The organism is Azorhizobium sp. AG788, from assembly GCF_943371865.1.
GTDB lineage: Bacteria > Pseudomonadota > Alphaproteobacteria > Rhizobiales > Xanthobacteraceae > Azorhizobium.
Genome location: NZ_CALRWL010000012.1, coordinates 1 through 115343, shown reverse-complemented (window position 1 = coordinate 115343; position 115343 = coordinate 1). Strand labels below are relative to the sequence as shown.

Here is a 115343-nt window from a genome sequence, read left to right as displayed (position 1 = left end):
GGCGGGGGGCTTGTCGAAGCCGAACTGCTTCTCCAGCTCCTTGATGAAATTGGGGTCCAGGCCCTGGGCGCCGCGATATTTGGAGGCATCCGCCCCGCCGCCGGCACCGGGCGCTGCGGCCCCGCCGGCGAAATCGCCGCCGCCACCGGAGACGCGGGCAGTGGCCGAGACGTCATCGCCGGTCAATTGCGCGATGACGCGCTCGACGGGCCCGCCGGGCGCGAACTGCACCACCACGAATGAAACCAGCATGATGCCGAGGATGGTGGGCACCATCAGGGCCACGCGGCGAACGATATAAGCGAGCATCGGCTCTCCAGAACACGACCGGACCGTGCGGTATGCGGGCGCGCCGCGTCAACCGTCCTTTTGCGCCGGGGCCGGCGCGGATGCGGGATCGGCCACGCCTTGCGTCCGCCACCAGGTATCCAGCGCACCGCGATCATATTTGGGTTTGACCGGCGGGCGCGAGAACACGTCCCAATAGGCGATCCAGAACGAGGCCTTGTTCCAGTGCGGCACCCAATAGCGCCCGGCCCGCAGCACCCGGTCCAGGGCGTGGCAGGCGGTCACCAGTTCCGGCCGGGTCTGGGCGGCCAGGGCGTCGGCGATCAGGCCGTCGATGACCTTGCTGGAAATGCCCGACAGATTGTTGGCCCCCGGCGTGCGCGCGGCCTCGCTGCCGAAATAGGCCCGCAGTTCCTCACCGGGATTGAGCGAGACCGAATAGCGCCGGGTGACGATGTCGAAATCAAAGTCCTTCAGCCGGGACTGATATTGCGCCGGGTCCACCAGCCGGAAGCTGGCGTCGATGCCGAGGATCTTGAGATTGCCGATGAAGCGCGAGGTGTGGCGCTCCAGGCCGCCGTCATCGTCCAGGAACTCGATCTGCAGCGGCGCGCCCTTGGCGTCCACCAGCCGGCCCTGCTGGATCACATAGCCGGCGTCCTTGAGCAGGCCGGCGGCGCGGCGCAGCAGGGCTCGGTCCTGGCCGGAGCCGTCGCTGACCGGGGGCACATAGGGCTCGCCGAACACGTCCGGGGGCAACTGGTCGCGGAACGGCTCCAGCAGCTTCAGTTCGGCGGCGGAGGGCTCGCCCTTGGCCATGAGGTCGGAGTTCTGGAAGAACGACCACGTGCGGTCATATTGGCCGTACATGAGGTTCTTGTTGGTCCATTCGAAATCGAACGCCAGCCCCACCGCCTCGCGCACCCGCGGATCGGCGAATTTCGCCCGGCGGGTGTTGAAGAACCAGCCCTGCGCGCCCGACGGGGTCTCGTCGGGCAACACCTCGCGCTTGACGCGGCCGTCCTTGAGCGCGGGAAAGTCGTATTGGGTCGCCCAGGCGCGGGAGGTGAATTCCTCGCGGAACAGATAGGCATGGGCCTTGAAGGCCTCGAAGCCCACTTCCCGGTCGCGGAAATACTCGAAGCGCAGGGTATCGAAATTGTAGCGGCCGCGGTTCACCGGCAGATCGGCGGCCCAATAGTTCCGCACCCGATCATATTCAATGTACCGCCCCACCTCGAACCGGCCCACCTTGTAGGGCCCCGAGCCCAGCGGCGGATCGAGGGTGGTCTCCTCGAACTTGTGCTTCGCGTAATAGGCCTTGGAGAAGATCGGCAGGCTGGCGGCATAGGTGGGAATGTCGCGCGGGCGCTGGGCGGTGAAGGACAGCACCACGGTGCCCGGTCCATCCGCCTCCGCGCCGGTGAATTCCCGCAGCGCCTGGCGGATGAGCGGATGGCCCTGGGCCTTCAAGGTGGTGAGCGAGAAGGCCACATCCTCGGCGGTGAGCGGCGAGCCGTCGGAGAAACGGGCTTCCGGGCGCAGGCGGAAGCGATAGGTACGGCCATCGTCGGAAATGGCGACGGCGGACGCCAGAAGCCCATAGACCGCATCGGGCTCGTCGGCAGCGCGCACCATCAGGCTGTCGAACACCAGCGCGAGGCCCTGGGCGGCATCGCCGCGCAGGATATAGCCATTGAGCGAATTGAAGGTCTGGAACGACTGGTTATAGGCGGCGGTCGGGCCGATCTGCGAGAAGGTCCCGCCCTTGGGCGCGGCCGGGTTCACATAGTCGAACGACCGGAAATCCTTGCGATATTTCAACTCCCCGAAGGAGGAGAGTCCGTGCCGCTCCTGCATGACGGCTGCCGGAGCGGCGGGCGTTGCCGGCGCGCCTTGGGCGAAGGCCGCACCGGGCAGCAGCGCCAACGCGCCGCCGCCGGCCGCGAGACGCAGCACCGTGCGGCGATCGCAAGCCCCCGCGCCGTGGCTCATTTCGCCTCTCCGACCTTGGCGGCCTTGTCCGCATCCCACCACCAGATGTCGGGGAACTCATAGGAATATTGCGGCAGCACCGGGGGATGGGCGAAGCGGTCCCAGCGGGCGGTGCGGGTGTAGCCCAGCGTCCAGGCGGGGATGACATAATCGTTCCACAGCAGCACCCGGTCGAGGGCGTGGGTGGCGGCCACCAGTTGGGCGCGGTCGCTGGCGTAGATCACCTTGTCCACCAGCGCATCAACCGCCGGGTCCTTGATGCCGCCGAAATTGCGCGAGCCTTCGCGGTCGGCGGCCTCCGAGCCCCAATAGTCGCGCTGCTCATTGCCGGGCGAGAGCGACTGGCCCCAGCCGGTGATGATCATGTCGAAATCGCGCGCCCGCACCCGGTTCACATATTGCGAACTGTCCACCAGCCGCACCGAGACCTGGATGCCGAGCCGCTCCAGCGCCGGCTTGTAGAACAGCGCCACGCGCTCGAAGGCCGGGCTGGCCAGCAGGATCTCCAGGGTGAAGGCCTCGCCCTTGGCATTGACCAGTTGCTTGCCCTTCACCTCCCAGCCCGCCTGCTTCAGCAGGTCGGCGGCCTGGCGCAGATTGGTGCGGCGCGACTGTTCGGAGGGGGTGTCGGGATTGGTGTAGGGGGCGGTGAACACGCCCGCGGGCACCTTGTCCTTCACCGTATTGAGGATCTCCAGCTCGGCGCCGGCGGGCACCCCGGAGGAGGCCAGTTCGGTGCCGGAGAAATAGCTGGAGACGCGGGTGTATTGGTCGAAGAACAAGGTGTGGTTCATGCCGTCGAAATCGAGGGCATAGTTCAGCGCCCGGCGCACCCGCGGATCCTGGAACTTGGCCCGGCGCAAATTGGGGATGAAGGCCTGCATCATGCCGGAGGCGCGGTTCTCGAACATTTCGAGCACCACCTTGCCCTCCTTGCGGGCGGGGAAATCATAGGCGGTGGCCCAGTTCTTGGCCGAGGTCTCTACCCGCCAGTCATACTGATCGGCCTTGAAGGCTTCGATCTCGACGGTGTCGTCGCGGTAATATTCGTAGCGGATCTCGTCGAAATTGTTCCGGCCCACGTTCACAGGCAGGCTCGCGCCCCAATAGTCCTTCACCCGCTCATAGGCGATGGTGCGGCCGGGGACGAAGGACTTGATCTTGTAGGCGCCCGAGCCCAGCGGGGCTTCCAGAGTGCCCTGGGTGATGTCGCGCTTCTTGCCGGTGCCGTCGGTGCCGGTCCACCAATGCTTGGGCAGCACCATCATCTCGCCGACGATCTGCGGCAATTCGCGATTGCCGCCCTGGTCGAAGGTGAAGGTCACCTCGTTGTCGCCGGTCTTCGCGGCGCTTTTCACATGGCGATAATAGAACGCCTGCTGCGGGTTGTTCTTGGTCAGCACGTCGAACGACCACACCACGTCGTCCGGGGTGATGGGGGTGCCGTCCTGCCATTTGGCCTGCGGGCGCAGGCGATAGGTTACCGAGGAAAAGTCGGCAGGATAGCTCAGCCCCTCGGCGATGAGGCCGTAAGCGCTGGCGACCTCGTCGCGGGACTGGGTGGTCAGGGTGTCATAGATCAGGGTGATGCCGGCGCCCGGCGTGCCGCGCGGGATGATCACATTGAAGCTGTCGAAGGTGCCATCGGCGCCGAAGCGCACCACGCCGCCCTTGGGGGCGTTGGGGTTCACATAGTCGAAATGCTTGAAGTCCGGCGGATACTTCGGGTCGCCCATGAGCGAGGCGGCGGCCCGGAATGGCGCCTGGGCCGGCTGCGCCAGAGCCGGGGCGGCGCAGGCGAGAAAAGCGGCGGCGACAGCGAGCCTGCGGACCATCAGATGCATCGGGCACTCCGGTATGCGCACCCGCCAGACCGGGCGGGTAAGGGATAGCCGCATATCGGCCCTGACGCGACGGCAGAAACAAGGCAGGCGCGGCTGTTCACGCACCCTGCGCCCCGCGACCGGAGCCGATTTTCCGCGGCGGATAAGAAAATGGGCCGATCCTCGCGGACCGGCCCATGGTGTGACAATTGCGTGAGACCCGCCAGCGTCAGTCGCGACAGGGGTGATTCGCCCCTCGTGCCGCGCTCACGTCAGGCCATCACTTGGCCGGAGCTGCCGCCGGCTTGGCGTCCGCCGGAGCCGCGGCCGCTTCCTTCGGGAAGGGCAGCGGGCTGTGGGACAGCGTGTTGAGATAGGCGATCAGGTCGGCGCGCTCGCTTTCCTTCGGAATGCCGGCGAACGCCATGGCGGTGCCGGGCACGTAGCCCTTGGGATTGGTGAGGAAGGCGTTCAGATCGTCGAACGTCCAGTCCCCGCCTTTGGCGGTCAGAGCCGCCGAATAGGAGAAGCCGGCGACGCTGGCCTTCTTGCGACCCACCACCGCATAGAGATCCGGGCCGACCTTGGCGCCGGCGCCCTCGACGAAGTTATGGCAAGCGCCGCAGCGCTTGGCGACATTGGCGCCCTTTTCCACCGAGGCGGTGGGCAGGAGCTGCGCGATCGGCACATCGGCGGCCTTGGCCGGGGCTTGCGCCTCGGTGGGGCCTTCCGGAACGGCGATCTCATAGCCGGGCTTCGCGGGAGCTTCAGGCGCAAACAAGATTTCGGAGACGATGCCGAGGCCGATTGTCAGCGTCAGGGTGCCCAGCACTGCACCCGCGATTTTGTTCAATTCAAAACTGTCCATCGGCGCTTCGCTCCCCGGAGCCCCTCAACGTCGCAACCAAACGCGCGTTCGAAAAACATGGTTTTCCACGCGGAGCCCCGCGCAGCGGATCGGAACTAATCACTTTGATTGGGCGGGCGCAACCCGTATAAGGCGCGCCCCAATGCCACGTTCCCCGGCGCCTTTTTTGCCGGCGGCTTTTTCAAAGGTCGGCGATCCCATGGCGGGTTCCGAAGTCCTGGTGCTCATTCCAGCCCGCATGGCGGCGAGCCGGCTGCCCGGCAAACCCTTGGCCGACGTGGGCGGACGGCCGATGATCGTCGAGGTGGCGCGCCGCGCCGCGGCGGCCGGCATCGGCCGGGTGGCCGTGGCCACCGACGCCGCGGAGATCGCCGATGCGGTCCGCGCCGCCGGCTTCGAGGCGGTGATGACCCGCGCCGACCACCCCTCCGGCTCCGACCGCATCTTCGAGGCGCTGGGTGTGCTGGACCCCCATGGCGCGGTGCGAATCGTGGTCAATGTGCAGGGCGACCTGCCCACCATTGCGCCGCAGACCATCCGCGCCGCCTTGGCCCCGCTGGCGGAGACCGACGCCGACATCGCCACCCTGGCCGCGATCATCACCGAGCCCCACGAGCGCACCGACCCCAATGTGGTCAAGGTTGTGGGCACGCCCATAGCCGCCGACCGCTTGCGGGCGCTCTATTTCACCCGCGCCACCGCGCCGTATGGCGAGGGGCCGCTCTATCACCACATCGGGCTTTATGCCTATCGCCGGGCCGCGCTGGAGCGGTTCGTGTCGCTACCACCCTCGCCGCTGGAACTGCGCGAGAAGCTGGAGCAATTGCGCGCGCTGGAAGCGGGCATGCGCATCGACGTGGCGGTGGTGGATGCGGTGCCCCTGGGGGTGGATACCACCGAGCATCTTGCCCGCGCCCGCGCGCTGCTGGCGGTCGAGGGCCAATCAGGAGAACAGGCATGAGCCGCCGCATCGTGTTTCAGGGCGAACCGGGCGCCAATTCCCATATCGCCTGCCAGCAGGTCTATCCCGCCTATGAGGCGGTGCCCTGTCCCACCTTCGAGGATGCCTTCCTGGCGGTGGACGGGGGCAGCGCCGATCTGGCCATGATCCCGATCGAGAATACGGTCGCCGGCCGGGTGGCGGACATCCACCATTTGATGCCGCGCTCGTCGCTGCAGATCGTGGGCGAGTTCTTCCTGCCGCTGTCGCATCAATTGATGGCGGTGAAGGGGGCGAGCCTGTCCACGGTAAAGACCGTGCAGAGCCACGTGATGGCGCTGGGCCAGTGCCGCAAGGCGATTCGCACCCTGGGCCTCACCGCGGTGGTGGGCGGCGACACCGCCGGTTCCGCTCGCGAGATTGCCGACGCCGGCGACATCACCCGCGCCGCCATCGCCCCGCGCCTGGCGGCGGAGATCTACGGCCTGGAGATCCTGGCCGAGAATATCGAGGACGAGGCCCACAACACCACCCGCTTCGTCATTCTCCAGCGCGAGGCGGATTGGGCGGCGGCGGGCAACGGGCCGGTCATGACCACCTTCCTGTTCCGGGTGCGCAACGTGCCGGCGGCGCTCTACAAGGCGCTGGGCGGGTTCGCCACCAATGGGGTGAACATGACCAAGCTGGAATCCTACCAGGTGGATGGCGAGTTCACCGCCACCCAATTCTATGCGGACGTGGATGGCCACCCGGACGATCCGGCCCTGAAGCTGGCACTGGAGGAGCTCTCGTTCTTCTCCCGCGAGGTGCGCATTCTCGGGGTCTATCCGGCCAACCCGTTCCGCTTTACCCGCGGTCCCAAGGGCTGAGCGCCGCCACCACGCGCTGCGCTTCAATGGTCGAAGCGCAGCGCCACGCGGGAGCGGCCGCCGGTCTGGCCGAAGGTGACTCGGTCGGAGAGCCGCTGGAGCATATAGGCGGCGAACGAGGCCACCTCCTTGGCGTCCCCCAGCAGCGCTTCGGGCGCCGGGCGGGATTTGGGCGCCTCCATGGGGGCGCCATCATACAGCAGATAGACGTCGAGATGAGTCTCGTCGAAGCGGGCGCGCAGCTCCACATCGCCCTCGGCAATGCCGTTGTCGTGCAGCATTTCCAGCGCCTGGGCGGTGACCGGAATGGCGGCGGCGATCACATCGCGGCGCGCACCCCACAGATCGCCCTGGCGCTCCAGAAAGTCGCGGGCGGTGGTGAAGGGGTTGTCACCCAAAGCCACCTTGATCCCGCTTTCGCGCGAAATGCCGATCTGAAACAAAAGATTGAGCACGATGGCGGTGCAGGCGGACACGCTCATGGGCGTCGACACCAGCGGCTGCGCCCAGAGCGGAAATTGCCCCTTGATGGGCAGCAAGGCCACCGCCAGCCCCGCCAGGATCGATAATCCCACCAGGAACACCCGCCGCTCGCTGAGCCGGCGGGAGAGCACCAGTTCCATGCCCGCCACCAGCAGATAGGCGGTGGTGTAGAGCAGGATGCCGCCGATCACCGGCGAGGGAATGAGCGTCAGGGCGATGATCGCCTTGGGAAAGAAGGCGGTGGCGAAGATCAAAGATCCGGCGACGATGCCGATGATCCGGGCCGTGGCGCCGGTGGCAAAGGCCAACCCCACCGCCGAGGATGACAGGCCGGATTGGAAGCCGGAGGTCAGGCCGTTGAGCACATTGGCGATGCCGCAGGTGGTCACGGCCCGTCCCGCCGCGCGCATGTCGGCGCGGCGCCAGTCGGCGTCGTTCATCTTTTCCAGCGAGACCGTGACGCTGAGCACGTCCACCAGATTCATCATGATCATGATGGCGGCCAGCGGCAGCAGGCTCGGCTCGATGGCCAGCGACGGCAGATGCACCTGCGGCAGCGCGATCCAGGCGGCGGAGGCCAGCACCGCCGCGCTGTCCGGGCGCTCCAGGTGCAGATAGGCCGCCAGCGCCCAGCCGGCCGAGGCGCCGATCAGCACCGCGAACAGTTTCAGGCGCCGGGGCGCGAACACCGTGACCGACACGATCAGCGCCACGGTGAGCAGGCTCACCAGCAACGGCGCGGTCGCCACGGTGAGGTTGCCGGCGGACAAGCCCATGGCCCGGCGCAGGGCGGGGTCCGCGAGCGAGACGCCCAGCATGGTGACGGCCACCCCACACACCTCCGGCGGCAGCACCACCCGCAGCGGCCGCACCAGCCGGGCGACGAACACTTGGCTGACCCCGATGAGCAAGGTGGTGGCCGCCATCAGCCCGACCCCACCCAAAGCCAGGGCCTGGATGGCCAGGGGCAGGGCGCCGGGGGAGGGCACATGCACCGCCAGATAGCCGCTGCCGAAGCGCGAGCGCGCGCATTGCAGCACCGTGGCGAGGCCGATGCACATGGCGCAGGCGGTGAGCATGGCGTGGATCTGCGTTTCCGGCAGGTGCGCCTCGGTGGCGGCCACCAGAGGATAGATCAGGAAGGTCAGGGCCAGCATGGCGTGCTGGCCGGACAGTGCCACCAGGGCGCCGGCAGGCACCTTGTCGTCCAGGCCATAGACCAGATTGGTCGGGCGCCGTCGGGCGCGTGGCGCGGTGCCGGGCTCCGCGATGACGAAGTGGCGCAGCGGGCGCAGGGCGCGGGTGATTCGGCCCCGAAGGCTCCCGCCCGTGTTCCTCGCCGCAGACGTGGCGCCACTTTTTCCTTCGGATGTCACGGAGACCCCTGCGCCTGCGCGGCTCAAAACCGCGTGGTTTGACTGTGCAATGGTGCCGAGAATAAGCCGCCGCGCAAGCGGGGCCTCAGACCGTCTGGCCTTCCACGAAGGCGCGGATCAGATGGTGGGCGATGGCCACCGGCGGCGGCACGAACAGCCCGCTGGGATGGGTGCGGGTGAGCATGGCGGCGGCTTCGGCGCGGGTGAACCAGCGGGCGGCTTCCAGTTCCAGCGGATCGATCACGATGTCGGTGGAGATGGCTTCCGCCAGACAGCCGATCATCAACGACATGGGGAAGGGCCAGGGCTGGGTCTGGCGATAGGCGACGCGCCCGGTGGCGATGCCGGCCTCTTCCAGGGTTTCGCGCCGCACCGCGTCCTCGATGGTCTCGCCGGGCTCGACGAAGCCGGCCAGGCACGACCACATGTCCGGGGCAAAGCGCGGCTGGCGGCCCAGCAGGCAACGGTCGCCCACATAGGTCAGCATGATCACCACCGGGTCGGTGCGGGGAAAATGCTGGCCGCCGCAGGACGGGCAGTCGCGGCGCCAGCCAGCCTCGATCATCCGCGTCGGGGTGCCACAGTTGGAGCAATAGCCATGGCGGGTGTGCCAGGCGCCGAGCGCCTTGGCGCAGGCGATCGGCCCCAGATGCCGGGGCGCCACCATGCTCCCCACGGCGATGGTGCGCAGATCGCTCACGAACAGGCCCTTGGCCTCCAGGGGCTCGCGGTTTTCCGGCGGAAAGGTCAGGCCGAACCGGGGCGCGCCATTCTCCAGCCCGAGGAACAGCGGCGATACGCCGCCCAACTCCCGCGCGGTGGGCATGTCGAACAATGGATCGTGCCAGTCCGCGCCGGCCACCGGGCGGGCAACCACCAGTTCGCCACCGAGCAGATAGGCGCGCGCATCCGGCTGCTGCGCCAGGGCGGCGGCTTCACCGCGCCGAAGCGCGGCACGATCCAGCGGACTGTCGGTATAGCCGAGGGCCGGCCAGGGGCCGAGTTCGGAAGAGGAGGATGAGAACATGGGGCCTGGAGAGGGAGGCAAGCAGGTCCAGGGACCGTGGCACGGGCGCCGGACAGAGGCAAGCTATGAACCTTGGCGGGATCGCGCGCAGGCCTTGCCGTCCTTGCGCTCCTGCCGTTAGGGCATGCGGTGGGCGGATGGCCGATGCGCCGCATTGCCCGGCTCGGAGGCGCGGTTTCGCGCACCGCTATGCACAGCCATTCACAGGGGCCGCGCCCCCGCTTGCCAAACCCGCGCGAGCGGACGATATAGGGGATGGGAGGTTGGCGGTGGACGAGCCACTCGCCAACCGGGTCAGGTCCGGAAGGAAGCAGCCCCAACGAGCCCGTCTCGGGTTGCCGATCAGCCTCCCACCTTTCGCTTTTGCGCTGGGTTACATGCCGCGACCGTCTTGAGGACGTTCCGGCCACCGCCTTTGGCGATGCCGGTCCTCATGCGGAAGGCGCGGACGCTGCCGGTGGATTGTCGCTCTCCCCGTCCGATCCCCCTGCCGCATTCCTCGTTCGGGATGCTATGAAGGCGCCATGAGCGCCGATCTCCCCGACGACATGCCAGCATTCGACCTTGGTGCCCCTCCGGCCGTCGCGCCGCCGCGTGCCGAGGCGCCGCCTCCCGCGCCAACTGCGCCGCCTGCGATCGAGGCCCCCGCGATGGCGCCCGTGGTGAGCGCCGCTCCCGCCGCTGCCCCGCCCGTTCTGGCTCCGCCCGCGATTCCTCCGGCTCCCGCCACTGCCGCCTCCACGCCCTATCGGGTGCTGGCGCGCAAATACCGGCCGCAGAATTTCGACGATCTGATCGGCCAGGAGGCGATGGTCCGCACCCTGTCCAATGCCTTCACCTCGGGGCGGATCGCGCAGGCTTATATCCTCACCGGCGTGCGGGGCGTGGGCAAGACCACCACCGCCCGCATCCTGGCTCGTGCGCTGAATTATGAGCCCATGGAGGGCGGCGGCGGGCCGACGCTGGACCTGTCGGTGATGGGCAAGCACTGCCGCGACATCATCGAATCCCGCCATGTGGACGTGATGGAGATGGACGCCGCGTCCAACACCTCCATCAACGACATCCGCGAGATCATCGAAGGCTCGCGCTATCGCCCGGTGATGGCGCGCTACAAGGTCTATATCATCGACGAAGTGCACATGCTCTCCACCGCGGCCTTCAATGGCCTGCTGAAGACCCTGGAAGAGCCGCCCGAGCATGTGAAATTCATCTTCGCCACCACCGAGATCCGCAAGGTGCCGGTCACTGTGCTCTCCCGCTGCCAGCGCTTCGACCTGCGGCGGGTGGAGGCGGGCGTGCTGGCCAGCCACCTGTCGGGCATCTGCGCCAAGGAAGACGTGGCGGTGGAGGCTGAGGCGCTGTCCATCGTGTCGCGGGCGGCGGAAGGCTCGGTGCGCGATGCGCTCTCGCTGCTGGATCAGGCCATCGCCCATGGCGGCGGCGCGGTCACCGGCGAGGAGGTGCGCCGGCTGCTGGGACTGGCCGACCGGGCGCGGGTGATCGATCTGTTCGACGCGCTGATGCGGGGCGACATGGCCCGCGCGCTGGCGGAATTCCGCGACCAATATGATTCCGGCGCCGATCCGGCGGTGATCCTCACCGATCTGGCGGAATTCACCCATCTGGTCACCCGGCTGAAGATCGTGCCCGACAGCGGCGCCGACGCCGCTCTGGTGGAAGCCGAGCGACTGCGGGGCACCGAGATGGCGCAGGCCTTGTCCATGCGCATCCTCTCCCGCGCCTGGCAGATGCTGTCCAAGGGCATCGCCGAGGTGCAGCAGGCGGCCAAGCCCGCCCAGGCCGCCGAAATGGTGCTGGTGCGCATGGGCTATGCCGCCGACCTGCCCACCCCGGACGAAGCGTTGCGGCAATTGAAGGATCAGCCGGCGGGCGCGGCGCCTGCGGCGCCGTCCCAGCCCCGGCCGCCGTCGTCCGGCCCGTCCGGGGGCGGCTCGGGCGGTGGCGCCCGGCTGGCCCTGGCGACCCAGTCCGACCCCATGCCGGTGCGGGTGGTGGCCCAGCCGGTGGTGGCGGCGGGGCCGCAGCTCGCCAGCCTGAAGGACGTAGTGACGCTCGCCAGCCATAACCGCGATCTCATGCTCAAGCACGCGGTGGAGACCTACGCCCGCCCGGTGCATTTCGAGGAGGGGCGCATCGAGATCGCGCTCGGCGCGGGGGGCAGTGCCACCTTGGTGCAGGATCTCTCCCGCAAGCTCGGGGAATGGACCGGCCGGCGCTGGCTGGTGTCGCTGTCCTCGCGGGAGGGCGGGCCGACCCTGGCGGAACTGGCCAAGGAGCAGCGCGAGCAGCGCGAGGACGGCATCCGCGCCAATCCTTTGGTGGCCGCCGTGCTGGCGCACTTTCCCGGCGCCCAGATCGTCGACGTGCGCACGCGGGAGGAGGTGGCCGACCACGCCCTCGCTCCGGTGGAGGATGAGACCGGCGCGGACCTGGACGAGGATGGCGGGCTGTCACCGTTCGATTGAGCGGGGGTCGAAGCTGTGCGCCGTTCTGTGGCTAGGTGGGGGTGTCCGGTGGGGGCGCCAGATTGATGCGGGAACAGGTCTTCAGGGCGCCTGAGTTCGAGGTCGTGCGGGTGCCGGGCGCCGATGACGGCCCGGTGTTCGTGACCTTCGATTCGCTGGGCGATCCCCTCCCGCCGGGCCGTGCGGGATTTGGCGAGGCCTTCCTGGCCAAGCACGGCTTCGAGACCTACCACGTCATCCACACCACCAATGCGTGGTATCAATATCCGCAGATGCGGACAGCGCTGGACCAGGTGCGCGCACGGATCGCGCCAGAGCGCCCGGTCATCACCTATGGCAGCAGCATGGGCGGCTATGCCGCCTATCGCTTTTCCGGTGTGCTGAATGCGGCGCGGGTGATCGCCTTTTCCCCGCAATACAGCATCGACCCGGCGCGGGTGCCCTGGGAGCGGCGGTGGCGCCGGTTGGCCGAAGGGCTGCCACAGCTCTGGGACCAGTTGCCGGTGGGCGCGCAGGCCGAGGCGTTTCTATTCTACGATTCCAAGGCGCAGGACCGGCGCCATGCCCGGCTGATCGGTCGGGAGATGCGCGCCCGCCCTGTGCGCCTGCCCGATGGCGGGCATCCCTGCATCACGTTGCTGCAGGAGCTGGGGCTGCTCGGGCCGACGATCCGCGCCATCGCCGCCGGCCGCTTCGATCCCGCCGCATGCGAGGTCAGGGTGCGCGCGCTGCGGGACACCTCGGCGCGCTATCTCTCCACCCGCGCCCTGCGCCTGCCGCGTCTGGCCGGCCCGCGGCGGCTGGCCCTCGCCGCACAAGCGGTGGCCTTGGCGCCGAACGATCCCTGGTACCTTGTGGCCCATGGCCGGGTGCTGGCGGCCCATGGCGCCTGGGCGGAAGCGGAGGTGCGCTTTGCCGAGGCGATGGCCCTGCTGCCGGACCATATTCCGCTGTTGTTTGAATACCGGCGCTTCCTGATGAAGGCGGGTCGCTGGGACGAGGCGGAAGCGGCGGTGATGCGGGCCATGGAGCTGAGCCCGCACGCATTGTCCTATCCGCGCGAGATCAGCGCGATCCGCGCCGCCCGCGCCCATGCGGCCCGGCCGGCGGTGGTGCGGCTGCTGTCCCGGCTGGTCCGGCGCGACGCGCTGCGCGGCCTGTGACACCGCCGCCGGGCTGGACATCCGCGCGCGGGGCCGCTCTAAACCAGCACGATATTCCGTTCACCACGCGCTCCGGGAGACCCACCATGGACATCATGGGCATGATGAAGCAGGCCAAGGAACTGCAGGGCCGCATGCAGCAGATTCAGGCCGAACTGGAGACCGTCGAGGTGGACGGCGCCGCCGGCGGCGGGCTGGTGAGCGTGCGCGTGACCGCCAAGGGCGCGGTGAAGGCGATCCGCATCGACCCCAGCCTGCTCAAGCCCGACGAGGGCGAGATCCTGGAAGACCTGCTGGTGGCGGCGCTGGCCGATGCCCGCGGCAAGGCCGAGAAGGTGCTGGCGGAAAAGATGAAGGATCTCACCGGCGGCTTGCCGATCCCGCCGGGCCTCAACCTGTTCTGACAGGGCGGGCGGCGCCTCACAGCGGCGCGCCAGCCTCCTGCGGCCGGAAGGGAAACAGCCCGGCCTTGAGGCTTTGCGCGATCTGGAGTGCCTTCTGGTCGAACAGCGCCGCCGCTTCGGGGGTGAAGATGTCCCCCGTGGTGGCGCGCCACAGGCCCAACCACACCGCAAACAGCTCCGGCTGGAGCGGCAGCGCCTTGTGGACCGCGAAGGGATTGCCCTTGTAGCGGCCGCTGCGCAGCATCACCGACGACCAGAAGGCCTTGAGGGTGGCCATGTGCGTGGGCCAATCCTCCACCGCCGCCGTGAACACCGGGCCGAGCTGGGCATCTGCCCGCGCCCGGGCATAGAAGGTGTCCACCAGGCGGGCGATGGTGGTCTCGTCGATGGTGCCGGTGCGGGCCAGGCCGGTCATGAGGCGCGGGCCGTGGCGGCTGCGCCGGTCATCGCGCGGTCGGCGCCCCGGTCGTGGATCAAGGCGGTGATCAGGTCCGCCTGGCTGACGATGCCCGCCAACTGGCCATTGTCGTCCACCACGGGAAGGTGGTGCAGCCCGCTCTGGGCCATCAAGGGGGCCAGGGTGGCGATGCGGGTCTGGGGCGTCACGGTGTGCACGAGCGTGGTCATGATTTCTCCCACCACGGCATCAAGCGCCCGGCCGCGCTGAAGCGACTGGCGCGCCCGCCGCAGGAAGCCGAGGCGCGGCCCCTTGCTGCTCCACTCCACTTTGTCCAGCAGATCGGTCTGGGTCAACACGCCCACCACGCGGGCGGTCTCCGTGGTCACCGGCAGCACCTTGATGCGGCCGGAGCGCAGCAGGGCGAAGGCCTCGCTGATCGGGGTTCCCGGCGACACCGCAAGCGCATCGCGGGTCATGATGTCGGCGCAGGTGATTTCGCCCGAGCGGCGCTGAAAGGCGCGGACCTGCGCCCGCTGCAGCAGGTCTTCCAGGTCCGCAGGGTCCACGTCGAGCAATTCGCCATAGTCGCTCAGCGCGGCGGCGACGTCCGCGCGCGAGACGCCGAGGGCCGGCTGGGCCGGCGGGTCCTGCGCCGGTGCCGCGGGCGCGGCGAGATGGGGATAGCGCCGCCCGGTGAGCGGGTTGAATGCCAGCGCCACCGCCAGCAGGATGGCCGAATTCAGCAGCACCGGGACCAGCACGAAGCCATAACCGGCCGCGGTCACCGCCGGTCCGCCGAGCACGGCGGTGAGGGCCACCGCGCCGCTGGGCGGGTGCACGCAGCGTAGCGACAGCATCAGCGCCAGCGCAACGCCCACCGCCACGGCGGCGGCCAGGAACGGGCTGGTGATCCAGGTCGCCGCCGTCACCCCGACCAGCGCGGCCACCAGATTGCCGCCGAGGATCGACCAGGGTTGGGCCAGCGGGCTGGCGGGGACCGCGAACAGCAGGACGGCGGATGCGCCCATGGGGGCGATCAGCAGCGGCACCGCGGCGCTCTCCCCCAACGCCAGCCGGGTGACGAGGCCGGTGAGCAGAATGCCGATCAGGGCGCCCACCCCCGCCCGGACCCGCTCGGCAATGCTCACCGATCCAAGGGCCGGGATCAGGCGCAACAGCAGTGGGTGCACGGAAAATCCTCCTGCGGCGCCCGTGCGGTCTCGGCATGGGCCCCGACGACAGCCGGCCATCCCGCGCCTGTCGCACGCTATTTGCATAAATTTGTAGCAGCTTGCCCGCCGTGCAGGCAAGAAACTCTGGCATTCCCCATGCCAGATACAGGCCGCTGCGCGGGGAGGGCCTGCGTCGGTGCGTTGGTTGGCGCGGGCGGCGGGGCGCGCTACATCTGGGGCTGCCCCTCACAAGAGTGCTCCCCTCCATGTCCCGAGCGGTCGCCGGCCCTGAAATCGAGCGCCTGATCCAATTGCTAGCCCGCCTGCCGGGGCTGGGGCCGCGCTCGGCGCGGCGGGCGGCGCTGCATCTGATCAAGAAGCGCGAGACCCTGATGGCGCCGCTGGCCGCGTCTTTGGGCGAGGCGCTGGGCAAGATCGTGGTGTGCCGGGTCTGCGGCAATGTGGATACCCGCGATCCCTGCACCGTCTGCACCGATCCGCACCGCGATCCCCATGTGCTGGTGGTGGTGGCGGATGTGGCGGACCTGTGGGCCCTGGAGCGCGCCAGCGCCATCAATGCCAGATATCACGTGCTCGGCGGCGTGCTCTCGCCTTTGGACGGCATCGGCCCGGACGACCTCAACCTCGGCTCGCTTCTGGCGCGGGTCCGGGACGGCCATGTGGGCGAGGTGATTCTGGCGCTGGGGGCGACCGTGGATGGCCAGACCACCGCCCATTACATCACCGACCTGTTGCGCGAGACGGCGGTGAAGGTCTCGCGCCTCGCCCAGGGCGTGCCGGTGGGCGGGGAACTGGATCATCTGGACGAGGGCACCTTGTCCGCCGCCATCCGCGCGCGCACCGCGCTCTAAGCGTTTTCGAGCGAAGGGGTTTCCGGTGGGGTAAGGAAAACGCAGGGGACGCAGATGAGGGCGTACACCGTCCCAGATGTACCATCTCCCGTGCCCGGTCGGCGCCGAAGGTGCCCACCGCAGCTTGAGTGAGCAGGTCCGGCAACGGCGCGGCATCCTCGAGGCCGCTGGCCTCTCCAGCGACCTGTCGGCGCACCGCGGATCGTTCGCCGCCTTGAGGCATCCGGCGTGAGGCTTCAGCGCGAGAGATCACGGCCGCGGGCGAAAAAACTGATCACGCGCTCAGGTGCGTCCGCGCTGCGAAACGATCGATCGACTGGAAATCTCGTCTTTCATCGGCGGCGGCGGGGCGTCGGCAGGGATGCGGCTCGTCGCACCCTGGGAGCCGATCCAGCCAAAGGTATGCGTCCGAGCAGTCAGTTCCACGGCATGCGGGCTCGGGACGAGAAATTAATAAATGGCTATCAGAAATGTTTCATCTCATAATCCATTCCAATTATAGCGGTATCATTTTCAAGTATTAACGAAAGACCAGGGCATGACCGAAAGCAACCGCCGTATCCTCCTGGCGAGCCGTCCCACCGGCAAGCCGACGGCCGAGAATTTCAAGCTCGTGAGCGCCCCGCTCCCCGCGCCCGGCGAGGGCGAGGTTCTGCTCAGGATCCTCTTCCTGTCATTGGACCCCTATATGCGCGGGCGGATGAACCCGGGAAAATCCTACGCCAAGCCCATCGAAATCGGCGATGTGATGGAAGGGGGAACGGTCGGACGGGTGGTGCGATCCCGTCATCCCGATTTCGCCGAAGGCGATGTGGTTCTCTCCCATTCCGGATGGGAGAGTTTCGCCGTGGCGGAGGGCGCGAGCCTGCGCAAGCTTGATCCCTCAGCCGCCCCGGTGAGCACCGCGCTGGGCGTTCTCGGCATGCCTGGCTTCACCGCTTATGCGGGACTGCTCACCATCGGCCAGCCCAAACCTGGCGAGACCGTCGTCGTGGCGGCCGCGAGCGGGGCCGTGGGGTCGGCGGTCGGGCAGATCGCCAAGATCAAAGGCGCCCGCGCCGTCGGCATTGCAGGCGGCGCGGAAAAGTGTGCGTTCGTGCGCGATGAACTTGGCTTCGATGCGGTGGTCGATCATCGTGCGGCCGATTTTCCCGCGCAGCTCAAGGCCGCCTGCCCGGACGGCATCGATGTGTATTTCGAGAATGTCGGCGGCCCGGTCTGGGACGCGGTCTTCCCGCTCCTGAATGACTTCGCGCGCGTGCCGGTCTGTGGGCTGATCGCCCAGTATAATGATGCGGCCCCGCGCCCCGGCCCCGACCGCCTCCCGGGAGTCATGCGTGAGGTTCTAAGCCGGAGCCTGCTCATTCGCGGCTTCATCCAGCGCGAATTCTCCGATCAGCGACCGGCCTTCGCCAAGGAGGTGGCGGCGTGGATCGCATCCGGCCAAGTCCGGTACAAGGAGGATATCGTGGATGGCCTGGAGGCGGCGCCGGAGGCGTTCATCGGATTGCTGGACGGCCGCAACTTCGGCAAGCTGGTGGTGCGCGTCGCGGCGTGATGACGGCCATGGCGACGCTCCGGCCGGTGCGTCACACGTCGATGGCGTAGCAGATGACGGCGAAGATCACCGCATAGAATCGCTCGATGACCGCCTTGAGCTCGGCCGTTCCGGCATAGCCCAGGCGGGGGCCATGGAAGACGGCGAGGTGGTTGCGCTGCGCCGTTTGCAGGACATGGCTGGCATGGGCGCGTGACACGGAAAAGGTCCGGGACGCGTCCGCCACGGTCACCGTCCCCCCGGGGCTCCCGGCAAGATACAACGCCAGGAGCATGGCGATCCCCGCATCCCGCTCCGCGAAGGCGTGCAGGGCCGGAACAAGATCGAGCAGGCGCAGGCCGGTGCGGAACAGTTCCGCCAGCCGGCCGGTGCAGCGCGACAGAAATACGTCCGACGGCAAGGCCTCGGCACGGCGCACGGCGTCGGCATCCATGATGGCGATGGCCTGCAGCAAGCTCATCCAGCGCTCGTGATGGAGGTTGAGCAGCGCCTGCGTGGGTTGCAGGCGCTTTTCACGCTCGTCCACATCGCATGCCGCCACCAGGAAGTTTCCGAAGCGCAACGCGGCGAGGAAGGCCGTCACGCGGCCGCCGCTGCAGATGTCGTAGCGCAGCGCCTCGCGCCGGATCCGCCCGGCGGTCACCCCGCGCCCGCCGCATTCGTTGAGGTGCAGATCCAGCAGCAGCAAGGCGAGCAGGAACCGGCCCCGATCGTTCAGCAGCCGGTTGCGCAGCCAGCTGCCGTTGAAGCGCGCCAAGGCGAGCCCGGCGGCGAGGGAAGTGGCGTCAGGGAGAAGCGGGTGTGCCTGGAAGCGATCGACGGCCCCGCCGCCAAACAATGGACTATGCACAATCGGAACTCCTCAACCATGGGCTGCACCATGGCGCCGGCAAGCATCAGGCAATAATCCCCGCATATCAGAAAGTGACGTTGCCTTCACGCGAGGCCATCGCCAGTGAAGAAACGGCTGTTCCGTTGGGTGCGTGGCTGCGGGCGAGCTGCAGGTGTTGCGTGGGGCGCATCTGAGACGTGGGGTTGTGCGATGGCGCGTCTTGGGGGGCTGGACCATCGCAGGTCGACGCGCTCATATCCGCATGTCCTCGCGCTGATGATCGCCCTCGCCGGGGCCTGCGCCACCGGCCCGGCGGCGGCACAGACCAGCAATGTCACGCTTGGTCCCAGCTATCTCAACAACAATCAGGGGTCGGGCAGCGCGGGCAGCTATGGTTACGGCTGTCCGCAAAATGGCTTGGTGGCCAATGTCGGTGGCGGCCATGGCGGCGCCGCCGGGCCCACGATCACCGAGACCTATACGGATTCGCTAAGCGCCGGTGCCTCTTATGCGGGGACATTTGCCATCGCGGGCAGCACCGGCGGTGCCGGTGGCCATGGCGGCAACAGCAGCGATTCCGTCATCTGTACGGGAGCAAACTCGAATGGCGGCTCGGGCGCCAATGGGAGCGCCGGGGGCACCGTCCAGATCACGACCACGGGCGGGTCAGGGAATTATTTCTCCGGTACCGGCATCTACGTCTACAGCGCCGGCGGCGCCGGCGGCACCGGGGGGAGCACGGACACCGACAACGGCCAAGGTGGGGGCGGCGGCACCGGGGGAACGGGCGGCCTGGCCCAGTTGACCAATTCAACGCCCGTCACCACGACGGCATCCGGGGCCGTTGGCCTTGCCGTGATCAGCCTCGGCGGCAATGGCGGCGCCGGTGGCGGGGGAGGCCCCGGCGGCAAAGGCGGCAATGGTGGCGCCGGCGGGGACGGCGGAAGCGTTGTCGTCAAAAATACCGCCGCCATCGAGGCCCAGCAGGCCATCGTGATCTATGCCCAGAGCGTCGGCGGCTACGGCGCCAGCGGCGGCGGTGGCGGAAACGGCTATTGGATCTTTACTGGCAGCGGCTCCGGCGGCGACGGCGGGTATGGGGCGGGAGCCGGAACCGTCAGCGTCACCAATTCCGGTGCCCTGGTATCCGCGGGGCTGGGATCGCGCGGCATTGAAGCCCAGTCCGTGGGCGGCGCCGGCGGCGATGCCGGCGTTTCCTCGGGGCTGAATGCGATCGGCGCCAATGGTGGCCCGGCGGGGAACGGCAGCAGCGTCACGGTCAACAATACCGGCACCATCACGCTCACCAACGCCTCGGCCGTCGGCATCGCCGCGCAATCCATCGGCGGCGGCGGCGGCACCGGTGGATTGGCGTTCAGCAGCGGCGTGACCGGAGTCCTGGTCGGCGGCAGCGAAACCGGGGGCGATGGCGGCGGCGGCGGTGCCGCCGGAAGCGTGTTGGTCACCAATACCGCGCAGATCTGCACCGGAAATTCCTGCAATGGCGGCGCGGCGCCCAGCAGCAGTGCGGGCGGCGCGTTTGGCATCCAGGCGCAATCCATCGGTGGTGGCGGCGGCAATGGCGGATTTGGCGTGGCGGCGTCCATTGCCGGCGCCTCCATCGCCATGGGTGGCGCAGGCGGCGATGGCGGCGCGGGCGGCCTGGTCTCCGTCACCAATACCGGCAGCATCGCCACGCAGGAAATCAACTCCCCCGCCATCGTGGCCCAGTCCATCGGCGGTGGCGGCGGAACGGGCGGCGGCGCGGTGGCGCTGTCGCTGAGCCTGACGACCGGCGCCTCGATCACCCACGGCGGTTCGGGCGGCTCGGGCGGTGCTGCCGGTGCGGTGACCGTGAACTGCACCAGCGGGGATGCCGGCGCCAACTATGGCGCCGCCTGCAACACCTCCGGCGCGCTGATGCTGAGTGCGTTCAACGGCGGCGCCATCACCACCGACGGCACCGGCTCGGCGGGCATTGTGGCCCAGTCCATCGGCGGCGGCGGCGGGCATGGCGGCTATTCCGTCTCGCTGTCCGGCAGCGAAATCGCGGCCTTCTCCTTCGCCGTGGGCGGCTCCGGCGGCTCGGGCGGCAATGGCGGCAACGCCTTCGCGGGGACCGGCGGGGTCAACATCACCACTTCTGGCACGGACTCGCCCGGTGTCGTGGCCCAGTCCATCGGCGGCGGCGGCGGCAATGCCGGGGCCAGCATCGCCGGCAGCATTGCGGAGGGGGCCTCCGTCGCCCTGGCCATCGGGAGCAAGGGCGGCTCCGGCGGCTATGGTGTCACGGCCTCGGCCATCAACCAGGGCAGCAACATCACCACAACGGGGGATCGTTCGCCCGGCCTTCTCGCCCAGTCCATCGGCGGTGGCGGCGGCAATGGCGGCGCCGCCATTTCGGTGACCGCGGGTGAGGTGGCGGCGGTGAGCCTCGCGCTCGGCGGAACGGGTGGCACAGGTGGCACCGGCGGCTGGGCCTATGCCTATAACAAGACCGATTCCGGCGCCGCCGGCTCCGCCAACATCTCCACCAGCGGCTACCAGTCCAGCGCCATCGCCGTCCAGTCCATCGGCGGCGGCGGCGGTAATGGCGGCTACACCACCTCGCTCACGCTCTCGCTCGGCCCGACGCTCGGCGCGAGCATTGGCGGGCTCGGCGGCAGCGGCAACTATGCCAACACCGTCTACATCGAGAATGCGGGGGGCACCCTCAGCGCGGCCGGCGGCGGGGCGGCGATCATCCTTGGCCAGTCCATCGGCGGCGGCGGCGGCAATGGCGGCTTTGCCGCCAGCGGCAATGCGAGCCTCGAGGGCGCGACCAGCCTGGCCGTGGGCGGCAGCGGCGGCGCCGGTTCCTCCGCCAACACGGTCACCATCACCAACGACGGCAACATCGTCTCGCCCGCCACGGTGACGCAGACCACGTCGGAGCAGGTGGCGACCACCACCTATACGACTGAGCAGGTGATCACTGGCTATCACATGGTTTATGTGTGTACCGACTATTGCTATACAGAAGAGCAGCCGACCTACGGGACGGAGCAGGTTGCGACGACCACCTATTCCACCGTGACCACCACGTCGACGGTGGCCAGCGGCGCGGCCACCTATGGCAATGCGCCCGGCATCCTGGGCCAGTCCATCGGCGGTGGCGGTGGGTCCGGCGGCTTCGCGGTGGGCGGCTCGGTTTCGGGATCATTCACCGCCAGCCTGGAGGTGGGCGGCTCTGGCGGCACGGGCGGCACCGGCGGCGCGGTCACCATCACCAACAGCGCAAACGTCACCCTGGTGGGGCCGCTGTCGGCCGGGCTCGTCGGCCAGTCGCTTGGCGGAGCCGGTGGCACCGGCGGCTTTGCGGTGGCCGCGGGCCTGTCGTCGGGCGCCAGCGCCACCACCACCATCGGCGGTGGCGGCGGGGCCGGCGGCACGGCCGGCGCGGTGAGCATCAGCCAGCTCAGCGGCACCATCTCCACCGCCGGCCAACAGTCTCCCGCCATCATCGCCCAGTCCATCGGCGGCGCCGGCGGCAGCGGCGGTTGGGATATTGCCGGTTCGCTGGCCGGGGCCGGAGCGGCCAGCGTCGGACTGGGCGGCAGCGGCGGCGGCGGTGGCACGAGCGGGGACGTTCAGGTGAGCGCCGACGGCGGCTTGACCACTAATGGCCTGATTTCGCCGGGCATCCTGGCCCAGTCCATCGGCGGTAATGGCGGCAATGGCGGCTTCAGCGCCGCTGCGGCGGGGTCCATTGTCTTTGCCTCGGACGTCACCCTGGGTGGTGGCGGCGGCTCGGGCGGCAGCGCGGGCACCGTCACCGTGACCGCCACCAATTTGATCATCACGCTGCTGTCCCAGTCGCCGGGCATCCTGGCGCAATCCATCGGCGGCTCGGGCGGCAATGGCGGCTTCGCCATCGCCGGCTCCGGTGCCACCGGCGGCGGCGATGCCAAGGTATCGGTGGGCGGCGCGGGCGCCACCGGCGGTGGCGGCGGGGCCGGCGAGAATGCGGGCAATGTCAGCGTCACCGCCGCCAGCATCTCCACCCAGGGCTATCAGTCGGTGGGTATCCTGGCGCAGTCCATCGGTGGCGCCGGCGGTAATGGCGGATCGAGCCGCGCCTTCAGTCTGTCGGGCGCAGGGTCCGAAGTGGACGGCTATTCCGCCGCGGTCGCGGTGGGCGGCAGCGGCGCCTCCGGCGGTTCCGGCGGTACGGTGAACGTGACCCAGACCGGCACCGTGCAGGTGGGCACCAGCACGCTGGGCAATGATCTGGCGCCGGGCATTCTGGCGCAATCCATCGGCGGCTCCGGCGGCAATGCCGGCTCGGCCGATGCCAATGCCATCGCCAGCACCGGGTCGGTGGCGGTGGCCATCGGTGGCGGCGGCGCCACTGGCGGCACCGGCGGCACGGTCACCGTCTCCAGCAACAAAGATCTCACCTATAACAGCGTCATCACCTATGGCGCGCAGTCCGCAGCCATCATCGCCCAATCCATCGGCGGCGGCGGCGGCAATGGCGGCTGGTCGCAGGCCACCGCCTCCAGCAATCAATATGCGGCAGGGATCGCCATCGGCGGCTTTGGCGCGGGTGGCGGTGCGGGCGGCACGGTGACTGTCACCACCGGCGGCGCGCTCACCACCTACGGCGCCAATTCCGACGGCATCTTCGCCCAGTCCGTCGGCGGCGGCGGCGGCAATGGCGGGGCGGCTTCCACCAACACCAGTGCCGGCCAGGGCAGCGAGTTGCAGGGGGGCGTCACATCGGTGGCGGGTGCCGGCGCGGCCAATACCGTCGCCGGCGTCTCCTCGGCGGCGTCCTCCTTCTCCTCGTCCAGCTCCAGCGCCAACAGCGCCAAGTCCGACCAGCCGGCCAACGGCATCGCCGTCTCACTGGCCATCGGCGGCACGGCGGGCCAAGGCGGCAGCAGCAACCAGGTGTCGGTCACGTCCGTCTCGAGCATCATCACCTACGGCACCTTGTCGGATGGCATTTTCGCCCAGTCGGTGGGCGGCGGCGGCGGTAACGGCGGCTCGGCCTCCAGCAATGCGGACGGCAGTTCCTATGCAGCCTCGGTGAGTCTCGGCGGTGCGGCCGGCACCGGCGGAACCGGCGGCTTGGTCACGGTGACCGCCAGCGGCAACATCCAGACCCGGGGCCAGCAGGCGGCGGGCATCTTCGCCCAGTCCGTGGGCGGCGGCGGCGGCAGCGGCGGCTCATCGTCCAGCACCACCGCCGGCGGGCAAGCGGCGGTCACCTTCGCCCTCGGCGGCCTCGGCGGCGATGGCGCCACGGGCAACACCGTCACCGTGACCAGCGGCAGCACGGCGGCCACGACCTATATCAATACGCTCGGAGCGGAGGCGGTCGGCCTGTTCGCGCAGTCGGTGGGCGGCGGCGGCGGCACTGGCGGCTCCACCACCGTCGCGGCCAGTGCGCCCGGCACCCAGTCCACCAGCGGCTCCACCACCAAAGCCTCCACCGGTGCCGTCAGCGGCAGCGCCAGCGGCACCCAGACCACCTCCAGCGCCGGGCAGAGCGGCGGCAATGGCGCGAGCCAGGCCAGCGGCAACGGCAGCCAGAACACCACCACCGGCGGCAATGCCCTGGCCATGGGCCTGGGCGGGTCTGCGGGCAGCGGCGGCACCGGCGGCGCGGTCACCGTGACCAATTATGCCGCGATCCTCACCGGCATTCCGCTGGCCGGGGCCAGCGCGCCCACGGTTGCGTCGGACAATTCAGCGGCCTTGTTCGCCCAGTCCGTGGGCGGCGGCGGCGGCAATGGCGGGTCGAGCACCGCCAACGCCTCGGCCAATGAACACAGCGTCTCGCTGTCCATGGGCGGCAGTGGCAGTTCGGGCGGCGATGGCGGCACGGTGACCGTGATGACCTTGGGCACCTTGCAGACCGCCGGCAACAATTCCAGCGCCCTGGTGGCGCAGTCGATCGGTGGCGGCGGCGGCAATGGCGGTTCGTCATCCACCACCAGTTCCTCCGGCGGCACCATGTCCCTGGCGCTGGGGCTCGGCGGCTCGGGCAGCGGCGGCGGGGCCGGCGGCACCGTTGCTGTGACGGTGAACGGACCGATCACCCTGAACGGCTATTCCGGCATCGCCACCTCGGGAGCCACCGCTTACGGCATCTTCGCCCAGTCGGTGGGTGGCGGCGGCGGGTCCGGCGGGGCGCTGATCGCAGCGGCCACGGGCGGCAGCACCAGCGACAGCTCCAGCGCATCGTCCAGCGCGTCCAGCACGGGAACCTCCACCTCCAATTCCAACGGCGTGGCGCTGGCCATGGGCCTGGGCGGGTCCGGTGGTGGCGGCGGTGCGGGCGGGCAGGTGAGCGTCATCTCCTCTGCACCTATTACCACCCTGGGCGCCACGTCCTACGGTCTGTTCGCCCAGTCGGTGGGCGGCGGCGGCGGCGCGGGCGGGGCCAGCACCACCAATGCCAACAGCGGCACGTATGCGCTAAGCCTGGGGCTGGGTGGTTCAGGCGGCACCGGCGGCATCGGCGGGACGGTCGGTGTCACGCAATATTCCACCATCACCACCAGTGGCAGCAATGCCTATGGCATCTTCGCCCAGTCGATCGGCGGCGGCGGTGGAGCGGCGGGGGCGGCCAATGCCACCTCCGCCAGCGGCGGAAATGCAAACCTATCGATGGCGCTCGGCGGCTCGGGGAGCACCGGCCAACTGGGCGGCGGTGTGAACGTGTACGTCCAAGGCGGCATTTCCACCTCTGGCGCCGGCGCCACCGGGATCCTCGCCCAGTCGGTGGGCGGCGGCGGCGGCTCCGCCGGCTCCAGCCACACCAGCGCGTCCAATGGCAAGACCGCGGCCTCGCTCAGCATCGGCGGCGCGGGAGGAACGGGCAATGATGGCGGCGCGGTGAGCGTGAACGACGCCAGTTCCTTGGCCACCACCGGCGCCAATGCGGCGGGGATCATTGCCCAGTCGGTGGGCGGCGGCGGCGGGGTGGGCGGTTCGTCCACGGGCGGGGCCAGCGGCGGCGGCACTGTCACCACCGCGCTTGCCGTGGGCGGCTCGGGTGGGGCGGCCGGAGACGGCGGCACCGCCTTTCTCACCTATAATGGGAGTGGCGCCGCCATCGTGCTGTCCACCTCGGGGGCGAATGCCTATGGCCTCGTCGCCCAGTCGGTGGGCGGCGGCGGCGGCATCGGCGGTGTCACCAATGGCAGCGTCAACGGCTCCAGCGACGTGACCGCCAGCTTCGCGCTGGGCGGCACTGGGAGCGCGGGCGGGGCGGGCGGGGCGGTAACCCTGAACACCGGCTACGGCACCGTCGTCACCACCAGCGGCGCCGGTGGCATTGGCCTGCTCGCCCAATCCATTGGCGGCGGCGGCGGGGCCGGCGGCACCAGCGATGTGGTGGCCGCAGGCAGCACCAGTGCGCAGGGCGCAACCTACGCCGGCGGCATTGCCCTCGGCGGCAATGGCGGCGCGGGCGGGATCGGCGGCACCGTGACCGTCTCCAATGTGATGAACACCTATACCACCGGGGCGTTCGCCCCCGCCGTGGTGGCGCAGTCCATTGCTGGCGGCGGCGGTGTCGCCTCCGGCGTGGCCGATGTGTCCGGCAATCTCGCCACCAGCAGCGTCACGCTCTCACTGGGCGGAACCAGCGGCGTCGGTGCGGACGCCAGCGAAGTGAGCCTCGCCAACTACGGCTACGTCTCCACGACGGGCGTGGAGTCCTATGGCGTGGTGGCCCAATCCATCGCCGGCGGTGGCGGCCTTGCCGGCGTGCTGATGAACGGCGACGGCAGCACGGCACTGACTTCCAGTTATACCGGCACCCTCGGCGCGTCGGGAAGCGGGAGCGGTGATGGGGGAACGGTGAGCCTCCTCATCAGCGATACGATCACCACGTCCGGCGCACGGGCCCTCGGGGGCGTGGCGCAGTCCATCGGCGGCGGCGGCGGCATCATCGGCCTGCCGGCGCAGAACCAATCGAGCACCGCGCTCAGTGGCACCGTGACCTTGGGCGGATCGGCGGGCGGTACCGGCGGCACCGTCTCGTTCACATTCAACGGCGGCCAGATCACCACCAGCGGCGCTTTCGCCCACGGCGTGATCGCTCAGTCCATCGGCGGCGGTGGCGGCATTGCCACGGTGCAGGCCAACACTCTCAACCTTGGCGGCAGCGGCGGTGGCGCCGGTGGTCAGGTCACCGTCACCACCGCAAACCCCATTGTCACCACCGGATCGGCGGCCCTTGGCATCATCGCCCAGTCCATCGGCGGTGGTGGCGGCATCGGGCAGGGCGCGGGCACGGTAAATTTCGCCGGCAGCGGCACGGCAGCGGATGGCGGCACCGTGGTGGTGACGGTCGGTGGCGCGGTTCAGACGTCCGGCACCAATGCGGTGGGCGTGCTGGCGCAATCCATCGGCGGCGGCGGCGGCGCGGCGTTCACCGACAATTCGGCCCTCACCAGCAACACCCCGGCCGGAAACGGCAGCGGCGGCACGGTGACCGTGCTGGTGAACGCGCCGATCATCGCCACCGGCGCTGGGGCCTATGGCCTCATCGCCCAGTCGGTGAACAATGGCGGCGGCCTGGTCATGAACGGCACCACCATGACGCTGGTCTCCGGCAGTGCGGCCACCAGCGGATATGTGAAGGTGACGCTGGGCAGCGGCGGTTCGGTGACCGCCACCGGGGCCGGCGCCACGGGCATCTCTGCGCAAGGCAATGCTGATCCTTTGATCACCATCGCGTCCGGCGCCTTCGTGATCGGCGGCGCGGGCGGCACCGGCATCACCAGCGACGGCGCCCAGACCATTCTCGACAACAATGGCTCGATCTCCACCGTGGATGGCGCCGACGGCCTCGCCCTCAAGACCGTCAACGGCTATGCGGCGGTGACCAATGGTGGCACGCTGCTGGGCAATCTGAGCCTCGCCAGCGGCGCGGCGAACACGGTGCAGAACCTGGCGTCCGGCATCATCCTCGCCGGTACGTCCCTCGACCTCGGCGGCACCGGCGTGCTCACCAATGCCGGCACGCTGAAGAGCGGCGCCACCGGCCTGTCCACCACTGTCCTTAACGGCTCCCTGGTGCAGACCGCCAGCGGAACATTGGTGGTGCGGGTGAGCCCGCAGACGGTCCAGTCCGATGCCTTCCGCATCACCGGGACGGCTTCTCTCGGCGGCACCCTGCGGCCGCAGATCGTCAATCCGGGCACGGTGGCGGCGGGCACCACCCAGACCGGGTTCGTGAGCGCGGACCAGGGCCTCTCGCTCGACGGCCTGCGCATCGCCGGCGATACGGCCGTGGTCACCTACGGTCTCTCCGGCCTCGGCAACGGCCTTGCCCTGAACACCACCATCAATTTCATGCCGGCGGGGCTCTCGGCCCATGGGCTCGAGATCGGGGCGGCGGTGACGGCGGTGCAGGCGCGGGGCAGTTCGCCCTTCTTCCAGGCGGTGGTGCCGCTGGTGCTGAATGCGCCGACGCTGTCCGCGCTGGACGGGTCCTATGGCATTCTGGGCGGCGATGCGGTGTCGCTGGTGCCGCAAGCCACCCTCAACCAGACCAGCATGGCGCTGGATGCCATCAACACCCAGATGGATCGCTGGCGGATCGGCACCCCGAGCGCGCGTCCGGGGCGCTCCGGCGGGGCGGGTGCGGGCACGGACGGCGAGACCAGCTGGCTCGCCCGCAATGCCTGGGCCACCACCATGGCCACGGCCAGCACCGGCGCGGGCCTGTCGGGCCAGGCCTATGGCGGCGCCATGGGGATCGACGGCGAATTGCCCGGTGCGCCCGTGCTGCTGGGCGCCGCGCTCAACCTCACCGACGGCCGGTTCAGCAACACCGCGCCCAGCGCATCGCTGGCCACCAGCTATGGCGGCCTCGGGGTCTATGGCATGGTGCGCCATGGCCCGGCCTATGTGTCCGGCATTGCCTATGGCGGCTATGGCAGCGCGACCCTGGATCGCAATCTCTACGCCCTCGGCCTGAACGGGCTCACCGCCACCGGTTTCCAGAGCGCCATCCTCGCCGGGCGGATCGAGGCGGGCTACACGTTCGACATTCCCGGCAGCACGGCGCACCTCACGCCTTATGCCGCGCTGCAGCCCATGCAGGTTTGGCAGGGCGGCACCTCGGACTATTTCGCCACCTTGTCCGGCGGACTGGCCTATGCCAACACCAGCATCACCGCCTTGCCCGCCTATCTGGGCATCCAGCTGGACGGCGCCGCGCGCATGGACCATGGCCTGCGCATCGCGCCGTTCCTGCGCCTGGCTTGGATGCATGACTTCCTGCCCAACCGGGAGGTGTCGCGCAGCTTCCTGGAACTGCCCGGCTTCAGCTTCGGCGGCAGCACCTTGCCCACTGTGAGCGATGCGGCGGTGGTGCATGCGGGCCTGCAACTGGCGGGGAGCGCCAATGTGAGCTTCACGGCGGCGTTCGACGGCCAGATCGCGTCCAGCTACAGCAGCTTCGGCGGGTCGGGGACGCTGAGGATCAGCTGGTGAGGGAAGGGCGCCGTCCGGGGGCGGACGGCGCGGGCTCATGGACGGCTCCTTTCCGCCTGCGGCGATCACTTCAGATCGGTGCGGACGATAATGGCCAACCGAGAAGCGCAGCTGGAGGAAACAAGAGCCGTGATACTGGCGCGCATAGCTGGGCGGCCATAAAGGAGGCCATACCGTCCTGCGGAACCTGCATAAGCCAACGGTATTTCAGGGAGCTGGCTGGCGAGCTGGCGGAACCGAAGCCTTGTCCCCATTGTGGCGGGCGCCTACCGGTGAGGATTGATGCCTTCTAAGGCCGTGCTTTTCGTCGGGGGCCTGGCGCTTCCCTGTGATTCTCATTCCAGCTTTGACTAGGAGCTCATCCGAACGGTCTATGGAGAGCGGCGATCCGAGGAAGGCGCCGCTCTCCTGTCCGAACGAGTACTGGAAGGTCCAAGGCACCCCGACAGGGTGCACGTCAAATTCCCGGCGCTGGGGCCGTCCAATGTCTGTGAGCTGCCGGGCGTGTATCGGCTCGACGGGCGATTCCTTCGCCGTCCGTGCCAACTACTAAATTGTCGCTAGGGCACACGCTGGGGTTGATGTTCCTGCACCCTGCAAAAACGCCTAGAAATCAATGACTTGATGGTATTAGCTGGCGGAGAGAGAGGGATTCGAACCCTCGATACGGTTGCCCGTATACACGCGTTCCAGGCGTGCGCCTTCAACCACTCGGCCACCTCTCCACAGCGCCGGCCTTGCGGCGGCGCGGAACTTTGTCTGGGTCGAAGGTGGCGCGCGCGCCCTCATGCGATCCATGACGCCGCCGGGCGAAAAGGTGCCCATGCGACCTTGTCAAAGCGGGAAAAAATCCCGGCGCCGGTTGAAGCGCCGCGCCCTGGCAAGGCGGCGGAATATAGCGGTTCAGAGCGCCCTGGCAAGCCGCTTTCCACTGGGAAATTTACCTGCACCCCATGCGATGCAAGGTTGGCTCCAGATCCGCCCTCCGAGCACCCCTTCACGGGGCCCGAAGGGCGGCCGACATTCAGTCGCGCAGCAGGTCGTTGATCGAGGTCTTGGCGCGGGTCTGGGCGTCCACGCGCTTCACGATCACCGCGCAATAGAGCGAGGGGCCGGGCGTGCCGTCCGGCAGCGGCTTGCCCGGCAGAGCGCCGGGCACGACGACGGAATAGGCCGGCACTTCGCCGATGAAGACCTCGCCGGTGGCCCGGTCGATGATCTTGGTGGAGGCGGAGATGAACACGCCCATGGACAGCACGCTGCCGCGGCGCACGATGACGCCCTCCACCACTTCCGAGCGGGCGCCGATGAAGCAGTCGTCCTCGATGATCACCGGGCCGGCCTGCAGCGGCTCCAGCACGCCGCCAATGCCCACGCCGCCAGACAGATGAACCTTCTTGCCGATCTGGGCGCAGGAGCCCACGGTCACCCAGGTGTCTACCATGGTACCTTCGCCTACATGGGCGCCCAGGTTCACGAAAGAGGGCATGAGCACCACATTCGGGGCGATATAAGCGGAGCGGCGGACGATGGCGCCGGGCACGGCGCGGAAGCCGCCGGCGCGGAACTCGGTGGCGGTCCAGTCGGCGAACTTGGACGGCACCTTGTCCCACCACGGCGCCCCGCCGGGGCCGCCGGCGATGATGTCCATGTCATTGAGCCGGAAGGACAAAAGCACCGCCTTCTTCAGCCATTGATTGACCTGCCAGGCGCCGTCCGCCAGCGGTTCGGCAACCCGGGCCGCCCCGGAATCCAGCAGCGACAAGGCGTGCTCCACCGCGTCGCGGACCTCGCCCGTGGTGGACGAATCGATCTCGCCGATGCGCGCGAAGGCGCCGTCGATGATCGTGGCCAGGCCCGGATCATCCGAGCGGAGAGTGGCATTGGACATGAAATTCCCCTTTTCAGACAACGTGTGGCATGGCCCGCCGCCCTGCGGCGCAAACCTGCCCAACCCCTTGCAATTCCGCTCTCCCCGCCGCGCCGGACGCCCGGGGGAACGCGAACATCTTTGTCGTCGCAGACGCGATTACCCGCGTTCCTTCACCGCCACGAATTTCAACTTGGGCCATTCGTCGATGGCGCGGTCCAGCACCCATTGGCTGCGGGCCAGGAACACCAGCTGGTCGTCGCGATCCTGGGCGATGGAGGAGCGCGACGTCTCGCTGAAGCGCTCCACCTCCGCCCGCTCGCCGATGATCCAGCGGGCGGTGACGAAGGACACGCCCTCATAGCGGATCGGCACGCCATATTCCTTCTCCAGCCGCGAGGACAGCACGTCCAGCTGCAGCGTCCCCACCACGCCGACGATGGGGGAGGGGTCGGTGATCGGGCGCAGCACCTGCACCACCCCTTCCTCGGCCATGTCGTGCAGGGCTTTCGCCAGCTGCTTGCTCTTCATCGGGTCGGCCAGCAGCACCCGGCGCAGGATTTCCGGGGCGAAGTCCGGAATGCCCTCGAAGCGGATGGTCTCGCCTTCAGAGAGCGTGTCGCCCACCCGCAGCATGCCGTGGTTGGGAATGCCGATGATGTCGCCGGCCACCGCCTCGTCCACCGTCTCGCGCTCCTGGGCGAAGAAGAAGATCGGGTTGGCGATGGCCATGTGGCGCTTTTCGCGGGCGTTGAACAGCTTCATGCCGCGCTTGAACACCCCCGAGCACAGCCGCACGAAGGCGACCCGGTCGCGGTGGTTGGGGTCCATATTGGCCTGGACCTTGAACACGAAGCCGGAGACATTGGTCTCCTCCGGCTCGACGATCCGGCCATTGGCGCTGCGGGACAAAGGGCTGGGGCCGAAGGTGCCGAGGCCCGCCAGCAGTTCGGCGACGCCGGCTTCCTTGATGGCGCTGCCGAAGAACACCGGCGACAGATGCCCCTCGCGAAAGCTCTCCAGCTCGAACGGCGGCAGCACGCCCAGCGCCAGGGAGAGGCTTTCCACCGCCTCCTCGACGATGCGCTCGGGCACGCCCTCCAGCTCCAGCCCTAAGAGGTCGATGGGGTCCTCGAACTTGACCTCATGCAGCAGCGGCCCGCCACGCTCAGTGGCGAAGAAGGCGCGCTTATTGGGCACGTCGATGATGCCGCGGAAGTCGGTGCCCATGCCCACCGGCCAGGTGAAGGGCGTGAGATCCAGCGCCAGGGTAGCGGCGATGTCGTCCATCAGGCCCAGCGGATCGAGGCTTTCCCGGTCCACCTTGTTGATGAAGGTGAAGATGGGAATGTCGCGCAGGCGGCAGACTTCGAACAGCTTGCGGGTCTGGCTTTCGATGCCCTTGGCGGCATCGATGACCATCACCGCCGCGTCCACCGCCGAGAGGGTGCGGTAGGTATCTTCGGAGAAGTCCGAATGGCCCGGCGTGTCCAACAGGTTGAACACGATGCCGTCGCGCTCGAAGGTCATGACCGACGAGGTGACGGAGATGCCGCGCTGTTGCTCGATCTCCATCCAGTCGGACCGTGTGCGGCGGCGCTCGCCGCGGGCGCGCACTTGGCCTGCCTGGCGGATGGCGCCGGAGGCGAGCAGCAGCTTTTCCGTCAGCGTGGTCTTGCCCGCGTCGGGATGGGAGATGATGGCGAAGGTCCGGCGACGCTTGAAATCAGGAGCGTTCGCGCCGGCCTCGGCCGGGATGGGTGCGGTCGGGTCGAGCATGCCGGGGGTTATAGGGGGAAATGGGGCAAAGGGGGAGAGGGGGGGCGGAATGCAGGCTGGATCAGGGCGAGTTTGAATTGGTGAGATGAATGCCGCCTCCACGGCTCCTGCGGCCGCCGCCTGCACGAGCCCAGCGTATTCTCGTTCTGGCGCTTGGTATTAACCGTGCCCTTTATGACGTTTAGGAGCTCGCCGACTTCAGCGGGTGAGAGCAGGTCATCGCGGGCTGTGATGTCCGCGATGCAGCGCGCACGTTGCGCCTTTGCATCGGCAACAGAGCGCTCGTAGCACGCCGCGGGATGTTCGAGCCGTGGGTCCACGCCGATGTCTGCGGACTATTCGGGCCACTTGGGATCAAGCATTCCGCGCAGTTCGAGGGCTCCTTCTAACTGCTGCGGCATCTTTGGCATGGAGCGTGCCACGGTTCAAAGCGTCTTTAAAGCCCTCCCGAAGGCCGGGCAGCGCTTCACATCAAGAGCGTTCGCACAGGCCCCTGCCGGCAGTTTTGCAATTACTGTATAGAGAGGGGCGCGATGCATGTGTTTAATAGCTTGCATAGGAAGCCACCAAAAAACGATTGGTTTGAATTTGAGCAACGCCGTCAGTTGATATGATGAGATACATGTGCAAAATGTCCTCCATCGATGCGTTCCGTTATGCTGTGAGTAAACCGTGGAACTCTGGTAGGCGCGAGATATTCCGATGACGTTAGCAGATTTGATCGTCGCGACAAACGAATATACGCCATTTATTGGAGTATTTCATAGCACAAATAATAGCGCCTTTGCAAATATAATTTCATGCCGCGAGCTTAGGTCAAGAATTGATAGAAACGGGGTTGTCTTTGTGTTTTATGGAAAGCCGTCGTATACATTGAAGAATGGCGGGGCAGTGATAAACGAGGTTTCGTTCGCATTCGGACAAGAGTCAATATTGAACTATGTCAGAGCGATTCCATTTGATAGTGGTGGGCTGGCGTCTGGTAAGTATTCAAAATTTTTTTCTACAGAATCATATGAAGATAAGTTGGATGAAACGATCAGTTACTTTTCCATTCCGAGCGGAAGATTTGACATAGGTCGGTTTATAGCGACATTTTTTGGAACAAATGAAAACTATATTATGGGGCGTTTCTGCGCGTGGTCAGCTGAAATGAAGGGGCAAAGTCTATTAACGTCCTGGGCTGCACTCGTTAACGCTTCATCTGAGTTAAACCATTTTGATCCCCCGGCCACAACGATTGAGATAACAATAAATTCGCCGATAAAGATATCTAAATCAAATGTGAATAGAGTCATACTCCCGTTCGGATATCTTGATAGGCCGGAGGTTTTGGATTTTATTAAGAATACCGGCATTAAATTTGATACTTATGAAGATGAAGTTCTGGTTGATAAGTCAACACTATGGAATGCCTTGAACGAAATCGCTCGAGGCATTAAATTTGAAGAAGCCGGCGAAGTGGAATAAGGACATGATTTCAGGAGCGCTTGGAAACTTAGATTATTCCGAACTGCCCGTTGTTGGCTATCTTCTTGATGGCCGCCTGACCGGTTTTAAAACACCGATTGTTCAGAATGGCCGGGAGCCGGCGATACAAGATGCCGATCAAAACGGCATCGTCCGCGGATTTATTGCATGCGAGAAAGATGATATCGATCGTATATATAAGCCCAACTATCCGATCGGGCGAAAGAGCGTTGTTGGAAAAGAGCTTATATTTGTATTCAAAACTATTGATGAAACTTATTATGAGCCTAGATCAAGATTAGTATCCCGTCTTTTGTCGGCGTCCCGTGACCCTGAAAACGTGTCGGCAACAGACGCTATAAATATTATGATATTTTCAAGGATGCCATTATCTCGGATAGACGCAGCAATAGATCAGTTTTCAAATGATCTTAAGCAAAAAGGTCTGGTCAATTCGACTGAGTGGTCAAAGAAATTTAAGGAAAGAGTCAGGGGTAAGTTAAATTTTAAAGAAAATAATAACGCATATAATGCGCCGAATAATTTCGTAAGTGAAAAATTTTCAATGGAGGAACTTGAAGTCGCGGCTCAAGATGAAATTGATGGATTGGAAGACAGCTCTTATAGAGAGCGTGTGCAGAAGAGGCTTGTCGCATATTACTCCATAAAAGCTGCTATCGCATCCGCAAATACGGAAAAAAAGGATCAGGGATATCGAGATTTATTCGCGATGTCTGCTACTATAGATAGTTTTAAATTAAATACATTGTCATTTCTAATTAATTTTAATTTTATGCTTGCGATTTGGAGTAATTTTATTAGGTGGAATAGCAGGGTTTATGGTCGTAAAGTCAAATGCACGATTCCGTATGAAGCGATATCGCGCGTGGCGCGACTTGACGCCGGTGAGCGCCTGGCAAAAATTGTTGATTTTATGTCAGAATTTCGACCATTTATTCTACAAGATAAGAAAGACCGGCATCTACCGCCTGGATTAATGCTTGGTGTGACGATTAAGGCAAAAAACGGCGAGGGGGGACTGCTTGTTGACTCAGGAAGATTTCTTTTAGAGCTTCCAGAAAATCTCGTTTCTGTGCGCATGCATCATAATAAGCTACCTCTTGGCGAGAAAATATTGGCATCTACGATACGAAATAATAAAAGTTCGTCACGAGGCGTAGAATTTCTATCGTCTGTATTTGAAATAGTATTCCCGACAAAGTCCGATACAGAAAATCCTCTCAAAATAACGCTGGGGGCGAGTAACAGCTGGGCCGTCATTCAAACTAGTGACGCGAAGGTCTCTAGAATGCTCAGCGGTGGAGGTGTTTACATAGATCAATTTAAAGATCTGTGTGGCTTACGCAGAATAACTGTGATCGAAAAGACGGATGAGTATGATCGCGCAGTGAGGGCGTTCTGTAGAGCGTGTTGGCGTGAGCTTGACGTCGAAGGAATTGAAGGTGGTTATCTATTAAGTTTGACCTCCAGGCGAGAGGCTGGAATGTTCGATGAGCGTAAATTCCGAACTTTTACATCCATGTGGAAAAAGATCTTCCCAGCGATAAAAATGACTTTTCGCACCAAAAATTTCGATGAAGAATCGTGGATATATTGTTGAGCTGTGGCGAGTGAGTCTATGTCTATTTTATTTCGCGTCAAAATTCCTTACCTCGTTACATCGGTGTACGTTTCTAGTCCCTTTTGGCCGTAATTCTAATGATCCCGCTGCATGTGCCCGCTGATCGTCCCCCCTCACCGCACCACCTTCCCCGGGTTCATGATCCCCTTCGGGTCCAGCGCCGCCTTCACCGCCCGCATCACAGCACACTTCGCCGGGGCGCCGGAGCAGTCCAGCAGGTCCAGCGTCACGACGCCGATGCCGGATGCGGCGCCGAACGAGCCGCTCCGCGTCACCGCCAGATCGGAGAGGCGCGGCGAGACCTCGCGCGCGAGCCAGGATGTATCGCCCGCCGGCGCCGCGCCCTCCGGTGCCACCCCGTTGACGTGCCCGTTGCCGTCGCTCCCATGGCCGCAGAGGGACAACCGCCCGCCCCGTGCGTCGCCACCAGAGCGGCGGCGTCGGCGATGAAGGCCGGCAGGCGGGGGTGGGCACCGAGGCGTCAGAAGCCGCCCTTGGGGCCGGCGGATGCGGCCCGATTTCCGCCCTTGCGCGGCGGGCGCGGGAGGCGTTTGGTGACGCCGGGTGGACCTCAAGGACAAAAGGATCAAGCCATGAAGCGCTCTCTCGCTGCGACCCTGTCGCTGGTGGCGATGATGAATTCCGCGCTCGCCTGCACCGCCGTGGATATCATCGCCGCGGACAAGACCGTGATCGCCGGCCGCACCATGGAGTGGGCCTTCGACATGAAGTGGACCCTGGTGAGCCGGCCCAAGGGCACCGAGCTGACCCTCGCCGCCCCCAAGGCGCTCAATCTGCCGACCATCACCGCCAAGACCAAATATGCGGTGGTGGGGGTGAGCGCCAACATCATCCCCGGCGGCACCATTCTGGAAGGCCAGAATTCCGCCGGCCTCGGCATGAGCGGCAATTTCCTGCCCGGCTTCACCCAGTATCAGACCGTCACCGCGACCGATAAGAACTATGTGGAGCTGCTCACCTTCGGCGCCTGGGCGCTGGGCAATTTCGCCACCGTGGCCGAGCTGCGCGAGGCGCTGAAGGTGACCAAGGTGTGGAGCGATCCCTCCATCCCCACCGGCCCGACGCCGCCGGAAATCCACTTCGTCTTCAATGACCGCTCCGGTGCCGGCATCGTGGTGGAATATGTGAACGGCGAGGTGCAGATCTCCGACAATGTGGCCCATGTGCTGACCAATGCGCCCACCTATGACTGGCACCTCACCAATCTGCGCAATTATCTCAACCTCTCCACCATCGGCGTGTCCAGCCGCGAGGTCGGCACGTCCAACGTCACGGCCATCGGCCAGGGCGGCGGCTTTGTCGGCATGCCGGGCGACTACACCCCGCCGTCCCGCTTCGTCCGCGCCAGCGCCTTGCGCCATGTGGTGCCCGCGCCGAAGACCGGCGGCGAGGCGTTCGAGACCGTCGCCCATGTGCTGAACAATGTGGACATTCCCATTGGCGCCGCCCAGTCCAAGCTGCCCGACGGCTCGCTGGTGTCCGATTACACCCAGTGGGTGAGCCTGAAGGACCTGACCCACAACACGCTGAAGATCGCCGATTACTCTCACCGGCTGAACTATCTCACCATCGATCTCAATGCCCTGTTCGCCCAGGACAAGCCCAGCGAGAAGCTGATCTCGGACCTGCCCTATCCGAACCCGGGCGTGGCGGGCGCGGACGTGCTCAAGCCGTGAGCTGACGGGGGCGCGGCGGCGCCGCGCCCCCGAAACACCGCGATTGCCGCGTCTGACTGGGCATGGGGCCGGCACGACCGGCGCGGGAGGTGCGTATGGCTGAGCGGAACGATGCAGTGAGCCGAGCGGAACCGGCGCCCGGTGCAAGGGGGCGGCGCCTCTTGCCGGGCTTGCGCCGGCATGGGCTGCGGCTCTCCGTGACGGGTGCGCTGCTCCTGGGCGGGATCGCGCCGGCCTTCGCGCTGCTGGCGCCGAAATATTACGAGCAGGCCCGCCGCCAGGCCCCCAATGTGGTGGTGCTCGCGGTGGAGACGGTCACCGAGCCGCCGGCGGGCTATGGCGCCTGCGCCGTGGCCGGGACGGTGCGCAAGGTGGAGCGGGGCCGCCTCTACAAGCCCGGGGCCGCCGTGACCATCGCCGTCCCCTGCCGCAAGCCGGGCGTTCAGCCACCCCTGGGCGGAACGATTTATGCCGACCCGGCGGCCCTGCGCGCCGCGCCCTTTGGCCGGGCCTATCTGGACGCCAAGGGCGAACTGCTGCTGTCGCAATATGAGGCGCTGGCGAAGGCGCCTTAGGGGAGCGCCGCTCCAGCCGGGGGCGCCTTGGCGCTGGGTCGCACGGGGAGAGGGAGGACCGGCATGACGACGCGCAAGACGATCCGCCCGATCAACTCGATGGTGTTCATTCACGATGCCACGCAGTTTGATGTTCCGGACCTTGAAGCCGACAAGCCCGTGACCTCGACGGCCACGTGCGTTCAAATGCTCACCTACCCGGAATGCGACGGGCGGACCGATGTCACCTTCGGCCCGCTGACCGGAGCGGAGCCGTCATTTCCGCTCTACCACAACGCCCTGCTGGAGACGCCCAGCCGCACGGTGGTGATGTCCACCGTGGATGAGCAGCTTCTGTTTTCAGTGCCGGTGCCCGATCCCATGACGCGCGTGCGCATCTGGCTCAATCGGCCGTTCAATCCCGATGAGGTGGTGGTCGGGCTTGGGTGACACGGGCGGCCCCTGCACCGCTGTCGGGCCGTGCCGGGAGCCCTCATTGCCCCCGGCGCACATGCTGAGGCCGTGTGCTCAGTCCTTCACCACCGGGATCGGGCGGTCATTGCCGGCGGCGGTTTCTTCGTGCCACTGGCCGTCCTTGTCCTCATAGGAAATGACTTCCGCCTCGCCGGGAACCCGCTGCTCCTTGGCGGCGCGCTCGGCGGCCTTGTGGGCGGCGGCGTGGCTGGGGAAGGGCTCGGAAAACACGCCATTGGCCTTGTAGGCCCAGCCGCCGTCGTGCTCGACGATTTCATAGGTGATGGTCGACATAACTACTCCTGGCGCTGAAAGGCGGCGCGGCCGCTCTCGACCGGGATCATACCCCAATCCCGGCGTCACCGCGCCAACGGCCGGGAGGGGGCGCAGGTTCCGGAGCGGCGAATCCGAAAGGATTGAAGCTCCGACGAAAGCGGACCTATCGTCGCCAGGGTCTTCGACGGGTGCGGGGGTGGGTCTGGTGGATCCCGGCGTGTCTGACGCCCAGGGCACCTTGTTGCGATGGAGCAAGGAGGCGTGAGATGTTCGTTCAAGTCCGGATCGCGCCGTCAAACTCCCTGATCTTCATTTCCGATTCCGCCGATTTTTGGCCAACATATAATGTGGATGCGACACCCATCGTGGCCAATGACTAATGTATCTCCGTTGTTTGCCTGATGTGGCAAGACGGGGAAACCGAGGTCATGATGGCGCTGGTCGCGGACTTTCGCGCGCGCACCGCGGCGCCGGACTTCGATGGGGTCATCGATGCGCCCAGCGGCACGGTCATGGTTTCGACGGTGGAGCACGACGTGATCCTGACGCACGCCGTTGCGACCCCGCGCACCCGCGTGCGCATCTGGCTCAACCGGCCGCAGGAGCCGGACGATGTCGTGATCGCCCTGGGATAAAGGCGAGATCTGCTTACGGTCAGCGGCCGGACGAAAAGCGCGGCCGCCTCCGGTCAGACGCCGCGTTCTCCCACCCCGCAAACCCGCTTGGCGCACGGCCCGAACCGTGCGCTCTCAGTCGTGCTCGCCGAGCTTGGTGAAACCTAGGCCTTCGCCCGCATGACCAATCAGCATTGAGGCAGAGCGGCTTCGGCATCGCTCCGAACGCGCCTGCCCATCTGATGGTGCGCGCTTGCCAAGAGGATAATTTTCCTATTATCCTAAAATAGGAAAATGATCTTGAGGGTGTGATGATTGGCCAGTCAGAGAGGACAGACATTCTGGCGATGCGCTGGAGCATTGATGCCCTTCGCGTAGAGGTGCGCATGCTTCAATTGCGGCTTGCGTTGCGGCGCTATGATCCCAGCCAGCCGCGCATGCCCGCGGGCACGGGAGAGGGTGGGCAGTGGACCCGGGCACCGGCTTCTGGCGTGCGCGTGGCGCAGAATACGCCGCGGGATCCGCGCACGGGGCGGCCCGTTGGGGCGCTTTGGCCGACGGCGTCGCAGGCACAATTGACTCGTCTGGCCATCGCAGAAGCCAGGGCAAGGGCAGCCCTCGACCAGATGGAGCGTGTTGAGCCGAAATGGCGTCCCACGCCGAGTGCCTACGAGACTGTCGAAGGCGCCATCGCGGCCGCGGAGGCAACGCGGATGGAGGCGGAGGCGAGGTTTCTACATCTCCAAACTTACGGAATTATACCAGGACGTTATGCTGCGGCATCAATCCCCTCGCGGGGAGACACACGAAGCTTTCGCCTCAAAGAGCGGCTCGCTGTAAAGCACATTGGAGAAGAATATGGGTTCATACTTGCGGATCTAAGGTGCCTGGGACCCATTCAGGCTTCTTCGTTCTCGATCATCAAGAGCCTATCTCACGGCAGTCACCGACTGGCCCACGGCGGCTTTCTCCACACTGTGTAACATGCAGTAAGCGTCAGGGCGGCTGGCTAACACAAAATGGAGGAGAGTAGCATGACACAATACCGACGCATCGCGCCGCCCAATTCCCTGCTCTTCATTGCCGGCACTCATAAGCTGCAGCCTCCAGCTGGTCTTGAGTTTCAGACCATTGCGGCGGACGCGCGCTGTATCTCGGTTGCTTGCCTGATGTGGCAGGATGGCGAAACGATGGTGCGGCTTGGAAACGCTCTGGATCTGAAACTGGAGGAGGCTCCCGCGTTCGACGGGATGCTCGAAACACCGAACCAAATCGTTCGGGTCTCCACCGTGGAGCGCAAGATTATCCTGGAGCAGAAGGTTTCGGAGATGCGCACGCGGGTGCGGCTGTGGATCAATAGCCCGAGTGAGCCGGACGAGGTGGTCATCGGTTTGGGGTGAGGCGCCGCCGATGCCATAGGGTGATCGAAGATGCCCCGGATGTGGAGCGAAGAGATGGCCCTGACCTGCCGCAAAGGTCCCCCGAACGGCCTGATCTTCATCTCTGATCTCAGTGATCCGCCAGGCCCCCCGTTCGAGCCGAACGTCACGATATTTGCCACGGCCCAGAGTATCGCGGTTATTTGCATGATCTGGGTCGATGGCGAGACGGAGATCATTCTGGGATCGACATCAGACGTCGGCAAGGCGGCGGCGCCGGACTTCGATCATGCCCTAGAGACACCCAATCTAGGCGTCCTGGTCTCGACTGTGGAAGGGGAACGCCTTTTAGAGGCACCCGTCCCAGAGCGCCTGACGCGCGTGCGCATATGGCTCAATCGCCCGTGGCAGCCTGACGAGGTGGTAATCGGTCTTGGTTGAAACACAATGGCACTCCCTTCGTACCTCCAGATCCCTTTGGCCAAGAGCGAACAAGGAGAGGTGAAATGACCGTTCAGATCCGCGTCGCGCCGTCGAACTCCCTGATTTTCATCTCCGATACCGCCGATTTTTGGCCAACATATAACGTGGATGCGACACCCATCGTGGCCAATGACAAATGTATCTCCGTTGTTTGTCTGATGTGGCAGGACGGGGAAACGGATGTCACGCTGGGGCTTGCCGACGCGTTGGGCGCGCAAACCCCAACTCCCGATTTCGATGGGTCTATAGAGACCCCCAGCCGTAAGGTCATGGTCTCGACGGTCGAGCATGACGTTCTTCTGGAGCACGAGGTTCCGGAGACGCGGACGCGTGTGCGGATCTGGCTCAACCGACCGCAGGAGCCCGACGAGGTGCTGATCGGACTGGGGTAGAGACGGCTCTCTTTCTTCTCATCCGCACAGGTGGCAGACGACAGGAGCGTAACATGTCTCTCATTCGCCGCTTGTCGCCAATGAATTCGCTGATTCTTATTTCGGATAGCGTGGGAAAAACGCCGCCTAATTTCGTTATTGGCGAGCCAATTTCTGCGTCAGAGGAGAGTGTCGCTATTTCCGTGTTGATGTGTTTTGACGGGGAAACTCAGGTCACCTTCGGGCTCGCTTCCGAAGCCGCGCGCGACGGCCGGCCAGATTTTGATGGCCATCTCAATACACCCACCCATGAGGTGGTCGTTTGGACCGTGGAATGGGAAAAGATTTTCGTGCAACGCGTCGCCGGCGCTCGGACGCGGATCCGCATCTGGCTCAATCGCCGCCAGGAGCCGGACGATATCGTGATCACCGTGGGGTGAGCGGAACCGGTTGAGCAGAACCCTGGCGGCGGCGTCGCTCCTGGCACGCGTGCCGCCGCCGTCCGGCGTCGCGCGTCCTTGCCCGCAGACCCTCGCGCGCGGGCCTTGAGGCCGCGCGCCGCGATCAGTCGCCCTGGCCGGGCGCGGGGGAGAACAGCTCTTCCTTGCCGGGCTTGCCGTCCCATTCCTTGGCGTCCGCCGGGGCGTCGCGCTTCAGGGTGATGTTGGGCCACTCGCTGGCATATTGGGTGTTGAGCGTCAGCCATTTCTCAAGGCCCGGCTCGGTGTCCGGCTTGATCGCCTCCGCCGGGCATTCCGGCTCGCAGACGCCACAGTCGATGCATTCGTCGGGATGGATGACGAGCATGTTCTCGCCCTCGTAGAAGCAGTCCACGGGGCACACGGAGACGCAATCCATATATTTGCAGCGGATGCAGTTCTCGGTGACGACATAGGTCATGGAAGATCCCTTTCGCGCGCCGGACTAGCCTAGCTGCCCTGTGGGCGCAAGCGGTGCCGGAGGCTATCGCGCGTTATTTACCGGTTTCGTGTGTGATATCGTCCAAAAGCTCGATCACAGACGTAGCATCTCCCCGCCGTTCGGAAAAGCCACGCACCCGCACCACGCGCACGCCGCCGGTGAGGGCGATGGTCACCACCTGGCCCCGGCGGACCGGCTGGGCGGCGGCGGTGACCCGCTGGCCGTCCAGACGGACATGCCCCGCCCGGAGCAGGTCGGCGGCAGCGGAGCGGGTGCGAACGATGCGCGCATGAAACAGCCAACGATCCAATCGTTGGCGATCATCGCCGTCCGCCACCGCCCCGCAGGCTCACTTGCCCTTCTTCTCCGCCTCAAGCCGCGCTTTGAGAGCGGCCAAGGCGGCGAAGGGGCTGTCGGGATCCGCCTGCTTGTCGCGGCGGCGCTCCGGCTGGGCCGGCGCCCGATCGGGACCGCGCTCGGGGCGCGGGCCGCGATTGGCGTCGCCCTCCCGCGGCGGGCCGCGGAACGGACGGTCGTTGCGCGGCGGGCGCTGATCGTTGCGGTGATCTTGGCGCTCGCCCTGATGCTCTCCGGCCGCGCGGGGCGGACGGTCGGCATTGCGCGGCGGACGCTCGCCCTGGGGCGCGCCTTCCGTGCGACCACGCGGCGCACCCTGGCCTTCGCCGGGGGTGAAGCGGCGCTGGGCCGGGCGGGCGTCGCGACGCTCGCCACGGGGCTCGCCCTCGCGGCCACGGCCTTCACGGGCCTGGCCCTGGGGCCGCTCGCGGCGCGGCGCGCCGGGCGGACGGCCCGGACGCCACACTTCGATCAGCACTTCCTCCACCGGGGCATCGCTGGCGACGACTTCCGCGGGGGCGGTGTCGCCTTCCGCCGGGGCAGCCTCGGCGCCCACTTCCGCCGCGCTCTCGGCGGCGGTGGGGTCGGCCTGTTCCGCGGTCGCGTCTTCCGCCGCAGCGGCCTCGGCAACCTCTTCCAGGGGCGCGTCAGGGGCATCGGCCGCATCCGCATCCGCCTGAGCCTCGACAGCCTCTTCCGGCGCTGCGTCGGCTGCGGGCGCGGTGTCTGCACCCGCGTCATCCGCCGCAGCGGGCTCATCCGGCGCGTCCGCGGCCGGCGCTTCGCTCAGTTCGAACAGCAAATCGGCTTCGATGGCGCCTTCCGGGGCCGGGGCGAGGGCCATGGGATCGGCACTGGCTTCCACCGGGGCGACCACTTCCGACACCGGGGCGATCTCCGCCTCCGGCGGCGGCGGCGGGCGGCGCTCCATGCGATAGCCCAGCGATTTGAGGATCGAGGCGAAATCCTCACCCGAACAGCCGGCCAGGGAGGTCATGCCGACAGTCACGGTAAAGCCGCGCCCGTCCACGGCGCCGGCCGGCTTGGGGCCGGGAGAGGCGGGGCGCCAGGCCAAGGCCGGGCGAATGAGGTCCGCGAGGCGCTCCAGAATGTCCACGCGCACCGCCCGCTCGCCGCACACGCGGAAGCCGACGGCCCGGTAGAGGCCCTTCTGGATCTCGTGATCCACGGGAATGGAGGTGCGGCCCGAGGAGGCCAGATGGGGCAGTTCGTCCAGGCCCTTCTGCTGCAGGCCGCCATGCTTGAGCGCATAGAGTTCCGCCGCCAGGGTGCGGGGCGCCGGCTTCAAGAGGCCGGGCAGATAGATGTGATGGGCTCCGAACCGCACCCCATAGCCGCGCAGGGTGGCGCGGGAGGCCTGGTCGAGGGTCTTCATCTCCTCGGCCACCTTGGTGCGCTCCAGCACGCCGAGGGACTCGAGGATCTGGAAGGCGATGCCACGGCCGATGCCGGTGATGTCTTCCGCCTCACCCAGCTTCAGCAGCGGGCCGAGCAATTTGTCGATGTGCGCCTTCAGCCACAAGGCGAGGCGGGCTTCCACCTGGTCGCGGGCGGGGCCGGTCAGATGCTCATCGGCGATGATCTTGAAGCGGGGCTTCAGCACCTCGTCGCCGGGGATCAGCTTGGCCACGGCCTCGCCGGTCCAGCGGATGGTGCCGTCCGAGGTGAGGACGAACGCCTCGTCCACCGCCTGGGAGAGGCGGTTGGCGCGGGTTTCGATCTCTCCGGCCAGTGCCTTCTGGGCAGCGGCGCGCAGGGCCTTGGCTTCTTCCCCACCGGCGGTGGGGTCTGGGGCGAACTGGAATCCCTGGAGGTGGCCGATCACATGGCCTTCCACGGTAACGTCGCCGGTCTTGCTGATTTCAGTCTCGAGCATTGTGTTCTCTCGCAGGCGTCGCATGAGCATGCTGGTCCGCCGGTCCACGAAACGTTGTGCCAATCGCTCGTGAAGCGCATCGGACAGCTTGTCTTCGACCCCTCTTGTGACGCCTTGCCAGTGCTCCGGGTCCCTTAGCCAGTCAGGCCGGTTGGCTACGAAGGTGAGTGTGCGCACCTGCGCGATCCGGCTCGACAGCGTGTCGATGTCTCCTTCCGCGCGATCGGTCAAGGCGATTTGACGTGCGAACCACTCGTCGGGGATGCGACCTCCGGTCCCGACATGGTGAAAAAGCGTGGAAACCAGCTCCGCATGGGCGCCCGGAGACACTTTGCGATAGTCGGGGACCTGGCACGTATCCCACAACCTTTCCACCACCGCCGGGCTGGTCACCCGGGCCGCGACATCGGCGTCGCGGCTCATGATCTCCAGCACTTGCACATCATCGGCGGTGGGCGCGCGGGCCAGGCCCTGCTCCCGCGGCGGCAAGGCGAGGCTGTCGATCAGGGTCTTGACGGAGCGGAAATCGGGCACGGCGTTGCGCCATTGCAACACCTGCGCCGGATCGAAGACATGGCTTTCCAGCCGCTCCACTAATTCCTGGTCGAACGGCGGGCAGCGGCCCGTGGTGCCGAAGGTGCCGTCGCGGGTGGCGCGGCCGGCCCGGCCGGCGATCTGCGACATTTCCGACGGATTGAGGCGGCGGAACTGCCAGCCGTCGAACTTCCGGTCGGAGGCGAACGCCACATGGTCCACATCGAGATTGAGGCCCATGCCGATGGCGTCGGTGGCCACCAGATAGTCCACCTCGCCGCTCTGGAACAGGTCCACCTGGGCGTTGCGGGTGCGCGGGGAGAGCGAGCCCATCACCACCGCCGCGCCGCCGCGCTGGCGGCGGATGAATTCGGCGATGGCGTACACTTCCTCGGCGGAGAAGGCGACGATGGCCGAGCGCCGGGGCAGGCGGCTGATCTTCTTTTCGCCGGCAAACATCAGGGTGGAGAGGCGCGGCCGCTCCACCAGATTGACGCCGGGCAGCAGCTTCTGGATCAAGGGCCGCATGGTGGCCGAGCCCAGCAGCATGGTCTCGAACCGGCCCCGCCGATTCAGCAGGCGGTTGGTGAAGACGTGGCCGCGGTCGAGATCGGTGGCGATCTGGATCTCGTCGATGGCGACGAAGGCCACATCCAGCTCGCGGGGCATGGCCTCCACGGTGGCGACCCAGTAGCGCGGGTTCTTCGGCTTGATCTTCTCTTCGCCGGTGACGAGCGCCACCTGGTCGGCGCCGACCCGGGCCACCACCTTCTGATAGACCTCCCGCGCCAGCAGGCGCAGCGGCAGGCCGATCAGCCCGCTCTCGTGGCCCAGCATGCGCTCGATGGCCAGATGGGTCTTGCCGGTATTGGTGGGGCCGAGCACGGCCGTGACCCCGCGCGCCCGGATGGACGGCGGCAGGACGGCAAGCTTGGAGACATCATCCATACGGGCGTGGGATCCGGCGGGAGGGTAAGCGCGCTCTGTACCATATCGGCACGGGAAGGCGACATCGCCAGTCCAGCGCGGAACATGGGCGGAACAAAGGTGGCGCGAATCGGCGAAATGCCGCCGTCCCGCTTCTGTTCCGCGCGGCGCCGGCGCGCGCCACCGCGTTGGCCACCGCGTTGGCCGCCACGTGTCCCGTTTCTGTCCCGCACCTGGCCCGCTTCAGGCCAATTCGGCGCCGCCGAGGGGAACGGGAGGGGAACATACGGGGCGCGAATCGCGTCGGCGCTCCGATGGGGCTTCGTTGGCGGGAACTGCCGGCGCGGCACTTTGGTTCTCCCGGTGCGGCCCCGACCTTGCGGCGGCCGGACGGGAGGGTGTCATGCGGTCATCTTCGAGTGCCATCACGGGTCTGGCCGGCGCGGTGTTGGTCCTGGCGGCGCTGTCCTCGCCCGCGGGGGCAGCGGCCTCCGGCGCGGCGCCCACATCCGGGGGCGTGGTGGAGACCAGCCCGGTCGGTGCGCCGGTGCGCACCTATTCCAACGGCGCCCGCGTTCCGGTGCCGCAGCCGGGTCAGGCGGGATCGACCACGGCGGTGGACCCTGCGCCCACCGGCTCGGTGGATCCGGCCATGCGGCGGGTTCCGGATCCGCACACGGCCCGCAACCCATTGGGTTGCCCACAGATCGATCCGCTCTGCCAGGGCCGGTGAGGCCGGCGACGGCGGTTGGCCCAGGCCGTTCCACGGCACCCGTTAGCCAATCCCACCGCTGTGGAAACGACGGTTCTTGACAGAAAGAGGCACCCGTCGCTTGTTGAAGCGATGGGAAGCTTGGTCGATACGAAGGCGGAATGCCTCACCCCCGAGGACGTCAAGGCACGGCGCGAGGCCGACGAACCGCATTCGCCGGTGGTGCGCTTCGGCGATGACCGGCCGCTGCGGCTGGACGCGGGCGTGGACCTGCGCGGCCTGCAGATCGCCTATCAGACCTATGGCGAACTGAATGCGGCCCGCTCCAACGCCATCCTGGTCTGCCACGCCCTGACGGGCGATCAGCACGCCGCCAATCTCAATCCCGTGACCGGCAAGCCGGGCTGGTGGGAGACCCTGGTGGGGCCGGGCAAGCCCATCGATACCGAGCGCTTTTTCGTCATCTGCTCCAATGTGCTGGGCGGATGCATGGGCACCACCGGCCCGGCCTCCCTCCGCCCGGACACCGGGCGGGCCTATGGGCTGGAAATGCCGCTCGTCACCATTCGCGACATGGTGAACGCCCAGGCGATGCTGGTGGACCATCTGGGCATCGAGCGCTTGTTCTGCGTCGCCGGCGGCTCCATGGGCGGCATGCAGGTGCTGCAATGGGCGGCGAGCTATCCCGAGCGGATGTTTGCCGCTTTGCCCATTGCCACCGCCGCGCGCCATTCCGCCCAGAACATCGCCTTCCACGAAGTGGGGCGCCAGGCGGTGATGGCCGACCCCGAATGGCACGGCGGCGATTATCTGAACCACAAGCTGACGCCGCATCGCGGCTTGGCGGTGGCGCGGATGGCGGCGCACATCACCTACATGTCCGACCAGGCGCTGCATCGCAAATTCGGCCGCCGGCTGCAGAACCGCGCTTTGCCCACCTTCGGCTTTGATGCGGATTTCCAGGTGGAAAGCTATCTGCGGCACCAGGGCGAGAGCTTCGTCCAGCGCTTCGACGCCAATTCCTATCTCTATGTCACCCGCGCCATGGATTATTTCGATCTGGCCGAGGATTATGACGGCGTGCTCGCCAATGCCTTCCGCGGCAGCAAGACGCGCTTCTGTGTGGTGTCCTTCACCACCGACTGGCTGTTCCCCACCGAGGATTCCCGCGCCATCGTCCATGCCTTGAACGCCTCAGGCGCCAGCGTGTCGTTTGCCGAGATCGAGAGCGACAAGGGTCACGATGCCTTCCTTCTGGAAGAGCCGGAGCTGTTTGCCATCACCCGCGGCTTCCTGGACAGTGCCGCCCGCGCGGCCGGTCTTCCCCCGCTCCGGGCAGGCTAGGCGCATGCTGGATCGCGAACGCAAGCTTGATGAAAGCGCCGTGCGCTCCTCCGGGGGGCGCGTCGATCTGGTGGTGGTGGCGGAAATGGTGGCGCCGGGCTCGCGGGTGCTCGACGTGGGCGCGGGCGACGGCGAACTGCTGGATCTGCTGGCCACCACGCGCGGCTGCGATGCCCGTGGCATCGAGCTGTCCCGCGAGGGCGTCAATGCCGGCGTCGCCCGCGGCCTGGCGGTGATCCAGGGCGATGCGGATGTGGATCTCGCCCATTATCCCGACGATGCGTTCGATTACGTGATCCTGTCCCAGACCCTCCAGGCCACCCGCCGCCCGCGCTGGGTGATGGAGCAGATGCTGCGCATCGGCCGGCATGCGGTGGTGTCATTCCCGAACTTCGGCCACTGGCGCTCGCGGCTCGATCTGATGATCTACGGCCGCATGCCCATCACCGACAACATGCCCTACTCCTGGTACGACACCCCCAACATCCACTTCTGCACCATCCGCGATTTCGTGGCGCTGGTGGATGTGCTGGACGCCCGCATGGAACGGGCGGTGGCGCTGGATTCCGCCGGCCATCGGGTGCGGGTGAACATGCCCTGGTGGGTGTGGAACCTGCTGGGCGAGCAGGCGGTGTTCCTGTTGTCGCGCAAGGATGCCCCGGCGCCGCGCTCTTGAGACGGGACCGATAAGCCTCAGCCTGCCGGCAGCCCCGGCACCAAGGCCGGGTCCATCACTGGCGAGAGCTTGGCCTTCTTGATCATCACCGGCCGGTAGAGCTGCTTGGTGGCTTCCACCACATGGACGCCCGCGAACGGCAGCGACAGCCGCCCGCCCACCCGCTCCCACGGCACCGCGGTGCGCAGCAGCCATTTGCTGGAAATGGGCGGCACATAAAGCGCTTCGCCCCAGCCCACCGGCGTGAAGAGGGCTTCCCGCAGCAGGCGCACCACCTGGCCGCGGGAGAAGGGGCTGCCATTGCCGAACGGCGTGGTGTCGAGGCGCGCCCACACGCTGCTGCGGTTGGGCACGATGGCCAAAAGCCGTCCGCCGGGCGCCAGCACCCGCCACACTTCCCGCAGCACCTCGGCGGCGTTGGGGGTCATTTCCAGCAGATGCACCGCCACCACCCGGTCCATGGAGGAATTGGCCAGCGGCAATTCGGTTTCGTCCGCCAGCGCGGCCAGGGTCGGGGCGGTGGCGGGCCAGCGCACCACGCCCTGGGCCGCCGGCATGATGGCGATGCAGCGTTCCGCCTCCTCGCGGAACACGCCGAGATAAGGCGTGGCATAGCCGAGGCCGAGCACCGAGAGGCCGCGCACATCGTTGAAGCGGGCGCGCACCGCCCGGCCGAGCAGGCGGCGTGTCACCACGCCGAGCGGCTGGGCGTAGAAGCTGCGCAGGTCGACCACGTCCAGGAACATCCGCTTCTCCTCAGACGCCCTTATAGCAGACGTGGGGGAACGCGCTTCATGGCTTGCACTGCGCTCACACGGGCAGGCAAGCGGAGCGGTGCGACGCCGAAGGGTGGTGGCCTGGGGCCGCCGGCATGCTACTCAAGGGCACCTGGATTTTCCCGATCACCCCCGGGAGGAGGACATCCATGCCGGTCGATATCCGCGTTATTCCGTGCCTGAGCGACAATTACGCGGTGCTGATCCACGATCCGGTCACCGAGGCCACCTGCGTGGTGGATGTGCCGGATGCCACGCCGGTGCTGGAGGCCCTGGACCGGGAAGGCTGGGATCTCACCCACATCCTGGTGACGCACCATCACAGCGACCATGTGGATGGGGTTCTGGCCCTCAAGGCGCAGTTCGGCGCCACCGTGGTGGGGCCCAAGGCGGAAGCGGCGACCATTCCCGGCATTGACGTGACGGTGGTGGACGGCGACCCGGTGGGAGTGGGCTCCCTGATCGGCCGCGTCATGGAGACCCCCGGCCATACCGCCGGGCATGTGGTCTATCTGTTCGAGGACGAGCGGCTGCTGTTTTCCGGCGACACCTTGTTCGTGCTGGGCTGCGGGCGTCCCATGGAGTGCGACCCGCCGGTCCTGTGGCAGTCGCTGCTGCGGCTGCGGGCGCTGCCGGACGATCTGTCGCTCTATTGCGGCCATGAATATACCCTGGCCAACGGGCGCTTCGCCATCAGCGTCGATCCGGACAATGGCGCCCTGCGCGCCCGCTTTGCCGATGCGGAGGCGGCGCGCCGCGAGGGCAAGCCGACCATCCCCGCTTTGCTGGGGGACGAGCGGCTGACCAACCCCTTCCTGCGCGCCGACGATCCCGACATGGCCGAGCGGCTTGGACTGGCGGGCGCCGAGCCCGCCGCCGTCTTCACCGAATTGCGGGCGCGCAAGAACGTGTTCAAGGGCTGACGCCGCCGGTGCGCGAGCACCGCGCAAGCCTGGGTCTCTAGAGTATTTCCCCGTTTCTTTGAATCGGTGAAATGCTCTATCTATCTGTTTTATCGCGTTTTCTTTTCGCGAGCCGGGATCCCGTTCGCTCGAAAACGCTCTAGGGTCTGATCTATGACTGACATCTCCACCTTATCCGCCGCAGAGGTCATTGCTCTGCTCGATCTCCAGCCCCACCCGGAAGGCGGCCATTTCCGCGAGACCTTCCGCGACGTGGCGCTGGAAGGCACGCGGGCGGCCTCCACCGCCATCTATTTCCTGCTGGCGGCGGGCGAGCGCTCCCATTGGCATCGGGTGGACGCCAGCGAGACCTGGCATTTCTATGCGGGTGCCCCGCTGGCTTTGCACATGGCTGCCGAGGGCGAGCCGGCCCATACCGTGACCTTGGGCACGGACATCGCCGCCGGCCAGCAGCCGCAGGGCGTGGTGCCGCCCTTCGTCTGGCAGGCGGCGGAAAGCCAGGGCGCCTGGACCCTGGTGGGCTGCACGGTGGCGCCCGCCTTCCTGTTCTCCGGCTTCCAGATGGCCCCGGCCGATTGGACCCCGCCGGGCGCCTGACGGCCGGCATTTCCCTGAGGCCGGCGGCGCCCGCCCGCTCTGCCGACGTTGCAGACGACGGGGGCCTGTGCTCTCCTCTTGCAGCTCTCATCCGGCCTCGCGCGCCGGTCATGATGTGCGCGGGGTCCAGCAGGAGGATGGCCATGTCTCTTGCAGACATCCCCGCTGTAGACAGCCCCGTGCCCGCGCACGGCTTCGATGCTCCCGTGGCGCTGGTACTGGATTTTCTCCAATGGCTCGACGCCGAGCCCAGGACCTATGCCGAGGCCCTGGAGGCTTGGCGCACGTCCTGCCCCCGCCTCACCGTCTGGGAGGATGCCCTGGATGGCGGATATGCGGCGCGGCGGCTCGGCCCCGCGCACCAGCCCATGGTGGAATTGACCGATGCGGGGCGGGCTTTGCTGGAGGCGGCCCGCCGCCGCTAACGCGGGCGTTCGCTAACGGCCTTCGAAATGGCCGGGGGTGAACACCCACACGGTCAGGCCCTTGATCTCCCATGTGGGGCCGATCCAGCGCGGCGAAATCGGTTCCTCCGTCGCGGCGACGGGCTTGCGCGCGCCGGGTGCCGGCTTTGCCGGCGTCGATGGCTGCGACGCGGATTTCTGCACCGTGGCCTTCTCCGGCGCATCGGCCCGCACGGGACTGCCGGCGATGAGCGCGGCGGCCAGCACGGCGATGCCGGCCGCGAGGCGGATATCGAAACCCTTTGCCATGCGAACCATGGAGCCACCTCCGCCCACTGGGCGATTGGACCGGACGTTGCGTCAGGGTAAACCCGTTCGCGGTCGGCCTCAACGGGCGGGTTCGCGCACCCCGGCCAGGATCAGCCCGCCCAGGGCGAAAAACCCCAGGAGCACCGCCACCCCGGCCTTCTGGCTGGCGGCAAGGCCGGTGACCACCGCCACCAGGGTCGGCGCCGCGAACGAGGTCACCCGTCCCGAAAGCGCGAACAGGCCGAAATATTCCCCCAGATGCTCCGGTGGCGCCAGCCGGGCCAATATGGTCCGCGAGGCCGCCTGAAGCGGACCGGCCACCAGGCCGATGATCAGCCCCAGGCCGAGATAGATCTTCTCCGGCAGAGTGGCGAACAAGCCGTGCCCCGGCGCGGTGGGGATGAGGCCGAACAGCAGCCCGTCGCGGTCCACGCACAGGATGCCGAAGCTGGCCAAGAACAGCAGCACCAGCCCGCCCAGCACCACGCGCCGCCCGCCCAAGGCATCATCCAGCCAGCCGCCTGCCAGAGCGCCGGCGATGCCGGCGATGAGGATGAGGATGCCGAAGATGCCGATCTCCACCGAACCCCAGCCGAAGGTCCCGGCCGCATAGATGCCGCCCAGGGCGAACAGGCCGACCAGGCCATCGGCATAGATCATGTTGGCCAGGAGGAAGCGGGCGAGGTTCCGCTGGCCTTTCAGCCGGTGCAGCAGGGCGGCGGTCTCGCGCACGCCGCTGCGCACCGCCGCCCGCCACGGCAGTGCCCGCGGGCGATCCGGCACGAACAGGAACATGGGGATCACCAGCACCGCGAACCACAGCGCGCACAGCGGCCCGGAAATCCGGTCGCCTTCGCGCAGCGCCGCATCAAGGCCGAAGGCGGGCGGGCGACCCAGCAATGTCAGGCCGGTGGTGGGATTGGTGGAAAAGACCGCCAGCATGAGGCCGAGCGCAATCAGGCCGCCCACATAGCCGCAGGCCCAGCCGGTGCCCGACAGCCGGCCCAGCTTCTCCGGCGGCACCAGCCCCGGCATCATGGCATTGTTGAAGGTGATGGCGCATTCGGCCCCGACGGTCGCCAGGATGAAACTGGCCAGGATCAGCGGCACCCGGGCCTCATCGCCCGGCAGTGCGAACCACAGGCCGCCGCAGCCGATCACCAGAGCGGCGCCGAACACCGCCACCCAGGGCTTACGCCGCCCGGCGGCGTCGGCGATCGCCCCCAGCACCGGCGACGACAGGGCGATGATCAGCCCGGCGATGCCGGTGGCATAGCCCCACAATTCCTGGCCCAGCGCCGGTGTCGCCACCACCGCCGAGGCGAAATAGGGGGCGAAGATGAAGGTGGTGACGAGGGTGAAGAAGGGCTGGCAGGCCGGATCGAACAGCACCCAGCCGATCAGCGCCCGGCGGGGCGCGGAGCGGGTCGGGGAGAAGGTGGTGGGAAAGGACTGTCCAGGCATGGCGGGACAGTGGCATTGCGCGGTCGGCGACGGAAGCCGGGAAGCGCTGCCAGGGCGCCGGTCCCCAGCTTAGAGGCGGATGGTGTTTGGAAGCGGGGCGCCATGCCACCGACGATGGCGTGGCGCCCCTGTTCTTCCGGCGTTTAACCCCGGGCGAGATCGCCCAACAGGTTCGCGGCCAGGGTCAGCTTGGACAGGGAGAGGCCGGAGGCGGTGATGTCCTGCACCGTGGCGCGGATGCGGTCCACTTCCTTGCGGCGGCGCTCCACCCAGGCTTCGACACCTTCGGCACCGGTGCCGCCCTGGGCCAGAACTTCACTGGTGACCTGTCGGATGAAGGTCTCCACCTGCGCCACCGCCCGGTCCAGGGCGAGACGGTCGTAATAGTCCGGGGCGGAGATGGACTTGGCAGAGGTGATGAGGTCGTCGATGGCGAAGTAGCGTCCCGCCGCGAAGAAGGTGGGCGCCGCCTCGTCGATGCGCCGGCCGCTGCGTTCCGCCAGCAGGGCGATATCCGAGCCCGCCGCCAGCGCCGGGAGCACGGCGATCCGCGCTGCCAGCGCATCGGGCACCCGGTGGTGGACCAGTTCGGCGATGCGGCGGTCACGGGCGATGCGCCAGGCATCGGGCAGGCTGGCGTCGAGAGCGCCGCCGACCTCGGCGATGGCCGCGCCATAGCGCGCCACCACTCCGGCAATGCCGTCCGCCAGGCTGACGTTGCGCAGGAACCAGATGGTGCGGCCGATCATCAGATCCTGCACGGCGGCATAGAGACCCAGCTGGACTTCCCCATCCACCTGGGTGTCCAGGGCGTCGATGGCGGCATTGATGTCCGCCAGGCGATAGCTGTCGCGCACCACCGCAAACGCGCGGGCGATCCCCGCGGCGTCGGCGCCGGTCTGGTCGGCGATGCGGGTGATGCTGGCCGGCCCGCCCTGGTTGACGATGGCATTGGCGAGGCCGGTGGAGATGATCTCCCGCCGCAGCCGATGGGCGGTGATGGCACCCGGGAAGCGCTCCTGGAGCGCGGGTGGGAAATAGCGCACCAGTTCATCCGCCAGATAGGCATCGTCCGGCACGTCGGAGGCGAGCAACTCCGCATAGAGGGACAATTTGGCATAGGCCAGCAGCACCGCCAGTTCCGGGCGGGTGAGATATTCCCCGCGCGCCCGGCGTTCCTGGATCTCGCCGTCGCCGGGCAGGAATTCCACGCTGCGGTCCAGTTCACCGCGCACTTCCAGCGCCTGCATCATCCGCTGCTGGAACGCCAGATCCTCGGTGCCGCGACGCTCCGCCAGCGAGAGGGCGAGCGGCTGGAGATAATTGTTCCGCAACACCAGCAGGCCGACGTCATCGGTCATCTCGGCCAGCAGGGCGGCCCGATCCGGCCCCGTGAGCGTGCCTTCCGCCACCGGCAGGGAGAGCGCGATCTTGATGTTCACCTCCACGTCGGAGGTGTTGACGCCGGCGGAATTGTCGATGGCGTCGGTGTTCAGCTTGACGCCCTTGCGGGCTGCCTCGATGCGCCCGCGCTGGGTCATGCCGAGGTTGGCGCCTTCGCCGATCACCTTCACCTTCAGATCGTTGGCGATGATGCGGATGGCATCGTTGGCGCGGTCGCCCACCTGGGCGTCGCTTTCCACCACGGCGCGTACATAGGTGCCGATGCCGCCGAACCACAGCAGGTCCACGTCCGCTTTCAGGATCGCGGTCATGACGTCGTTCGGGGTGGCTTCGGGCTTGGCGAGACCGAGCAGCGCCTGCACCTGCGGCGACAGCGGGATGCGCTTGGCGGTGCGCGGATAGATGCCGCCGCCTTCGGAGATCAGGCTGGCGTCATAGTCCGCCCAGCTGGACCGGGGCAGAGCGAACAGCCGGGCGCGCTCCGCATGAGCCACCGCCGGATTGGTGCCGGGATCGAGGAAGATGTGGCGGTGGTCGAAGGCCGCCACCAGCTTGATGGCCTTGGACAGCAGCATGCCGTTGCCGAACACGTCGCCGGACATGTCGCCGACACCCACCACGGTGATCGGCGTGACCTGGATATCCACGTTCAATTCGCGGAAATGGCGCTTCACCGCCTCCCACGCGCCGCGGGCGGTGATGCCCATGGCCTTGTGATCGTAACCCACCGAGCCGCCGGAGGCGAAGGCGTCATCCAGCCAGAAGCCGTGGCGCTGGGAGATGCCGTTGGCGGTGTCGGAGAAGGTGGCGGTGCCCTTGTCGGCGGCGACCACCAGATAGGGATCGTCGCCGTCGAGCCGCACCACGTCCTGGGGATGCACCACCTCGCCATTCTTCAGATTGTCGGTGAGGTCCAGCAGGCTGGAAACGAACGTCTCATAGGCGGAGACGCCTTCCGCCTGCACCGCGTCGCGGCTGCCGCCCAGCGGCAGGCGCTTGGGCACGAAGCCGCCCTTGGCGCCCACGGGCACGATCACCGCATTCTTGACCTGCTGCGCCTTCACCAGGCCCAGCACTTCGGTGCGGAAATCCTGCGGCCGGTCGGACCAGCGCAGGCCGCCACGGGCCACATGGCCGAAGCGCAGATGCACGCCTTCCACCTGGGGTGAGTAGACGAACACTTCGTACAGCGGACGGGGCAAAGGCAGCCCTTCCACCTTGGCGCTTTCATACTTGATGGCGATGGCCGCCTTGGGCCGGCCGTCGCTGCCGCGCTGGTAGAACGTGGTGCGCAACGCCGCGTCCACCAGATTGACGAACCGGCGCAGGATGCGGTCCTCGTCCAGGCTGGAGACCTCGGCGAGGGCGGCCTCGATCTGCTCCCGCAGCGGCGCCTCCCGGGCGGCGCGGGCCTCCGGCGCCGGATCGCGCGCCGGATCGAACCGGGCATGGAACAGCCGGGCCACCCGTTCGGCCACGCCGGCGTGGCGCACCAGCGTGGTCCACAGATAGTCCTGGGAAAAGGCCATGCCGGCCTGGCGCAGATAGCGCGCCAGCGCCCGCACCAGGGCCACGTCCCGCCAGGCGAGCGAGGTGTCGAGCACCAAGGCATTGAAGCCGTCATTCTCCGCCTCGCCGCGCAAGACGGCGGTGAGCAGGTCCTCCAGGCGCTCGGCGGCCCCGGATACCTCGATGGCGATGCGATCGGCCCGTTCCAGGCTCATTTCGTGGACCCAGCTGCAGGTCGCGGTGGCTGGGTCGGCGCCGCGGCGCGGGCTGGTCTCGATCCGGTAGGTGCGCTCGTCGATGGCCCGCAGGCCCATATTTTCCAGCGTCGGCACCCGCTGTGCCAGCGGCAGCGGCCGGCCGAAGGAAATCAGCCGCAGGGAGATCCGGTTGGCGGTGTCGCCGGGCCGCCGATAGAAGTCCAGGGCGACCGGGCGGGCGGCGGACAGCCGCTCCAGGCGGGCAATGTCGTCCACCGCCGTATTGACCCCATAGGCGGCGATATAGCCGCCATCGAAGGCGTTTCCATAACGCTCATAGAGGGTTTGGGCATTGCCGCCGGCGAGACTGGCCAGCAGCGCTTCCCGCAAGCGGTCGGACCAGGTCAGGGCCAGGCGCGCCACTTCCTTTTCCAACTCCGCCCGGTTCACCTCCGGCGTCCGGCCTTCCGTGCGGCCAATGATGTAGCGCACGCGGGTCAGCGGCAGGTCGGTGAGGAACGTGGGCTCCACCGACTCCACGTCGCCCCCGAATACCTGCCCGAGATAGGCCCCCACGCGCTGGCGCAGGCTGGCGTCGAAGCGCTCGCGCGGCACATAGACCAGGACGGAGACGAAGCGGTCGAAGCGATCCACGCGGGGCAGAACCCGCACCCGCGGCCGGTCGTAGAGGGACAGGATGACCACCGCATAGGCTTGCAGCGTATCGGCGTCGATCTGGAACAGCTCGTCGCGCGGATAGGTTTCCAGAACCGTGGTCAGGGCTTTGCCGGAGTGACTGTCCAGATCGAAGCCGGCCCACAGCAGAACCGCCTCCGCCTTGTTCCGCAGATACGGGATCTGGAGCACCGAATGGGTATAAGCGGTGGAGGTGAACAGGCCGATGATGCGCAGTTCGCCGGTAACCGTTCCTTCGGAATCGTGCAGCTTGACACCGATATAATCCAACGGCGCCCGGCGGTGGACCCGCGAGTGGATGCTGGATTTTGTGATGATCAGAGGCTGTCCGCCGGGTTGAAATTGCCGGACGTCGGGCGTGGTCACCAGCGGATCGGAACCCAGGCGCAATTCGTGGACCTGCGGGTCGCAGAGCACGCCGAGGCCACTGTCGACAATGGCCTCCAGGCTGCCGTCGGCGGCCAGCGCATAGGCGCGCACCCCGAGGAAGATGAAATTGTCCGTGACCAGCCACTCAATGAGATCGGCGGCTTCGTCGCGCTCGGTCTCTGCATAAGGGCGCTTCTCGCGTCGATAGGCCTTTGACACCTCATAGACGCGGCTGCGCATAGCGGCGAAATCGCGGTTGGCCGCGCGCACATCGGTCAGGACCCGGAGCAGGGCCGCGCGCAGGTCCGCTTCCGCCTCGGGACCGTTGAGCGCAGGAATATGTAAGTGAATGAGGCTTTCGCGGTGGAGGCCGCGGGTCGCGGCGGCGGCCAGGTCCGGTTCGATACCGGATACGCCTTCGCCGCCGTCCCGTTCCAGCGTGAAGATCGGATGGACAGCCAAGCGCAATTCAATTCCTCGCTCCGCCAGTTCGCAGGAGATGGAATCGAACAGGAAAGACATATCGTCATTTACCGCCTCAATGACTGTGATTGGCGGATGACCGGGTAACTCGGGGGTGAAGACATGAACGTCGCTGGTGCCGGCCTTGTGGGCGCACAGGTGGCTCCATGCTTTACGGGACAAGGCCGCGAAGGCCTCTGGGAGCAGCGCTTCCACGTCCTCAGGCGCCGCGGCGCCGAAGAGTTGACGGGTGAAGGCCTCCGGAATGCCTGCTCCTTCCATCTTGAGCAGGCTCACAGCCAGAGAAAGCCGCGCCTTCGGGCCGAAGGAGGCGTCTGCGCCCTTGGTTCCCTCGATATTCATCACGTCTCTCCTGAGGGCTTTCATTTCAGCCCCACTTTGCGCGATCCTCGCCCCTGATGGGACGCACCGGGTGTGAGCCCGAGGCGCGACGAAATCGTGACGAGGTCCCCCTTTATGGAAAAGAAGATGACGCCGGTTCGATCTGCGCGCAAGAGCGCTAAACATATTGAAAATACTGCCTTTGCAAGCAGCGCGCCTGCTAAAAAGGCACCAAAACGGAGGGTTCATGATACCGCACTGCAGCAGGCGGCTGACAATCCGGTTGCCGACGCTGCCGCTGCGCGCGTAACGGCGCTTGATCTGCCGCAGGCGCCGCTGGACGCTGCGACCCAGGCCTATTTCGACAAATGCGTGGAGAAGATCGGCTATGTGCCGAACGTTCTGCTCGCTTATGCGTTCGATTTGCCCAAGCTCACCGCCTTCGCCGCCATGTACAACGATCTGATGCTGGCGCCGTCCGGCCTCTCCAAGCTGGAGCGGGAGATGATTGCGGTGGCGGTCTCGGCTGTGAACCGCTGCTATTATTGCCTCACCGCCCATGGCGCGGCCGTGCGCAGCCTCTCCGGCAATCCGGAACTGGGCGAGCAGATCGTGATGAACTATCGCGCCGCCCGGCTCGATCCGCGGCAGAGGGCGCTGCTGGACTTCGCCGTAAAGCTGACCGAAACCCCGCACGCCGTCGAAGAGGCGGACCGGGCCGGGCTGCGGGCGGTGGGGCTCAGCGATCGCGATATCTGGGACGTTGCGGCAGTCACCGCCTTCTTCAACATGTCGAACCGCGTGGCCACCGCCACCGACATGCGGCCGAACGCACAATATCTCACCCAGGCTCGCACGCCCGCGGATTGAAGACACCTTGCTCGGTGCGGGATGCTGGCTCTGCCCTGCCAGCTCCTCTCATGCTATATTTGTTCAGATATCGCATGAGAGGTCATGATGGGGTCGATCGACGTCGCGCGCCGGGGATGGCGGATCCAAGCGGGCGGGTGCCTCGTCGGCGTGTCGCTGCTGATGGCTGGGGTGACCAATGGCCCTGTGTCCGCGGCGGAGGGAGAGGGGTGCGCGGCGGCGGCCTGGTCGCTCACCGAGGATGGCGCCCGCTTGCGCGCGGCGCCCCCAGCGCGGGTCGATGGCGGTGCGCTGGCGCTCAGCGAGCCGATCGCCGTGGTCGTGAGTCTCCTGCCGACGGCGGAAGCGCGCCTGCCGCTCCCGCCCGAGCGGAGACCCGCAGCGGATAGGTTCGCGGGCTATGTGACGCTTGAGGTTCCCCCCGCAGGCGGGGTGCTCCAGGTGACCCTGGCGCAAGCGGCGTGGATCGACCTGATCCGAGAGGGCGAGGCCCTGAAGCCCTTGGCCTTTACCGGCGTGCGCAACTGTCCGCTGGCACGCAAAAGTGTGCGATTCCTGGTGCCGGCCGGTGCCGGGCCATGGGTGCTGCAACTGAGCGGTGCGCCGGAAAATAGCGTGGCTTTGGCGGTTTCGCTGGTTCCGTGACAGGACGCGGAAGTGTCATAATCCAAAGAATCTATCGCTCGTTCAAATCTTGGCCTTTTGGTCTATTGACGTAGCCGCGGCTTACCGTGCTACGGTTCATCCCAACAAAGCGGCCAACAATGGCCCATCCGGATGGGGAGTGTCGGCACCGCAGAGCGGGCCGGCCGAACGCAGCGAGGCACATGTGGCGATTTTGGACACTGTCTCAGACGTGCCCTACATCGTTGAAGCAAAAGGTCTCACCAAGGAATTCAAGGGGTTCGCCGCGGTCAAGAACGTGGACCTCAAGATTCGCCGACACACCATTCATGCCCTCATCGGGCCGAATGGGGCCGGCAAGACCACTTGCTTCAATCTGATCACCAAATTTCTGGAGCCGACGCGGGGCACGATCCGGCTCAACGGGCGGGAGATCACGCGCACCAAGCCGGCCGATGTGGCCCGGCTGGGGATGGTGCGGTCGTTCCAGATCTCCGCCACCTTCGGCCACCTCACCGTGCTGGAAAATGTGCGCGTGGCGCTGCAGCGCAAGCTCGGCACCTCGTTCCATTTCTGGACCTCTGAACAGTCGCTCAATGCGTTGAACGAACGCGGCATGGCCCTGCTGGAGGAGGTGGGGCTCACCTCCTATGCCCAGCATCTGGCGGTGGAATTGCCCTATGGCCGCAAGCGCGCCCTGGAGATCGCCACCACGCTGGCGCTGGAGCCGGAGATGCTGCTGCTCGACGAGCCGACCTCCGGCATGGGCCGCGAGGACATCGCCCGCACCGCCGAACTCATCAAGCGGGTGTCGGCCAACCGCACCGTGCTGATGGTGGAGCACAATCTCTCCGTGGTGGCCGATTTGTCGGACACCATCACGGTGCTGGCCCGGGGCGAGATCCTCACCGAGGGGCCCTATTCGGACGTGTCGAAAAATCCGCTGGTGATTGAAGCCTATATGGGCACGGGGCACGGACATGCGTGAAGCCACCATGGTCCAGACCCAGTCGCAGACATCGTCCGCGCCCTTGCTGAAGGTCGAGGAACTGCACGGCTATTATGGCGAGAGCCATGTGCTGCACGGCATGACCTTCGATGTGCATCCGGGCGAAGTGGTCACTCTGCTGGGCCGCAACGGCGCCGGCAAGACCACCACCATGCGCGCCATCATGGGCCTGCTGCGCAAGCGCTCAGGCTCGATCCGCTATGAGGGCACCGAGACCGTGGGGCTGGCGCCCAACAAGATCGCCCGGCTGGGCATTGCGCTCTGCCCGGAGGAACGCGGCATCTTCGCCAGCCTCAATGTGCGGGAAAACCTGCTGCTGCCGCCGGTGGTGAAGCCCGGCGGCCTGTCCGTGGACGAGATCCACGAGCTGTTTCCGCGCCTGGAAGAGCGCAAATACAGCCAGGGCACCAAATTGTCCGGTGGCGAGCAGCAGATGCTGGCCATCGCCCGCATCCTGCGCACCGGGGCGAAATTCCTGCTGCTGGACGAGCCCACCGAAGGGCTTGCGCCCGTGATCGTGCAGCATATCGGCGAGATCATTCGCACCCTGAAGACACGGGGCTTCACCGTGCTTCTGGTGGAGCAGAACTTCCACTTCGCCTCAACCGTCGCCGATCGCCACTATGTGGTCGAGCACGGACGGGTGGTGGACATGGTGCCCAACGACAAGATCGCGGAAAACGCGGCGCGCCTGGAAGCCTTCCTCGGCGTCTGAAGCCGGGGGTTTCGTACAGCGATAAGCCGGTGTCCTGCCGGCAGGAGGAAACAAAATGCGTCTCGCAGCCACGCTCTTGGCCGCCGGCAGCCTGTTCGCTGTCAGCGCCGCTCATGCTCAGACCCCGATTCCGGTCAAGATCGGCGTCCTCAATGACCAGTCCGGCCTCTATGCCGATCTTGGTGGCCCCGGCTCGGTCTGGGCCGCCAAGAAGGCGATCGAAGATTTCAGCGCCACCCCTGCGGGCAAGACCCTGAAGGTGGACGTGATCTTCGCCGATCATCAGAACAAGGCCGACGTTGGCACCTCCGTTGCCCGTCAGTGGTATGACGTTGAAGGCGTCGACATGATTGCCGACGTTCCCAATTCCGGCGTCGCTCTGGCCGTGAACCAGGTGACCAAGGAAAAGAACAAGGTCTTCATCAACTCCGGCGCGGCCGCCTCCGATCTGACCGGCAAGGCGTGCACGCCCAATACGGTCCACTGGACCTATGATACCTGGGCGCTGGCCAACGGCACCGGCAAGGCGATCACCACGACCGGTGGCAAGACCTGGTTCTTCATCACCGCCGACTATGCCTTCGGCCATGCGCTGGAGCGTGATACCGCGGCGGTGGTCACCGCCAATGGCGGCAAGGTGGTGGGCCAGGTGCGGGTGCCGCTCAACAATTCGGACTTCTCGTCCTTCCTGTTGCAGGCGCAGTCCTCGAAGGCCCAGATCATCGGCATGGCCAATGCCGGCGGTGACACCATCAACACCATCAAGCAGGCGGCGGAATACGGCATCGTCGAGGGTGGCCAGAAACTGGCCGGCCTGCTGATCTTCCTGTCCGATGTGAACTCGCTGGGCCTGAAGACCGCGCAGGGGATCAACCTGACCTCCGCCTGGTATTGGGACATGAACGACAACAACCGCGCCTTCGCCAAGGAATTTGCCGCGGCCAACCGCGGCGTCTATCCCACCATGGTGCATGCGGGCGTGTATTCCGGTGTCCTGCATTACCTGAAGGCCGTGGCGGCTCTGAAGTCGGCCAAGGATGGCGCCGCCGTGGTGGCGGAGATGAAGAAGCTGCCCACCGACGACAAATTGTTCGGCAAGGGCGAGGTCCGCGCCGACGGCCGGCAGATCCACCCGATGTATCTGTTCGAGGTGAAGAAGCCGGCGGACTCCAAATATCCCTACGATTACTACACCCTGAAGGCGACCATTCCCGCCAATGAGGCCTTCCGCCCGTTGAGCGAGAGCGACTGCCCGCTGGTCAAGAAGAGCTGAGCCTGAGCCGGTGCCGGGCGGCGTTGCGCCGCCCGGCACCGGCGGCTTGCCGGTTCCTTCGGTGCGGCTGCCATCTGGCGCCGGTCCGCATGAACCCCGAACACACCGCCGCGCGGGACGCGGCCTTTCCGATCGCAGACCTCAGGACCTGAGACCGACCCATGTTCGAGCTCCTCGGCATCGCGCCGCAAGCTTTGTTCGGCCAACTGCTTCTGGGCCTCATCAATGGCGCGTTCTACGCCATGCTGAGCCTCGGCCTCGCGGTCATCTTCGGCCTGCTCAACGTCATCAACTTCACCCACGGCGCCCAATATATGATGGGCGCCTTCGGGGCGTGGATGCTGCTCAATTATGTGGGCATTCCGTTCTGGGGCGCACTGGTGATCTCCCCCATCCTGGTGGCCATCGTCGGCATGGTGATCGAGCGCACACTCCTGCGGCGGCTCTACCATCTGGACCATCTCTACGGCCTGCTGCTCACCTTCGGCCTCGGCCTCATCATCGAGGGCCTGTTCCGGCGGCAATATGGCTCCTCGGGCCTGCCCTATAACAATCCCCTGCCGGGCGGCACCAATCTCGGCTTCATGTTCCTGCCCAATTACCGCGCCTTCGTGGTGGTGGCCTCCCTGGTGGTGTGTTTCGCCACCTGGTTCGTCATCGAGCGCACCAAGCTCGGCTCCTATCTGCGCGCCGCCACCGAGCGGCCGGATCTGGTGCAGGCCTTCGGCATCGACGTGCCGCGCATGATCACCCTGACCTATGGCTTCGGCGTCGGTCTGGCCGCGCTCGCCGGTGTGCTGGCGGCGCCCGCCTATCAGGTGAGCCCCACCATGGGCTCCAACCTGATCATCGTGGTGTTTGCGGTGGTGGTGATCGGCGGCATGGGGTCGATCATGGGCGCCATCGTCACCGGCTTTGGCCTCGGCATCGTGGAAGGCCTGACCAAGGTGTTTTATCCCGAAGCCTCGTCCACCGTCATTTTCGTCGTCATGGCCATCGTGCTTCTGGTGAAGCCGGCGGGCCTGTTCGGCACCGCCAAGTAATGCGCACGGTCCGTCCATGCGAACGATACGTGAAAGCGAAGTGAGGGCGTCATGAGCACCACATCATCCCCCCTCGCTCTGGCCGGGGGCAAGACCTCCACCGGCGGCACGCTGCGGCTGGTCTGCATCATCGTCGCGCTGGCGGCGCTGCTGGTGGCGCCGCTGGTGGTGTATCCGGTCTTCCTCATGAAGGTGTTGTGCTTCGCGCTGTTCGCCTGCGCCTTCAATCTGCTGCTGGGCTATGCGGGCCTGCTGTCGTTCGGCCACGCCATGTTCTTCGGCGGTGCCGCTTATATCTCGGCTTATACGGTGCGCAATTGGGGCTTCACCCCGGAACTGGGCATTCTCGCCGGCACCGCCTGCGCCGCCCTCCTGGGGCTGGTGGCGGGGCTGCTGGCGATCCGGCGCCTGGGCATCTATTTCGCCATGGTGACCCTGGCGCTGGCGCAGATGTTCTTCTTCTTCTGCCTTCAGGCGCCGTTCACCGGCGGCGAGGACGGCATCCAGGGCGTGCCGCGGCGGGCGGTGTTCGGCATCATCGACATCACCAAGGACCTGAACCTCTATTATGTGGTGCTGGCCATCTTCCTGATCGGCTTCGCCGTCATCTACCGCACCATCCATTCGCCGTTCGGGCAGGTGCTGAAAGCCATTCGCGAGAATGAGCCGCGGGCCATTTCCCTGGGCTACCGGGTCAATCAGTACAAATTGCTCGCCTTCGTGCTGTCGGCCGGTCTGGCGGGGCTGGCGGGCGCCACCAAGGCCATCGTGTTCCAGCTGGCCTCGCTCACCGATGTGGCGTGGCAGATGTCGGGCGAGGTGATCCTGATGACCCTGGTGGGCGGCATGGGCACGGTGCTCGGCCCGCTGGTGGGGGCGACCATCATCGTCACCATGCAGAACTATCTCGCCGGCCTGGGCGAGTGGGTGCTGGTGATCCAGGGCGTGATCTTCGTGGTGGTGGTGTCGCTGTTCCGCCGCGGGCTGGTGGGCGAAGTGATCGCCCTGATCCAGCGCAAGGGCCCCTCCGACACCACCCCGCACTGAGCGGGGTCGAACCGGGCGACATCCCGTGTCGCCCGGCTCGGCGATCAGAGCTCGATCAGGCCACCGGCCATGAAGCCGCCGTCCACCGCCAGGGTCTGGCCGGTGACGAAGCTGGACTTGGTCTCATCCAACAGGAAGGCGATGGCCCCGGACACCTCGGACGGGTCCGCATAGCGCTTCATGGGCACGGTCTTCATCCAGCCGGCGCGGGCCTCGTCGGTGTGCATGGCCTTCACCAGCGGCGTCTCGATGGGGCCGGGGGCGATGCCGTTGACGCGGATCTTCAGCGGCGCGAACTCCACCGCCAGGATCTGGGTCAGCATCACCACGCCGGCCTTGGACGAGCCATAAGCGGCCCGGCCCAGATTGCCGCGCAGGCCGGAGACCGAGGCGATGTTGACGATGGAGCCGCCGCCAGCGGCCGCCATGGCCTTGGCCGCCTCGCGCGCCACCACGAAGGTGCCCACCAGGTTCACATTCAGGATCTTGCGGAAGAACTCTGCCGAGGTGTCCAGGGCCGGCAGGTCCTTGCCGATGCCGGCGGAATTCACCACGCCCCACAGCGGCCCGAAGTCGCGCACGGTGGCGGCGATGCTGTCCACCACCGCCGCCTCGTCGGCGACGTCCACCTGAGCAAAGCGCACCTGATCGCCGAACTTGGCGAGCTGGGCCTTGGCGCTGGCGATGCTGGCCGGCACCACATCCGCCGCGGTCACCCGCCAGCCGTCGCTCAGAAGCCCTTCCACCAAAGCCAGGCCGATGCCGGAGGCACCGCCGGTGACGATTACGCTACCCTTTTCCTTGGACACAGCTGAACTCCTTGGGTCGGGCCTTTGGCCCCTGTGGGATCGGGCCTGCGGCCCGGATCGGCGTCGCCTGTCGCGGTGCGCGGAACGACGCCTCAGGCGATCGGTGAATCGACGAGCCACTCTTCGAGATTGATCTCGAAGGTGATGCAGACCGGGTTGCGGCCGGGGACGAAGCGCCCGGCGAAGATGCGGCCCACGGGATCCGCCACGGTGCCGCTGATGCGGGCCTGGGGTGCGCCACCCTCGGTGCGCACTTCGCCCATAAGGGTCAGCATCTCCACCGCCGGGCCGGGCACATCCACGCGGGCGCCGGTGTGCAGTTCCAGGCAGCATTGGCTCAGGCTGCCGAGGCTGCCGCGCACCACCGCATGGGCAAAGCCATGCTGGAGGCACAGTTTCTCGATGGTCTGCACCAGGTCTTCGTTGGGCCGCACGCGCGCGTAGAGAATGCGCCCGGTGTGCCCGCTCTCGGGCGCGGCATCGGGCGGAAGCGGGATGTCGGCGCCGTCCGGGGGCGTGGACAGGTCAGGAGACATGCAAACCCTCCGAGCTGGTGCGCATCGATCCTTCGCCCGGCTGCGCCGGGTGGAAGATGGACATCACGGTTTCCGCATCATAGCGCTGGCGAATGGCGGCGCCCTCGAAGGCGCGGGCGAACACCACCGGCGGCACCGCGCCGACAATGCTGGCGGCGGGGATCACATGGCCGCCGAACAGTTGCCCGTCCGGGTCCGCCAGCAGAGCGTGGCAATGGACCATCAGGCGCCCCTCCACATCGAGGCCCAAGGTGGCGCTGGCACCGATGAGGCCGATGGGGCCGCTCATGCTTTCCGGATCGGTATAGCCGGCCACCTGCGGCCTGCCGACGCGCGGGGCGGCGAGACAATATTCCACCCGCGCGAACACTCCGCCGGTGAGGGTCAGCGCCGCCGCCGAGACGCCGGCGGCGGTCATGGCATTGACGATGCCGTCATAGAGCGAGCGGCCGGGAATGAGCGAGAAGCGGAACGCCCGCGACCGCGCGCAGGCCATGCTGTCCCAGCGCTGCGCCGCCACCGGCCCCGGATGCTTCAGAAGGCGAACGGGTACGTCGCCGGGCGGGCTCATGCGCTGCGCTCCAATGGCTTCTCGAGCGGCAGGTGGCCCCGCGCCTCCAATGCCTCGCGCACCATCTTCTTGGTGATCTTGCCGTAAGCGGACTTGGGCAGTGCCTCCCAGAAGAACACGCGCTTGGGCAGCTTGTAGCGGGAGACCTTGCCGTCCAGGAACGCGGCCACATCGGCCTCGCTCACCACTTGGCCGTCGCGGATCACGCAGACGGCGACGCCCACCTCGCCCCACATGGGGTCGGGCACGCCGACGATGGCCACTTCCACGATGGCGGGATGCTGCAGCAGCTTCTCCTCCACCTCGCGCGGATACACATTGGAGCCGCCGGAAATGTACATGTCCGAGGCGCGGCCGGTGATGTAGACGAAGCCTTCGCCATCCATGTGGCCGAGATCGCCGGTGCGGAACCAGCCGTTGCGGAACGACTTGGCGTTGGCCTCCGGATTCTCGTAATAGCCGGCGAACACGGCGGGGCCGCAGACGCAGATCTCGCCGGTCTCGAACGGCGCCACCTCCGCGCCGGCGTCATCCTGGATCTGCACCTGCATGCCGGTGCGCTCGAAGCCGCAGGTGCCGAGCTTCACCTGCGGGCCATCCTCCGGCTCATGCAGCGCGGGCGGCAGCACGGTGATGTTGCCGGTGACCTCGCCGAGGCCGAAATACTGCACCAGCACCTTGCCCAGCTTGGCCAAGGCCCGCTTCTGGTCCTCGCGGTACATGGGCGCGCCCGCATAGATCACATAGCGCAGCGAGGAATGGTCGAACTGGTCCACCGAGGGGTGTTCCACCAGCATCTTGGTGATGGTGGGCACGGTGAAGATGTTGGTGACCTTCCACTGCGCGACGATCGCCCAGGCTTCGGCCACGTCGAAGCGGTCGGAGGGCAACAGGATGGTCTTCACCGCGCGGGCGGTCTGCACCAATTGGTGAATGCCGGCGCCGTGGGACAGGGGCGCCACCACCAGCGAGGCATCGGCCTGGGTGGTGCCGGGCATCAGGTCGCACAGATGGTTGGTGATGACGAAGGCCATCTGGCCATGGGTCAGCACCGCCGCCTTCGGCCGCCCGGTGGTGCCGGAGGTGAAGAAGAACCAGCAGGGATCGTCATGCTCCACGTCGGCGACGGGGACGCTGCGCCCGAGATGGGCGGCCACCAGGGCGTCATAGTCCGGGCCGAACGGCGCTGCGCCGATGCCGATGACTTTTGCGATGGCCGGGGCCTCCGCCACGGCGGCGGCCACATGCTCGGGGAATTCGGCGTGGCAGATCATGGCCGTGGCGCCGGAGGCCTTGGCCAGATAGGCCACTTCGCCGGGAGTCTGGCGGAAGTTGGTCGGCACCCACACGGCGCCGATGCGGAAGCAGGCGAACATGCTTTCGAACATCTGGATGCAGTTCTTCGACTGCACCAGAACCCGGTCGCCCTTGGTGATGCCCATGTCCGCCAGGGCGGACGCCATGGCGTCCACCCGCACGTCCATCTCGGCCCAGGTGGAGATGAGCGGTCCGTGAACGAAGCCCACCTCCTGCGGAAAGCGGCGGGCCGCCTGCCGCAGGACGTGGGACAGGTTCATCACCCGCCGGGTGCAGGGGGCAACCCCGCCCTTCGGCGCATCCTTGGACGCAGACAGCGATGCGCTCACTTCAGCCGCTCCAGGATGGAGACGTAATTGGCCACCGCGGCGCCGCCCATGTTGAACACGCCGGCCACGGCGGCATCCTTGATCTGCATGTCGCCCGCTTCGCCCAGCAATTGCATGGCCGAGAGCACGTGCATGGAGACGCCGGTGGCGCCGATGGGGTGGCCCTTGGACTTCAGGCCGCCGGAGGGGTTCACCGGCAGGCGGCCGGTCTTCTGGGTGATGCCTTCGCGCACCACCTTGTAGCCCTCGCCGGGCTTGGCCAGGCCCATGACCTCATATTCGATCAGTTCGGCGATGGTGAAGCAGTCGTGAGTCTCCACGAAGTCCAGATCGTCGATGGTCATTTCCGCGTCCGCCAGCGAGCCGGCCCAGGCGCGGCGGGCGCCCTCGAACGCGGTGGGATCGCGGCGGGACATGGCGAGGATGTCGTTGCGGTGGGTGCGGGCGCGGAAGGCGATGGCCCGCTCCAGATCGCGGGCGATCTCTTCGTCCGCCAGCACCAGCGCGGCGGCGCCGTCGGACACCAGCGAGCAGTCGGTGCGGCGGAGCGGCCCGGCCACCAGCGGGTTCTTCTCCGACACGGTGTTGCAGAACTCGAAACCGAAGTCCCGGCGCATCTGGGCGTAGGGATTGGACACGCCGTTGAAATGGTTCTTGGCGGCGATGTGCGCCAGTTCCTCGGAGCGGTCGCCATAGCGCTGGAAATAGTTCTGGGCGATGCGGCCGAACTGGCCGGCAAAGCCGCCCTCGATGTTCGCTTCTTCCTTGCGGTAGGAAGCGTTGAGCAGAATGTCACCCACTTCCGCCGTGGGCTTGGCGGTCATCTTCTCCGCGCCCACCACCAGAGCGATGCGGCCGCGGCCGCTCTCGATGAAATCCAGCGCCGTATAGATGGCGGCGGAGCCGGTGGCGCAGGCGTTTTCCACCCGCACGGCCGGCACATAGGCCAGGCGCTCGTCGGCCATGGCCACCAGGGCGCCCTGGAAATCCTGCTTCTGGAAGCCGGCGTTGAACACGCCGGTGAAGATGCCGTCCACCTTGTCGGGGGTGATGCCGGCATGCTCCAGCGCCGCGCCGGAAACGCGGGCCATGAGGGCCTCGGTATCGGGATCTTCGAGCTTGCCGAAGGCGGTGTGGGCATAGCCCACGATGCAGGCGCGCGTCATGTCTTCACTCTCAGGGCTGTGCGCGACGCAGACGGGCGGGCGCGGGGTGGCGGGGATGCGGCTTGGGTGGGAAAAACGGGTTCGGTGCGGGGCACAGGATGGCGCAACGCCGCCTCCAGCCCTTCAGCCTCGCGGCGCAGCAGCGGCACCAGTTCGGCGCGCCGCTCGGGGCCGAGCCGGCTGTCGATGGCGGCGATGGACAAGGCGCCGATGGGGGTGCCGTCCGGACCACGGACCGGCACGCCGATGCCCCAGGAGCCGGGCATCAAGATGCCGGGGTTGAAGGCGTATCCGGCCTCCCGCGCCTCGGCCACGCAGGAGCGCAGCAGGGCTTCGGAATAAGCAGGGTACCGCTCGGCCAGGACCGCCGCATTGACGGCGAACACCCGGTCCACTTCGGCGTCCGGCAATGCGGCGAGAATGGCGAGGCTGCCGGCGCCGATGCCCATGGGATGGCGGTCGCCGGCCTGGAGCACATGGGTGCGGATGGGGAAGGGGCCTTCCTGGCGGTGCAGGCAGACCACGTAGGTATCGCGCGGCATGGAGAGGAAAGCGGTGTCGCCGCTCTCCTGGGCGAGGCGCGACAGGCCATCCAGGGAGAGCGCGTGCAGGCCGAAGCGTTCGCTGGCCAATGTTCCTAGAACGTAGGTCTCCGGTCCGATATGGTACCGCCGGGACAGCGTATCCTGGTCCAGGAGCCCGGCGCGCACCAGCGCCAGGAGCACCCGGCGGACCGTCGGCTTGGGGAGAGCGGAGCGTGTCACGAGATCGGACAGGCGTGCGCCGTCGCCGCCGGCACGGCCGACCAGCAGCAGCAGCGCGATGGCGCGCTCGATGCTTTGAGTCCCGCCGCCCGAAGGGTCGTCGCCGGTCCTGGTCACGCTTCGCTCCCGAGATCCATCATGTGGACCATATTTTTTGTTTGTAGCCGTCCGTGCATTGACGGCGGCATCAACAATGATAGACACCTTGTTCAGATCCTACAAGTGGGTCAGTATAGGTGACACAAAAACGAGGTCCATATATTGGACCCATTTGGGGAAACAGGTCCGGATCACGGACCATGCCAGGAGGAGCCGGTTCATGTCAGTGTCTCGTCGCGCCCTGTTGAAGGCCACGGCCGCCACCGCCGTCACGGGGGCGGTGTTCGCGCCGTTCGTGGCGCGGGCCCAGCAGGCCGAATTCAGCTATAAATACGCCAATAACCTGCCCGACACGCACCCGATGAACATGCGCGCCAAGGAAATGGCCGCGGCGATCAAGCAAGAGACCAATGGTCGCTTCGATCTGCAAATTTTCCCCACCAGCCAGCTCGGCTCGGACACCGATACGCTGAGCCAGTTGCGCTCCGGCGGCGTCGAATTCTTCACCTTGTCGCCGCTGATCCTGTCCACATTGGTGCCCAATGCCTCGGTGAGCGGCATCGGCTTCGCCTTCCCGGACTATGCCAGCGTATGGAAGGCCATGGATGGCGAACTGGGCGCCTATGTGCGCGGGCAGATCGCCAAGTTCGGCCTCGTGGCCATGGACAAGATCTGGGACAACGGCTTCCGTCAGACCACCTCGTCCACCAAGCCGATCCAGACCCCCGCCGACCTTGAGAACTTCAAGATCCGCGTGCCGGTCTCGCCCTTGTGGACCTCCATGTACAAGGCCTTCGGCTCGGCCCCGGCCTCCATCAATTTTGCCGAAGTCTATTCGGCCCTGCAGACCAAGATCGTCGATGGCCAGGAAAATCCCCTCGCCATTATTGCGACGGCCAAGCTGTATGAAGTGCAGAAATACTGCTCGCTGACCAATCACATGTGGGACGGCTTCTGGTTCCTGGCCAACCGCCGCGCGTGGATGGCCCTGCCCGAGGATATCCGCACCATCGTCGCCAAGAACATCAATGCGGCCGGCGAGAAGGAGCGGGCGGACGTCGCCAAGCTCAATGCCTCGCTGCAGCAGGATCTGTCGGCCAAGGGCCTGGTCTTCAACCAGCCGGATCCGGCGCCGTTCCGCGACAAGCTCCGCGCTGCCGGCTTCTATGCCGAGTGGAAGGCCAAGTTCGGCGACGAAGCTTGGACCGTTCTGGAAAACGCGGTCGGCAAGTTGTCGTGACCAAGATGGCCGAGGTTCCTTCCTACCACGGCCACGGTGGGGCGCCGCTTGCGGCGCCCACCAGCCGGACCGCCGCCGTGGCTGCCGTGGCGGATCGCGTGCTCGGCTTTCTCGTGGAAATCCCCGCCGCCATCCTGGTGGCGGCGGAAATCTGCGTCCTGTTTGCGGGCGTCGTCGCCCGCTACCTGTTGCACAAGCCGCTGGTCTGGTCCGACGAGCTGGCGTCCATTCTGTTCCTGTGGCTGGCCATGCTGGGCGCCGTGGTGGCGTTCCGCCGGGGTGAGCACATGCGCATGACGGCGGTGGCCACCAAGGTCAATCCGCAGATGCGCGCGTTCCTGGATGTGATCGCCATCACTTCGGCGCTGGCCTTCCTGCTGATGGTGTTCCCGCACGCGCTGGAATATGCCGAGGAGGAAGCCTTCATCCTCACCCCGGCGCTGGAAATTCCCAACTCCTTCCGCGCCGCGGCGCTGCCGGTGGGGCTGGGGCTGATGGTTGTGTTCGCACTCCTGCGCCTCGCCCGGGTGGCGGATGTGCGCATGGTCGCTGTGGCCTTGATCACCACCGGCGCCATCGTTGCCGCCTTCTGGCTGCTCGGCCCGGTGCTGAAGCCGCTCGGCAATGCCAATCTGCTGATCTTCTTCGTCGGCGTGGTGGCGGTCTGCGTGTTCGCCGGCGTGCCCATCGCCTTTGCGTTCGGTCTCGCCACGTTCGGCTATCTGGCGCTCACCACCCGCACCCCCATGATGGTGCTGGTGGGCCGCATGGACGAGGGCATGAGCCATCTCATCCTGCTCTCCGTGCCGCTGTTCGTGTTCCTCGGCATGCTGATCGAGATGACCGGCATGGCGAAAGCCATGGTGCAGTTCCTCGCCAGCCTGCTGGGGCATGTGAAGGGCGGGCTGCATTATGTGCTGGTGGGGGCCATGTATCTGGTCTCCGGCATCTCCGGTTCCAAGGCCGCCGACATGGCGGCGGTGGCCCCGGTGCTGTTTCCGGAAATGAAGGCCCGTGGCGCCAAGGAAGGCGATCTCGTCGCTCTCCTCTCCGCCACCGGGGCGCAGACCGAGACCATCCCGCCCTCGCTGGTGCTGATCACCATCGGCTCGGTGACCGGCGTGTCGATCTCGGCGCTGTTCACCGGCGGCCTGATGCCGGGCCTGGTGCTGGCGGTGACGCTGTGCGCGGTGGTGTGGTGGCGGTATCGCGGCGAGGATCTGCGCCATGTGACGCGGGCCTCCTGGACCACCATCCTGCGGACCTTCGTGATTGCCTTTCCGGCCATCGCGCTGCCGTTCGTGATCCGCGCCGCGGTGATCGAGGGCGTTGCGACCGCAACTGAAGTGTCCACCTTGGGCATCGTCTATGCGGTGGCGGCGGGCATCCTGATCTACCGCAAGTTCGATGTGAATCGGCTGAAGCCCATGCTGGTGGATACCGCCTGCCTGTCGGGCGCCATTCTGCTGATCATCGGCACAGCCACGGGCATGGCCTGGGGCCTCACCCAGTCGGGCTTCTCCCGGGAACTGGCCCGCGCCATGACCGGGCTGCCGGGCGGAGCGATGTCGTTCATGGCGGTGTCGGTGGTGGCGTTCATCATTCTGGGCAGCGTGCTGGAGGGCATTCCCGCCATCGTGCTGTTCGGGCCGCTGCTGTTCCCCATCGCCAGGGCCGTCGGCATTCACGAAGTGCACTATGCCATGGTGGTGATCCTGGCCATGGGCATGGGGCTGTTCGCGCCGCCGTTCGGGGTCGGCTATTACGCCGCCTGCGCCATCGGGCGGGTGGATCCGGTGGCCGGGATGAAACCCATCCTGGGCTACATGATCGCTCTGTTCGTGGGCTTGGTGGTGGTGGCCCTGGTGCCGTGGTTCTCCATCGGCTTCCTGTGAGGGCCTGAAACTGAAACGGGCGCCGCCGGGGATCCCCCCGCGCGGCGCCTTTTTCATGTCAGAACAGCCGGCCCGCCAGAGCGGCGCCGATGATGGCGGCGGTGAACAGCGCGCCGTCGTGCAGCGCGAGGGCGAGGCGGCCGGGCTTGGCCACCTGATGCAGCCAGCCGGTGCAGCCCACCGTCGCCACCGACCAGCCCGCGCCCACCAGCACCAGCGCCGCCGCCAGCAGCGCCGGCTCTCCGGACATCTGCAACGGAAAGGCGAGCGCCACCAGCACGAGACCGGCGAACGCCAGCCGCGGCGGCGTCAGCACCTGGGACGCAATGCGCCCGTCCAACAGCGCCAGCGGGGCGGCCGGGGCATACATGGCGGCCACATGCAGGGCGATGAAGCCGAACACCGCCCCTTCGCCCACGCCGCAGCCGAGCAGTGCCAGCGGCGCGCCGGCCATCACCAGGCTCATGCCGAACCAGGCCAGCATGCCCACCACGGTGGGGGCGAGGATAGCCGCCAGCGGTCCGGGTGTGACCATGGACAGCCAGGGGCGGGCATCGGGGGCCAGGCGAACCGCGACCCCCAGCGAGGCGGTGTGCGCCAGCGCGGCGAGGACGGCGGATCCCACCAGGAAGGCGGGCGAGAACAGGCCTTCCGCCAGCGTGGCCAGGGTTGGCCCGGCCAGCGCCGCCAGCAGCCCGCCGGCCATCACGCCCGCGGCCGCCGCGGCGGGGCGACCGGCGGAGGCAGCGGCCTCGTGGCGGTAGAAGAAGGAAAAACCCTGCGCCATCCCCAGCCACAGGGCGCCCAGGCAGGCAAAGGAGAATTGCCGCTGCAACAGGCCCACGGCCAGCAAAGCCCCGCCGGCGATGCCCAGCGAGGCGCCGAGCGCAAAGCCCGTGCGCCGCCCGAACGCATCGCCCAGGAACGAGGCCGGAAACGAGGCCAGCGCCGCCCCCAGCATCAGCGCCGCGAACGGCAGTGTCGCCAGCGAAGGGCGCGGCGCCAGCAGGGCGCCGGCCAGGGGCAGCACGCCGGCGGCCAAGGTCTGCGCCAGCACCGCGAAGGCAAACCCCAGCGCCAGGGGCAGGGCATTGGGCCGCGCGCCGGCATTGTCATTGGCGGGCGCCTCGAACTGCGGATCGCAGATGCAGGCCAGCATGCCCGCGCGCGGACCGCCGACCGGGGCCAGACGGCTCATTTCTTCAGATCCTCGTCGGAGAGGATGCGCACGGCGGCACCGTCCAGATCCTCATATTGCCCGCTCTTCAGACTCCAGAGGAACGCCAGCAGGCCGGCGAATCCCAGGCCCAGAGCGGCGGGCACCAGATAGAGCAGAATGGTCATGAATGTGCCTCCGCCGTCGACAGTGCCGGGCTGGGCGCCTTCGCCTCCGCCGCCGTGCGCTCGCCGCGGGCCGGGCGGCCGGCGCGCAACGCGTTGAGCGTCACCAGGATGGACGAGCCGGACATGGCCAGCGCCGCCACCAGCGGCGTGACATGCCCGCTGACCGCCAGGGGAACGGCGATGAAATTATACGCCACCGCCAGCCCCAGATTCTGCCGCATCAGCCGCGCCGCGGTGCGGGCGCCATCGATGGCGGCGCGCACCGGGGCGAGGCGCTGGCCGAGGAACACCGCGTCCGCCTGGGCCTGCGTCACCGCAACGCCGCTGGCCGGTGAGAGCGAGACGCGGGCGGCCGCCAGAGCGGGGGCGTCGTTCAGGCCATCGCCGACCATCAGCACCATGTGGCCCTCGGCCTTCAGGCGCTCCAAAGCGGCGATCTTGTCGGCGGGGCGCAGGCCCGCGCCATAATGGGCAATACCAAGCGTGCGGGCCACCGCCGCCACCGGGCCTTCCCGGTCGCCGGAGAGGATGCGCACGTCCAGGCCACGGGCCTTGAGGTCAGCCACCACTTGCACCGCATCGGGCCGCAGCGCCTGATCAAGGCCGATCACCAGGGTGCGCGTGCCCCAGCGCAGCGCGATCGGGGTGGCGGTGGGCGCCATGTCCGGCGGCAACACCGCGTCGCAGAAGGCGAGGCTGCCCAGACGCACCTCCTGGCCCTCCAACGTGCCGCGCACGCCGGCACCGGGCATTTCCTCGACGCCATCCAGCGCCGGGCCCACCGCGTGGCGGGCGAGCGCCGCAGCCAGCGGGTGGCGGCTGGACAAAGCCAGACGCGCGGCCAGCGCCACCAGATCGGGATCGGCATCCGCCGTCAGGCGCAGTTCCGGCTCGGGGAGGGTCAGGGTGCCGGTCTTGTCGAACACCACGGTATCGACGCCGGCCATGCGCTCCAGCATGTCGCCGGCATTCACCAGCAGGCCGGCGCGGAACAAGCGCCCGGTGGCCACCACCTGCACCGCCGGCACCGCCAATGCCAAGGCGCAGGGGCAGGTGATGATGAGCACCGCGACCGCAATCATCACCGCATCATGGGCGCTGGCGCCCAGCAGCAGCCAGCCGATGGCCGAGATGAAGGCGGTGAGATGCACCACGGGGGCATAGAGCCGCGCCACCCGGTCCGCGAGGCGCACATAGCCGGCCCGCTGCGATAGCGCGCCATCCAGCAGGCGCTGCACGTCGTCGATCAAGGTGCCCTCGCCGCCGGCGGTCACCCGCAGGGTCAGCGCCCCGGCGCCGTTGAGGCTGCCGGCATAGAGCGTGTCGCCGGCGACGACCGCGCGCGGCAGCGTTTCGCCGGTGATCAGCGCCTCATCCACCGCGGAGCTGCCGACCTCCACCACGCCGTCGGCGCCGATGCGCTCGCCGGCCGCCACCAGGATGCGGTCGCCGGTCTGCAAGGCCTGCACCGGCACCCAGACCGGACTGCCGGAGGCATCCAGCCGCTGCGCCATCTCACCGCGCAGGGCAGCAAGGTTGCCGGCCACGGCGCGGGTGCGGCGGCGGGCTTCATGGTCGAGGTAGCGCCCGGCCAGGAGGAAGAACAGCAGCATCACCGCACTGTCGAAAAAGGCGTGCTCGCGATGGAGAATGGTCTCCACCAGGGACATGCCCAGGGCCAGGATCACCCCCAGCGAGATCGGCACGTCCATGTTGAGCGAGCGCGTGCGCAGCGCCCGCAGGGCACTCTGGAAGAAGGGTTGGCCGGCATAAGCGGCGGCGGGCAGGGCGATCAAGGCGGACAGCCAGTGGAACAGATCGCGGGTCTCGGGGGTGATGTCGGTGACGTTGCCGGCCCAGACCGAGACCGACAGCAGCATCACATTCATCATGGCAAAGCCGGCCACCCCGAGGCAGCGCAGCAGCCATTGCGCGCGCTTGGCCTCGGCTTCCTCGGCGCGGCCGGCAAAGGGATGCGCCCGGTAGCCCAGAGTTTCCAGGCGCCCCACCAGGGCCGCGGGCTCGCCGGCGCCGTCCCACTCCACGGTCAGGCGATGGGTGCTGTAATTGAGGCGGGCGCGCACCACGCCGGGCAGCGCCATCACCCCATGTTCGATGTCGGAAATGCAGGCGGCGCAGTCGATGCCGTCCACGGCGAGGCTCATCTGCGAGCGCCCGTCCGCTTCCGTTGCCACGAAGATGGAATAATCGACCGCCTGGGCCATGGGCTCACGCCTTTGTCGTCATGCGTCAGTGGCGGGTGTGTCGGGTGCCCGGTCCGATATCACACCTGCGGCGGTGCCGGCACCAAAAGAAAGGTGCCGGCCGAGGCGGTCCGCCCGACTGCCTCGGCCGGCGCTGCGTTCGCCTTGAACCGTATCCCCCCAGAGGACGGGTCCGGCTTAGCGCAGCTGCACTCTGTTTTTCGACCGGAACAGGCGGTCCCCGCCTTGCGCCAGATCAACAATCAGTTCCCATTGGCCCGGATGCACCGCAGCTTTGCCCTGGTAGCGCCCGCCGCCCAGGTCCACCAGATCCACCGTCACGTCCTGGCGGGCATCGGCGGGATGGGCGAAGCGTGCGTCCACGTCGAAGCCCGCCACCGGCTTGCCGCTGGCGTCCTTGGCTTCGATCAGCAAGGTGCGGGTGCCGTCGGTCCCGTCGCGCACCGAGAGGTCCACCGCCCAGCGCCGGGCGCCCTGATGGGCGGCGGCGTCCATCTCACCCTTGAAGGCCAGCCCGGCCTTGTACGAGCTCTCTGTCTCCAGCCCGCCGAAGGTGGCGATGGCATAGCGCGCCATCACCAGATTGACCCCGGCGATCACCGCGAAGAAGGCCACCAGCATGGCGAAGACGTGCCAGCCCCTGAGTTCGCCCGGTGTGCGGCGGGCGGCATGTGCATGAGCCATCGCTCTCTCCTGATGCCACGGTATGGGATGCTGAGGCATCCCCACCTTGAAAAACGCTTGCCGTGCGGGCTCGGCGTTACGGGCCGATGAAATGGTCACTGACGGCGGCGCCGGTGGCCCCGGTCAGGTCGCGAATGCGGAAGGTGACCGGAATGGAGGCGCCGGGATCGAGCTTGCCGTCATAGGTGACCAGCACGCGGGCCTCCAATGTCTTGTCCGGACCAATGGTCAGCACGTCGCCCTCAGGGGTGGGCGCGATGCCCACCACGGTCAGCTTGGCGCCGGGCAGGCCCTCGACGGTGAGCGCGAAGCGGCGGGTTTCCAGCTTCTTGTTGGTGAGCCGCACCGTATAGGCATTGCGCAGGGCGCCGTCCGACAACCGGACGAACACCGGGTTGCGATCATGGATCGCGGCGAGACCCTCGCTGGTGCGATCCGCAAGGCTGTAGATCATGATGCCGCCCACCAAGGCGATCAGCGCCACATAAAGGATGGTGCGCGGCCGCACGATGCGCTGCACGCTGGGCTTGCCCGCGATCCGGGCTTCCAGATTGGCTTCGGAATCATAGGCGATCAGGCCGCGTGGACGATTGATCTTGTCCATCACAGTGTCGCAGGCATCGATGCACAGGCCGCACTGGATGCACTCCAGCTGCGAGCCATGGCGAATATCCACGCCGGTGGGGCAGACGGCCACGCACTGGTTGCAGTCGATGCAGTCGCCGACTTTCTCGCCCTCCGCGCGGGCGAGGGCGGCCTTCTTCACCGAGCCGCGGGGCTCGCCGCGGTCGTAAAGATAGGTGACGTTGAGCGCATACTCATCGGTGAGCGCCGCCTGGATCCGCGGCCAGGGGCACATATAGGTGCACACCTGCTCGCGCAGATGGCCGGCAAGGGTATAGGTGGTGAAGGTCAGCACCATGATGGACACATAGGCCACCGCGGGCGCCTGGAAGGTGGCAAGCTCCACCACCAGGGTCGGGGCGTCGGCGAAATAGAGCACCCAGGCGCCGCCGGTCCACCAGGCAATCAGCAGCCAGACGCTGTGCTTGAGCGTCTTGTGGGCCACCTTCTCCAGGGTCCAAGGGCCTGCATCGGCCAGCATATGCGCGCGGCGGTCGCCTTCGATGGCGCGCTCCACGGCCATATACAGGTCGGTCCACACCGTCTGCGGGCACAGATAGCCGCACCACACGCGCCCGGCCACCGCATTCATCAGGAACAAGGTCAGGGCGGCGAGGATCAGCAGGCCGGCCAGATAATAGAATTCCTGCGGCCAGATCTCGATGAAGAAGAAGTAGAAGCGCCGGGTCGGAAAATCGATCAGCACCGCCTGGCTGGGGGCATCGGGGCCGCGATCCCAGCGCACGAACGGCAGGAAGTAATAGATGGCCAAGGTCACGGCCAGCAGCACCCATTTGATGGTGCGCAGGCGGCCTTTGACGCTCTGGGGATAGATTGCCCGGCGCGCTGCGTAGAGCGGCTCATCGTCTGTGGGGGCAGGCGAGGGCGTTTGCGACTTGGGGGACTTCACGGCGGCGGCGGTCATGGCGGATGCTCTTGCTCGGACAGGACTGCCGAGCCGATGAGGGGGCGCACGCTGGCGCGGCGCCCCCGGACCTTTGAAAAGACGCCAGAGTCCCGGGCGGGGACGCCGGCGCCTGTGCCTACTGGCCGCCGCCCAGGGTGTGGACGTAGACCGTCAGCGCCTTGATGGTGGTGGGCGAAAGGCGGGTGCCCCACGCCGGCATCACGCCGCCGCGGCCGTTGGTGATGGTCTGGACGATGGTGGCCTTGTCGCCGCCATAGAGCCAGATGCCGTCGGTGAGGTTCTTGGAACCCAGTTCCTGATTGCCCTTGCCATCTTCGCCATGGCAGGCGGCGCAGTTGGTGGCGAACAGGGCGGCGCCCTTCTTGGCGGAGGGCGTGTCGGCGGGCGCAGCCCCGGACAGCGAGCGCACGTAGTCCGCCACGTCCGAGATTTCCGCCTTGGTCAGGATGGCCCCGAAGGCCAGCATGTTGCCCTGGTGGCCGGCGTCGTCACCGGAGCGGATGCCATGGGTGAGGGTGGCGCTGATCTGCTCCAGCGTGCCGCCCCACAGCCAGTCGTCGTCATTGAGGTTGGGGAAGCCCTTGGCGCCGCCACCACCCGCGCCGTGGCAGGGCGCGCAATTGTCGGCGAACGCCACCCGGCCTTCGGCGCGGGCGAGGCTGAGCAGTTCCGGGCTCTTCTCGATGTCCGCCAGCGGCACCGCCGCCAGCTTGGCCGAGGAGGCGGCGCGCAGCTGCTGCAACTCGCTCAATTGCTCCACCACGGCGGAGCGCGAGTGCCAGCCCAGCACGCCGGGGGTGGCGCCGGTGATCAGCGGCCACGCCGGATAGAGCACCCAATAGCCGATCGCCCAGACGATGCAGGCATAGAAGGTGTAGAGCCACCAGCGGGGCAGCGGGTTGTTGAGTTCGCGGATGCCGTCCCACTCGTGGCCGGTGGTGGGGGTGCCCGTCGCGGCGTCCACGGCTCCGTCATGGCTGTCGTGTGCGGTGCTCACGGGATCAATCCTCCTTCAGCGGAATTTGAGAGGCCTCATCGAAGCTTTTCTTCTTCGTCGGCCAGTAGGCGTAAGCACACACGCAGAGAAAGGCGACAAAGAAGTAGACCAAGCCCCAAGTCTGCGCGAATCCTGCCAGTTGCATATAGATTTCACGCATGGCTCACCTCACGTTCGCTTTGTTGTCGTACAGCTTGAAATCCACCTGGGTGCCAAGCTGCTGCAGATAGGCGATGAGGGCGTCCGCTTCCGTGAGTTCACCGGGATTGCCGTCGAAATCACGCGCCTGAGCCTTGGGGTAGCGCTTCTGGAGCGCGTCCACGTCCGCCTCAGGGGTCGCCTGGAGCTTCAGATCGTCCTGGGCACTGGCGATCATCTCGTCGGTGTAGGGCACGCCCTCGACGGCCAGAACCTTCATGTCATTCGCGATGTACTTTGCCGACAGCTTGGTTTTGGCCAGCCACGGATAGCTCGGCATGATCGAGGCCGGGACCAGCGCGCGCGGGTTGTTCAGATGTTCCAGCTGCCACAGGTCCGAATACTTGCCGCCGACGCGGGCGATATCCGGTCCGGTGCGCTTGGAGCCCCACTGGAAGGGGTGGTCGTACATGCTCTCGGCCGCCAGGGAATAATGGCCGTAGCGCTCAACTTCGTCGCGGAGCGGGCGGATCATCTGGCTGTGGCAGTTGTAGCAGCCTTCGCGCAGATAGATGTTGCGACCCGCCAGCTCCAGGGGGGTGTACGGCCGGATGCCGTCCACCTTCTCGATGGTGCTCTTGAGGTAGAACAGCGGCACGATCTCGACGAGACCGCCGATGGAGATGACCACCAGCACACCGAGAAGCAGGAAGATGGAGTGCTTCTCGAAGATGGCGTGCTTGGACCAGATGGACGTCGCGGGCATTGGTGTCTCCGTCATTCGGCGGGCGCGAGGGCGACGCCGCTCGGCTGCGAGACCGTTTCGGCACGATAGATGGTCATGACCACGTTCCAGGCCATGATCAGGGCGCCGGTCAGGAACAGGATGCCGCCGACCGCGCGGATCACATACAGCGGATGCATCGCCTCCACCGTCTCAATGAACGAGTATTCGAGGAAGCCGAGGCCGGTATAAGCCCGCCACATCAGGCCCTGGAGGATGCCGGCCACCCACATCGCCGAGATGTAGAGCACGATGCCGAGGGTCGAGATCCAGAAGTGCCACTCGATGGCCTTCATCGAATACATCTCCTTCTTGTTCCACAGCCACGGGATCAGGCAGTAGATGGCGCCGAAGGAGATGTAGGCGACCCAGCCCAGCGCACCGGAATGCACATGGCCGATGCCCCATTCGGTGTAGTGGCTGAGCGAGTTCACGCTCTTCACCGACATCATCGGGCCTTCGAAGGTGGCCATGCCGTAGAAGGCGACCGCCACCACCATCATGCGCAGCACCGGGTCGGTGCGCAGCTTGTCCCAGGCGCCCGAGAGCGTCATCAGGCCGTTGATCATGCCGCCCCAGGAGGGCATCCACAGGATGATCGAGAAGGTCATGCCCAGGGTCTGCGCCCAGTCCGGCAGCGCCGTGTAGTGCAGGTGATGCGGGCCGGCCCAGATGTAGAGGAAGATCAGTGCCCAGAAGTGGACGATGGACAGCCGATAGGAATAGACCGGCCGATCCGCCCGCTTGGGGATGAAATAGTACATCAGGGCCAGGAAGCCGGCGGTGAGGAAGAAGCCGACCGCGTTGTGGCCGTACCACCACTGCACCATGGCGTCCTGCACGCCGGACCAGACGATATAGGACTTGGGCGAGAACACCGAGACCGGGATCGCCGCGTTATTGAAGAGATGCAGCACGGCGATGGTGACGATGAAGGCGAAGTAGAACCAGTTGGCCACATAGATGTGGGGTTCCTTGCGCTTCAGAACCGTGACCAGGAACACCAGGAAATAGGTGACCCACACCACGGTCAGCCACAGATCCGCATACCATTCCGGCTCGGCATATTCCTTGCCCTGGCTGATGCCCAGCAGATAGCCCGTGCCGGCGATGAGAATGAAGAAATTGTAGCCCAGCACCACGAACCACGGCGCCAGATAGCCGGCGAGCCGGGCATGGCTGGTGCGCTGGACCACATAGAAGGAGGTGGCGATCAGCACGTTGCCGCCGAAGGCGAAGATCACCGCCGAGGTGTGCAGCGGCCGCAGCCGGCCGAACGAAATCCAGGGCAGATCGAAATTGAGGATGGGGAAGGCCATCTGCAGCGCGATGATCACGCCGATCAGGAAGCCGGCAATGCCCCAGAACACCGCCAGCAGGATGCCCACCTTGACCGGGAGCATATTGTAGTTGGGCTTGCCGTCGATGGTCTGGGCCGGCAGTTCGGCCGCGCGATCCATATAGCGGTTGCCGATCACGAACACCGTGGCGATGCTGGCGGCGGCGAACAGATAGGCGTGGAAGGCGTATTCCGGTGTATAGGCCTTCGCGGCCACCACCACCGAGAAAAAGCCGAGCGCGGCGAAGACCACGATCAGGCCGAGTTCTCCCCCTGTCATGCTCTTGGTTGGTGTTTGTAGCGTGGTGGACATTGGCAACCCCTTGCGCCGAGGCGGTTCTGCCGCCAGCGAGCCTCGCCGGGCACCATGCGGGACGGGGGTTGTTTATCCTTGATGTAAATCAAGGGTGGGTGGCCACCCTCCGGGCACGGTTGTCGCAGGGCGCCTCGCGCAAGCCTGGATGTCGTCAGTCCAGGGTCTGGCGGAAGCGCGTCACCGCCACCGCCATGGCCAGCAGCATCAGGCCGGCGAGGATGAAAATATCCATCTGCAGGTCGGCGAAAGTGGCGGCCTTGAGCAGGATGCCGCGCACCATGCGCAGATAGTGGGTGAGCGGCAGGCACTCGGAAATCCACTGCGCCCATACCGGCATGCCGGCGAACGGGAACATGAAGCCGGACAACAGGATGTTGGGCAGGAAGAACATGAAGGTCATCTGCACCGCCTGGAGCTGGTTCTGCGCCAAGGTGGAGAAGGTGTAGCCCACGGCGAGGTTGGCGGTGATGAACAGCAGCGTCACCACGCTGAGCAGGACGACGCTGCCCTCCAGCGGCACGTCGAACAGGATCATGCCGGCGCCGAGGATGAGGACGCCCTGCATCACCCCCACCAGCACATAGGGGATGATCTTGCCGAGCATGATCTCCACCGGATGGATGGGCATGGCCAGCAGGCTCTCCATGGTGCCGCGCTCGGTCTCCCGGGTCACCGAGAGGGCGGTGAAGATCAGCATGGTCATGGTGAGGATGGTGCCCAGCAGCCCCGGCACGATGTTGAGCTGCGAGGTGCCGGCGGGATTGTAGCGCCGGTGCTGCACGATCTCGAACGGCGCGGAGCCGGCCGCATCCACGAACCGCTCGCGCGTCAGCGCGGAGGTGACCACGCCGGACAGCGCCCCCAGCGCATTGCCTGCCGCCACCGGGTCGGTGGCGTCCGCCGCCACCAAGAGCTGCGGCGTCTCGCCCCGGCGCAAGGCGCGCTCGAAGCCGGCGGGAATTTCGATCAGGAACAGCACGTCGCCGCTGCGGATCATATATTCCGCATCCGCCTCGCTAGTCGCCTCGCGGGTGATGGTGAAGAAGTCGGTATTCTTCAGCGCCGCCACGATGGCGCGGCTGACCGCATTATTCTCATGCACCAGCACCGCCGTGGGCAGGTGGCGCGGCGTGGTGTTGATGGCATAGCCGAACAGCACCAGTTGCAGCAGCGGGATCATGATCATGGTGGCGAATGTCACCCGATCCCGGCGCAACTGGATGAACTCCTTGCGCGCCATGGCGGAGATGCGCCGCACGAAGCCGAACAGGGCGCCCGCCCGCGTCATCGGCTGGTGTCCGGCGAGCGGAGCATCAGGTCGATGAACACGTCCTCCAGGGTGGGCGTTTCCTGCGACCAGGCCAGATCCGGGCGCTCCCGATAGGGGGCGATGGCGGCGGCGAGGGTGGCGGGGTCATGGCCGGAGATGTGCAGGCTGATGCCGAACGGCGCCACCATCTCCACCACGGGATCGGCCTTCAGGGCCTTGCCCAGCGCGGCGATGGTGCCTGTGGGGTCGAGGCCCGCCCCCCGCCGGGCTTCCACCACATAGGTGACGAGGCCGGAGCCGGCGATCACGTCCGGCACGGTGCCCTGGGCCAGCAGATGGCCATAGGCGATATACGCGATCTCGTGGCAGCGCTCGGCCTCGTCCATATAATGGGTGGAGACCAGGACGGTGAGGCCCTCGGCGGCCAGCGCATGGATCTCGGCCCAGAACTCGCGCCGGGCCTGGGGATCGACGCCGGCGGTGGGTTCGTCCAGCAGCAGCAATTGCGGCTGCGGCAGGATGCAGGCGCCCAGCGCCAGCCGCTGCTTCCAGCCGCCCGACAGTTCGCCGGCCAATTGCCGCCCGCGTCCTTCCAGCCCGAGGCGCACCAAGGCCTCCTGGGCGGCGGCCTCGGGGCGGGGGACGCCGTAGATCCGGGCGACGAATTCCAGATTCTCGCGCACCGACAGGTCGGTATAGAGCGAGAATTTCTGCGTCATGTAGCCCACATGGCGGCGGATCTCCCGCGCCTGGGTCAGGATATCGAGGCCAAGGCAGGTGCCGCGCCCGGCATCGGGGGTCAGCAGGCCGCAGAGCATGCGGATGGTGGTGGTCTTGCCCGAGCCATTGGGTCCGAGGAAGCCGTAGATCTGCCCGCGCTGGACGCTCATGGACAGATTGTCCACCACCACCCGCTCGCCGAAGGTCTTGCGCAGGCCTTCCACCTCGATGGCGACCGTGGGGGCAGCCACGGGCGGGGCGGCGGTCACGACGGTCACGGGGTCGCCATCACGGCGACGGTGACCGGCTGCCCGGGCCGGGCGGCAGCGGGGTCGCGGGGGCGGGCTTCCACCTGATAGACCAGCTTGGCCCGCTCCTCGCGGCTGTAGATCACCGGCGGGGTATATTCGGCGCTGTTGGAGATGAACGACACATCGGCCACCAGCGGCGGGCAGCCGTCACAGCTCACCGCCACCGGCTGGCCCAGCTTGATCCGGGCCAATTGCGGCTCGGGCACGAAGAACCGCACCTTGATCAGGCCGGGCGGCAGCAGCGACACCACCGGCCGGCCTTCCGGCACCAGTTCGCCGGGCCGGTAATAGAGGGTCTGCACGGTGCCGTCCTGGGGCGCCTTCAGGGTGCGGCGGGAGAGGCGCACGCCGGCGGCATCCAGATTGGCCTGCGCCGTGCCGACGCTGGCGACGGCGGCGGCGATGTCTTCGTCGCGGGAGGCGATGCGGGCGGCATCGATGCGGCGGCGGATCTCGTCCAGGCTGGCCTGGTTCTGGTCGTAGCTGTGCTGGGCGGTGTCGAGATTGGCCTGCGAGGTGGCACCCTTGGGCATCAGGGTCTTCTGGCGCTCCAATTCGATGCGCGAGAGGTCGAGGGCGGCTTCCGCCCGGCGCTGGCCGGCATCAAGAACGGCGATTTCCTCTGGCCGCTGGGTCGCGGCCTTGGCCTTGGCCAGCCGGGCCTGGGCCTCGGCCAGGGTGCTCCGGGCGGCGGCGGCGTCGGCGCGCTGGACGTCGTCTTCCAGGGCGGCGAGGACGGTGCCGCTGGTGACCTTGCTGCCTTCGGTCACCGGCAGGACCAGCACGCGCCCGGCTTCCTGGGGGCCGATATAGAGCAGGTCGCCTTCCACATAGCCGGAGAAGGTGGGCTCACTGGTCGGACCGCAGCCCGCCAGCGCCAGCATCACGCCGCATAGCAGCCCGAAGGCGCGCCGCTTGGGCGGTGGGACGGCATGGCTCGGTCTGCGCGGTGGCGTCATGGCCGCTCTCCGATGGCAAGTCCCTGGAGAAGCGACGTGATGTAGTCGGAGGCAAACGCCCGCGCGTCCAGCGGATGTGTGGCGTTGAACAAGGTGTTCCAGACCAGCGTGGTGAGGAAGGGCGCGATGAACATTTGCGGGTGCCGCAGCAGCGCATCACCGCGGATCTCGCCCCGTGCCACGCCGCGTTCGGCAATGGCCCGCATCACTGCGAGGCCGGGCGTCACCACCTCGCGATAGTAGAAGGCGCCGAGTTCGGGAAAGCGATGCCCCTCGCCGAGCATCAGCCGCAGGATCTGGTTGGCCGGCGGCGACAGAATGCGATCGATGAGCAGATCGGACAGCAGCGGCAGAAGGTCGGCAGTGGTGCCCTCGAACGCCAGCAGCATGTCACTGGCAGCGGCGGGAATGGGGACGAGGTTCTCCTTGATGAGCCCCTCGAACAGCGCCTGCTTGTCGGCGAAATAGAGATAGAGCGTGCCCTTGGCCACGCCCGCGGCGCGGGCCACGTCGTCGAGGCGCGCCGCGGCATAGCCGTGGGCGGCGAACACCTCCAGTGCCGCCGCGAGAATGTCGGCGCGGCGCACCGCTTTGTCGCGGGCGCGGCGAGGGGGGGCAGTGCTGACCATGTCTCACAATAATGACTGACGAGTCAGTCAGTCAAGGCTGATGTGGATCCAGGGTCATGATGGGGTGCCCAGCGTGGTCTGCCGCCTGGCGATCTTTGGCCGCGCATGCTGCTGCGGGCTCCATCCACGGTTGTCTGTTCACCCCCTGCATGCCTTCTCCCCAGCCGCGGCTGGGACCGGAACGCAGCGGGCGCAACGCCCCAGCCTCCCCCCATGGGCCGAGCCTATTCCGGCAGGGGAATGAACTCGCTCTCGTCCGGCACCTGCGCGAAACGGCCGGTCTTCCAGTCTTCCTTGGCCTGCTCGATGCGCTCCTTGCGGGAGGAGACGAAGTTCCACCAGATGTAGCGCGGGCCTTCCAAAGCGGTGCCGCCCAGGAACATCAGGCGCGAGGATTGCAGCGCCGTCACCGTGATGCGGTCGCCGGGGCGGAAGATCAGCAATTGCGGCGCCACGAAGCGATCGCCGGCAATCTCCACCTCGCCATCGGCCACATAGATCGCCCGCTCCTCGGTGTCGGGGTCCAGCGGAGCCTGCGCGCCGGCATCCAGCAGCACTTCCGCATAGAGCCAATCGGACACCATCTGCACCGGCGAGCGCTTGCCGAAGGCGGAGCCGGCGATGATCCGCGCGGTGAGGCCGCAATCCTCCACCACCGGCAGGTCGGCGGCGGCGAAATGCTGGAAGGAGGGATCGATCTCCTCCTGGTCCCGAGGCAAAGCGATCCAGCTCTGGATGCCGGCCATTCTCTGGGTTCCGGTGCGCGCCTCCAGCGGGCTGCGTTCGGAATGGGCGATGCCGCGGCCGGCGGTCATCAGATTCATGGCGCCGGGAGTGATTTCCAGCGCATTGCCCTCGCTGTCCCGGTGCAGGATGCGGCCGTCGAACAGATAGGTCACGGTGGCCAGGCCGATGTGCGGGTGCGGGCGCACGTCCAGCCCATGGCCGGGCAGGAATTGCACCGGCCCCATCTGGTCGAAGAAGATGAATGGCCCCACCATCTGCCGCTTGCCATGGGGCAAGGCGCGGCGCACCGAGAAGCCGTCGCCCAGGTCCCGCACCCGCGGCACCAGCGCCAGTTCCAGGGCATCGCAGGACGGCGCATGGCCGAGGATGGGGTCGGTGGAGGGCATCCAGCTCATGGGGGGGCTCCTGGGCGGGCGGGGCGGCGATGGGGCAGATTACGCCGCCGCGGCGCGGCAGGCGAGAGCGCGGCGTGCGCCGGCACGCGCGGGCCGGACCTTGCGGAAGCCCCACTGACGCCACATTACGGTGGCGCTTTCCCTCGCCGCGGCGCGACAGCGCGCGCGTGGGCGGCAGGGCGCACGCCGCGTCTCGCAGCGGTTGCCGGGACACCGGCGACGGGCTTGCCGTCCGGAGTCATGAAGAGGCGTGCCATGGTCCATGCGTCGCAGGCCGACTTGAAGCCCAAAGCACCGCCCGCCCTTCAGACGGCGGATCGGCCGCGTGGCGCCAGGCCCGGTCGCCGGGTCCGTGCGGCGGGCCGCGGCGCGCCCCGGCGGGTGCTGATGTCCCCTCGTTCTCCTGATGTCATTGTCCGTCCCGCAGCCGGGACGATTGCCGGGTGGACCCACCCCTGACGGCGGCCGCGATGGCGCCGTCTGCGCGTGCGCGCGCCAAGGTCCCGGCGGAGCTATGGGAGGCGCCGCCGCTGGGGCTCGACGGCGCCGAGCATGTGGCGGCAGGCAGCCAACCCGCCCGGCGGCGGTTCAACGCCCGCTGGCTCACCGCCACCGGCCTCATGGGGACGGCGGCGGCGGCGCTCATGTGCGGCGCCCTGTTCGCCGCCATCGAGCGGGACAGCCGGCATGTGGCGCGCCCGATCCTGGCCTCCCGCTTCGCCAGCCGGCGGCCGGTGCCGGACCAGCCCCGGGGCGATCGGCTGCAACCGCATCTCGCCTCCACCGCCCGGCTGGAGCTGAGCCACCAGTTGACCGTGGAACAGCTCGCCGCATCGGGCACCCATATGCGACCCTTCACCCATGTGACGGCCAAGCTGGCGGCGGTGGTGGCCGCGAGCGCCGATCTGCCGCGTCCTGCGCCGCGCGCACCGACCCCGCCGGCCGAAGAACCGGAGGAGGAACCGGCGCCCGCCCCCATCTCCGCCAGCGCAGTGGCCAAGGCCCGCGTCGCCGGACGGCTGGGGGCGGTGGAGCGCACGGCCCATGCCAGCGCGGTGGCGGACGAGGCCATGGCCGCCATCGGCCGTGCCCTGCCCCGCCCGCCGCCGTCGCCCGCCCCCGCGGCAGGGCCTCCGGTTGCCGCCGCCCTGCCGCCATCCCTCGGCGGGGGGCTGGTCGCAACGGATCTGGCGCCGATCCCCAGCGCCTTCGCCGCGCCCGGCTTTGCCACCACCGCCGCGTCCCTGCCCACCGGCGCCATGCCGCCGGAGATTCTCCAGGGCGATTCCCACGCCGCCGCGCCGCCTGGATCCTCCGCGCCGCCGGGGCCTCCTTCCGCAGCGATGTTCGCGGACGACACCGCGGCGCTGGGTGAGCCGGTGAACGTGTCCGTCCTGGCGAAGGGGCCATCCCGCCCCACCGCCCGACAGCGGATGCTGGTGGCCAAGCGCGGCGATACGCTGGATGCCATCCTGGTGGCCGCCGGCTTGCCGCAGCCGGACGCGGAGGGGTTGGCCGGTGCGCTCTGGCGTGCCGCCGGGCATTCCCCCGCCGCCTTTGCCGGTGGCGAGGAGGTGATGCTCACCGAGCCGCAGGACGACACCGCGCCAGCCGATCGCCCGCCGCAGGTGCGCCTGATGCGGGGTGGAGCGACCCTGGCCGCGCTCGCCGCCACCGATGCGGGCGACTATGTGCCGGTGCGACTGGCGCCGCCGCCCGCTCCCTCCCGCGGCGGGACGTCGGCGGGCATCGACCCCGCCCGCCTGGATGGCGTCTCGGTGCGCGACGCGCTTTATCGCCTGGCCGACGCCAAGGTGATGGAGGAGGGACTGGTGGACGCGCTGGTGCGCCTCGCCGAGCACGATGTGGACCTGGATGCGCCTTTGTCCGCCGCCGACAGCCTGGATCTGGTCTATGGCCTGCCCGATGCGGACGCCGGCGAGGACACCCGTCCCGCCGCCTTCCGCGAGGAGATCGCGTTCCTCGCCTTGAATGTGGAGGGCAAGACCCGGCGCTATTATCGCTTCACCACCCCCGATGACGGGGCGGTGGACTATTATGATGAGGGCGGCCGCTCGGTCACCAAGCTGCTGCTGCGCAAGCCGTTCGCCAATGGCCGCCAGGGCGATGGCTTCGGCTGGCGGGTGCATCCCATTCTGGGCGACCGGCGGTTCCACAATGGCGTCGACTTCGTGGGGCCCGCGGGCTCGCCCATCGTCGCCGCCGGGGCCGGGGTGGTGGAGAAGATCGACTACCAGGGCGGCTACGGCAAATATGTCCGCCTGCGCCACGACGGCGGCTATGAGACCACGTATGCCCATGTGGCCGGCTTCCCCGCCGGGCTGAAGGTGGGCCAGCGGGTGCGGCAGGGCCAGACCATTGCCTATGTGGGTTCCACCGGCCTCTCCACCGGGCCGCATCTTTATTATGAGCTGAAGGTCAACGGCCACTATGCCGACCCCACCCGCATCAAGCTGGCCGGCGGTCGGGTTCTCCAGGGCGAGGTGATCACCGCCTTCCAGCGCGAGCGCGCCCGCATGGATGCGCTGGCCGCGGCCGCGCCTGCCAGTCCCTGAGGCGTCGGCCCGCGGCGCTTGTATCGTCGGCGCGGGTCTGGCACTGGGGCGTCTTTCCTCTCCGGATTCCGCCATGACCGTCGCGCGCGCCCATCCTTTTGATCTCACCGGGCGCACCGCCCTGGTCACCGGCGGGGTGAGCGGCCTCGGGTTCGAGATTGCCAAGGGCCTGGCCGGCGCCGGGGCGCGGGTGCTGGTGAACGGGCGCGATGCCGGCCGCCTGTCCGCGGCGGTGGCGGAGATCCGCCAAGCGGGCGGGGACGCCGAGCCCTGCCGGTTCGACGCCGGGCTGGAGGCTGAGATGACGGATGCGGTGGGGGCTGCCGGACCCATCGATATTCTGGTGAATGGTGTCGGCATCCGCGACCGCCGCGCGCTGCTGGACATGGCGCCAAGCGACCTGCGTCATATCATCGAACTGGACCTGGTGGCCCCGGCGCTGCTGTCGCGCCTGGTGGCGCCGGGCATGATCGCGCGCGGCTGGGGGCGGATCATTAACATCACCTCCATCGCCGGCCCGCTGTCCCGCGCGGGCGACACCGCTTACACCACCGCCAAGGGCGGGCTGGCGGCGCTCACCCGGGCCCTGGCGGCGGATCTTGGCGCCCACGGCATCACCGTGAATGCCATCGCGCCGGGCTATTTCGCCACTGCCCCCAATGCCGGCCAGATGGCTGATCCCGAGGTCAATGCCTTCCTGGCGCGGCGCACCTCTCTGGGCCGCTGGGGGGCGCCGGAAGAGATCGCGGGCAGCGCCGTGTTCCTGGCCTCGCCGGCGGCCGGCTACATCACCGGCCATGTGCTTGCGGTGGACGGCGGATATCTGGCGCATTTCTAGATCTGCGACGGCGTTTTCGCGCTGCGCGGCTGAAAAAGATGGAGCGGCAGGTCGGTTCAACCTGACGTCATCCCTCTTGGGGGCGGCCCCGGCGCCCTGTGTTCGGGCGGCGGGTCAGCCGCGTTTTACGGCGCGGCACCGGGATACATGCTCTATGATGGACCCTGAGGGTGTAATCTCGCCGAAATCCAATGGACAATTGGTTTTCGCTCTATAGATGTACAAAATCGGACTAATCGGAAAACCTTGGGGGGAAGGACGCGGGGATGGGCTTATCCCGGCTGAAGCCGCTAACGGGCGAGTTTCACGATCCCGAGCAGGAAGCTGTCTTTCAGCGCCACCGCTTGGCGGAGACGATGCGCCATGCCCGGCTTCTGCTGGCGATGTCCGCCGTCCTGAACACCCTGTTTCTGATCAGCGACTGGCGCTTTTTCGGCGAACCTCACTTCTTCCTGGCAGTACCGGCACGGCTGGTGGTGGTGGCGGGCTCCGTTATTGCCTTCATGCTGGCGGGGCACGCGGCGGATTTCCCGGCCTTGCAGCGTGTGCTCATCGGCTGGCAATGGCTCACCGCCGTGGCGGTGGCGGTGCTGGTCTCGTCGCAAAGCAATATTGCGTTGCTGGTGGTGGTGCTGCTGCCGGCGATCTATTACTTGGCCTTCCCGGTCTCGTTCCTATGGAGCACTGTCAACGGCAGCGCGTGCAGCGTGCTGCTGCTGGTGGCCTATCTGGGCCCGTCTCCCGAACCGCGCAGCGCGTTCGGGCTGGCGCTGGCGGTGGTCATGCTCAACACCGCCCTGATCATCGTGCTGATGCGCGACAACCGGCTGAGCCGGCAGGGCTGGGGGGCCATGCAGGCGGAGCGGCGGGCGCAGGCGGTCTCGACCCGCAGCAGCGAACTGCTGGAAAAGACCTTCATGGCAACCCCGATCCCGCTGTTGATCACGGAGATGAGCAGCGGCCAGATCCTGCGCTATAACGATGCCGGGGTGCGATATTTCGGCGGCACGCCGGAGCAGTTCGAGCTGGGATCGATCAACGATGTCTATCTGAAGCCGGAAGCCCGCGACGCCTTCATCGCCCAGATCCTGAAGCACGGCCAGGTGACCAATTTCGAAACCCAGATCCGCCTCGGCAGCGGCGATATCCGCACGGTGCTGCTGGAAGGCACCACCATCGACATCGATGGCAAGCCCTGCGTGCTGTCCGGGGTGGTGGATATCACGGATCGGCTGGCGGCCGAGCAGCGGGTCCGTCATGCGGCCCGCCACGATGTGCTCACCGGCCTGCCGAACCGCGCCGCCTTCCAGAACGATCTGGAGGCCGCCTATGCCACCGGCGCGATGATCAGCCTGTTGCTGGTGGACCTGGACAGCCTCAAGGATGTGAACGACACCTTCGGGCATGATGCCGGTGACGCGCTGCTGGTGGAAAGCGGCAAGCGGCTTCAGGCCCTGGTGGGGCAGGCGGGACAGGTGGCGCGCCTGGGCGGCGACGAATTCGTGGTCCTGCTCCACGGCTGGGATGCGGACGCGGCCCGCGCCTTGGCGCAGGACATCATCGTCGATTTCCGCCGCCCGCTGCTCTACAGCGCCCGTCCCCTGTTCACCAAGGCCAGCGTCGGCATCGCGGTGCGGGCGGACGGGGAGCAGCCTCCGGGCGAATTGTTGAAGGACGCGGACCTGGCCCTCTATGCCGCCAAGCAGCAGGGCCGCAACCGCGCGGTGTTCTATTCCCCAGCCATGCGCCAAGCGATGCAGGAGCGGGTGCTGCTGCACCGGGCGCTGACCGACGCCGCCGCGCACCAGGCCATCGTGCCGTTCTACCAGCCCAAGATTTCCCTGGTGACCGGCCGCATCACCGGCTTCGAAGCCCTGATGCGCTGGCGCCAGGGGCCGCAGGCCTTCCTGGCGCCGGGCGCCTTCGACCAGGCGTTTGAGGACCCGGACCTTGCCGTTCTGATCGGCGATTCCATGGTGCGGCAAGTGGCGGCGGATGTGCGCGGCTGGGTGGATGCGGGCCTTGCCTTCGGCCGGGTGGCGCTGAACCTGTCACCGGCGCAATTCACCCATCTGGATCTGGGACGTCATCTGCTGGAGCGGTTCGAGACCGCCGGGGTCTCGCCGCATCATTTCGATGCGGAGGTCACCGAGACCGTGTTCCTCGGGCGCCGCGCCGATCATGTGGCGCCGATTCTCGACGAGTTGTACCGGGCCGGCATGCGCATCGCTTTGGATGATTTCGGCACCGGCTATGCGGCGCTGACCCATCTCAAGCAATTGCCCATCGACACCATCAAGATCGACCAGAGCTTTGTGGAGGACATCGAGCGGGATCCATTTGACGCCGCCATCGTCTGTTCGGTGCTGGAACTGGGCAAGAACCTGGGCATGCAGGTGGTGGCGGAGGGCGTGGAAACCCTGGGGCAGGCCCGCTTCCTCCATGCCCGCGGGTGCGAAGTGGCGCAGGGGTTCTTCTATGCCCGTCCCATGCCCGCCGCGCGCCTGCCCGGCGTGTTGGCGGACGAGTGCGAGGCGCTCTTTGCCGCGCGCCTGGGCGAGCTGCACCTCAACTCCTGAACGATCATCCGCCTTTCGCCCGGTGCCAACCATCACGCCGGCGCGCGCCGTCAGGGCGCGATCCCCGGCACACCGGCACGGATGGCCTTCGAAAACTCGGCGGAGGGCTCGGTGTCCGCCGCCTTGGCGCGCGCGGAGAGCTTGGCGCGCTCACGCAGCTCGGGGAAGGGCAGGCTCTGGTCCAGGGCGCCATGGTCATAGGCATAGTCCGGGAAATAGCCCGAGACCATCACCCGCCAGTCCAGCGGCACGCCCGGCTCCACCGCCTTGGCGATCTTGAATACGACCGTGGTGCAATTGGTGGTGGCGGTGTTGTACCAGCGCGGCTTGTCGGCCAGATCGTTGGCTTCGGCCACATAGGCCAGCAGCGCCTCGCGGGCCACCGCCGGCCCGGTGGTCAGGCGGTAGACCCGCAGATCCTCCGGGCGGATATTGGTGCGCAGCCGCACCATGTCGCGCTCGTCCCCGGCCAGGATCGCCAGTTCCGCCTGCTTGAAGAAGCCGGCGATGGCGGAGAATACGTCGGAGCGCCGTCGCCGCATCTCCACCGACCACACCAGATAGCGCCCGTCGGAAAAGCCGAACGACACCATGGTATGGGCGATGGCCTCGCCATCCCAATAATCGGCGATGAGATCCATGCTCACCAGCTGCGACAGATCGTAGGTGCGGACCTCCCAGCGCGGCGTGAAATCGGCCTGGGTCTGCCAGTCGAAATTGCGCACGTCGGTGAGCACGAGGATGTCGCCGTTGATCTCGCCGCGCACGGTGCGCGCCACGTCCGGCGCCCAGTCGCGGGCATTGGACGGCTGGAGGGTGGACCACCAGCCCAGCAGCATCGACACCGCGATCACGAAACTGCCCATGACCCGGTTGCGTGGGGCGATGAACAGCGCCACCAGCAATCCCAGCATCAGCAGCGCCCACGCGATCGCCGCGCCGGTGCGAACCTCCGGCCCGAAGGGGAGGCGGTACCACAGGGCCAAGGTGCCCCAGGCCCCCAGGCCGAGGATCAGCAGCGCGTAGACGAGGAGCAGGAGGGCACGGAGGATGCGACGCATGGGGCCCCGGGAGCTTGAACGCGGCTGGATGCCGCGATGCGCCAGCCTAGAGCGCCGCGATTTGCGGGGGAAGAGATCGAAAGTCGCGTAGGGACAATCTCTGCGCCGCCGCGCCCCTGTCCGCGGCCTGGCAGTTCCGCCGCGCCGTGCCTCAGGCGAAGGCGGCGCGGGCGGCGCTCAGCAGCGCGTGGGCATCGGTTGCCACCGCCGCGGCGCTCTTGCCCGGTGCGTAGAGGGCCGAGCCGATGCCGAAACCGTTGGCCCCGGCCGCGCGATAGGCGGCCATGTTGCCGGCATGGATGCCGCCCACCGGCAGCAGCGGGATGTCCCGCAGCACCGCCCGCCACGCCTTGACGATGACCGGAGGGATGCCTTCCGCCGGGAATAATTTGAGTGCATCGGCCCCGGCGGCCCGGGCGGCGAACGCCTCGGTGGGGGTGGCGACGCCCGGCGTGCAGATCAGGCCGCGGGCCTTGGCGGCGCGAATCACCTCCAGATCCGCATGGGGCATGACGATAATGCGACCGCCCGCTGCGGCCACCGCATCCACGTCGGCGGGGGAGAGCACGGTGCCGGCGCCGATCAGCGCCCGGTCGCCGAACGCCTCCGCCAGCAGGCGGATGGAGACCAGCGGCTCGGGGGAATTCAGCGGCACTTCGATCAAGGTGAAGCCGGCATCCACCAGCGCCGTGCCGATCTCCGGCGCCTCGGCCGGGGTGAGGCCGCGCAGGATGGCCACCAGCGGGCAGGCGGCGAGGGCCTCAGGGAAGGTGAGGGACATGAGTATTCCTTCGCAAGATCAGATCAGGCCGGCGGCGCGGGCCACGGCGAACTGGCCGGCGGGGGCGCTGCCGGCGGGGGCCTGGGTATGGGCAAGGCCCAGCACATCGGCTGCAGCGGCGTAGCGCTCGGTCAGGCCGGGATTGGCCACCAAAGTGAAGGGCTCGCGGCCGTGGGTGGCGTCGCTCAGTTCGGCGCCGATCAGCAGGCCGGAGAGGAAGTCGGCGCTGTCCTCCTCGCCCAGCCGGCCGGTGAGGCCGAGGGTGCGCACCGAGAACAGCCGCCCCAGCAAGCTGCCCGGCCCCTTGAGGCCGCGCGCCGCCAGCACGCCGCGGCGGAAGCCTTCGGCGGAATGGGCCTCGCCCTGCATCATGCGCCCGAGGATGGTGTGGCCCTTCAAGGCCGCGAACACGTCACCGGTCATATAAGTGGAGAAGTGGGTGATGCGCCCGGCTTCCACCCGCACCCATTTGGAATGGGTGCCGGGCAGCACGAACAGGCCGTCGGTGCGCTGCAGCCGGTGGAGGGCGCCGAACACTTCCACTTCCTCGCCGCGGATCACGTCCGGGGCGTCGGCATCGTCGCGCAGCAGGCCGGGCACGATGGCGACCGGGCCGAACGGCTTGGGCGCATCAGGCACAGGAGTGAGGCCGGCGGCGAGGTCGGCCAGGCCCGCGGGGGTGGGCACGTAGCGCGCTTCCACCCAGCCCTGGCGGCTGCCGATCATGCCCGACAGCAGCACCGGCAGCGGGCCGTGCGCATGGACCCAGCCGCCGGCATTGGCGGTGAGCACATCGGCGAAGCTGGCGCCGTCCAGGGACATGATGCCCTGCATGGCCGTATGGCTGTCGAGGATGGCGCCATCGGCGGCCTGGAGATAGGCTCGCAGCGCGGTGGTGCCCCAATCCAGGGTGATGAGCGCGGCCGGCGCGGTGGTGGTCATCGGACCTCTCGGAAAACGGGGCTGGGCGTTGGTCCGCCCTCAGTGATGCAGGATCTGGCCCAGGAAGGCGCGGGTGCGCTCGTTGGTGGGGTTGGCGAAGAAGGTCTCGGGCGGACCCTGCTCGACGATCTCGCCCTTGTCCATGAAGATCACCCGGTCCGCCACCTGGCGGGCAAAGCCCATCTCGTGGGTGACGCAGATCATGGTCATGCCGTCCTGGGCCAGCGAGATCATGGTGTCGAGCACTTCCTTGACCATCTCCGGGTCCAGCGCCGACGTGGGCTCGTCGAACAGCATCACCTTGGGGTTCATGCACAGAGCGCGGGCGATGGCCACGCGCTGCTGCTGGCCGCCGGAGAGCTGGCCGGGGAATTTGTTGGCCTGTTCGGGAATGCGCACCCGCTCCAGATATTTCATCGCCTGGGCTTCCGCCTCCTTGGGCGGGGTGCCGCGCACCTTGCGCGGGGCCAGGGTGCAGTTCTGCAGCACGGTCAGATGCGGGAACAGGTTGAACGACTGGAACACCATGCCCACTTCGGCGCGGACCTTGTCCAGATTGCGCGAGGAGGTGCCCACTTCCACCCCGTCCACTTCGATGCGGCCGCTCTGGTGATGCTCCAGGGCATTGATGCAGCGGATCAGAGTGGACTTGCCGGAGCCGGACGGCCCGCAGATCACGATGCGCTCGCCGGAGCGCACGGTGAGGTTGATGTCTTTGAGGGCGTGATAGGTGCCGTAATGCTTTTCCACCCCTTCCATGCGGATCATCACCGCGCCCTCCGACGGGCGCACGGATCCGGCCGAGCCGGAGGCGGGGCTTGGGCTGGCGGTGCTGCTCATGACGGCGTCTCCGGGCTGTGAACGTGGGAACGGATGGTGTCGGGGCCTAAGGCGTTTCGATAAATGTGGCCTCAGGCGGATGGCGTTTCACCCCCCTCCCTCGCCCTCCCCCGCAAGGGGGGAGGGGATAGGTCGCGAGGGATGTATCGGGCGCGCAGAGAGCGGACGTAGGATCTGCCCCCGCCGCCCGTGCACCCCGCCCCCTCCCCCCGTGCGGGGGAGGGCGAGGGAGGGGGGTGAAACGGCCGGGGCCGCTCATCCCCTCCCGTACGCGATCAGAAGGTCGGCAGCGGGCCGAGGGGGGTCTTGAACCACTTCTGATTGATGGCATCCAGTTCGCCATTGTTCTTGATGAAGTACAAGAACGTGTTGACCCACTGGAGGAAATCGGTGGAGCCGCGGCGCACGGTGATGCCGTTATACTGGCTGCGCAGCACGACCTTGCGCTCGATGCCCATGTCCGGATTGGCGGCGGCCAGCTGGGTGCCGATGATGTTGTTGGAGCCCAGCAGGTCCACCTGGCCCGACAGGAACGCCTGGGCGGCGGTGGCATCGTCGTCGAAGCGCATGATGGTGGCGGTCTTGGGCACGGCGGCGGTCAGCGCGGTGTCCTGGGTGGAGGCGCGGGCCACCGCGATCTTCTTACCGGCGGTCTGCTCCAGGGTCTTGATGTCCAGCTTCTTCGGGCCGAGCAGCTGGATCTCGATGGTGGAATAGGGAATGGAGAACTGCACCTGCTTGGCGCGCTCCGGGGTGATGCCGAACACCGCCACCAGCACGTCCACCTTGTTGGTGAGCAGATAGGGAATGCGGTTGGGGCCGGTCACCGGCACCAGTTCCACTTCCACGCCCAGATACTTGCCCATGAGCTTGGCCACGTCGGCATCATAGCCTTCCGGCTTGCCTTCGGTGTTCATGAGGCCGAACGGGGGCACATCCACCAGCATGCCCACCTGGATCTTCTTCTTCGACAGAATTTCGTCGATGGACTGCGCCGCGGCGTCGTGGGGCAGAGCCGTCGCGGCAAGCGCCACGAGGCCGGTGGCGGCGAGTACGCGCCGCGCGGTTTTCAGGACCGATCCGAGCAACATCTGGTCTTCCTCCGTAGGCCCCTTGGGGGCGGGCGTCTCCGGGCGTTGCGCCCGGTATGGGGTGCGGCAGGGTCTCAGCGCGAGAAGGCCTCAGCGCGAGACGGTGCCGAATTTCTTTTCCAGGTGGCGCGAATAGAGCGACAGCGGCCAGCACAGGACGAAGTAGATCACCGCCACAATGCTGAATACCAGGAACGGGCGGAAGGTGGCGTTGTTGACGATCTGCCCGGCCCGGGTCAGCTCCACGAAGCCGATGATGGAGGCGAGCGACGTGCTCTTCACCAGCAGCACCAGGAAGCCCACGGTGGGCGCCACCGCGATCTTGGCCGCCTGCGGCAGGATGATTTCTTTCATCCGCGTCACATAATGCAGGCCGAGCGCGGTGGAGGCTTCCCACTGGCCCTTGGGAATGGCCTGGATGCAGCCGCGCCAGATCTCGCCCAGGAAGGCCGAGCCGTTCAGCGTCAGGCCGATGGCGGCGGCGGTGAGCGGATCGATGGAGCCGCCCAGCATGGTGGCGCCGAAGAACACCAGGAACAGCTGCATCAGCAGCGGCGTGCCCTGGAAAATCTGGATGTAGCCGCCGGCGATGGCCCGCAGCCAGCCCCAGGATGAGGTGCGCGCCAGGGCCACTACCACCCCGCCCAACGCACCGCCGCAGAAGGCGATGGCGGACAGCAGCAGGGTCCAGCGCACGGACATGAGCAGGAAGATCAGCTCGGCGGAGGTGAATTGACGGATCATGGTTCGCCTCCCTCAGCGCGCGGCGTCGGACCGCGCGAACACCACGCGGTAGATGAATTCGAACACGGCGGCGAACATCAGCGACATGGCCAGATACATGGCCGTGACGACGATATAGATCTCGAACGAGCGGAAGGTCTGCGATTGCAGATTGTTCGCAATGGCCGTCAGTTCCTCCGCCGAGATGGCCGAGACCACGCTGGAGGTCAGCATCAGCAGGATGAACTGGCTGGTGAGCGCCGGATAAATGGCCTTCAGCGCCGGAAAGATCACCACATAGCCGAACACCTGGATCGGCTTCAGCCCCAGGGCGAGGCCCGCCTCGATCTGGCCCTTGTGGATGGTCTCGATGCCGGCGCGCACGATCTCGGTGGCATAGGCGCCCACATTCACCACCATGGCCAGCAGCGCCGCCTCATTGGCGTCGAGCCGGATGCCCATGCGCGGCAGGCCGAAGAAGATGAGGAAGATCTGCACCAGGAACGGCGTGTTGCGGATCACCTCCACATAGATGTCCACCAGCCAGCGCACCGGGCGCGGGCCGCCGGTCTTGCCCAAGGCGCAGGTGATGGCGACGATCAGGCCGAGGATCATGGCCATGCCCGACAGGCGGATGGTCAGCCAGGCTCCCAGCAGCAGTTCCGGCCAGGCGTTGAACACTTCGCCGAACTGGAAGACGTAGTTCATCTCACGCTTCCTCTTAAGTGTGGGCCGCGCGGGCGGTGGTGCGCCGGCCCGGCGTGCGAGAGGGGGGATGCAAGGGGGCATGTGCCGCCCGGCTGCGCTGGCCGGGGGCCGCGCCGCAGGACTGGCGGATGATGAGGCGCGGCGGCACGACGATCTGTTCCGGCGGCCGCTCGGGCGTCTCGATGCGCCGCAGCAGCAGGCGGGCCGCTTCCCGGCCCACCACGCGCGGATCGGTGGTGAAGGTGGTGAGCGCGGGGCGATGCAGGCCCGCCTCGGCCACGTCATCGCAGCCCACCACCGCCACGTCGGCGCCGGGCACCAGGCCACGCTCGGTCAGCGCCAGCATCACGCCGAAGGCCACCACGTCATTGTAGCAGACCACCGCGGAGGGATGGTCCTCGCCGGCAAACAGGCCGCGGGCGGCGGCATAGCCATCGGCGCGGTCCAGCACCGGGCAGGGCACCACCGGGCCGCTCTTCAGCCGGTGGCGGCGCAACGCCTTGCGAAAGCCGGCGAGCCGCTCGGACAAAGGCGAAATGCGCCGGACGCCGCCGATGAAGGCAATGTTGCGGTGGCCCAAAGAGATCAGATGCTCAGTGACCAGTTCCATGCCGGCGGCATAGTCCGGGCCGACGTAATCGGCGGGAAAGTCCGCCACCCGGCGCTGCGCCACCACGCAGGGCACGCCGGCGCAATGGGCGTCCGCCATGGCATCGGGGCGGGTATCTTCCGCCGGCACCAGCACGATGCCGTCCACCCCATGTTCCTGCATGCGCACCAGCAGGTTGCGCTGGCGAACGGGGTCTTCGTCCGTATTGGTGATGAAGGCCACATAGCCTTCCGCCGCCAGCACATCGTCGATGCCGGAGGTGAATTGGGCGTAGTTGGGAGTGGTGATCTCGCACAGTACCAGCCCGATGGTGCGCGAGGCCCCCGAGCGCAGATTGGCCGCGCGGCGATTATAGACATAGCCCAGCTCGGCCATGGCTGCGTCCACCTTGGTGCGGGTCGCATCGGCCACCAGCGGGCTCTTGCGCAGCACCAGCGAGACGGTGGCGCGGGAGACGTTGGCGTGGGCGGCGATGTCGTTCAGCGTGACCCGCCCCGCCGGGGCGTGCGCTGCCGAGGGGATATCGGATGCGAGGGCGCCTGCGGCGGTCTCGGGCGCTCGTCCCTTGCGCGTCTTCACCTTGGCGTTCTCCCCCGGTCAAGCCGGAACCAGACAGCGGATATGCTTTTCCGTGCTCTGTTGAGCAGGAATGCAGTTCTCGTTCTTCCGCGGCATCGGGATGCGAAACGGGCGTCGCCGATCGATCTGACCTGACGACATGCCGATTGTCTAAGGGAGGCGTTCGGGGGTGGTCAACGAATTTTTTAGACCGATCTAAAACTTTCTGCGCCTTGGGTCTGACGCGGCAGAATTGGTGCGTTGCGGCGATGCGGGTGGCGTCTCAGGCGCGAGTGTGGCCGGCCGGTTGGAAATCCATGCTTTCAACGCGGCCGGCCCCCATCCGGCCCGGAAAAGGAAGCCCTTGTTCGGCCGTGACGCATGTTGCATTGCAAAATATCGGCGCGGTCGGCGGAGGCGACATCCGGAGCTCAACCAGCGCGCGGCTTAAGCTGTCGCATAATAGTCCAGCAGCCGTTGGCCGTCGTCGGACATCCAGTCGGCCACGCCCTGGATGTAGCCGGCGATCGTGCCGGCGGGGGTGATGAGATAGGTGATGGGCATCCCCCTCACCCGGAGGGGCGCGTCGCCGGTCCCCGCATCGCTCACCAGCGCGCCGGCCTGATCGCGAAAGATGGGCAGGGACCGGACGTCGAGCGCCGCCAGATAGTGCTCCAGGCTCTGCCGGGCCACCACGCGGTCGGTCGAGACCGCCGCCACGGCGATGTCGGGCCGCGCCATGTGGAAGCGCTCCAGCAGGGGCAGGTCCGTCTGGCACGCCGCGCACCAACTGGCCCAGATGTTGATGAGCATGATTTTGCCGCGGGGCGGCGCCAGCGGGGCCGGGCGCCCCTTGAGGTCGGTCAGCGTGACGGTGGGAAGGACGGCGGCGGGCTCCAGCATCGTGAACTGACGCCGCTCGGTGCGAAACACCGGCGGGCTGGCGACGGCCTGGGCGCGAGCCGTGGCGGCGCAGAGCGGGGCCAGCGCCGGAAGGCCAAGCGCCAGAAGCATGGCCCGCCGCGAGAGGCGGGCGGCTGCGTCTTCGGCCCGATCATCCATGGAGGAAGCTCCAGCCGGCTTCCTGCAACTCCATCACGCGGCCGATCCCGAATGGCACGATCCGCGCCCCGGGCAGGGGCGAAATCGCATGGCCTTCCTTCTGCTCGGCAATCTGTCGGGAAGAGTCGCACATGGAGAGGACAATATCCGGTATGGCCTGACGAAGCGCTGCCAGGGGCTGCTTGAGCGGCGAGATGTCGTCACGCAGCAACTCGATGCCGCTGCCATTCGCCACGATCTCGATTTTAACCGCCTCATTCTTGATGGCATAGGCGCGCGATATATTCATCGCATAGCTGATGGCGTGTCCCATCACCTTCCGGTCATTGGAGTCGATGAGGATGACCAGGCGGTGCTCCTTGGGGAGGGGCTGCGCCTGCTCCTGCGCGGCGGCGTTCGCCCCGGTCCTGTAGCCGATGCCCAGGAGCGAAGCCGCAGCCGCGATCATGAGGGCGCCGATGGCGGCTCGATGCCTCGCCTGCATGGGATCTCTCTCCATTGCGCCGCGCGCGCCGCGCTCGGCGGGGGCTGATGAGGGCGGGGTGCCGTCACGCGCGCGGGGCGATGGGGGCGGCCTTGCCGCGGCCCCACAGCACGAAAGCGGAGAGCGCGAACAGCACCACGTTCAGCGGCAGCACATCATATTCCCCGCGCGTCGCATGGAAGCCGAACGCTAGCGCCTGGAGGACAACGCATCCCAGCGCGGCCGCCACCGTGAGCTGCGGCTTCATGCGGGTGAGCGCGGGCAGAAGGATGCCGACCCCGCCGGCGAGATCGATGAGGCCGATGATCCGCACGAAGGTGGCGGGCAACTGCCCGGTCCAGGGCATCATGGCCGCCAGCTCGGGAATGGGCGTGCTGATCTTCATGACGCCCGACATGCAGAACAGCCCGGCGACGATGAGCTGGGCCAGCCAGATGCTGGCGACAAAGAGTTTTCCGGTCGGCTTGGTGGCGGTTGTCTTGGCGGCTGTCGCGCCGGCGGCGGGAGCGAGCGGCATGGGGCAGTCCTCATGGGCGTGGATGTCGGAGAGCTGCAGCATGACCTTGCCGGCCCATCGAAAAAACCGGAATAGTATGGATGATCTTTATCTAAATCTCAGATGGTGTCGCCATGGACTATGACGGCCTCTCCCTCGACCAGTTGCGGGTGTTCGTGGCCGTGGTGGAGACCGGCAGCTTCTCTGCCGCCGCGCGCACGCTCAATCGCGCCCAGTCGGCGGTGACCTATGCCATCCAGAAACTGGAAGGGCAGGTGGGCACCGCGGTGTTCGACCGCTCCGCCTATCGCCCCACCCTCAGCCGCGCGGGCCGGATCCTGCTGCCCCAGGCCCGCCGCATCGTCGACGATGTCGGCCGCTTCCGCGCCATCGCCCAGAACATGGCCCGCGGCATGGAGGCGGAGGTGCGGCTGCTGATGGCGCCGTCCATTCCGTTCGGTCTGCTCACGCCCGCCTTGTCGGCGTTCCGGGATGCCTTTCCCATGGTGCAGCTGCGCCTCACCAGCCTGCCGTTTTCCATGGCCTTCGGTCGCAAGGTGCCGGGCGTGCTGCCGGGCGAGGCCGACATTCGCATTCTGTTCGATTTTCTCCTGCCGGCGGAGGTCGCCCGCCGGCCCATCGCCGAAATGGAACTGACGCCGGTGGTCGCCGCCTCCCACCCGCTCGCCGCCATCGCTGGGCCGCTGGATGAGGAGGCCTTGCGCGACCATGTGCAGATCGTGCTCAGCGAACGGGCCGAGGCACGGCCGGGCGAAGACCGGGGCGTGGTGGCGCTGCGCATCTGGCGCGTCACCGATCCGGCTATCCAGCACGGCCTGATCCGGGACGGCCTCGGCTGGGGCAGCCTGCCCGGCCCGGTGGCGGCGGAGGATCTCGCGGCCGGCCGGCTGTGCCGCCTGTCGCTCACCCACGAGGGGGCGGCCCGGCCCCTGACACGCCTGCCCATCGCCGTCGTCCATCTCCGGGACGAGCCGCTCGGCCCCGCCGGCAGTTGGTTGTTCGAGCGGCTGGGAGAGCGGCAGGCGTGATGCTGCCTCGTTCCGATGCGTGCTAGCCCTGCCGGGACGCCACATAAGCGCGCCAGCCGCCGAGCGCGGTGATCTCGCGGGCGTCCTTGACCGCATGGGCCTCGCACAGGAAGCCGGTGGCTTCCGAGCCGTCGTCGAGGCGGATCTTGCCCACGCCCAACGGCGCGGGAATGCCGGCGACGAAGGTGCCGAAGGCGGCGGGGGACAGGCTCCACACCTCCACATCCAGCCCCGGCCCGGCAAAGCCGGGCTCGCGCACCAGACCCGGCTTTTCCGGCGTGGTGCCGGGCAAGGCATAGAGCCGGTAATCCGCCGCGGTGCGGCAGCGGCGCAGCAGGGTGCCGCCGCTGCCGGTCAATTCGCTGTTGAGCGGCATGCCAGTTAAATGCGCGCCCACCACCACCAATGGCAGGGTCTGCGGGAGAGAGGTCTCGCTCATGCCAAAGCCTCCAGAACGGCCACCACATCGCCGCTGCGGATGGTGCGGCCGGGGGTGATGCGGATGTCCCGCACCCGGCCCGCCGCGTGGGCGATAATGGCGATTTCCATTTTCATGCTCTCGATGATGGCCAGCGTCTCCCCCGCCGCCACCGTGGCGCCAGGCGCCATCAGCACCTTCCACACATTGCCCGGCACCGTGGCGCTGACCCCGAAGCAGCCCTCGGGTATGGCGTCCGCCGCTATCACCGGCCCGCCGTCGTCGGCGACGAAGCTGTCCAGCCCCTCCGCCTTCCAGCGCGCCCGCTCGGCCTCGAAGGCGGCCTGCTGGCGGGTCTTGAAGGCGGTGATGGAGGACGCATCCCGCTGAAGCCCCGCCGCATAATCGGCGTAAGAGAAGGACCCGTCCTCGATCCGCAGCGGATAGGCCCCGTGCGGGAAGGCGGCGCGGGCCTCGGTGAGTTCGGCGTGGGAGACCGGGAAGAAGCGGATCTGATCGAAGAAGCGCAGCAGCCAGGGCGTGCCGGACGCGAAGGCCGGGGTGGAGCGCCAGGTGTTCCACACCTGGATGGTGCGGCCGAACAATTGATAGCCGCCCGGCCCCTCCATGCCATAGATGCACATATAGGCGCCGCCGATGCCCACGGCATTTTCCGGCGTCCAGGTGCGGGCGGGATTGTACTTCGTCGTCACCAGCCGGTGGCGCGGATCGATAGGGGTGGCCACCGGCGCGCCGAGATAGACATCTCCCAACCCCAGCACCAGATAGCGGGCATCGAACACGATGTCCTTGACCGCCTGCTCATCAGGCAAGCCATTGATGCGGCGGATGAACTCGATGTTGGACGGGCACCAAGGCGCATTGGGCCGCACCAGTTCCTGATACTTGCGCATGGCCAGTTCCGCATCGGGATCGTTCCACGACAGCGGCAGATGCACGGTACGGCTGGGCACCACCACATCCTCGGCCTTGGGCAGGCCCTGCTCGATCTCCTGCAACGCCCCCACCAGCCGCGAACGGGTGAGGCTGGTGCCGTCATAATGGATCTGGAGCGAGCGGATGCCGGGCGTCAGGTCGATGAGGCCGGGCAATTTGGCCTCACCCACCGCCTGCGCCAGCAGATGGGCGCGCAGGCGCAAGGCGATGTCCAGCGTCATGTCGCCGAACTCCACCAGCAGATTGTCGTCGCCCTGGCGGCGATAGACCACGCGCACCGGGCCATCGTCACGCCGGGCGATGATGGGCGAGCCGGTGTCGGGCGGGGCCGCGATCACGGTGGGGCCGGCCACCGCGTCGCCGGCCCGCGCCACGGGATGGAAGCGCACGCTGTCACCGGGCTTGAGCTGGCCCATCTTCCATTGCTCGTCGCGGGCGATCACCGCCGGGCAGACGAAGCCGCCGAGCGAGGGACCGTCCGGCCCGAGAATGATGGGCATGTCGCCGGTGAAATCGATGGCGCCCACCGCATAGGCATTGTCGTGCAGATTGGAGGGGTGCAGCCCCGCCTCGCCGCCATCGGTGCGCGCCCAGCGTGGCGTCGGCCCCATCAGCCGCACGCCGGTGCGGGCGCTGTTGAAATGCACCTCATAGGCGGCCTCGAACAAATCGGCGATGTCTTCCGGCTGGAAGAAATCCGGCGCGCCGTGCGGGCCATAGACCACGCCGATCTCCCAGGCGCGGGTGAGCGGCGCGGCCGCCACCACGGGCGCGTCCACGGGAGCGGCCCCCGCCAGATGCAGCACATCGCCGCCCTTCAGCGTGCCGGTGGCATGGCCGCCGAACGCGCCCAGGGCAAAGGTGGCGCGCGAGCCCAGCACCTCCGGCGCATCAAAGCCCCCCGCCACCGCCAGATAGGCGCGCTGGCCGGGGCCGGTGATGGCACCAATGCTGAGCACCTGCCCAGCATTCACGGAGAAGGCGGCATCGTGGGGCACGGGGACGCCGTCCAGCGTCGCGGGCATTTCGGCGCCCGCCAGCGCCACGCGGCTGGCCGCATGGAAGCGCAAAGTGGGGCCGTTGACGGTGAGTTCCAGCGCCGCCGTGCTGGGGGCATTGCCCACCAGCGTGTTGGCGCGCTGGAACGAGCGGGCATCCATGGGGCCGCTGGGCGGCACGCCCACATGCCACAGGTTCAGCCGCCCCGGCAGTTCCTGGAGGCTGGATTGAGCGCCGGGGCTGACCACCTCGATGCTGTGCGGACGGAAGGCGAAATCCCTCAAGGCCGTGGTGGCAACCAGCCCCGAACCCAGCAGATCGGAGGCGGCGATGGCGCGCAGATAATCCAGATTGGTCTCGATGCCGCTGATGGCGGTGGCGGCCAGGGCCTCCTGCAAGGCGGCGATGGCGGCGGGGCGGTCGTGACCCGTCACGATGATCTTGGCCAGCATGGGGTCGTAGAACGGCGTCACCTCGGTGCCGGTTTCTACCCAGCCATCCACCCGCACACCGGCGGGAAAGAGCACCTGGGTCAGCAGGCCCGCGCTGGGCTGGAAATTGGCGTGGGGGATCTCCGCATAGACCCGCGCCTCCAGCGCCGCCCCCTTGGGGGTGAGCGGGCCGGCGTCCGCAATGGGGTCTTCGCCGGCGGCCTGGCGGATCATCCATTCCACCAGATCGATGCCGAACACCGCCTCGGTGACCGGATGCTCAACTTGCAATCGGGTGTTCACCTCCAGGAAGTAGAATTCCTGGCGGATTGGGTCATAGATGAACTCCACCGTGCCGGCGGAGGCATAGGACACGCTCTGCCCCAGCGCGACGGCCGCGGCATGCAGGCGCTTGCGGGTCTCGGGCGCCAGCAGCGGCGCCGGGGTTTCCTCGATCACTTTCTGGTTGCGGCGCTGGAGGGAGCAGTCGCGCTCGCCCAGCGCCACCACATGGCCCCGGCCGTCGCCGAAGATCTGCACCTCCACATGGCGCGCGGCGGAAACGAACCGCTCCAGATAGACCCGCGCATCGCCGAAGCTGGCGCGGGCCGTGCGCTGCACCCGCTCGAACGTCTCGCGCAATTCGTCCGGCGTGGCGCACAGCTGCATGCCGATGCCGCCGCCGCCGGCGGTGCTTTTCAGCATCACCGGATAGGTGATGGCCTGCGCCGCCGCCAGCGCCGCCTCCACATCCGCCAACAGGCCGCTGCCGGGCAGCAGCGGCACGCCGCTGGCCTGGGCGATCTCTCGCGCCGTGTGCTTCAGGCCGAAGGCTTTCAGATGCTCCGGCCGTGGGCCGATGAAGGCGATGCCCTCCGCCGCCAGCCGCTCGGCAAAGGCGACGTTTTCCGACAGGAAGCCGTAGCCGGGATGCACCGCCTGCGCGCCGCACTGCCTGCAGGCGGCGATCACCGCCTCCACATTCAGATAGCTCTCGGAGGCCGGCGCGGGGCCGAGGCGGATGGCTTCATCCGCATCCAGCACGGGCCGTGTGAAGCGGTCCGCATCGGAGTAGACCGCAATTGAGCGGATGCCCATTTTACGCAAAGTCCGGGCGATCCGGCCGGCGATCTCGCCCCGGTTGGCAATCAAAACGGTGGAGAACATGGGTCAGTCCTCGTCGCCCGGGAAGATCAGCACTTCGATGGGGGTGGGGTTGAAACCGTTGCAGGGATTGTTGATCTGCGGGCAGTTGGAGATGACGCAGAGCAGGTCCATCTCCGCCCGCAGCTCCACATAATCCCCCGGCTTCGACACCCCATCGACGATGGCCAGTTCCCCTGACGGCTCGATGGGCACGTTCATGAAGAAGTTGATGTTGGGCACGATATCGCGCTTGGACATGCCGTGCTTGGTGACTTCCAGCACGAAATTCTCGCGGCAGGCGTGCAGATATTTGGTGTGGTGGCCGAAGCGCACGGTGTTGCTCTCGCACGAGCAGGCGCCGGCCGAAGTGTCATGCCGGCCGCAGGTGTCGGCGATCACCGTGGCCATGAGGTGGCCTTCGTTTGAGATCAGCCGCGTGCCGGTGGTGACATAGGCCGCGCCCTGCACCCGCACGGTGTCCTGGGACGAATAGCGCTCACCAAAGGCATCGGCGCGATAGAACAGCGTGTCCACCGCCTGCTGGCCGTCCAGATCGATGATGCGGATGGACTGGCCGCGCTTGACCACGCCGGACCACGGCGCCTGGGCGGCGACGCGATGGGTGTGGACCGGGGCCTTGTTGGCTGCGGGTTTGGCAGGGCACACGGGGGCGGCGAAGAACGAATTGCGGGTCATGCTCGCCTCCTTCAGCGCGCGAGGTTGTCGAAGCCGCGGGCGGCCTCGGCAGTGGCGGTGCGGCACAGGTCATCCGGCCCGGCGGGCGGGGCGGGGAAGCGGATCGCCTCCACCGGCTTCGGCGCGTAGCTGGGCGCGGGGTCAAGCGGATGCGGGCAATTGGAGAGGGCGATGATCAAGTCCATCTCCGCGCGCAAGTCCACGAAGTCACCGGCCTGGCGGGTGTCCTCCCCCCACACCAGCTTGCCCTCGGCTGCGGTGCGCACCGGGGCGAAGAAGGTGATGGCGGGAGGGATGTCGCGGCGATCCAGACCCAGCTTGCCGGCGGCGAGAATGAAATTGTCCCGGGTGTTGCGCAGCACGGCGTTGCCATAGCGGGCGCGGTTGGAGGCGCGGGTGGAGCCGCCCGCCAAAGCATCATGGGCGCCGGTGGTGTCCTCGATCAGCGAGACCATCACCCGGCCCATGTCGGAGAACAGCACCCGGCCTTTGCCCAGAGCGGTGGTCCATTGGATCTTCACCGTGTCGGCGTAATTCAGCCGCTCGGAGATGTCGGCGGCATTCCAGGCAATGAAGGCCACCGAGGACGGGCCGTCCATCAAGGCGATGCGCAGGGCCTCGCCCGCCTTCAACTGCGTGGTCCAATACCAGCCGCCGGGAATGATCTCGCGGGCGAGATCGCCCGCCGGCAGCAGCACGCTGCCGCGCGGCGTGGGCGGCGGCAGGGCCGCCGGCGCGTGGCTGGCGGCTTTCAATTCCTCATAGCGGCGCTTGTTGGCTTCGATCAGCGCCAAAGTCTCGGCAGCGGCAGTCATGGACAATCTCCTCAGATGCGCATGAGTGCCGGGTCGTCCCGGCCAGGGCCCATGGATGGCGCCGGGTCGTCCCGGTCCGGGCTGTCAAAGCGAAGCTGGCCGGCGATGCGCGGCGGCCAGACCTCGATGTCGTGCGCCACCGTGGCGCCGAAGCGCTCGCGTTCTTCCGGCCGGTTGCGCTTGCGCTCGAAGGCGATGACGCGGGTGGCCAGAGTGAAGGCTTCCTTCAGATCGTGGGTCACCATCACCACGCTCATCTCGCAACTGTTCCACAGTTTGCGCATCAGCGTGTGAATATCGCCGCGAATGCCGGGGTCCAGCGCGCCGAACGGCTCGTCCAGCAACAGGATCTTGGGCTTGCGCATGATGGCCTGCGCCAAAGCGAGGCGCTGCTGCATGCCCCCTGACAGGGCTGCGGGATATTTGTCTTCCGCCCCCTTCAGCCCCACTTCGGCGATGAGGGCGCGGGCTTCCTCCTGCGCCGCCCGCCGCGCCGCCCCGAACAGGCGACCGGTGAAGGGCGCCTTGGGCAATTCGGCGGCCAGCAGCACATTGCCCAAGACGGTCAGATGCGGGAACACCGAATAGCGCTGGAACACCACGCCGCGATCGGCGCCGGGCTCGCGCGCCAGCGGCTGGCCGTCGATCAAGACTTGGCCGCGCGTTACTGTCTCTTCGCTCAGCAGGATGCGCAGAAACGTGGTCTTGCCGCAGCCGGATGGGCCGACCAGGGCCACGAAGCAGCGCGGGGCGAACTCCAGATTGATGTCCTCCAGGACGATCTGGTCGCCATATTCCTTCCAGAGATGCCGGATCGAGATCGCGGTCATGCGCCCCTCCCGCCGAACCAGGGAAACGCCGCCCGGCGCAGCCGCACCAAGGCATAATCCATGATGACCGAGAGCAAGGTGATCCAGGCCACATAGGGCAGGATCACATCCATGGCCAGATAGCGCCGCACCAGGAAGATGCGATAGCCGAGCCCTGATTCCGCGGCGATGGCCTCGGCGGCGATCAGGAACAGGAAGGCGGGCCCCAGCGAGAGCCGCACCGCATCGATGAGCCGGGGGGCGATCTGCGGCAGCACCACCCGCAGCGCGATCTGCCAGGAGGAGGCGCCCAGCGTTTCCGCCTTGATGATCTGCTCGCGCGGCAGTTCCTGCACCCGCATGGCCAGATCGCGAATGAGGAACGGGGTGACGCCGATGGTGATGAGCGCGATCTTGGAGGTCTCTCCCAGGCCCATGACGATGAACAGGATCGGCAGCAGCGCCAGCGGCGGCACCATGGACACCATGGCCACGAACGGTGCCAGCAACGCCCGCACCGCGGGCAGCAGGCCGATCAGCACCCCCACCACCAAAGCGATGGCGGTGGAGAGGGCCAGCGCGCTGATGAGGCGATCCAGCGAGGCGAGGGTGTCGTTGAGCAGCAGATAATCGCCGGTGCGGGCATCGGGGGAGAAGGCGGTGCGGGCGATGGCATCGCCCAGGGTGCTAAGGCTGGGCAGCAATTTGTCGGCGGGGTTTTCCGCCAGCCGCGCCGCCGAGCCCAGGACATAGGCCAGGATCACCAGCGCAAACGGCAGCATCGCCAGCGCCAGCATAGCGGTGCGGTCCGGCCGGCGGTTGATCAGTCGCATGCTGCTGCCTCCTGCGGGTCCGATTTCGGGGGCGATGCTCCCTCTCCCGCTTGCGGGGGAGGGGTGGGGTGGGGGCGCCGCGTGAGCGGCGTTGGCGCCCTCCGATAGCTGACGGTTCCGGCGCTGCGCGCCGGCCCCCTCCCTGCCCTCCCCCGCAAGCGGGAGAGGGTGAAATCGGAGAGCACGCGCCGAACGAGGCCCCCTCAGAGCTTACCGTCGGCGGCGAGCGCCATATAGGTGTCGACGAAGCGGAACTTCACGTTCTTGTCGCTGCCCAGCACCTTGCCGTCGGGCAGAGCGATGCCGATGGCGTCGGCGGACTTGGCGCTTTCGCCCAGCAGCTTCTTGTCGAACAGGAACTTGCGCACCCGGTCCATGGTGGTGCCCACGGCGGGGGATTTCACGAACGCCACCGCGTCGGCCGCCTTGTCGAACAGCTTGGTGGCTTTCAGCTGGCTGTCGAAACCGGCGAGATCGGTGCCGGAAGCCTTGCCCATAGCAGCGCGGGCCGCCTTGCCGGCCTCGGTGTCGGCGGTCATCAGGGTGACGGTCTCATACCAGATGCCGGCCAGGGCCTTGCCGAAGTCCGGATTGTCTTTGAGCGTCTGGGTGTTGGCGACCATCAGATCCATGATCTCGCCGGGGATCTTGGAGCTGTCGAACACCGACTTGGCGCTCTTTTCCGCCAGGATCTCGGACACCAGCGGGTTCCAGGTGACCACCGAAGTCACCGCCTTGGTCTTGTAGGCGGCCACCATGTCGGCATCCGAGGTGTTGACCACCTTCACGTCGCGCTCGGAGAGCTTGATGCTCTCGAGGGCGCGGGCGAGCAGATAATGCGAGACCGAGAACTCCACCAGATTGACCTTCTGGCCCTTGATGGCGGCAAGGCTGTCCTTGCCCTTCAGGATCACGGCGTCATTGCCGTTGGAGAAGTCGCCGACGATCACGGCGGTGGTGTCCACGCCGCCGGCGGCGGGCACGGAAAGGGCATCCATATTGGTCACCGTCAGGGCGTCGAAGGCGCCAGCGGTGTATTGGTTGATGCTCTCCACATAGTCGTTGAACTGGGTGACCTGGATGTTGATGCCGTATTTGTCGGCCCATTTCTTGACGATGCCAGTGTCGGCGGCATAGCCCCAGGGCATCCAGCCCACATAGATCGACCAGGCGACCTTGAAGTCCTTTTTCGGCGCGGCAGCAGCCGGACCGGCGAGCGGCCCCATGGCCAGCGCCAAGGCGGCGGCGCCGGCCAGGCCGGTCAAGGCGCTGCGGCGGGAGAAAACGGATGTGACGAGACTGGAAAGCGTAGCGCGCATGCTGGTCCCCTTGCGTCGAACGTCTGGTTGCGTTGAACGTTGGGGAATTGGCGGATACCCGAGTGCCGCCAATTCCTTGGCCACCGAGGTCTCCCGGGCTTTTATCCCGCCGTGCACCCGATCCGGATGTCTCCCGGATCGGTGGCAGCTCTCGGACCAACACGCCGCACGCGACGCCGGAACCCTAGCCACCAACTCTACGCTGTTAAAAGCAAGTGGCGTGCCAGAGCGGAAACGGCGCCAATGCAGCGTTTCCCGCGGGAGGATGCGACGCCGTTATGCCCGCAGTGCGGGCAGGAGAGGAAAATATAGGCAAATAGGCGCATCATCTGTGCTCATGTATGCAGGCGCGCGCAAGCCCTTCTCCCCGCTTGCATCGTGCCGCAAACGCTATTTCTCCGCCTCGATCAGCCCCTTCACGAACAGGCGCTGCATCAGCGCGATCACCAGCACCGGCGGCAGCATGGCGAGGATGGCGGTGGCCATCACCAGATGCCACACCGGCGCCTCTTCCAGCGCCGTGCCGGCGAGGCGCTGGAGGGTGGTGACGATGGTGTAATGGGCACTGTCCGTGGTCATCATCAGCGGCCACAGATACTGGTTCCAGCCATAGATGAAGAGGATGACGAACAGCGCACCGATATTGGCGCGCGACAGCGGCAACAGGATCGACCAGAAGAAGCGCAGCGGCCCGGCGCCATCCATCACCGCCGCCTCGGTGAGTTCGTCGGGAATGGTCATGAACACCTGCCGGAACAGGAAGGTGGCGGTGGCGCTGGCGATCAGCGGCAGGATCAGGCCGGAGGCGGAATTGAGCAGGCCGAGCCCCGCCACCACCTGATAGGTGGGCAGGATGCGCACCTCCACCGGCAGCATCAAGGTGAGGAAGATCACCCAGAACGCGGCGACCCGGAACGGAAAGCGGAAATAGCAGACGGCAAAGGCGGAGAGCAGCGAGATGACGATCTTGCCCACCGCAATGCCCATGGCCATGACGAAGCTGTTCCACAGCATCGGCCCCACGGTGGGCACGCCGGGGGCGCCGGTGAACAGCACCGTTTCATAGTTCGCCAGCATCTGCCCGCCAGGCAGGAAGCCGATGCGCCCGTTGAGGAAATCCGTGCCCGGATGGGTGGAGGCGATGAAGGCCAAATAGACCGGCAGAACCATCACCACCACGCCCAGGATCAAGGTGGCGTGGGCGAGAAGGGTGAGGGTGCGGCCGCGCTCCACCATGTGCCCGGCGGTGCGGTCCGGTTCGCGGGCCATCAGTAATGCACCTTGCGCTCGATCTGGCGGAACTGGATGGCGGTGAGCGCCATGACGATGCCCAGCAGCACCACCGATTGGGCCGAGGACCCGCCCAGATCCAAATTCTCGAAGCCGTCCTTGAACACCTTGTAGACCAAAGTGGTGGTGGCCTGCCCCGGCCCGCCGCTGGTGGTGGCGTGGATGATGCCGAAGGTGTCGAAGAAGGCGTAGATGATGTTCACCACCACCAGGAAGAAGGTGGTGGGGGCCAGCAGCGGCCAGACGATGGCGGTGAAGCGCCGCCACGGGCCGGCGCCATCCAGCGCCGCCGCCTCGATCAGCGCGCGGGGAATGGCCTGGAGGCCGGCATAGAAGAACAGCACATTATAGCTCACCTGCTTCCAGGCGGCGGCGAGGATCACCAGCAGCAGGGCCTGGTTGCCGTCGAGAAAGTGGTTCCAGGAGATGCCGAGCATCTGAAGGCCGCGGGCCATCACCCCGACGCTGGGGTTGAACATGAACCACCACAGGATCGCCGCCACGGCGGGCGCCACCGCATAGGGCCAGATCAGCAGCGCCCGATACCAGGGCGCCAGCCGCCCGGCCTTTTCCGCCGCCAGCGCCAGCGCCAGCCCGAAGCTCAAGGAGAGGATCGCCACGCTGGCGGAGAAGATCAGCGTCACGCCGATGGCGCCGCGATAGGCCGGGGAGGTGAAGAGGGTGACGAAGTTCTCCAGCCCGACGAACTGGCGCGACAGGCCGAAGGCATCCTCCGCATAGAGCGAGGTCACCACCGCCTCGGCGGCGGGCCACAGGAAGAAGAGGACCGTCACCGCCAATTGCGGCGCCAGCAGCAGATAGGGCAGCAGGCGGTTGTTAAAGGTGACGCGCTTGGCCTGCATGGGCGGTTTCCGGTGGAGGCGGTCGCTGCTCCCTCCTCCCGGCGGGGAAGGGGTGGGGCGGGCGCACCGGATGTCGGCACGGCGCGCTCGGCTGATGTGGCCGGCACAGAGGTGCGCCCGGCGTTGTGCGGTCGCGGCTCCCTCCCCCCTTGCGGGGGAGG

At 67.2% G+C, this 115343-nt stretch carries 96 protein-coding genes, 1 tRNA gene, 1 other RNA gene, 1 pseudogene and 1 riboswitch (1 of these 100 running past the window's edge); of the genes and pseudogenes, 38 read left to right on the top strand and 61 right to left on the bottom strand.

The features are described from left to right. From AAG816_RS09780 to AAG816_RS09765, 4 genes are all read right to left on the bottom strand, one after another. Nucleotides 1-309: the start of a microcin C ABC transporter permease YejB gene (locus tag AAG816_RS09780; protein ID WP_341989415.1), read on the bottom strand. 801 nt of this gene lie to the left of the window's left edge; the window shows 309 of its 1110 coding nt (coding positions 1-309); its start codon is at nucleotides 307-309; its stop codon lies off the left edge, out of view. Between the two features lie 48 nt (nucleotides 310-357). Next, nucleotides 358-2283: an extracellular solute-binding protein gene (locus AAG816_RS09775; RefSeq protein WP_341989414.1), complete on the bottom strand. Its 1926-nt coding sequence runs from the start codon at nucleotides 2281-2283 to the stop codon at nucleotides 358-360. Next, nucleotides 2280-4118, bottom strand: coding sequence for an extracellular solute-binding protein (locus tag AAG816_RS09770; protein ID WP_341989426.1), 1839 nt, complete (start codon nucleotides 4116-4118; stop codon nucleotides 2280-2282). Before AAG816_RS09770 ends, AAG816_RS09775 begins: the two co-directional genes overlap by 4 nt. Nucleotides 4119-4386: 268 nt before the next feature. After that, nucleotides 4387-4974, bottom strand: coding sequence for a cytochrome c family protein (locus AAG816_RS09765; protein ID WP_341989413.1), 588 nt, complete (start codon nucleotides 4972-4974; stop codon nucleotides 4387-4389). 199 nt (nucleotides 4975-5173) lie between these two features. Here AAG816_RS09765 and AAG816_RS09760 point away from each other — a divergent pair, with 199 nt between their 5' ends. After that, complete coding sequence (locus AAG816_RS09760) at nucleotides 5174-5935, top strand: 3-deoxy-manno-octulosonate cytidylyltransferase (RefSeq protein ID WP_341989412.1); 762 nt, start codon at nucleotides 5174-5176, stop codon at nucleotides 5933-5935. After that, nucleotides 5932-6783 (top strand): prephenate dehydratase, encoded by an 852-nt coding sequence (locus AAG816_RS09755; protein WP_341989411.1) that lies wholly within the window; start codon nucleotides 5932-5934, stop codon nucleotides 6781-6783. The genes AAG816_RS09760 and AAG816_RS09755 overlap by 4 nt, the downstream gene beginning before the upstream one ends. Before the next feature lie 23 nt (nucleotides 6784-6806). On the opposite strand, the gene AAG816_RS09750 is transcribed toward AAG816_RS09755, so the two are convergent. Then, nucleotides 6807-8642 (bottom strand): solute carrier family 23 protein, encoded by a 1836-nt coding sequence (locus AAG816_RS09750; protein WP_341989410.1) that lies wholly within the window; start codon nucleotides 8640-8642, stop codon nucleotides 6807-6809. Between the two features lie 85 nt (nucleotides 8643-8727). After that, nucleotides 8728-9669 carry an NAD(+) diphosphatase gene (gene nudC / locus AAG816_RS09745; RefSeq protein ID WP_341989409.1) on the bottom strand — a complete coding sequence of 314 codons (942 nt, stop codon included), beginning with the start codon at nucleotides 9667-9669 and terminating at the stop codon, nucleotides 8728-8730. Nucleotides 9670-9926: 257 nt separating this feature from the next. On the opposite strand from nudC, the gene ffs reads away from it, so the two are divergent. The 4 genes from ffs to AAG816_RS09725 all read left to right on the top strand — a co-directional run bounded on the left by ffs (nucleotide 9927) and on the right by AAG816_RS09725 (nucleotide 13725). Further along, nucleotides 9927-10024, top strand: an RNA gene (ffs, locus tag AAG816_RS09740) — signal recognition particle sRNA small type. Between the two features lie 169 nt (nucleotides 10025-10193). Continuing rightward, nucleotides 10194-12158, top strand: coding sequence for a DNA polymerase III subunit gamma/tau (locus tag AAG816_RS09735; RefSeq protein ID WP_341989408.1), 1965 nt, complete (start codon nucleotides 10194-10196; stop codon nucleotides 12156-12158). 65 nt (nucleotides 12159-12223) lie between these two features. Then, nucleotides 12224-13321 (top strand): tetratricopeptide repeat protein, encoded by a 1098-nt coding sequence (locus tag AAG816_RS09730; RefSeq protein WP_341989407.1) that lies wholly within the window; start codon nucleotides 12224-12226, stop codon nucleotides 13319-13321. An 86-nt stretch (nucleotides 13322-13407) separates the two neighbouring features. Further along, nucleotides 13408-13725 carry a YbaB/EbfC family nucleoid-associated protein gene (locus AAG816_RS09725; protein ID WP_341989406.1) on the top strand — a complete coding sequence of 106 codons (318 nt, stop codon included), beginning with the start codon at nucleotides 13408-13410 and terminating at the stop codon, nucleotides 13723-13725. 16 nt (nucleotides 13726-13741) lie between these two features. On the opposite strand, the gene AAG816_RS09720 is transcribed toward AAG816_RS09725, so the two are convergent. After that, nucleotides 13742-14140: a group III truncated hemoglobin gene (locus tag AAG816_RS09720; RefSeq protein WP_341989405.1), complete on the bottom strand. Its 399-nt coding sequence runs from the start codon at nucleotides 14138-14140 to the stop codon at nucleotides 13742-13744. Beyond that, a complete protein-coding gene (locus AAG816_RS09715) occupies nucleotides 14137-15315 on the bottom strand; it encodes an HPP family protein (protein WP_341989404.1) in 1179 nt (392 codons plus the stop codon). The genes AAG816_RS09720 and AAG816_RS09715 overlap by 4 nt, the downstream gene beginning before the upstream one ends. 248 nt (nucleotides 15316-15563) lie before the next feature. On the opposite strand from AAG816_RS09715, the gene recR reads away from it, so the two are divergent. Together recR and AAG816_RS09705 are read left to right on the top strand one after the other, a co-directional pair. Continuing rightward, nucleotides 15564-16169, top strand: coding sequence for a recombination mediator RecR (recR, locus tag AAG816_RS09710; protein WP_341989403.1), 606 nt, complete (start codon nucleotides 15564-15566; stop codon nucleotides 16167-16169). Between the two features lie 538 nt (nucleotides 16170-16707). Further along, complete coding sequence (locus AAG816_RS09705) at nucleotides 16708-17727, top strand: NADP-dependent oxidoreductase (RefSeq protein ID WP_341989402.1); 1020 nt, start codon at nucleotides 16708-16710, stop codon at nucleotides 17725-17727. 31 nt (nucleotides 17728-17758) lie between these two features. Here AAG816_RS09705 and AAG816_RS09700 read toward each other — a convergent pair whose 3' ends face one another. Then, the gene (locus AAG816_RS09700; protein ID WP_341989401.1) at nucleotides 17759-18577 is read right to left on the bottom strand and encodes a hypothetical protein; all 819 of its coding nucleotides are present in this window, start codon (nucleotides 18575-18577) and stop codon (nucleotides 17759-17761) included. Between the two features lie 258 nt (nucleotides 18578-18835). Between AAG816_RS09700 and AAG816_RS09695 the strand changes: the two genes are divergently transcribed. Continuing rightward, the gene (locus AAG816_RS09695) at nucleotides 18836-29062 is read left to right on the top strand and encodes a hypothetical protein (protein WP_341989400.1); all 10227 of its coding nucleotides are present in this window, start codon (nucleotides 18836-18838) and stop codon (nucleotides 29060-29062) included. Between the two features lie 635 nt (nucleotides 29063-29697). On the opposite strand, the gene AAG816_RS09690 is transcribed toward AAG816_RS09695, so the two are convergent. The 3 genes from AAG816_RS09690 to AAG816_RS09680 all read right to left on the bottom strand — a co-directional run bounded on the left by AAG816_RS09690 (nucleotide 29698) and on the right by AAG816_RS09680 (nucleotide 32711). Further along, nucleotides 29698-29787 (bottom strand) — tRNA-Ser (locus tag AAG816_RS09690). Nucleotides 29788-30086: 299 nt separating this feature from the next. Continuing rightward, complete coding sequence (gene dapD, locus AAG816_RS09685; RefSeq protein WP_341989399.1) at nucleotides 30087-30953, bottom strand: 2,3,4,5-tetrahydropyridine-2,6-dicarboxylate N-succinyltransferase; 867 nt, start codon at nucleotides 30951-30953, stop codon at nucleotides 30087-30089. Nucleotides 30954-31091: 138 nt separating this feature from the next. Then, nucleotides 31092-32711: a peptide chain release factor 3 gene (locus AAG816_RS09680; protein WP_341989398.1), complete on the bottom strand. Its 1620-nt coding sequence runs from the start codon at nucleotides 32709-32711 to the stop codon at nucleotides 31092-31094. Nucleotides 32712-33413: 702 nt separating this feature from the next. On the opposite strand from AAG816_RS09680, the gene AAG816_RS09675 reads away from it, so the two are divergent. Together AAG816_RS09675 and AAG816_RS09670 are read left to right on the top strand one after the other, a co-directional pair. Then, entirely contained in the window at nucleotides 33414-34181 is a 768-nt protein-coding gene (locus tag AAG816_RS09675) for a hypothetical protein (protein WP_341989397.1), read from the top strand. 4 nt (nucleotides 34182-34185) lie between these two features. Beyond that, nucleotides 34186-35802 carry a hypothetical protein gene (locus tag AAG816_RS09670; RefSeq protein ID WP_341989396.1) on the top strand — a complete coding sequence of 539 codons (1617 nt, stop codon included), beginning with the start codon at nucleotides 34186-34188 and terminating at the stop codon, nucleotides 35800-35802. A 134-nt stretch (nucleotides 35803-35936) separates the two neighbouring features. Here AAG816_RS09670 and AAG816_RS09665 read toward each other — a convergent pair whose 3' ends face one another. Further along, nucleotides 35937-36227: an FAD-linked oxidase C-terminal domain-containing protein gene (locus AAG816_RS09665; protein WP_341989395.1), complete on the bottom strand. Its 291-nt coding sequence runs from the start codon at nucleotides 36225-36227 to the stop codon at nucleotides 35937-35939. 189 nt (nucleotides 36228-36416) lie between these two features. Here AAG816_RS09665 and AAG816_RS09660 point away from each other — a divergent pair, with 189 nt between their 5' ends. The 3 genes from AAG816_RS09660 to AAG816_RS09650 all read left to right on the top strand — a co-directional run bounded on the left by AAG816_RS09660 (nucleotide 36417) and on the right by AAG816_RS09650 (nucleotide 38524). Continuing rightward, entirely contained in the window at nucleotides 36417-37520 is a 1104-nt protein-coding gene (locus AAG816_RS09660; protein ID WP_341989394.1) for a choloylglycine hydrolase family protein, read from the top strand. A 161-nt stretch (nucleotides 37521-37681) separates the two neighbouring features. Further along, nucleotides 37682-38095, top strand: coding sequence for a hypothetical protein (locus AAG816_RS09655; RefSeq protein ID WP_341989393.1), 414 nt, complete (start codon nucleotides 37682-37684; stop codon nucleotides 38093-38095). A 63-nt stretch (nucleotides 38096-38158) separates the two neighbouring features. After that, entirely contained in the window at nucleotides 38159-38524 is a 366-nt protein-coding gene (locus AAG816_RS09650; RefSeq protein ID WP_341989392.1) for a hypothetical protein, read from the top strand. Between the two features lie 78 nt (nucleotides 38525-38602). On the opposite strand, the gene AAG816_RS09645 is transcribed toward AAG816_RS09650, so the two are convergent. Then, a complete protein-coding gene (locus tag AAG816_RS09645; RefSeq protein WP_341989391.1) occupies nucleotides 38603-38842 on the bottom strand; it encodes a DUF2188 domain-containing protein in 240 nt (79 codons plus the stop codon). A gap of 410 nt (nucleotides 38843-39252) precedes the next feature. Here AAG816_RS09645 and AAG816_RS09640 point away from each other — a divergent pair, with 410 nt between their 5' ends. The 5 genes from AAG816_RS09640 (at nucleotide 39253) to AAG816_RS09620 (ending at nucleotide 42111) form a co-directional block, all read left to right on the top strand. After that, complete coding sequence (locus AAG816_RS09640) at nucleotides 39253-39459, top strand: hypothetical protein (protein WP_341989390.1); 207 nt, start codon at nucleotides 39253-39255, stop codon at nucleotides 39457-39459. 1013 nt (nucleotides 39460-40472) lie between these two features. Beyond that, nucleotides 40473-40838: a hypothetical protein gene (locus AAG816_RS09635; RefSeq protein WP_341989389.1), complete on the top strand. Its 366-nt coding sequence runs from the start codon at nucleotides 40473-40475 to the stop codon at nucleotides 40836-40838. Between the two features lie 54 nt (nucleotides 40839-40892). Then, entirely contained in the window at nucleotides 40893-41258 is a 366-nt protein-coding gene (locus AAG816_RS09630) for a hypothetical protein (protein ID WP_341989388.1), read from the top strand. A 65-nt stretch (nucleotides 41259-41323) separates the two neighbouring features. After that, entirely contained in the window at nucleotides 41324-41692 is a 369-nt protein-coding gene (locus tag AAG816_RS09625; RefSeq protein WP_341989387.1) for a hypothetical protein, read from the top strand. Between the two features lie 53 nt (nucleotides 41693-41745). Next, the gene (locus AAG816_RS09620) at nucleotides 41746-42111 is read left to right on the top strand and encodes a hypothetical protein (protein WP_341989386.1); all 366 of its coding nucleotides are present in this window, start codon (nucleotides 41746-41748) and stop codon (nucleotides 42109-42111) included. A gap of 124 nt (nucleotides 42112-42235) precedes the next feature. On the opposite strand, the gene fdxA is transcribed toward AAG816_RS09620, so the two are convergent. The 3 genes from fdxA to AAG816_RS09605 all read right to left on the bottom strand — a co-directional run bounded on the left by fdxA (nucleotide 42236) and on the right by AAG816_RS09605 (nucleotide 46328). After that, on the bottom strand, nucleotides 42236-42571 hold the full coding sequence (gene fdxA / locus AAG816_RS09615; RefSeq protein ID WP_341989385.1) for a ferredoxin FdxA: 336 nt from the start codon (nucleotides 42569-42571) through the stop codon (nucleotides 42236-42238). A 73-nt stretch (nucleotides 42572-42644) separates the two neighbouring features. After that, nucleotides 42645-42929 (bottom strand): S4 domain-containing protein, encoded by a 285-nt coding sequence (locus tag AAG816_RS09610; RefSeq protein WP_341989384.1) that lies wholly within the window; start codon nucleotides 42927-42929, stop codon nucleotides 42645-42647. 12 nt (nucleotides 42930-42941) lie between these two features. Then, nucleotides 42942-46328 (bottom strand): helicase-related protein, encoded by a 3387-nt coding sequence (locus tag AAG816_RS09605; protein ID WP_341989383.1) that lies wholly within the window; start codon nucleotides 46326-46328, stop codon nucleotides 42942-42944. Between the two features lie 382 nt (nucleotides 46329-46710). On the opposite strand from AAG816_RS09605, the gene AAG816_RS09600 reads away from it, so the two are divergent. The 3 genes from AAG816_RS09600 to metW all read left to right on the top strand — a co-directional run bounded on the left by AAG816_RS09600 (nucleotide 46711) and on the right by metW (nucleotide 49039). Beyond that, entirely contained in the window at nucleotides 46711-47040 is a 330-nt protein-coding gene (locus AAG816_RS09600) for a hypothetical protein (RefSeq protein WP_341989382.1), read from the top strand. A gap of 120 nt (nucleotides 47041-47160) precedes the next feature. Then, nucleotides 47161-48363: a homoserine O-acetyltransferase gene (locus tag AAG816_RS09595; RefSeq protein ID WP_341989381.1), complete on the top strand. Its 1203-nt coding sequence runs from the start codon at nucleotides 47161-47163 to the stop codon at nucleotides 48361-48363. Nucleotides 48364-48367: 4 nt separating this feature from the next. Continuing rightward, entirely contained in the window at nucleotides 48368-49039 is a 672-nt protein-coding gene (gene metW / locus AAG816_RS09590) for a methionine biosynthesis protein MetW (RefSeq protein ID WP_341989380.1), read from the top strand. A gap of 17 nt (nucleotides 49040-49056) precedes the next feature. Here metW and AAG816_RS09585 read toward each other — a convergent pair whose 3' ends face one another. Beyond that, on the bottom strand, nucleotides 49057-49785 hold the full coding sequence (locus AAG816_RS09585; protein ID WP_341989379.1) for a class I SAM-dependent methyltransferase: 729 nt from the start codon (nucleotides 49783-49785) through the stop codon (nucleotides 49057-49059). A 179-nt stretch (nucleotides 49786-49964) separates the two neighbouring features. On the opposite strand from AAG816_RS09585, the gene gloB reads away from it, so the two are divergent. From gloB to AAG816_RS09570, 3 genes are all read left to right on the top strand, one after another. Beyond that, on the top strand, nucleotides 49965-50738 hold the full coding sequence (gloB, locus tag AAG816_RS09580) for a hydroxyacylglutathione hydrolase (RefSeq protein WP_341989378.1): 774 nt from the start codon (nucleotides 49965-49967) through the stop codon (nucleotides 50736-50738). A 153-nt stretch (nucleotides 50739-50891) separates the two neighbouring features. Further along, nucleotides 50892-51335 carry a cupin domain-containing protein gene (locus AAG816_RS09575; RefSeq protein WP_341989377.1) on the top strand — a complete coding sequence of 148 codons (444 nt, stop codon included), beginning with the start codon at nucleotides 50892-50894 and terminating at the stop codon, nucleotides 51333-51335. Between the two features lie 143 nt (nucleotides 51336-51478). Next, the gene (locus AAG816_RS09570; protein WP_341989376.1) at nucleotides 51479-51760 is read left to right on the top strand and encodes a hypothetical protein; all 282 of its coding nucleotides are present in this window, start codon (nucleotides 51479-51481) and stop codon (nucleotides 51758-51760) included. Nucleotides 51761-51772: 12 nt separating this feature from the next. On the opposite strand, the gene AAG816_RS09565 is transcribed toward AAG816_RS09570, so the two are convergent. From AAG816_RS09565 to AAG816_RS09555, 3 genes are all read right to left on the bottom strand, one after another. After that, entirely contained in the window at nucleotides 51773-52057 is a 285-nt protein-coding gene (locus AAG816_RS09565; protein ID WP_341989375.1) for a hypothetical protein, read from the bottom strand. Nucleotides 52058-52126: 69 nt separating this feature from the next. Beyond that, nucleotides 52127-53512, bottom strand: coding sequence for an MFS transporter (locus AAG816_RS09560; protein WP_341989374.1), 1386 nt, complete (start codon nucleotides 53510-53512; stop codon nucleotides 52127-52129). 143 nt (nucleotides 53513-53655) lie between these two features. Then, the gene (locus AAG816_RS09555) at nucleotides 53656-58512 is read right to left on the bottom strand and encodes an NAD-glutamate dehydrogenase (protein WP_341989373.1); all 4857 of its coding nucleotides are present in this window, start codon (nucleotides 58510-58512) and stop codon (nucleotides 53656-53658) included. Between the two features lie 237 nt (nucleotides 58513-58749). Between AAG816_RS09555 and AAG816_RS09550 the strand changes: the two genes are divergently transcribed. The 7 genes from AAG816_RS09550 to AAG816_RS09520 all read left to right on the top strand — a co-directional run bounded on the left by AAG816_RS09550 (nucleotide 58750) and on the right by AAG816_RS09520 (nucleotide 65072). Beyond that, complete coding sequence (locus AAG816_RS09550; RefSeq protein WP_341989425.1) at nucleotides 58750-59361, top strand: peroxidase-related enzyme; 612 nt, start codon at nucleotides 58750-58752, stop codon at nucleotides 59359-59361. A gap of 84 nt (nucleotides 59362-59445) precedes the next feature. Continuing rightward, a complete protein-coding gene (locus AAG816_RS09545) occupies nucleotides 59446-60006 on the top strand; it encodes a hypothetical protein (RefSeq protein ID WP_341989372.1) in 561 nt (186 codons plus the stop codon). A 211-nt stretch (nucleotides 60007-60217) separates the two neighbouring features. After that, on the top strand, nucleotides 60218-60973 hold the full coding sequence (locus AAG816_RS09540) for an ABC transporter ATP-binding protein (protein WP_341989371.1): 756 nt from the start codon (nucleotides 60218-60220) through the stop codon (nucleotides 60971-60973). Beyond that, nucleotides 60966-61709: an ABC transporter ATP-binding protein gene (locus AAG816_RS09535; protein ID WP_341989370.1), complete on the top strand. Its 744-nt coding sequence runs from the start codon at nucleotides 60966-60968 to the stop codon at nucleotides 61707-61709. Before AAG816_RS09540 ends, AAG816_RS09535 begins: the two co-directional genes overlap by 8 nt. 55 nt (nucleotides 61710-61764) lie before the next feature. Then, nucleotides 61765-62982, top strand: coding sequence for an ABC transporter substrate-binding protein (locus AAG816_RS09530; protein ID WP_341989369.1), 1218 nt, complete (start codon nucleotides 61765-61767; stop codon nucleotides 62980-62982). Between the two features lie 161 nt (nucleotides 62983-63143). Then, entirely contained in the window at nucleotides 63144-64025 is an 882-nt protein-coding gene (locus AAG816_RS09525; RefSeq protein ID WP_341989368.1) for a branched-chain amino acid ABC transporter permease, read from the top strand. A 51-nt stretch (nucleotides 64026-64076) separates the two neighbouring features. Next, nucleotides 64077-65072, top strand: a complete 996-nt coding sequence (locus AAG816_RS09520; protein ID WP_341989367.1) for a branched-chain amino acid ABC transporter permease — start codon at nucleotides 64077-64079, stop codon at nucleotides 65070-65072. Nucleotides 65073-65116: 44 nt separating this feature from the next. Here AAG816_RS09520 and AAG816_RS09515 read toward each other — a convergent pair whose 3' ends face one another. From AAG816_RS09515 to AAG816_RS09490, 6 genes are all read right to left on the bottom strand, one after another. Continuing rightward, the gene (locus AAG816_RS09515) at nucleotides 65117-65881 is read right to left on the bottom strand and encodes an SDR family NAD(P)-dependent oxidoreductase (RefSeq protein ID WP_341989366.1); all 765 of its coding nucleotides are present in this window, start codon (nucleotides 65879-65881) and stop codon (nucleotides 65117-65119) included. A 92-nt stretch (nucleotides 65882-65973) separates the two neighbouring features. Beyond that, a complete protein-coding gene (locus AAG816_RS09510; RefSeq protein ID WP_341989365.1) occupies nucleotides 65974-66417 on the bottom strand; it encodes a PPC domain-containing DNA-binding protein in 444 nt (147 codons plus the stop codon). Beyond that, on the bottom strand, nucleotides 66407-66988 hold the full coding sequence (locus AAG816_RS09505) for a PPC domain-containing DNA-binding protein (protein WP_341989364.1): 582 nt from the start codon (nucleotides 66986-66988) through the stop codon (nucleotides 66407-66409). Before AAG816_RS09505 ends, AAG816_RS09510 begins: the two co-directional genes overlap by 11 nt. Then, nucleotides 66985-68634, bottom strand: coding sequence for an acyl-CoA synthetase (locus tag AAG816_RS09500; protein WP_341989363.1), 1650 nt, complete (start codon nucleotides 68632-68634; stop codon nucleotides 66985-66987). Before AAG816_RS09500 ends, AAG816_RS09505 begins: the two co-directional genes overlap by 4 nt. After that, a complete protein-coding gene (locus AAG816_RS09495) occupies nucleotides 68631-69800 on the bottom strand; it encodes an acetyl-CoA acetyltransferase (RefSeq protein WP_341989362.1) in 1170 nt (389 codons plus the stop codon). Before AAG816_RS09495 ends, AAG816_RS09500 begins: the two co-directional genes overlap by 4 nt. Further along, entirely contained in the window at nucleotides 69797-70681 is an 885-nt protein-coding gene (locus tag AAG816_RS09490) for an IclR family transcriptional regulator (RefSeq protein WP_341989361.1), read from the bottom strand. The genes AAG816_RS09495 and AAG816_RS09490 overlap by 4 nt, the downstream gene beginning before the upstream one ends. 202 nt (nucleotides 70682-70883) lie before the next feature. On the opposite strand from AAG816_RS09490, the gene AAG816_RS09485 reads away from it, so the two are divergent. Together AAG816_RS09485 and AAG816_RS09480 are read left to right on the top strand one after the other, a co-directional pair. Then, on the top strand, nucleotides 70884-71903 hold the full coding sequence (locus AAG816_RS09485) for a TRAP transporter substrate-binding protein (RefSeq protein WP_341989360.1): 1020 nt from the start codon (nucleotides 70884-70886) through the stop codon (nucleotides 71901-71903). Between the two features lie 5 nt (nucleotides 71904-71908). Beyond that, on the top strand, nucleotides 71909-73798 hold the full coding sequence (locus AAG816_RS09480; protein ID WP_341989359.1) for a TRAP transporter large permease subunit: 1890 nt from the start codon (nucleotides 71909-71911) through the stop codon (nucleotides 73796-73798). Nucleotides 73799-73856: 58 nt separating this feature from the next. Here AAG816_RS09480 and AAG816_RS09475 read toward each other — a convergent pair whose 3' ends face one another. The 14 genes from AAG816_RS09475 to AAG816_RS09410 form a co-directional block, all read right to left on the bottom strand. Further along, nucleotides 73857-74996 (bottom strand): hypothetical protein, encoded by a 1140-nt coding sequence (locus tag AAG816_RS09475; protein WP_341989358.1) that lies wholly within the window; start codon nucleotides 74994-74996, stop codon nucleotides 73857-73859. Then, nucleotides 74993-75142, bottom strand: coding sequence for a cbb3-type cytochrome oxidase assembly protein CcoS (gene ccoS / locus AAG816_RS09470; protein WP_341989357.1), 150 nt, complete (start codon nucleotides 75140-75142; stop codon nucleotides 74993-74995). Before ccoS ends, AAG816_RS09475 begins: the two co-directional genes overlap by 4 nt. Continuing rightward, a complete protein-coding gene (locus AAG816_RS09465) occupies nucleotides 75139-77367 on the bottom strand; it encodes a heavy metal translocating P-type ATPase (RefSeq protein ID WP_341989356.1) in 2229 nt (742 codons plus the stop codon). The genes ccoS and AAG816_RS09465 overlap by 4 nt, the downstream gene beginning before the upstream one ends. A gap of 177 nt (nucleotides 77368-77544) precedes the next feature. Next, the gene (locus AAG816_RS09460) at nucleotides 77545-78051 is read right to left on the bottom strand and encodes a FixH family protein (RefSeq protein WP_341989355.1); all 507 of its coding nucleotides are present in this window, start codon (nucleotides 78049-78051) and stop codon (nucleotides 77545-77547) included. 76 nt (nucleotides 78052-78127) lie between these two features. Continuing rightward, nucleotides 78128-79600, bottom strand: coding sequence for a cytochrome c oxidase accessory protein CcoG (gene ccoG, locus AAG816_RS09455; protein ID WP_341989354.1), 1473 nt, complete (start codon nucleotides 79598-79600; stop codon nucleotides 78128-78130). A 118-nt stretch (nucleotides 79601-79718) separates the two neighbouring features. Continuing rightward, complete coding sequence (gene ccoP / locus AAG816_RS09450; protein WP_341989353.1) at nucleotides 79719-80600, bottom strand: cytochrome-c oxidase, cbb3-type subunit III; 882 nt, start codon at nucleotides 80598-80600, stop codon at nucleotides 79719-79721. 4 nt (nucleotides 80601-80604) lie between these two features. After that, on the bottom strand, nucleotides 80605-80760 hold the full coding sequence (locus AAG816_RS09445; protein WP_341989352.1) for a cbb3-type cytochrome c oxidase subunit 3: 156 nt from the start codon (nucleotides 80758-80760) through the stop codon (nucleotides 80605-80607). Nucleotides 80761-80763: 3 nt separating this feature from the next. Continuing rightward, nucleotides 80764-81504 (bottom strand): cytochrome-c oxidase, cbb3-type subunit II, encoded by a 741-nt coding sequence (ccoO, locus tag AAG816_RS09440; protein ID WP_341989351.1) that lies wholly within the window; start codon nucleotides 81502-81504, stop codon nucleotides 80764-80766. A gap of 11 nt (nucleotides 81505-81515) precedes the next feature. Continuing rightward, nucleotides 81516-83141: a cytochrome-c oxidase, cbb3-type subunit I gene (gene ccoN, locus AAG816_RS09435; protein ID WP_341989424.1), complete on the bottom strand. Its 1626-nt coding sequence runs from the start codon at nucleotides 83139-83141 to the stop codon at nucleotides 81516-81518. Between the two features lie 187 nt (nucleotides 83142-83328). Next, on the bottom strand, nucleotides 83329-84465 hold the full coding sequence (locus tag AAG816_RS09430; RefSeq protein WP_341989350.1) for an ABC transporter permease: 1137 nt from the start codon (nucleotides 84463-84465) through the stop codon (nucleotides 83329-83331). Then, the gene (locus AAG816_RS09425) at nucleotides 84462-85436 is read right to left on the bottom strand and encodes an ABC transporter ATP-binding protein (protein WP_341989423.1); all 975 of its coding nucleotides are present in this window, start codon (nucleotides 85434-85436) and stop codon (nucleotides 84462-84464) included. The genes AAG816_RS09430 and AAG816_RS09425 overlap by 4 nt, the downstream gene beginning before the upstream one ends. Before the next feature lie 5 nt (nucleotides 85437-85441). Beyond that, nucleotides 85442-86437, bottom strand: a complete 996-nt coding sequence (locus AAG816_RS09420; RefSeq protein WP_341989349.1) for an HlyD family efflux transporter periplasmic adaptor subunit — start codon at nucleotides 86435-86437, stop codon at nucleotides 85442-85444. Then, entirely contained in the window at nucleotides 86434-87066 is a 633-nt protein-coding gene (locus tag AAG816_RS09415) for a TetR/AcrR family transcriptional regulator (RefSeq protein WP_341989348.1), read from the bottom strand. Before AAG816_RS09415 ends, AAG816_RS09420 begins: the two co-directional genes overlap by 4 nt. A 224-nt stretch (nucleotides 87067-87290) precedes the next feature. Further along, nucleotides 87291-88208, bottom strand: a complete 918-nt coding sequence (locus AAG816_RS09410; protein ID WP_341989347.1) for a pirin family protein — start codon at nucleotides 88206-88208, stop codon at nucleotides 87291-87293. A gap of 470 nt (nucleotides 88209-88678) precedes the next feature. Between AAG816_RS09410 and AAG816_RS09405 the strand changes: the two genes are divergently transcribed. From AAG816_RS09405 to AAG816_RS09395, 3 genes are all read left to right on the top strand, one after another. Then, on the top strand, nucleotides 88679-90784 hold the full coding sequence (locus AAG816_RS09405) for a M23 family metallopeptidase (protein WP_341989346.1): 2106 nt from the start codon (nucleotides 88679-88681) through the stop codon (nucleotides 90782-90784). Between the two features lie 73 nt (nucleotides 90785-90857). Beyond that, complete coding sequence (locus tag AAG816_RS09400; protein WP_341989345.1) at nucleotides 90858-91622, top strand: SDR family oxidoreductase; 765 nt, start codon at nucleotides 90858-90860, stop codon at nucleotides 91620-91622. 266 nt (nucleotides 91623-91888) lie between these two features. Beyond that, a complete protein-coding gene (locus AAG816_RS09395; RefSeq protein ID WP_341989344.1) occupies nucleotides 91889-94201 on the top strand; it encodes an EAL domain-containing protein in 2313 nt (770 codons plus the stop codon). Nucleotides 94202-94251: 50 nt separating this feature from the next. On the opposite strand, the gene AAG816_RS09390 is transcribed toward AAG816_RS09395, so the two are convergent. From AAG816_RS09390 to AAG816_RS09340, 11 genes are all read right to left on the bottom strand, one after another. Beyond that, the gene (locus tag AAG816_RS09390; RefSeq protein WP_341989343.1) at nucleotides 94252-95262 is read right to left on the bottom strand and encodes a DUF4105 domain-containing protein; all 1011 of its coding nucleotides are present in this window, start codon (nucleotides 95260-95262) and stop codon (nucleotides 94252-94254) included. 151 nt (nucleotides 95263-95413) lie between these two features. Next, complete coding sequence (locus AAG816_RS09385; RefSeq protein WP_341989342.1) at nucleotides 95414-96043, bottom strand: 2-dehydro-3-deoxy-6-phosphogalactonate aldolase; 630 nt, start codon at nucleotides 96041-96043, stop codon at nucleotides 95414-95416. An 18-nt stretch (nucleotides 96044-96061) separates the two neighbouring features. After that, complete coding sequence (locus AAG816_RS09380) at nucleotides 96062-96985, bottom strand: 2-dehydro-3-deoxygalactonokinase (protein WP_341989341.1); 924 nt, start codon at nucleotides 96983-96985, stop codon at nucleotides 96062-96064. Between the two features lie 39 nt (nucleotides 96986-97024). After that, on the bottom strand, nucleotides 97025-97753 hold the full coding sequence (locus AAG816_RS09375; RefSeq protein ID WP_341989422.1) for an amino acid ABC transporter ATP-binding protein: 729 nt from the start codon (nucleotides 97751-97753) through the stop codon (nucleotides 97025-97027). Between the two features lie 347 nt (nucleotides 97754-98100). Beyond that, on the bottom strand, nucleotides 98101-98916 hold the full coding sequence (locus AAG816_RS09370; RefSeq protein WP_341989340.1) for a transporter substrate-binding domain-containing protein: 816 nt from the start codon (nucleotides 98914-98916) through the stop codon (nucleotides 98101-98103). Between the two features lie 90 nt (nucleotides 98917-99006). Beyond that, the gene (locus tag AAG816_RS09365; RefSeq protein ID WP_341989339.1) at nucleotides 99007-99660 is read right to left on the bottom strand and encodes an amino acid ABC transporter permease; all 654 of its coding nucleotides are present in this window, start codon (nucleotides 99658-99660) and stop codon (nucleotides 99007-99009) included. Between the two features lie 12 nt (nucleotides 99661-99672). Next, complete coding sequence (locus AAG816_RS09360) at nucleotides 99673-100347, bottom strand: amino acid ABC transporter permease (protein ID WP_341989338.1); 675 nt, start codon at nucleotides 100345-100347, stop codon at nucleotides 99673-99675. A 13-nt stretch (nucleotides 100348-100360) separates the two neighbouring features. Further along, nucleotides 100361-101536 carry a LacI family DNA-binding transcriptional regulator gene (locus AAG816_RS09355; RefSeq protein WP_341989337.1) on the bottom strand — a complete coding sequence of 392 codons (1176 nt, stop codon included), beginning with the start codon at nucleotides 101534-101536 and terminating at the stop codon, nucleotides 100361-100363. A gap of 426 nt (nucleotides 101537-101962) precedes the next feature. Further along, entirely contained in the window at nucleotides 101963-102577 is a 615-nt protein-coding gene (locus tag AAG816_RS09350) for a TlpA disulfide reductase family protein (protein WP_341989336.1), read from the bottom strand. Then, entirely contained in the window at nucleotides 102570-103061 is a 492-nt protein-coding gene (locus tag AAG816_RS09345; protein ID WP_341989335.1) for a hypothetical protein, read from the bottom strand. Before AAG816_RS09345 ends, AAG816_RS09350 begins: the two co-directional genes overlap by 8 nt. Nucleotides 103062-103125: 64 nt before the next feature. After that, nucleotides 103126-103620: a DoxX family protein gene (locus AAG816_RS09340; protein ID WP_341989334.1), complete on the bottom strand. Its 495-nt coding sequence runs from the start codon at nucleotides 103618-103620 to the stop codon at nucleotides 103126-103128. Nucleotides 103621-103691: 71 nt separating this feature from the next. Here AAG816_RS09340 and AAG816_RS09335 point away from each other — a divergent pair, with 71 nt between their 5' ends. Beyond that, nucleotides 103692-104606, top strand: a complete 915-nt coding sequence (locus AAG816_RS09335) for a LysR family transcriptional regulator (protein ID WP_341989333.1) — start codon at nucleotides 103692-103694, stop codon at nucleotides 104604-104606. Nucleotides 104607-104628: 22 nt separating this feature from the next. Here AAG816_RS09335 and AAG816_RS09330 read toward each other — a convergent pair. The 9 genes and pseudogenes from AAG816_RS09330 to ugpA all read right to left on the bottom strand — a co-directional run. Continuing rightward, nucleotides 104629-105018, bottom strand: a pseudogene (locus AAG816_RS09330) (amidase); the annotation flags it as partial. 23 nt (nucleotides 105019-105041) lie between these two features. Beyond that, nucleotides 105042-108578 carry an urea carboxylase gene (uca, locus tag AAG816_RS09325; RefSeq protein WP_341989332.1) on the bottom strand — a complete coding sequence of 1179 codons (3537 nt, stop codon included), beginning with the start codon at nucleotides 108576-108578 and terminating at the stop codon, nucleotides 105042-105044. Nucleotides 108579-108581: 3 nt separating this feature from the next. After that, on the bottom strand, nucleotides 108582-109253 hold the full coding sequence (locus AAG816_RS09320; protein WP_341989331.1) for an urea amidolyase associated protein UAAP2: 672 nt from the start codon (nucleotides 109251-109253) through the stop codon (nucleotides 108582-108584). An 11-nt stretch (nucleotides 109254-109264) separates the two neighbouring features. Beyond that, nucleotides 109265-110068 (bottom strand): urea amidolyase associated protein UAAP1, encoded by an 804-nt coding sequence (locus AAG816_RS09315; protein ID WP_341989330.1) that lies wholly within the window; start codon nucleotides 110066-110068, stop codon nucleotides 109265-109267. Nucleotides 110069-110079: 11 nt separating this feature from the next. Continuing rightward, nucleotides 110080-110898 carry an ATP-binding cassette domain-containing protein gene (locus tag AAG816_RS09310; RefSeq protein ID WP_341989329.1) on the bottom strand — a complete coding sequence of 273 codons (819 nt, stop codon included), beginning with the start codon at nucleotides 110896-110898 and terminating at the stop codon, nucleotides 110080-110082. Then, nucleotides 110895-111710 carry an ABC transporter permease subunit gene (locus AAG816_RS09305; RefSeq protein ID WP_341989328.1) on the bottom strand — a complete coding sequence of 272 codons (816 nt, stop codon included), beginning with the start codon at nucleotides 111708-111710 and terminating at the stop codon, nucleotides 110895-110897. The genes AAG816_RS09310 and AAG816_RS09305 overlap by 4 nt, the downstream gene beginning before the upstream one ends. 203 nt (nucleotides 111711-111913) lie before the next feature. Continuing rightward, nucleotides 111914-112936, bottom strand: a complete 1023-nt coding sequence (locus AAG816_RS09300; RefSeq protein WP_341989421.1) for a putative urea ABC transporter substrate-binding protein — start codon at nucleotides 112934-112936, stop codon at nucleotides 111914-111916. Nucleotides 112937-113117: 181 nt separating this feature from the next. Next, nucleotides 113118-113228, bottom strand: a riboswitch (guanidine-I (ykkC/yxkD leader). 191 nt (nucleotides 113229-113419) lie between these two features. Further along, nucleotides 113420-114265 carry a sn-glycerol-3-phosphate ABC transporter permease UgpE gene (gene ugpE, locus AAG816_RS09295; RefSeq protein ID WP_341989420.1) on the bottom strand — a complete coding sequence of 282 codons (846 nt, stop codon included), beginning with the start codon at nucleotides 114263-114265 and terminating at the stop codon, nucleotides 113420-113422. A 32-nt stretch (nucleotides 114266-114297) separates the two neighbouring features. Continuing rightward, complete coding sequence (gene ugpA, locus AAG816_RS09290; protein WP_341989327.1) at nucleotides 114298-115182, bottom strand: sn-glycerol-3-phosphate ABC transporter permease UgpA; 885 nt, start codon at nucleotides 115180-115182, stop codon at nucleotides 114298-114300. Nucleotides 115183-115343: the final 161 nt, after the last annotated feature.

Coding starts and splice junctions, on each gene's coding strand:
- AAG816_RS09775 (WP_341989414.1), bottom strand. CDS start 2,283: ATGAGCCACGGCGCGGGGGCTTGCGATCGCCGCACGGTGCTGCGTCTC.
- AAG816_RS09770 (WP_341989426.1), bottom strand. CDS start 4,118: ATGGTCCGCAGGCTCGCTGTCGCCGCCGCTTTTCTCGCCTGCGCCGCC.
- AAG816_RS09765 (WP_341989413.1), bottom strand. CDS start 4,974: ATGGACAGTTTTGAATTGAACAAAATCGCGGGTGCAGTGCTGGGCACC.
- AAG816_RS09760 (WP_341989412.1), top strand. CDS start 5,174: ATGGCGGGTTCCGAAGTCCTGGTGCTCATTCCAGCCCGCATGGCGGCG.
- AAG816_RS09755 (WP_341989411.1), top strand. CDS start 5,932: ATGAGCCGCCGCATCGTGTTTCAGGGCGAACCGGGCGCCAATTCCCAT.
- nudC (WP_341989409.1), bottom strand. CDS start 9,669: ATGTTCTCATCCTCCTCTTCCGAACTCGGCCCCTGGCCGGCCCTCGGC.
- AAG816_RS09735 (WP_341989408.1), top strand. CDS start 10,194: ATGAGCGCCGATCTCCCCGACGACATGCCAGCATTCGACCTTGGTGCC.
- AAG816_RS09730 (WP_341989407.1), top strand. CDS start 12,224: ATGCGGGAACAGGTCTTCAGGGCGCCTGAGTTCGAGGTCGTGCGGGTG.
- AAG816_RS09725 (WP_341989406.1), top strand. CDS start 13,408: ATGGACATCATGGGCATGATGAAGCAGGCCAAGGAACTGCAGGGCCGC.
- AAG816_RS09720 (WP_341989405.1), bottom strand. CDS start 14,140: ATGACCGGCCTGGCCCGCACCGGCACCATCGACGAGACCACCATCGCC.
- recR (WP_341989403.1), top strand. CDS start 15,564: ATGTCCCGAGCGGTCGCCGGCCCTGAAATCGAGCGCCTGATCCAATTG.
- AAG816_RS09705 (WP_341989402.1), top strand. CDS start 16,708: ATGACCGAAAGCAACCGCCGTATCCTCCTGGCGAGCCGTCCCACCGGC.
- AAG816_RS09695 (WP_341989400.1), top strand. CDS start 18,836: ATGATCGCCCTCGCCGGGGCCTGCGCCACCGGCCCGGCGGCGGCACAG.
- dapD (WP_341989399.1), bottom strand. CDS start 30,953: ATGTCCAATGCCACTCTCCGCTCGGATGATCCGGGCCTGGCCACGATC.
- AAG816_RS09680 (WP_341989398.1), bottom strand. CDS start 32,711: ATGCTCGACCCGACCGCACCCATCCCGGCCGAGGCCGGCGCGAACGCT.
- AAG816_RS09675 (WP_341989397.1), top strand. CDS start 33,414: ATGACGTTAGCAGATTTGATCGTCGCGACAAACGAATATACGCCATTT.
- AAG816_RS09670 (WP_341989396.1), top strand. CDS start 34,186: ATGATTTCAGGAGCGCTTGGAAACTTAGATTATTCCGAACTGCCCGTT.
- AAG816_RS09660 (WP_341989394.1), top strand. CDS start 36,417: ATGAAGCGCTCTCTCGCTGCGACCCTGTCGCTGGTGGCGATGATGAAT.
- AAG816_RS09650 (WP_341989392.1), top strand. CDS start 38,159: ATGACGACGCGCAAGACGATCCGCCCGATCAACTCGATGGTGTTCATT.
- AAG816_RS09645 (WP_341989391.1), bottom strand. CDS start 38,842: ATGTCGACCATCACCTATGAAATCGTCGAGCACGACGGCGGCTGGGCC.
- AAG816_RS09640 (WP_341989390.1), top strand. CDS start 39,253: ATGATGGCGCTGGTCGCGGACTTTCGCGCGCGCACCGCGGCGCCGGAC.
- AAG816_RS09635 (WP_341989389.1), top strand. CDS start 40,473: ATGACACAATACCGACGCATCGCGCCGCCCAATTCCCTGCTCTTCATT.
- AAG816_RS09630 (WP_341989388.1), top strand. CDS start 40,893: ATGGCCCTGACCTGCCGCAAAGGTCCCCCGAACGGCCTGATCTTCATC.
- AAG816_RS09625 (WP_341989387.1), top strand. CDS start 41,324: ATGACCGTTCAGATCCGCGTCGCGCCGTCGAACTCCCTGATTTTCATC.
- AAG816_RS09620 (WP_341989386.1), top strand. CDS start 41,746: ATGTCTCTCATTCGCCGCTTGTCGCCAATGAATTCGCTGATTCTTATT.
- fdxA (WP_341989385.1), bottom strand. CDS start 42,571: ATGACCTATGTCGTCACCGAGAACTGCATCCGCTGCAAATATATGGAT.
- AAG816_RS09605 (WP_341989383.1), bottom strand. CDS start 46,328: ATGGATGATGTCTCCAAGCTTGCCGTCCTGCCGCCGTCCATCCGGGCG.
- AAG816_RS09600 (WP_341989382.1), top strand. CDS start 46,711: ATGCGGTCATCTTCGAGTGCCATCACGGGTCTGGCCGGCGCGGTGTTG.
- metW (WP_341989380.1), top strand. CDS start 48,368: ATGCTGGATCGCGAACGCAAGCTTGATGAAAGCGCCGTGCGCTCCTCC.
- AAG816_RS09585 (WP_341989379.1), bottom strand. CDS start 49,785: ATGTTCCTGGACGTGGTCGACCTGCGCAGCTTCTACGCCCAGCCGCTC.
- gloB (WP_341989378.1), top strand. CDS start 49,965: ATGCCGGTCGATATCCGCGTTATTCCGTGCCTGAGCGACAATTACGCG.
- AAG816_RS09575 (WP_341989377.1), top strand. CDS start 50,892: ATGACTGACATCTCCACCTTATCCGCCGCAGAGGTCATTGCTCTGCTC.
- AAG816_RS09570 (WP_341989376.1), top strand. CDS start 51,479: ATGTCTCTTGCAGACATCCCCGCTGTAGACAGCCCCGTGCCCGCGCAC.
- AAG816_RS09565 (WP_341989375.1), bottom strand. CDS start 52,057: ATGGTTCGCATGGCAAAGGGTTTCGATATCCGCCTCGCGGCCGGCATC.
- AAG816_RS09560 (WP_341989374.1), bottom strand. CDS start 53,512: ATGCCTGGACAGTCCTTTCCCACCACCTTCTCCCCGACCCGCTCCGCG.
- AAG816_RS09555 (WP_341989373.1), bottom strand. CDS start 58,512: ATGAATATCGAGGGAACCAAGGGCGCAGACGCCTCCTTCGGCCCGAAG.
- AAG816_RS09545 (WP_341989372.1), top strand. CDS start 59,446: ATGATGGGGTCGATCGACGTCGCGCGCCGGGGATGGCGGATCCAAGCG.
- AAG816_RS09535 (WP_341989370.1), top strand. CDS start 60,966: ATGCGTGAAGCCACCATGGTCCAGACCCAGTCGCAGACATCGTCCGCG.
- AAG816_RS09530 (WP_341989369.1), top strand. CDS start 61,765: ATGCGTCTCGCAGCCACGCTCTTGGCCGCCGGCAGCCTGTTCGCTGTC.
- AAG816_RS09525 (WP_341989368.1), top strand. CDS start 63,144: ATGTTCGAGCTCCTCGGCATCGCGCCGCAAGCTTTGTTCGGCCAACTG.
- AAG816_RS09520 (WP_341989367.1), top strand. CDS start 64,077: ATGAGCACCACATCATCCCCCCTCGCTCTGGCCGGGGGCAAGACCTCC.
- AAG816_RS09510 (WP_341989365.1), bottom strand. CDS start 66,417: ATGTCTCCTGACCTGTCCACGCCCCCGGACGGCGCCGACATCCCGCTT.
- AAG816_RS09505 (WP_341989364.1), bottom strand. CDS start 66,988: ATGAGCCCGCCCGGCGACGTACCCGTTCGCCTTCTGAAGCATCCGGGG.
- AAG816_RS09495 (WP_341989362.1), bottom strand. CDS start 69,800: ATGACGCGCGCCTGCATCGTGGGCTATGCCCACACCGCCTTCGGCAAG.
- AAG816_RS09485 (WP_341989360.1), top strand. CDS start 70,884: ATGTCAGTGTCTCGTCGCGCCCTGTTGAAGGCCACGGCCGCCACCGCC.
- AAG816_RS09480 (WP_341989359.1), top strand. CDS start 71,909: ATGGCCGAGGTTCCTTCCTACCACGGCCACGGTGGGGCGCCGCTTGCG.
- AAG816_RS09475 (WP_341989358.1), bottom strand. CDS start 74,996: ATGAGCCGTCTGGCCCCGGTCGGCGGTCCGCGCGCGGGCATGCTGGCC.
- ccoS (WP_341989357.1), bottom strand. CDS start 75,142: ATGACCATTCTGCTCTATCTGGTGCCCGCCGCTCTGGGCCTGGGATTC.
- AAG816_RS09465 (WP_341989356.1), bottom strand. CDS start 77,367: ATGGCCCAGGCGGTCGATTATTCCATCTTCGTGGCAACGGAAGCGGAC.
- AAG816_RS09460 (WP_341989355.1), bottom strand. CDS start 78,051: ATGGCTCATGCACATGCCGCCCGCCGCACACCGGGCGAACTCAGGGGC.
- ccoG (WP_341989354.1), bottom strand. CDS start 79,600: ATGACCGCCGCCGCCGTGAAGTCCCCCAAGTCGCAAACGCCCTCGCCT.
- AAG816_RS09445 (WP_341989352.1), bottom strand. CDS start 80,760: ATGCGTGAAATCTATATGCAACTGGCAGGATTCGCGCAGACTTGGGGC.
- ccoO (WP_341989351.1), bottom strand. CDS start 81,504: ATGCCCGCGACGTCCATCTGGTCCAAGCACGCCATCTTCGAGAAGCAC.
- ccoN (WP_341989424.1), bottom strand. CDS start 83,141: ATGACAGGGGGAGAACTCGGCCTGATCGTGGTCTTCGCCGCGCTCGGC.
- AAG816_RS09430 (WP_341989350.1), bottom strand. CDS start 84,465: ATGACGCGGGCGGGCGCCCTGTTCGGCTTCGTGCGGCGCATCTCCGCC.
- AAG816_RS09420 (WP_341989349.1), bottom strand. CDS start 86,437: ATGACGCCACCGCGCAGACCGAGCCATGCCGTCCCACCGCCCAAGCGG.
- AAG816_RS09415 (WP_341989348.1), bottom strand. CDS start 87,066: ATGGTCAGCACTGCCCCCCCTCGCCGCGCCCGCGACAAAGCGGTGCGC.
- AAG816_RS09410 (WP_341989347.1), bottom strand. CDS start 88,208: ATGAGCTGGATGCCCTCCACCGACCCCATCCTCGGCCATGCGCCGTCC.
- AAG816_RS09405 (WP_341989346.1), top strand. CDS start 88,679: ATGGCGCCGTCTGCGCGTGCGCGCGCCAAGGTCCCGGCGGAGCTATGG.
- AAG816_RS09400 (WP_341989345.1), top strand. CDS start 90,858: ATGACCGTCGCGCGCGCCCATCCTTTTGATCTCACCGGGCGCACCGCC.
- AAG816_RS09395 (WP_341989344.1), top strand. CDS start 91,889: ATGGGCTTATCCCGGCTGAAGCCGCTAACGGGCGAGTTTCACGATCCC.
- AAG816_RS09390 (WP_341989343.1), bottom strand. CDS start 95,262: ATGCGTCGCATCCTCCGTGCCCTCCTGCTCCTCGTCTACGCGCTGCTG.
- AAG816_RS09385 (WP_341989342.1), bottom strand. CDS start 96,043: ATGTCCCTCACCTTCCCTGAGGCCCTCGCCGCCTGCCCGCTGGTGGCC.
- AAG816_RS09380 (WP_341989341.1), bottom strand. CDS start 96,985: ATGACCACCACCGCGCCGGCCGCGCTCATCACCCTGGATTGGGGCACC.
- AAG816_RS09375 (WP_341989422.1), bottom strand. CDS start 97,753: ATGATCCGCATGGAAGGGGTGGAAAAGCATTACGGCACCTATCACGCC.
- AAG816_RS09370 (WP_341989340.1), bottom strand. CDS start 98,916: ATGTTGCTCGGATCGGTCCTGAAAACCGCGCGGCGCGTACTCGCCGCC.
- AAG816_RS09365 (WP_341989339.1), bottom strand. CDS start 99,660: ATGATCCGTCAATTCACCTCCGCCGAGCTGATCTTCCTGCTCATGTCC.
- AAG816_RS09360 (WP_341989338.1), bottom strand. CDS start 100,347: ATGAACTACGTCTTCCAGTTCGGCGAAGTGTTCAACGCCTGGCCGGAA.
- AAG816_RS09350 (WP_341989336.1), bottom strand. CDS start 102,577: ATGGATGATCGGGCCGAAGACGCAGCCGCCCGCCTCTCGCGGCGGGCC.
- AAG816_RS09345 (WP_341989335.1), bottom strand. CDS start 103,061: ATGCAGGCGAGGCATCGAGCCGCCATCGGCGCCCTCATGATCGCGGCT.
- AAG816_RS09340 (WP_341989334.1), bottom strand. CDS start 103,620: ATGCTGCAGCTCTCCGACATCCACGCCCATGAGGACTGCCCCATGCCG.
- AAG816_RS09335 (WP_341989333.1), top strand. CDS start 103,692: ATGGACTATGACGGCCTCTCCCTCGACCAGTTGCGGGTGTTCGTGGCC.
- uca (WP_341989332.1), bottom strand. CDS start 108,578: ATGTTCTCCACCGTTTTGATTGCCAACCGGGGCGAGATCGCCGGCCGG.
- AAG816_RS09320 (WP_341989331.1), bottom strand. CDS start 109,253: ATGACCCGCAATTCGTTCTTCGCCGCCCCCGTGTGCCCTGCCAAACCC.
- AAG816_RS09315 (WP_341989330.1), bottom strand. CDS start 110,068: ATGACTGCCGCTGCCGAGACTTTGGCGCTGATCGAAGCCAACAAGCGC.
- AAG816_RS09310 (WP_341989329.1), bottom strand. CDS start 110,898: ATGACCGCGATCTCGATCCGGCATCTCTGGAAGGAATATGGCGACCAG.
- AAG816_RS09305 (WP_341989328.1), bottom strand. CDS start 111,710: ATGCGACTGATCAACCGCCGGCCGGACCGCACCGCTATGCTGGCGCTG.
- AAG816_RS09300 (WP_341989421.1), bottom strand. CDS start 112,936: ATGGGGCCGCTCGCCGGTCCGGCTGCTGCCGCGCCGAAAAAGGACTTC.
- ugpE (WP_341989420.1), bottom strand. CDS start 114,265: ATGGTGGAGCGCGGCCGCACCCTCACCCTTCTCGCCCACGCCACCTTG.
- ugpA (WP_341989327.1), bottom strand. CDS start 115,182: ATGCAGGCCAAGCGCGTCACCTTTAACAACCGCCTGCTGCCCTATCTG.